Origin of the sequence: Streptomyces sp. NBC_01525 (genome assembly GCF_045040405.1) — a bacterium.
Classification (GTDB): Bacteria; Actinomycetota; Actinomycetes; order Streptomycetales; family Streptomycetaceae; genus Streptomyces; species Streptomyces benahoarensis.
The window spans coordinates 2727991-2843333 of record NZ_CP109397.1 but is presented as its reverse complement, the minus strand read 5'-3'; the positions used below and the strand labels follow the sequence as shown (position 1 = coordinate 2843333).

92 protein-coding genes, 1 tRNA gene and 3 pseudogenes (1 of these 96 running past the window's edge) are annotated in these 115343 nt (G+C 73.1%); 40 read left to right on the top strand and 56 right to left on the bottom strand.

What is annotated here, in order from left to right; genetic code table 11:
- Window positions 1–763: the 3' portion of a VOC family protein gene (locus OG422_RS12525; protein ID WP_405742764.1), read on the top strand. It extends 32 nt beyond the left edge of the window; only the last 763 of its 795 coding nucleotides appear in the window; its start codon lies off the left edge, out of view; its stop codon occupies window positions 761–763.
- A gap of 711 nt (window positions 764–1474) precedes the next feature.
- Entirely contained in the window at window positions 1475–3997 is a 2523-nt protein-coding gene (locus OG422_RS12520) for a serine/threonine-protein kinase (protein WP_405742762.1), read from the top strand.
- Window positions 3998–4074: 77 nt separating this feature from the next.
- On the opposite strand, the gene OG422_RS12515 is transcribed toward OG422_RS12520, so the two are convergent.
- The 4 genes from OG422_RS12515 to OG422_RS12500 form a co-directional block, all read right to left on the bottom strand.
- Complete coding sequence (locus OG422_RS12515; protein ID WP_405742760.1) at window positions 4075–5178, bottom strand: hypothetical protein; 1104 nt, start codon at window positions 5176–5178, stop codon at window positions 4075–4077.
- Window positions 5179–5907: 729 nt separating this feature from the next.
- The gene (locus OG422_RS12510) at window positions 5908–6711 is read right to left on the bottom strand and encodes an enoyl-CoA hydratase/isomerase family protein (protein ID WP_405742758.1); all 804 of its coding nucleotides are present in this window, start codon (window positions 6709–6711) and stop codon (window positions 5908–5910) included.
- Window positions 6708–7190 (bottom strand): Zn-ribbon domain-containing OB-fold protein, encoded by a 483-nt coding sequence (locus tag OG422_RS12505; protein WP_405747759.1) that lies wholly within the window; start codon window positions 7188–7190, stop codon window positions 6708–6710. Before OG422_RS12505 ends, OG422_RS12510 begins: the two co-directional genes overlap by 4 nt.
- 25 nt (window positions 7191–7215) lie before the next feature.
- Window positions 7216–8367 (bottom strand): lipid-transfer protein, encoded by a 1152-nt coding sequence (locus tag OG422_RS12500; protein WP_405742756.1) that lies wholly within the window; start codon window positions 8365–8367, stop codon window positions 7216–7218.
- Between the two features lie 91 nt (window positions 8368–8458).
- On the opposite strand from OG422_RS12500, the gene OG422_RS12495 reads away from it, so the two are divergent.
- Entirely contained in the window at window positions 8459–10087 is a 1629-nt protein-coding gene (locus OG422_RS12495; protein WP_405742754.1) for a FadD3 family acyl-CoA ligase, read from the top strand.
- A 245-nt stretch (window positions 10088–10332) separates the two neighbouring features.
- Here the strand turns inward: OG422_RS12495 and OG422_RS12490 are convergent, their stop codons facing one another.
- The 5 genes from OG422_RS12490 to OG422_RS12470 form a co-directional block, all read right to left on the bottom strand.
- Window positions 10333–10923, bottom strand: a complete 591-nt coding sequence (locus OG422_RS12490; RefSeq protein ID WP_405742752.1) for a TIGR03086 family metal-binding protein — start codon at window positions 10921–10923, stop codon at window positions 10333–10335.
- A 163-nt stretch (window positions 10924–11086) separates the two neighbouring features.
- Complete coding sequence (locus tag OG422_RS12485; RefSeq protein ID WP_405742750.1) at window positions 11087–12892, bottom strand: class I adenylate-forming enzyme family protein; 1806 nt, start codon at window positions 12890–12892, stop codon at window positions 11087–11089.
- 173 nt (window positions 12893–13065) lie between these two features.
- Window positions 13066–13317 carry a hypothetical protein gene (locus OG422_RS12480; RefSeq protein WP_405742749.1) on the bottom strand — a complete coding sequence of 84 codons (252 nt, stop codon included), beginning with the start codon at window positions 13315–13317 and terminating at the stop codon, window positions 13066–13068.
- A gap of 942 nt (window positions 13318–14259) precedes the next feature.
- Window positions 14260–14541 carry a laminin G gene (locus OG422_RS12475; RefSeq protein ID WP_185994024.1) on the bottom strand — a complete coding sequence of 94 codons (282 nt, stop codon included), beginning with the start codon at window positions 14539–14541 and terminating at the stop codon, window positions 14260–14262.
- Between the two features lie 215 nt (window positions 14542–14756).
- On the bottom strand, window positions 14757–17729 hold the full coding sequence (locus OG422_RS12470; protein ID WP_405742747.1) for a BTAD domain-containing putative transcriptional regulator: 2973 nt from the start codon (window positions 17727–17729) through the stop codon (window positions 14757–14759).
- Window positions 17730–18203: 474 nt separating this feature from the next.
- On the opposite strand from OG422_RS12470, the gene OG422_RS12465 reads away from it, so the two are divergent.
- A complete protein-coding gene (locus OG422_RS12465) occupies window positions 18204–19445 on the top strand; it encodes an amidohydrolase family protein (RefSeq protein WP_405742745.1) in 1242 nt (413 codons plus the stop codon).
- Window positions 19446–19506: 61 nt separating this feature from the next.
- Here the strand turns inward: OG422_RS12465 and OG422_RS12460 are convergent.
- Window positions 19507–19903: pseudogene (locus OG422_RS12460) on the bottom strand (UTRA domain-containing protein).
- 214 nt (window positions 19904–20117) lie between these two features.
- Between OG422_RS12460 and OG422_RS12455 the strand changes: the two are divergent.
- The 6 genes from OG422_RS12455 (at window position 20118) to OG422_RS12430 (ending at window position 28573) form a co-directional block, all read left to right on the top strand.
- Window positions 20118–21068, top strand: coding sequence for a TIGR03619 family F420-dependent LLM class oxidoreductase (locus tag OG422_RS12455; RefSeq protein WP_405742743.1), 951 nt, complete (start codon window positions 20118–20120; stop codon window positions 21066–21068).
- Window positions 21069–21179: 111 nt separating this feature from the next.
- Window positions 21180–21965 (top strand): SDR family NAD(P)-dependent oxidoreductase, encoded by a 786-nt coding sequence (locus OG422_RS12450; RefSeq protein ID WP_143943483.1) that lies wholly within the window; start codon window positions 21180–21182, stop codon window positions 21963–21965.
- A gap of 207 nt (window positions 21966–22172) precedes the next feature.
- Window positions 22173–23300, top strand: coding sequence for an LLM class flavin-dependent oxidoreductase (locus OG422_RS12445; RefSeq protein WP_405742741.1), 1128 nt, complete (start codon window positions 22173–22175; stop codon window positions 23298–23300).
- Between the two features lie 107 nt (window positions 23301–23407).
- Window positions 23408–25147, top strand: coding sequence for an amidohydrolase family protein (locus OG422_RS12440; RefSeq protein ID WP_405742739.1), 1740 nt, complete (start codon window positions 23408–23410; stop codon window positions 25145–25147).
- A gap of 14 nt (window positions 25148–25161) precedes the next feature.
- Window positions 25162–26688, top strand: coding sequence for an aldehyde dehydrogenase family protein (locus OG422_RS12435; RefSeq protein ID WP_405747757.1), 1527 nt, complete (start codon window positions 25162–25164; stop codon window positions 26686–26688).
- 307 nt (window positions 26689–26995) lie between these two features.
- Complete coding sequence (locus tag OG422_RS12430) at window positions 26996–28573, top strand: APC family permease (RefSeq protein ID WP_143944745.1); 1578 nt, start codon at window positions 26996–26998, stop codon at window positions 28571–28573.
- A 196-nt stretch (window positions 28574–28769) separates the two neighbouring features.
- On the opposite strand, the pseudogene OG422_RS12425 reads toward OG422_RS12430, so the two are convergent.
- Window positions 28770–30290, bottom strand: a pseudogene (locus OG422_RS12425) (CehA/McbA family metallohydrolase).
- Between the two features lie 221 nt (window positions 30291–30511).
- Here OG422_RS12425 and OG422_RS12420 point away from each other — a divergent pair.
- From OG422_RS12420 to OG422_RS12410, 3 genes are all read left to right on the top strand, one after another.
- A complete protein-coding gene (locus OG422_RS12420; RefSeq protein ID WP_405742737.1) occupies window positions 30512–31336 on the top strand; it encodes a TIGR03619 family F420-dependent LLM class oxidoreductase in 825 nt (274 codons plus the stop codon).
- A gap of 307 nt (window positions 31337–31643) precedes the next feature.
- A complete protein-coding gene (locus tag OG422_RS12415; protein WP_405742735.1) occupies window positions 31644–32045 on the top strand; it encodes a VOC family protein in 402 nt (133 codons plus the stop codon).
- A 43-nt stretch (window positions 32046–32088) separates the two neighbouring features.
- Window positions 32089–34752, top strand: a complete 2664-nt coding sequence (locus OG422_RS12410; RefSeq protein WP_405742734.1) for a bifunctional FO biosynthesis protein CofGH — start codon at window positions 32089–32091, stop codon at window positions 34750–34752.
- A 106-nt stretch (window positions 34753–34858) separates the two neighbouring features.
- Here OG422_RS12410 and OG422_RS12405 read toward each other — a convergent pair whose 3' ends face one another.
- Window positions 34859–35122 (bottom strand): hypothetical protein, encoded by a 264-nt coding sequence (locus OG422_RS12405; RefSeq protein WP_143943604.1) that lies wholly within the window; start codon window positions 35120–35122, stop codon window positions 34859–34861.
- 318 nt (window positions 35123–35440) lie between these two features.
- Between OG422_RS12405 and OG422_RS12400 the strand changes: the two genes are divergently transcribed.
- The gene (locus tag OG422_RS12400; RefSeq protein ID WP_405742732.1) at window positions 35441–36571 is read left to right on the top strand and encodes an ADP-ribosylglycohydrolase family protein; all 1131 of its coding nucleotides are present in this window, start codon (window positions 35441–35443) and stop codon (window positions 36569–36571) included.
- Window positions 36572–36693: 122 nt separating this feature from the next.
- Here OG422_RS12400 and OG422_RS12395 read toward each other — a convergent pair whose 3' ends face one another.
- The 6 genes from OG422_RS12395 to OG422_RS12370 all read right to left on the bottom strand — a co-directional run bounded on the left by OG422_RS12395 (window position 36694) and on the right by OG422_RS12370 (window position 43519).
- Window positions 36694–38262, bottom strand: a complete 1569-nt coding sequence (locus OG422_RS12395; RefSeq protein WP_405742730.1) for a sodium:solute symporter family protein — start codon at window positions 38260–38262, stop codon at window positions 36694–36696.
- 396 nt (window positions 38263–38658) lie between these two features.
- A complete protein-coding gene (locus OG422_RS12390) occupies window positions 38659–39468 on the bottom strand; it encodes a DUF2690 domain-containing protein (RefSeq protein ID WP_405742728.1) in 810 nt (269 codons plus the stop codon).
- A 222-nt stretch (window positions 39469–39690) separates the two neighbouring features.
- Window positions 39691–40914: a PLP-dependent aminotransferase family protein gene (locus tag OG422_RS12385; RefSeq protein WP_405742726.1), complete on the bottom strand. Its 1224-nt coding sequence runs from the start codon at window positions 40912–40914 to the stop codon at window positions 39691–39693.
- Between the two features lie 192 nt (window positions 40915–41106).
- On the bottom strand, window positions 41107–41310 hold the full coding sequence (locus OG422_RS12380; protein WP_143943756.1) for a DUF397 domain-containing protein: 204 nt from the start codon (window positions 41308–41310) through the stop codon (window positions 41107–41109).
- A 269-nt stretch (window positions 41311–41579) separates the two neighbouring features.
- Window positions 41580–42446, bottom strand: a complete 867-nt coding sequence (locus tag OG422_RS12375) for a helix-turn-helix domain-containing protein (RefSeq protein ID WP_405742724.1) — start codon at window positions 42444–42446, stop codon at window positions 41580–41582.
- Between the two features lie 305 nt (window positions 42447–42751).
- Window positions 42752–43519, bottom strand: a complete 768-nt coding sequence (locus OG422_RS12370; protein ID WP_405742722.1) for a GPP34 family phosphoprotein — start codon at window positions 43517–43519, stop codon at window positions 42752–42754.
- Window positions 43520–43755: 236 nt separating this feature from the next.
- Here OG422_RS12370 and OG422_RS12365 point away from each other — a divergent pair, with 236 nt between their 5' ends.
- Both OG422_RS12365 and OG422_RS12360 read left to right on the top strand, forming a co-directional pair.
- Window positions 43756–46614, top strand: a complete 2859-nt coding sequence (locus OG422_RS12365) for a D-alanyl-D-alanine carboxypeptidase (protein ID WP_405742720.1) — start codon at window positions 43756–43758, stop codon at window positions 46612–46614.
- A gap of 491 nt (window positions 46615–47105) precedes the next feature.
- Entirely contained in the window at window positions 47106–48626 is a 1521-nt protein-coding gene (locus tag OG422_RS12360; protein WP_405742718.1) for a hypothetical protein, read from the top strand.
- Window positions 48627–48656: 30 nt separating this feature from the next.
- Here the strand turns inward: OG422_RS12360 and OG422_RS12355 are convergent, their stop codons facing one another.
- A complete protein-coding gene (locus OG422_RS12355; protein WP_143944897.1) occupies window positions 48657–48968 on the bottom strand; it encodes a hypothetical protein in 312 nt (103 codons plus the stop codon).
- Window positions 48969–49353: 385 nt separating this feature from the next.
- Between OG422_RS12355 and OG422_RS12350 the strand changes: the two genes are divergently transcribed.
- Both OG422_RS12350 and OG422_RS12345 read left to right on the top strand, forming a co-directional pair.
- Window positions 49354–50124, top strand: coding sequence for a hypothetical protein (locus tag OG422_RS12350; RefSeq protein WP_405742716.1), 771 nt, complete (start codon window positions 49354–49356; stop codon window positions 50122–50124).
- A 163-nt stretch (window positions 50125–50287) separates the two neighbouring features.
- On the top strand, window positions 50288–51604 hold the full coding sequence (locus OG422_RS12345) for a sensor histidine kinase (protein ID WP_405747755.1): 1317 nt from the start codon (window positions 50288–50290) through the stop codon (window positions 51602–51604).
- Window positions 51605–51685: 81 nt separating this feature from the next.
- Here OG422_RS12345 and recQ read toward each other — a convergent pair whose 3' ends face one another.
- Both recQ and OG422_RS12335 read right to left on the bottom strand, forming a co-directional pair.
- Window positions 51686–53746, bottom strand: a complete 2061-nt coding sequence (gene recQ / locus OG422_RS12340) for a DNA helicase RecQ (RefSeq protein ID WP_405742714.1) — start codon at window positions 53744–53746, stop codon at window positions 51686–51688.
- 135 nt (window positions 53747–53881) lie between these two features.
- Window positions 53882–54616: a CPBP family intramembrane glutamic endopeptidase gene (locus OG422_RS12335; RefSeq protein WP_405742712.1), complete on the bottom strand. Its 735-nt coding sequence runs from the start codon at window positions 54614–54616 to the stop codon at window positions 53882–53884.
- A 177-nt stretch (window positions 54617–54793) separates the two neighbouring features.
- Between OG422_RS12335 and OG422_RS12330 the strand changes: the two genes are divergently transcribed.
- Window positions 54794–55369: a TetR/AcrR family transcriptional regulator gene (locus OG422_RS12330; protein WP_185993948.1), complete on the top strand. Its 576-nt coding sequence runs from the start codon at window positions 54794–54796 to the stop codon at window positions 55367–55369.
- Between the two features lie 943 nt (window positions 55370–56312).
- A complete protein-coding gene (locus tag OG422_RS12325; RefSeq protein ID WP_143942457.1) occupies window positions 56313–56990 on the top strand; it encodes a GAP family protein in 678 nt (225 codons plus the stop codon).
- A 21-nt stretch (window positions 56991–57011) separates the two neighbouring features.
- Here OG422_RS12325 and OG422_RS12320 read toward each other — a convergent pair whose 3' ends face one another.
- From OG422_RS12320 to OG422_RS12310, 3 genes are read right to left on the bottom strand one after another with little or no spacing between them, the layout of a single operon-like run.
- Window positions 57012–58226, bottom strand: coding sequence for a cytochrome P450 (locus tag OG422_RS12320; RefSeq protein WP_405742709.1), 1215 nt, complete (start codon window positions 58224–58226; stop codon window positions 57012–57014).
- A 13-nt stretch (window positions 58227–58239) separates the two neighbouring features.
- Entirely contained in the window at window positions 58240–59631 is a 1392-nt protein-coding gene (locus OG422_RS12315) for an NAD(P)/FAD-dependent oxidoreductase (protein WP_405742707.1), read from the bottom strand.
- Complete coding sequence (locus tag OG422_RS12310) at window positions 59628–59852, bottom strand: ferredoxin (protein WP_405742705.1); 225 nt, start codon at window positions 59850–59852, stop codon at window positions 59628–59630. The genes OG422_RS12315 and OG422_RS12310 overlap by 4 nt, the downstream gene beginning before the upstream one ends.
- A 445-nt stretch (window positions 59853–60297) precedes the next feature.
- On the opposite strand from OG422_RS12310, the gene OG422_RS12305 reads away from it, so the two are divergent.
- Complete coding sequence (locus tag OG422_RS12305) at window positions 60298–61137, top strand: SDR family oxidoreductase (protein ID WP_405742703.1); 840 nt, start codon at window positions 60298–60300, stop codon at window positions 61135–61137.
- Window positions 61138–61177: 40 nt separating this feature from the next.
- On the opposite strand, the gene OG422_RS12300 is transcribed toward OG422_RS12305, so the two are convergent.
- The 3 genes from OG422_RS12300 to OG422_RS12290 form a co-directional block, all read right to left on the bottom strand.
- Entirely contained in the window at window positions 61178–62995 is a 1818-nt protein-coding gene (locus OG422_RS12300; RefSeq protein ID WP_405742701.1) for a glycoside hydrolase family 15 protein, read from the bottom strand.
- Between the two features lie 430 nt (window positions 62996–63425).
- Window positions 63426–63560: a hypothetical protein gene (locus OG422_RS12295; protein ID WP_405742699.1), complete on the bottom strand. Its 135-nt coding sequence runs from the start codon at window positions 63558–63560 to the stop codon at window positions 63426–63428.
- A 100-nt stretch (window positions 63561–63660) separates the two neighbouring features.
- Window positions 63661–63733: transfer RNA gene (locus OG422_RS12290), tRNA-Arg, on the bottom strand.
- A gap of 398 nt (window positions 63734–64131) precedes the next feature.
- Between OG422_RS12290 and ppk2 the strand changes: the two genes are divergently transcribed.
- Entirely contained in the window at window positions 64132–64959 is an 828-nt protein-coding gene (ppk2, locus tag OG422_RS12285; RefSeq protein WP_405742697.1) for a polyphosphate kinase 2, read from the top strand.
- 71 nt (window positions 64960–65030) lie between these two features.
- Here the strand turns inward: ppk2 and OG422_RS12280 are convergent, their stop codons facing one another.
- The 6 genes from OG422_RS12280 to OG422_RS12255 all read right to left on the bottom strand — a co-directional run bounded on the left by OG422_RS12280 (window position 65031) and on the right by OG422_RS12255 (window position 69721).
- Window positions 65031–66269 carry a cytochrome P450 gene (locus OG422_RS12280; protein ID WP_405742695.1) on the bottom strand — a complete coding sequence of 413 codons (1239 nt, stop codon included), beginning with the start codon at window positions 66267–66269 and terminating at the stop codon, window positions 65031–65033.
- A 65-nt stretch (window positions 66270–66334) separates the two neighbouring features.
- Window positions 66335–67729, bottom strand: a complete 1395-nt coding sequence (locus tag OG422_RS12275; RefSeq protein ID WP_405742693.1) for an NAD(P)/FAD-dependent oxidoreductase — start codon at window positions 67727–67729, stop codon at window positions 66335–66337.
- On the bottom strand, window positions 67719–67955 hold the full coding sequence (locus OG422_RS12270) for a ferredoxin (RefSeq protein WP_143944800.1): 237 nt from the start codon (window positions 67953–67955) through the stop codon (window positions 67719–67721). The genes OG422_RS12275 and OG422_RS12270 overlap by 11 nt, the downstream gene beginning before the upstream one ends.
- 150 nt (window positions 67956–68105) lie before the next feature.
- Window positions 68106–69110: an MFS transporter gene (locus OG422_RS12265; protein WP_405747753.1), complete on the bottom strand. Its 1005-nt coding sequence runs from the start codon at window positions 69108–69110 to the stop codon at window positions 68106–68108.
- An 87-nt stretch (window positions 69111–69197) separates the two neighbouring features.
- Window positions 69198–69560: a hypothetical protein gene (locus tag OG422_RS12260; protein ID WP_405742691.1), complete on the bottom strand. Its 363-nt coding sequence runs from the start codon at window positions 69558–69560 to the stop codon at window positions 69198–69200.
- On the bottom strand, window positions 69557–69721 hold the full coding sequence (locus tag OG422_RS12255; protein WP_405742689.1) for a hypothetical protein: 165 nt from the start codon (window positions 69719–69721) through the stop codon (window positions 69557–69559). The genes OG422_RS12260 and OG422_RS12255 overlap by 4 nt, the downstream gene beginning before the upstream one ends.
- A gap of 102 nt (window positions 69722–69823) precedes the next feature.
- Here OG422_RS12255 and OG422_RS12250 point away from each other — a divergent pair, with 102 nt between their 5' ends.
- Window positions 69824–70510, top strand: coding sequence for a TetR family transcriptional regulator (locus OG422_RS12250; protein ID WP_405742687.1), 687 nt, complete (start codon window positions 69824–69826; stop codon window positions 70508–70510).
- Window positions 70511–70559: 49 nt separating this feature from the next.
- Here the strand turns inward: OG422_RS12250 and OG422_RS12245 are convergent, their stop codons facing one another.
- From OG422_RS12245 to OG422_RS12235, 3 genes are all read right to left on the bottom strand, one after another.
- Entirely contained in the window at window positions 70560–71867 is a 1308-nt protein-coding gene (locus OG422_RS12245) for a M6 family metalloprotease domain-containing protein (RefSeq protein ID WP_405742685.1), read from the bottom strand.
- Between the two features lie 42 nt (window positions 71868–71909).
- A complete protein-coding gene (locus OG422_RS12240; protein ID WP_405742683.1) occupies window positions 71910–72785 on the bottom strand; it encodes a rhomboid-like protein in 876 nt (291 codons plus the stop codon).
- 80 nt (window positions 72786–72865) lie between these two features.
- Entirely contained in the window at window positions 72866–73372 is a 507-nt protein-coding gene (locus tag OG422_RS12235; RefSeq protein ID WP_405742681.1) for a MarR family winged helix-turn-helix transcriptional regulator, read from the bottom strand.
- Window positions 73373–73535: 163 nt separating this feature from the next.
- Here OG422_RS12235 and OG422_RS12230 point away from each other — a divergent pair, with 163 nt between their 5' ends.
- Complete coding sequence (locus tag OG422_RS12230; RefSeq protein WP_405742679.1) at window positions 73536–74318, top strand: dioxygenase; 783 nt, start codon at window positions 73536–73538, stop codon at window positions 74316–74318.
- Window positions 74319–74537: 219 nt separating this feature from the next.
- On the opposite strand, the gene OG422_RS12225 is transcribed toward OG422_RS12230, so the two are convergent.
- On the bottom strand, window positions 74538–75587 hold the full coding sequence (locus OG422_RS12225; protein WP_405742677.1) for a questin oxidase family protein: 1050 nt from the start codon (window positions 75585–75587) through the stop codon (window positions 74538–74540).
- 196 nt (window positions 75588–75783) lie between these two features.
- On the opposite strand from OG422_RS12225, the gene OG422_RS12220 reads away from it, so the two are divergent.
- Together OG422_RS12220 and OG422_RS12215 are read left to right on the top strand one after the other, a co-directional pair.
- Window positions 75784–76260: a cupin domain-containing protein gene (locus OG422_RS12220; protein WP_405742675.1), complete on the top strand. Its 477-nt coding sequence runs from the start codon at window positions 75784–75786 to the stop codon at window positions 76258–76260.
- A gap of 251 nt (window positions 76261–76511) precedes the next feature.
- Window positions 76512–76985, top strand: a complete 474-nt coding sequence (locus tag OG422_RS12215; protein WP_405742673.1) for a pyridoxamine 5'-phosphate oxidase family protein — start codon at window positions 76512–76514, stop codon at window positions 76983–76985.
- Between the two features lie 164 nt (window positions 76986–77149).
- Here the strand turns inward: OG422_RS12215 and OG422_RS12210 are convergent, their stop codons facing one another.
- Window positions 77150–77701, bottom strand: coding sequence for a hypothetical protein (locus tag OG422_RS12210; protein WP_405742671.1), 552 nt, complete (start codon window positions 77699–77701; stop codon window positions 77150–77152).
- Between the two features lie 608 nt (window positions 77702–78309).
- Between OG422_RS12210 and OG422_RS12205 the strand changes: the two genes are divergently transcribed.
- Window positions 78310–79311, top strand: a complete 1002-nt coding sequence (locus tag OG422_RS12205) for an RNA polymerase sigma factor RpoD/SigA (protein ID WP_405742669.1) — start codon at window positions 78310–78312, stop codon at window positions 79309–79311.
- 133 nt (window positions 79312–79444) lie between these two features.
- Here the strand turns inward: OG422_RS12205 and OG422_RS12200 are convergent, their stop codons facing one another.
- The gene (locus OG422_RS12200) at window positions 79445–80773 is read right to left on the bottom strand and encodes an Ig-like domain-containing protein (protein WP_143943790.1); all 1329 of its coding nucleotides are present in this window, start codon (window positions 80771–80773) and stop codon (window positions 79445–79447) included.
- Between the two features lie 82 nt (window positions 80774–80855).
- Complete coding sequence (locus OG422_RS12195; protein WP_405742666.1) at window positions 80856–82106, bottom strand: CaiB/BaiF CoA transferase family protein; 1251 nt, start codon at window positions 82104–82106, stop codon at window positions 80856–80858.
- Between the two features lie 330 nt (window positions 82107–82436).
- Between OG422_RS12195 and OG422_RS12190 the strand changes: the two genes are divergently transcribed.
- Complete coding sequence (locus OG422_RS12190; RefSeq protein ID WP_405742664.1) at window positions 82437–82697, top strand: hypothetical protein; 261 nt, start codon at window positions 82437–82439, stop codon at window positions 82695–82697.
- Window positions 82698–82707: 10 nt separating this feature from the next.
- On the opposite strand, the gene OG422_RS12185 is transcribed toward OG422_RS12190, so the two are convergent.
- Window positions 82708–83310 carry a YIP1 family protein gene (locus tag OG422_RS12185; protein WP_405742662.1) on the bottom strand — a complete coding sequence of 201 codons (603 nt, stop codon included), beginning with the start codon at window positions 83308–83310 and terminating at the stop codon, window positions 82708–82710.
- 83 nt (window positions 83311–83393) lie between these two features.
- Between OG422_RS12185 and OG422_RS12180 the strand changes: the two genes are divergently transcribed.
- Entirely contained in the window at window positions 83394–84110 is a 717-nt protein-coding gene (locus tag OG422_RS12180) for a VIT family protein (RefSeq protein WP_405742660.1), read from the top strand.
- A 106-nt stretch (window positions 84111–84216) separates the two neighbouring features.
- On the opposite strand, the gene OG422_RS12175 is transcribed toward OG422_RS12180, so the two are convergent.
- The 4 genes and pseudogenes from OG422_RS12175 to OG422_RS12160 form a co-directional block, all read right to left on the bottom strand.
- On the bottom strand, window positions 84217–85374 hold the full coding sequence (locus OG422_RS12175) for a P1 family peptidase (RefSeq protein WP_405742658.1): 1158 nt from the start codon (window positions 85372–85374) through the stop codon (window positions 84217–84219).
- A gap of 180 nt (window positions 85375–85554) precedes the next feature.
- Window positions 85555–86361, bottom strand: coding sequence for a L,D-transpeptidase family protein (locus tag OG422_RS12170; protein ID WP_143943911.1), 807 nt, complete (start codon window positions 86359–86361; stop codon window positions 85555–85557).
- A gap of 629 nt (window positions 86362–86990) precedes the next feature.
- Window positions 86991–88135 (bottom strand): annotated as a pseudogene (locus OG422_RS12165) (low temperature requirement protein A).
- A gap of 215 nt (window positions 88136–88350) precedes the next feature.
- Complete coding sequence (locus tag OG422_RS12160; protein ID WP_405742656.1) at window positions 88351–89382, bottom strand: methyltransferase; 1032 nt, start codon at window positions 89380–89382, stop codon at window positions 88351–88353.
- A gap of 177 nt (window positions 89383–89559) precedes the next feature.
- On the opposite strand from OG422_RS12160, the gene OG422_RS12155 reads away from it, so the two are divergent.
- Both OG422_RS12155 and OG422_RS12150 read left to right on the top strand, forming a co-directional pair.
- Window positions 89560–90903 (top strand): amidohydrolase, encoded by a 1344-nt coding sequence (locus tag OG422_RS12155; protein WP_405742654.1) that lies wholly within the window; start codon window positions 89560–89562, stop codon window positions 90901–90903.
- A gap of 348 nt (window positions 90904–91251) precedes the next feature.
- A complete protein-coding gene (locus tag OG422_RS12150) occupies window positions 91252–92358 on the top strand; it encodes a MerR family transcriptional regulator (RefSeq protein ID WP_405742652.1) in 1107 nt (368 codons plus the stop codon).
- A gap of 376 nt (window positions 92359–92734) precedes the next feature.
- Here OG422_RS12150 and OG422_RS12145 read toward each other — a convergent pair whose 3' ends face one another.
- The gene (locus OG422_RS12145) at window positions 92735–94117 is read right to left on the bottom strand and encodes an MFS transporter (RefSeq protein ID WP_143944673.1); all 1383 of its coding nucleotides are present in this window, start codon (window positions 94115–94117) and stop codon (window positions 92735–92737) included.
- Between the two features lie 544 nt (window positions 94118–94661).
- Here OG422_RS12145 and OG422_RS12140 point away from each other — a divergent pair.
- On the top strand, window positions 94662–95195 hold the full coding sequence (locus tag OG422_RS12140) for an AMP-binding protein (RefSeq protein WP_405742650.1): 534 nt from the start codon (window positions 94662–94664) through the stop codon (window positions 95193–95195).
- A 376-nt stretch (window positions 95196–95571) separates the two neighbouring features.
- Here OG422_RS12140 and OG422_RS12135 read toward each other — a convergent pair whose 3' ends face one another.
- Genes OG422_RS12135 through OG422_RS12120 form a run of 4 tightly spaced genes read right to left on the bottom strand, consistent with a single transcriptional unit; the run spans window position 95572 to window position 99963 of the window.
- Entirely contained in the window at window positions 95572–96657 is a 1086-nt protein-coding gene (locus OG422_RS12135) for an enolase C-terminal domain-like protein (protein WP_405742648.1), read from the bottom strand.
- Window positions 96654–97802 (bottom strand): PLP-dependent cysteine synthase family protein, encoded by a 1149-nt coding sequence (locus OG422_RS12130; protein WP_405742646.1) that lies wholly within the window; start codon window positions 97800–97802, stop codon window positions 96654–96656. The genes OG422_RS12135 and OG422_RS12130 overlap by 4 nt, the downstream gene beginning before the upstream one ends.
- A complete protein-coding gene (locus OG422_RS12125) occupies window positions 97799–98704 on the bottom strand; it encodes a hypothetical protein (RefSeq protein WP_405742644.1) in 906 nt (301 codons plus the stop codon). The genes OG422_RS12130 and OG422_RS12125 overlap by 4 nt, the downstream gene beginning before the upstream one ends.
- Window positions 98683–99963: an ATP-grasp domain-containing protein gene (locus OG422_RS12120; RefSeq protein ID WP_405742642.1), complete on the bottom strand. Its 1281-nt coding sequence runs from the start codon at window positions 99961–99963 to the stop codon at window positions 98683–98685. The genes OG422_RS12125 and OG422_RS12120 overlap by 22 nt, the downstream gene beginning before the upstream one ends.
- Before the next feature lie 402 nt (window positions 99964–100365).
- Between OG422_RS12120 and OG422_RS12115 the strand changes: the two genes are divergently transcribed.
- Window positions 100366–101211: a class I SAM-dependent methyltransferase gene (locus OG422_RS12115; protein WP_405742640.1), complete on the top strand. Its 846-nt coding sequence runs from the start codon at window positions 100366–100368 to the stop codon at window positions 101209–101211.
- A gap of 178 nt (window positions 101212–101389) precedes the next feature.
- Window positions 101390–101776, top strand: coding sequence for a hypothetical protein (locus tag OG422_RS12110; RefSeq protein ID WP_405742638.1), 387 nt, complete (start codon window positions 101390–101392; stop codon window positions 101774–101776).
- A 40-nt stretch (window positions 101777–101816) separates the two neighbouring features.
- Here the strand turns inward: OG422_RS12110 and mscL are convergent, their stop codons facing one another.
- The 5 genes from mscL to OG422_RS12085 all read right to left on the bottom strand — a co-directional run bounded on the left by mscL (window position 101817) and on the right by OG422_RS12085 (window position 107643).
- Complete coding sequence (mscL, locus tag OG422_RS12105; RefSeq protein WP_143942551.1) at window positions 101817–102317, bottom strand: large conductance mechanosensitive channel protein MscL; 501 nt, start codon at window positions 102315–102317, stop codon at window positions 101817–101819.
- 789 nt (window positions 102318–103106) lie between these two features.
- Complete coding sequence (locus OG422_RS12100; protein WP_405742636.1) at window positions 103107–103940, bottom strand: S-methyl-5'-thioadenosine phosphorylase; 834 nt, start codon at window positions 103938–103940, stop codon at window positions 103107–103109.
- A 78-nt stretch (window positions 103941–104018) separates the two neighbouring features.
- Complete coding sequence (locus OG422_RS12095) at window positions 104019–104372, bottom strand: FmdB family zinc ribbon protein (RefSeq protein WP_405742634.1); 354 nt, start codon at window positions 104370–104372, stop codon at window positions 104019–104021.
- 68 nt (window positions 104373–104440) lie between these two features.
- A complete protein-coding gene (locus tag OG422_RS12090) occupies window positions 104441–105751 on the bottom strand; it encodes an MFS transporter (RefSeq protein ID WP_405742632.1) in 1311 nt (436 codons plus the stop codon).
- Window positions 105752–106047: 296 nt separating this feature from the next.
- On the bottom strand, window positions 106048–107643 hold the full coding sequence (locus OG422_RS12085) for a potassium/proton antiporter (RefSeq protein ID WP_405747751.1): 1596 nt from the start codon (window positions 107641–107643) through the stop codon (window positions 106048–106050).
- A gap of 201 nt (window positions 107644–107844) precedes the next feature.
- Between OG422_RS12085 and OG422_RS12080 the strand changes: the two genes are divergently transcribed.
- Window positions 107845–110565 carry a penicillin acylase family protein gene (locus tag OG422_RS12080; RefSeq protein ID WP_405742630.1) on the top strand — a complete coding sequence of 907 codons (2721 nt, stop codon included), beginning with the start codon at window positions 107845–107847 and terminating at the stop codon, window positions 110563–110565.
- Between the two features lie 205 nt (window positions 110566–110770).
- Here the strand turns inward: OG422_RS12080 and OG422_RS12075 are convergent, their stop codons facing one another.
- Window positions 110771–111355 (bottom strand): 5-formyltetrahydrofolate cyclo-ligase, encoded by a 585-nt coding sequence (locus tag OG422_RS12075; RefSeq protein ID WP_405742628.1) that lies wholly within the window; start codon window positions 111353–111355, stop codon window positions 110771–110773.
- Between the two features lie 87 nt (window positions 111356–111442).
- On the opposite strand from OG422_RS12075, the gene galU reads away from it, so the two are divergent.
- The 5 genes from galU to OG422_RS12050 are packed head-to-tail and all read left to right on the top strand — an operon-like array spanning window position 111443 to window position 115325.
- Entirely contained in the window at window positions 111443–112345 is a 903-nt protein-coding gene (gene galU / locus OG422_RS12070; RefSeq protein ID WP_143942557.1) for a UTP--glucose-1-phosphate uridylyltransferase GalU, read from the top strand.
- Between the two features lie 4 nt (window positions 112346–112349).
- Complete coding sequence (gene glp, locus OG422_RS12065; RefSeq protein ID WP_405742626.1) at window positions 112350–113666, top strand: gephyrin-like molybdotransferase Glp; 1317 nt, start codon at window positions 112350–112352, stop codon at window positions 113664–113666.
- A 59-nt stretch (window positions 113667–113725) separates the two neighbouring features.
- Complete coding sequence (gene moaC, locus OG422_RS12060) at window positions 113726–114208, top strand: cyclic pyranopterin monophosphate synthase MoaC (protein WP_143942559.1); 483 nt, start codon at window positions 113726–113728, stop codon at window positions 114206–114208.
- A complete protein-coding gene (locus OG422_RS12055) occupies window positions 114205–114705 on the top strand; it encodes a molybdenum cofactor biosynthesis protein B (RefSeq protein ID WP_143942560.1) in 501 nt (166 codons plus the stop codon). The genes moaC and OG422_RS12055 overlap by 4 nt, the downstream gene beginning before the upstream one ends.
- A complete protein-coding gene (locus OG422_RS12050) occupies window positions 114702–115325 on the top strand; it encodes a GNAT family N-acetyltransferase (protein ID WP_143942561.1) in 624 nt (207 codons plus the stop codon). Before OG422_RS12055 ends, OG422_RS12050 begins: the two co-directional genes overlap by 4 nt.
- Window positions 115326–115343 lie beyond the last annotated feature (18 nt).

Below are 115343 nucleotides of genomic sequence, written 5' to 3'. Positions count from 1 at the left end.
GCCCTGCTGGGTGGATGCGATGCTCCCCGATCTCGACGCCGGAAAGCGTTTCTACGGGGAGCTGTTCGGCTGGACCTTCGACGAAGGCGCCGCCGAATTCGGCGGCTATACCCTTGCGTTCCGCGACGGCCGGAAAGCCGCCGGACTCATGCCGCGGACGGACCCGTCGACGCCCGCCTCCTGGAACATTTTCTTCGCCACCCCCGATATCGCCCGCACCGGGCAGACCCTCACCCGCTCCGGCGGCCGGATCGTCTGCGCCCCGATGCCCGTCGGCGACCTCGGCACCATGCTGGCCGCCACCGACCCGGGCGGCGCGGTCTTCGGCGCCTGGCAGGCCGGGACGCACCGCGGCTTCGAGATCTCCGGCGAACCCGGCGGCTACGTCTGGATGGGCCTCAACACCCGCCTCCCGCACACCGCCGACGCCTTCTACGCCAAGGTCTTCGGCTTCACCAGCGCCACCGACAGTCCGATGGCGGGCCCCGGCTTCCTGCCGTGGCGGCTGCCCGGCGCGGACCGCGAGATCGGCTGCCGCGTCACCATCGGCCCCGACCTGCCGGATGACGTCCCCGCCCACTTCACCGTCTGCTTCCTCGCGGACGACATGGACGAGGCGGTGCGCACCGCCACCGCCTTCGGTGGAACCGTGGCGAGCGGACCGCACTCCTCCCCCGGGGGCCCGTTCGCGGTCCTCCGCGACAATCAAGGCGCCACGTTCGGTGTCATGGCCCCGAAAGAGCCTGCGAGGCCGCAGAATTGACGAGTACGGCATCGAGCACGGCATGAGCAGCACGGCAGAGGGAACGGCAGGGCCGCCCGGCGTGACCGGAGACGGGCCGGGGCGGGCGACGACGGGGAACGCATGACCAGCAGGGATCGGCGGCGCGAGGGCGTCGCGCGGACGGCGCCACGACCGACGGCGCGGCAACCGGCACCGGGCACGGCCCGGCGGACGGGCGGCGCCGTGCGCCCCCGCGCCCGCCGCCCCGCCCGGGGGACATCCCGGGCTCGCCGGCCCGGCGCGCGGAGACCGGCGGCCCACCCGTCGCGGAGCGTCGCCCCCGTCTGACGGGCGCCCGGCGCGCACCGTCCGGTTTCGGACACCGCGCGCCCCGGCCCCGTATCCGTCGTGCAGGGGCGGGCTGCACCAGGAGGCGCCGCCCGGCCCGTGGCGGACCGACGGCCCGCACGGGGGCCGCCGACGGTCGGCGGGTGACCCCTTTGGGTGGACGTATCGGCGCACGTCAGACAGAGATTGATCACGGTGGGTGACAGTGCCGTCGCGTGGTGCTGGGGCGGCCCGGTGCGGCCGCGCGCGGGCCCCGGGTTCGCCACCGTGGCCTTCGCCAGGAAGAATCAGCTCGCATACGGCCGTTCAGGCCATCGGTGAGACGCTGCACGGGGCAGTGGGTCTCGGCGGCGCGGTGCTTTGGAGAGTCTCTTTTACGCCCCACGGGGAGGTGGCAGGCAAGTGGTGGAGCAGCTGACGCAGCTGACGCAGCACGATCCCCGGCGGATCGGCCCGTTCGAGGTGCTCGGCCGTCTCGGGGCCGGCGGCATGGGACTGGTCTATCTGGCGCGCTCGGCGTCCGGCCGGCGCGTGGCGATCAAGACGGTGCGCACGGAGCTGGCCGAGGACCAGCTGTTCCGGGTCCGCTTCACGCGCGAGGTCGAGGCGGCCCGCGCGGTGTCCGGCTTCTACACCGCGGCGGTGGTCGACGCCGACCCGCGCGCCGCGGTGCCGTGGCTGGCGACCGCGTACGTACCGGCGCCCTCCCTGGAGGAGATCGTCAACGAGTGCGGACCGCTGCCCGCCCAGGCGGTGCGCTGGCTGGCCGCGGGTATCGCCGAGGCGCTGCAGTCCATCCACGGCGCGGGGCTGGTCCACCGTGACCTGAAGCCCTCCAACGTCCTCGTCGTCGAGGACGGCCCCCGGGTCATCGACTTCGGCATCGCCTCCGGCGTCTCCAACACCCGCCTGACCATGACCAACGTCGCCGTCGGCACGCCCGCCTACATGTCGCCCGAGCAGGCCCGCGACTCCCGCAGCGTCACCGGCGCCAGCGATGTCTTCTCCCTCGGCTCCACCCTCGTCTTCGCCGCCACCGGGCACGCGCCGTTCCACGGCGCCAACCCCGTCGAGACGGTGTTCATGCTGCTGCGCGAGGGCCCCGATCTCGCCGGGCTGCCGGACGAGCTGCGGCCCCTGATGGAGTCCTGTATGCAGATGGAGGCGGCCCACCGGCCGTCCCCCGCCGACCTTCAGTCCCAGCTCGCCCCGCATCTCTTCGGCTCCGGTACGGACGACAGCGGCACCGCCTCCGCCTGGCTGCCGCCCGGCGCGGTCGCCTTCATCGAGGGGCGCCGCGGCGGCCGCTCCGGGCGCGCCGGGGCCGCCGACCGCGCCCCGGCCCGTCCGCCGGAGCCCCCGCGACCCCCGCAGGACGCGCCCCCGGCGGCCGCCCCGGTCACCGGCTGGCCGGGCCGGATCGGCGCCGGACCGGGCGCCCACCGCGGCGCCGACCCGCGCACCGGCGCCGGACCGCTGCCCCCGTCCGCACCGGGTCCCGACCCCGCCCCGGCCCGCGTCGCCCCGCCTCTGGACGCCCCGGCCGCGCCCGAGGCGGACGGTCACGGCGGGCCCGTACGCCTGGGCGCGTCGGCCGCGCCGATAGGACCGGGCCCGCGCGCGGCCGACGCCCGGGAGACGCCGCGCGGCCACGCCATGGCGACGGACTGGGTGCGGCCTCCGGGCGGCGCGTCCGGTGTGCCCGCGCAGGCGGGCCGCCCGGCGCTCCCGGCCGCCGCCCCGGCGCGGCCCGAGCAGCCCCCGGCGCCCGCCGAGCCGCCCGGCGCGGAGCAGAACCGCTGGCGCCCCTGGCGCTTCCGCATGTCGAACGATGTCTGGGGCACCCCGGCCGTCGCCGGTGACCTGCTGTACGTCACTTCGTTCGAGGTGCACGCCCTGGATGTGGCCAGTGGGCGGCGGAAGTTCAAGACCCGCGACGTGGCCTGGGCGATGGCGGTCGCCGACGGCCGTATCCACGCCTCCGACGGCCCCACGCTGTACGCGCTGGACGCCGTCGACGGCACCGAGCACTGGCGGCTGAACACCGACGGCTGGGTGTACGCCCTGTCCGCGGAGCGCGGCACGGTCGTCACCAGCACCCGGGGCGGCGGCGTCCAGGCGTGGGAGGCGGCCACCGGCGAGCTGCGGTGGGAGATCCGCGGCGCGCAGACCGACTTCGAGACCGCCGAGGCGGCCCCGGTGCTCCACGACGGCACGGTCTTCGTCTGCGCCGACGGCCGCCTCAAGGCGCTGGACGCCCGCACCGGCGCCGAACGCTGGTCCTGCCCGGTCGGGGACGCCGCGGCCTGCGGCGGCGTCCCGGTGCGGCTGCTGCCCGCCCCGGACGGCGTGGTGTACGTCGTCGCGGGCGCGCGGGCGCTCGCCGTCGACATCGCCCGGGGCGAGGTGCGCTGGCACTTCGAGGCGCCCGCGGTGTTCGTGAGCCCCCCGGCCTTCGCCCCGGGCCCGGCCGTCACCGGGGGCGGCGTCTACCTGGTCGACTACCTCGGCACGGTCTACGCCCTGGACGCGGCCGACGGCCGGGACCGCTGGCGGATCGCGACCGAGCCCCGGCAGTCCACCGAACCGGTGCTGGTCGCCCACGGCGCCGTCCACCTGGGCAGCGGCAAGGCGCTCTACACCCTCGACGCCGTCACCGGCACCCCGCGCTGGCGGTTCCAGGCGGGCGGCGACGTGATCGGCGCACCGGTCGTCGCCGAGGGCCGCGTCCACTTCGGCTCCGCCGACCACTGCCTCTACACGCTCGACGCGATGGGCGGCCAGCTCCGCTGGAAACTGGCGACCGGCGGCGAGATCACCGGTACGCCCGTGGCGTCCGGCGGTGTGGTGTACGCCTGCAGCAAGGACCGCTGCGTGTACGCGCTGGACGCGGCCCGGGGAACGGGGCAGGCGCGGCGGGCCTGAGGGTGCGGAACCGAGCGGTGGGCGCCCCGGGGCCGGAGGGTTTCGGGGCGCTGCCGCGTTTCTACGCTGCCGCGTTTCTAAGGGGCGTTGTTGCCGTCGTCCCGGGGGCGGTGCGGGTGGTCCTCCGGTGCGGCGGGCCCGTCGGGTGCCCCGGGCGCATGGCCCTCGCCGTGCGGGCCGGGCTCACCATGTGCGTCGGCTTCGCCGGGCCCGTCGGGGCGGACGGCGCGTTGCTGCACCGTTTCGTCCAGGGGACCGGCCGCTCCGTCCGGTGTCCCCGTGGCGCGGCCGCCGGGCCGTACCTGCGGGAACGGGACGGTCGCGTCGGGTGATTCGCCCCAGGCGGGCTCGGGGCCCTCGGCGTGCGGGCCTTCGCCTCCGGCCGGACCGGCGCCGTACCCGGGTGCGCCGCCTTCCGACGCGTGGGCGCCCGTGGGGGCGTGCGGCTCCTCGGCGCCCGCCTGGGGCGTGCCGCCGGGGTGCCGGCGTAGCTCCTCGGCCCACCGCACCGGTGGCGTGGGGCGCTGGGGCAGCCCGCCGTCCTCCGGGGGCGGGCCGGGCGGTGGCGGGGGCGGCCGCCACTCCTGGGCGGGCGGGCGCCCCGGGTCCCACGGGGCGGCACCCGGCGCGGGGCGCGCGCCGTGCGCCCCCGGCTCGTTCCCGTACGCCCGCTCGTCGTAGGACGCGTCATACCGCGCGGTGGCGCGTCGTTCCCGGGCGTCGCGGTCCTCCCGCTCGTCGTACCGTCCCCTGGCGTGGCGGCCGCGTGCGGTGTGGCGGCCGCGCATCACCAGGGCGGCGAGGAGCAGCAGGAGGCCACCGCCGAACGCGACCGCCACCCCGTCGCCCAGTCCGCCCCGGGGACCGGCGGTGAGGCTGCCCGCCGCCTGGCCCTGCCGGACCATCCACAGGATCGTGAAGCCGAGCACCACCAGACCGGCCAGGGCCACCAGCGCGCGGCTGCGCAGCACGACGCCGACCAGCGTCAGCAGGGCGGCGAAGAGCATCGGCAGGAAGACGGAGCCGAGCAGTTCCGCGGAGGCGCGGCTGAGGCCGCCGAAGAGGTCCTCGATGCGGACGTCGCGGGCGGGACGGCCGTCGTACCAGGGACGGAAGGGGCTCCATACGGCGGCCGTCGCTCCGATGAGGGCGATCAGGGAGCCGCATACGTTGCGCACCACCGGCGTCGCCTCGTTTCCGCGTCGTCCTGATGTCCTCGGTCCCGACGCTACGCCTGCCCACCCGGGGCCGCGCGGCAACTGCAGCGGCCGGGCGGCCGGGCGCCTGCGGACGCCCTCGTCTGTCACCGCCCCTTGCTAGAATGCCGTGTACGCGTCAACATCCGGGTTCCCTCGGGCGGCGCGGCCCGGATTTCCGGCGGGATCAGGTGTGTCACGGGGGATGGACGGCCTTATGCAGCAGCGCACACGTACGCGCACGAGGGCCGCGGTCGCGGCCGCACTGGTGGCGGTCACCGCCGCCACGGTCGGCGGCTGCGGACGGCTCAACCCGTTCAGCTACGCCCGCCCCACGGTGTCCACCACCTTCTCCCCGACCCCGGACCCCGGGGGGACCCCGACGTACGGCGCGGAGCCCACCGACGCCTACTCGCCCACGTACTCCCCGTCCCCGACGATGGCGACGTACGACCCCGACGGCCGCTCCGACGTGCGCGGCAGCGGCTGCGACTTCTCCAATTCGCTGCACGAGTTCACCTACCGCGTCAGCGTCACCAACACCTCCCTGTCGGACACCTTCTCGTACGACATGGAGGTCGACTGGATGAAGGCGCGGCCGGCGGACGGGACGAGTTACGGGCGGCACACCCGCAGCATCACGGTGGCGCCCGGCGCCACCGAGACGTACCGCGCGCTACACCGTCAACCAGTCGTCGTTCGCCCGCTTCTGGTTCACCTGCGAGGTGCGGCGGGCGGAGAAGTCCCGGATGTGACGGGGCGCCCCGGGGCGCGCTCGCGGGCCGCGAACAGCTCCGCCTGCCGCTCCGGGGGCAGATTGCCCAGGGCGATCAGGTGCGGGGCCTGGGCCAGCGCCCGTTCCCGGGTCGCCTCGTGGGCGGCCCACAGTGCCCGTACGGTGCCCTGGACGGCGTCGGTGGGCTGCGTGGCCAGTACCGCGGCGCGGCGCAGCGCGGTCGCCGCCGCCTCGCCCGGGGCGGTCAACTCCGAGACCAGGCCGGTGCGGTGGGCGCGGGCGGCGTCCAGCCGTTCCGCGGTGCCCATCAGGCACATCCGGGCGGCCTCCCCGTAGGGCATCCGCTGTGCCATGAGGATCGCCTCGTAGGCGCTGACCATCCCGTAGGTGGTGTGCGGGTCGAAGAAGGTGGAGTTCTCCGAGGCGATGATGAACTCCGACTCGCCCAGGAGGTAGCAGGCGCCGCCGCAGGCCATCCCGTCGACCGCGGCGATCACCGGTTTCCACAGGTCGTTGGCCTTCGGCCCGATGCGCAGCAGGGGGTCGTCGAGGGAGTAGGGCGAGGGTGGCTGCGGGACGGCCACGTCGCGGTCGATACCGGTACAGAAGGCCCGGCCACCCGCCCCGGTGACGACCGCGGCGCGTACGGAGGCGTCGAAGCGGAACGCCCGCCAGAGGTCGGCCAGTTCGGCGGCGGCCGCCAGATCCAGCGCGTTGAGCTTGGCGGGCCGGTCGAGGGTGACCAGCGCGACGCCGTCGCTGATCTCGGCGCGGACGCTCACGGCCGCTCCAGCACCCAGCGGGGCACCGTCACGCCCCCGGGCGGGGTGTGGAAAACGGCCCGTACGGGGGCGCCGATGCGCAGCCGCGCCGGATCGACGGAGTCCAGACGGGCGTCGGTGTCCGTGACGACGTTGCCGACAAGCCGGATCCGGGGCGCGTCGGCCAGCTCCACGACGACGGCGTTGTACGGCGCCTGCGCCGCGTAGGCGGGCAGCAGCGGCGGATGGGGGACGACGAACGACCAGATGCGGCCGCGGCCCGACGTCGCGCGCCAGTGGCTGTCGAAGGACTGGCAGTGCGGGCAGCAGGGCCGCGGCGGGAAGCGCGGAGCGGTGCACTCCGCGCAGGTCTGGACGCGCAGTTCGCCGCGGGCCGCGTACTCCCAGAACGGCGCACCGTCCTCGTCGAGAACGGGAACTAGCAGGTCATCGGCGGTGTCGGCCGGATTGTCAGTGGGGTGTGTCACGCTCTGTGACATGACCTTACGTGGCTGCATGTGCCGATCAACTCCTCAGCAGCAGGGCCGAGGTGGGGACGCCCTCGCCCGCGGTGACCAGACAGGTGGCGGCGCCGGGGACCTGCGCGGTGCTGGTGCCGCGCAGTTGCTTGACGCCCTCGGTGATGAGGTTGAAGCCGTGGACGTACGCCTCCGAGAGGCCGCCGCCGCCGGTGTTGAACGGCAGCCGCCCGCCGGTCTCCAGGGCGCCGCCCTCGGTGAAGGCCGCGCCCTCGCCGCGCCCACAGAAGCCGTAGCCCTCCAGGGAGAGCGGGATCAGCGGGGTGAAGGCGTCATAGATCTGCGCCACGTCGACGTCCTGCGGGCCGAGGTCGGCGCCCTGCCACAGATGGCGGGCAGCGGTCCAGGCGGGCCCACCGAGTGGGTCGTCGTTCCAGTAGTTGACCATCCCGTGGTGCTGGGCGGGCAGCCCTTGGGCTGCGGCGTGGACGTACACGGGCCGTCGGCGGCAGTCGCGGGCGCGTGCGGCGGAGACGACGACGCAGGCCAGCGCGCCGTCCGTCTCCAGGCAGTTGTCGAAGAGGCAGAGGGGCTCGCTGATCCAGCGGGCGGTCATGTACGTCTCGCGGGTCAGCGGCCGGTCGTACATCATCGCGGCCGGGTTCTGGTTGGCGCGGTTGCGGCAGGCGAGGGCGACGTTGAAGAAGTGGTCGCGGGTGGCGCCGTATTCGTGCATGTAGCGGCGGGCCAGCATGCCGATCTCGTCGGCGGGCCGCAGCAGCCCGAAGGGCCGGGTCCACTGTCCCGGGGTGGGCAGCTGGGCCTGGGTGTTCTTCCAGGGGCGGGGGCCCGAGCCGCGTTTGCGGGACCGCCAGGCGACGCCGACGTGCGCCTGCCCGGTGGCGATGGCGGCGGCCAGATGGGCCACGGTCGCGCAGGAACCGCCGCCGCCGTAGCCGACCTTGGAGAAGTGGGTGACGTCCCCGGCGCCGATGGCCTTGGCGATCTCGACCTCGTCGGTCTCCTCCATCGTGTAGGAGGCGAAGGCGTCCACCTCCGCGGGGGCGATCCCGGCGTCGTCGAGTGCGGCGAGGATCGCCCGGCAGGCCAGGGTCTTCTCGGATTCCTCCAGCCTCTTGGCGAACGGAGTCTGCCCGATGCCGGCTATCGCCGTCGCGTCCTTGAGGGTCGCCCCCATGGCCACCTCCGTGGTCCGTCGTCCGTGCTGACAGCCGAGGAGGCTACCGCTAATCTGACGGGTAGTCAGCTCTTTCGCGGGAGGCGGTTCGATGCGCGATGACCTGGAAACGCGAGCGGATCTGCGGTACGGCTCCCTGCCCCGCCTGGTGCGCGAGGCCGCCGAGCGGTACGGCCCGCGCGAGGCCGTGGCCGAGGGCCGCACCCGTCTCACCTACGCCGAGCTGGGCGAACGCGTCGAGCGGGCGGCCGCCGCCTGCCTCGCCGCCGGAGTGGCCCCCGGCGACCGCGTCGCCGTCTGGGCCCCCAACACCCCCGACTGGATCGTCTTCGCGCTCGGCGCCGTCACCGCCGGCGCCGTCCTGGTGCCGGTCAACACCCGCTTCAAGGGCGCCGAGGCCGTCGGCATCCTGCGCCGCACCCGCGCCCGGCTCCTCTTCGTCACCGGCGCCTTCCTCGGCACCTCCTACGTCGCCGCGCTGCGCCGCGCCGCCCGGGAGGGGCCCGGCGACGGCCCGCTGCCCGGGCTGCCGGACCTGGAGCGGGTGGTGGTCCTCGCCGATGACGCCCCGGCCGACTTCGACAGCCGTCCGGCCTTCCTCGCCGCCGGTGCCGGGGTCCCGGCCCGCGCGGTCCGCGAGCGCGCCGCCGCCGTCCGCCCCGACGACCCCTCCGACATCCTCTTCACCTCCGGCACCACCGGGCGGCCCAAGGGCGCGGTGCTCACCCATGCCCAGACGCTGCGCGCCTACGACACCTGGAGCGACCTCGCCGGTCTGGCGGAGGGCGACCGCTATCTCATCGTCAATCCCTTCTTCCACACCTTCGGCTACAAGGCCGGGATCATCGCCTGCCTGCTGCGCGGCGCCACGATGGTGCCGCAGCCCGTCTTCGACGCCGAGGCCACGCTCGCCCGCATCGCCGCCGAACGGATCTCCGTCCTGCCGGGCCCGCCCACCCTCCATCAGCAGATCCTGGAGCACCCCGCCCGGGCCCGGCACGACCTGTCCGCGCTGCGGCTCGTGGTCACCGGCGCCGCCGTCGTCCCGCTGGAGCTGGTCGAACGCCTCCGTGGCGAGCTGGGCGTGGCCACCGTGTTGACGGCGTACGGCCTGTCGGAGGCGGGCGGCCTCGTCACGATGTGCCGCCGCGGCGATCCGCCCGAAGTGGTCGCCGCGACCAGCGGCCGGGCCGTCCCCGGCACCGAGGTCCGCATCGCCGACACCGAGGACCGCCCCGTACCGCCCGGCACCCCCGGGGAGGTGCAGGTCCGCGGGTACCACGTCATGTCCGGCTACTTCGAGGACCCGGCAGCCACCGCGCGCACCGTCACCGCCGACGGCTGGCTGCGCACCGGCGACATCGGCGTCCTCGACGCGGGCGGCAACCTCCGTATCACCGACCGCCTCAAGGACATGTTCATCGTCGGCGGCTTCAACGCCTACCCGGCCGAGATCGAGCAACTCCTCGGCCGCCATCCGGATATCGCGGAGATAGCCGTCGTCGGGATACCCGACGCCCGGCTCGGCGAGGTCGGCAAGGCGTACGCCGTCCGCCGCTCCGGCGCGAGCCTGACCGCCGACGACCTCATCGCCTGGTCACGCCGCGAGATGGCCAACTACAAGGTGCCCCGCCAGGTCGAGTTCGTACCGGAGCTGCCGCGCAATGCGAGTGGGAAGGTGCTGAAGATGCGGCTTCGGACGGGGGCGGAGGGGGCGTGACCTCGCCGGGCGCTGCGGTGAGCGGGGCCCGCGGCGTGCCCGGGCCGGGGCGCACCGGGTCCCCGAGCCCGCCGGGCGCCGTGGCCCGCCGAGGGTGCCGCACGTCGGGGCTCGGGGTGTGCCGGGCGCTGCGGTCAGCCGGGGCCCGCGGCGTGCCCGGGCCGGAGTGCACCGGGCCCCGAGCTCGCCGGGTCCCCGAGCTCGCCGGGTCCCCGAGCCGGGCGCCGCTCGGCCCCGGCCCCGCGCTACCCCCGGGGCGGTGTCCAGTCCGGTTGGCGGCCGCTCAGGGCCACGACGCGGTCCAGCAGGGTCGCATCGTCCGGTACGGGGACGGCCGGGCCGAACATGCCGCCGCGGGCCGGGTCCTCGGCGGCGGGGGCGAGCAGTGCGTACGAGACCCCGAGGCTCGCGGTGTCGGGTGCGTAGGGCAGGCCGGTGGCGCGTGCCAGGTCCCAGCCGTGGAGGACGAGTTCGTTGAGCGCGATCCGCCCGGCGAGGGCGGCGGGCAGGGTGATGCCACCGGCCTGCGTCTCGCCCTCCCAGGCGCCCGTGCGGTGCCAGGCCGCGGCCAGCGCGTCGAGGTTCGCGGCCAGTTCGTCGCGCCACCCGGGCGAGACATCGGGCAGCGCGCTGCCCGGAGAGGTCGCGGTCGAGGGGCCGAGGTCCTTGGCCGCCGCGTCCCGGAACGCCGAGGTCAGGCCCACGAGATGCCCCAGCAGATTCCGTACCGCGTACTCCGTGCACGGTGTGGGCGCGGCCAACTGCTCGTCGCGGGTGCGGGCGGCGAGGTGGGCGATCAGTGCGGTCTGCGCGCCGAAGTCGATGGTCTCCGTCATGTCCGGGCCTTCCTTCCGTCGTCACCGGTCAGGCCGTGCCACCGGCCCGGCCCTCAGTGAAACGGCCCCGGGGTCCGCGCCTCGGTCGCCACACCGGGCCGATCGCCGGGGAGACGACAGCCACCCGGCCACCGGGGCGAGGGCCCGGCCCCGACTCCGGCCCCTACCGCTCCCCGGCCGCCGCCTCCCCGGACGCACTCCGCCCAGGCGCCGCCTCGCCCGGCACCCCCTCCCCGGGCGCTGCCCTCCCGCCCGGCGCCGCCTCCCCGTACCGCTCCCGCAGCGCCGTCTTGAGGACCTTGGACAACGGCCCGCCCCGAGGCAGCGCGTCGGTGATCTCCAGCTGTTCCGGCAGCTTCTGCGTCATCAGCCCCGCTGCTCGCAGGTGTGCGGTCAGTGCGGTCAGGGTGGGCCGCGGGGCCGTGGGGGCGGTGAGGGTGACGACGGCGCACACCCGCTCGCCGCGGGCCCGGTCCGGGAGGCCGATCACCGCCGCCTCGGCGACCCCCGGATACGTCCGCACCAGCTCCTCGACCTCCTGCGCCGAGATGTTCTCGCCCTTGCGGATGATGATGTCCTTGAGGCGCCCGGTGAGGACGAGGTGCCCGTCGGGCCGCAGATGGCCGAGGTCGCCGGTGCGGAAATACCCGTCCGCGTCGAACGCCGCGGCGGTCAGCTCCGGATCGGTGTACCTCCGGAAGACCATCGGCCCCTTGACCGTCACCTCACCGCTCTCACCGGTCGCGGCTTCGGAACCGTCCGGCCGGGTGATCCGTACCGTCGCGCCCATGACGGGCCGCCCCACCGTCCGCGCCAGCTGCTCGTCCCCGTCGTACGGCGTACCCATCGTGATCATGGGGCACTCCGTCATGCCGTAGCCGTGCACCAGCGCGCAGTGCAGCTCCGCCACGGTCTCGGCGTACAGCTCCGGCGGCAGCGGCGCCCCGCCGCCGGAGAGCAGCCGCAGCGTCGGGAGGAGCGGCCCGGCTCCGGGCCGTTCCTCCCGACGGCGTCGGGACGCATCGAGAAACGCCTGGTAGAACGCGGTGCTGCCGCCCGCCATGGTCACGCCGTGCCGCCGGTAGACGGCCGCCGCCGCGTCCGGCCGGAAGGCGTCGAGCACGACGGCGGGGAAGCCGCCGGCCAGCATCGCGACGAGGTAGTCGGGCCCGGCGATATGGGCGTACGGGAACGCGATCGAGCCGACGTCGTCCCCCGACATCCCCAGCGCCGTGGCCAGCCCGAACCCCCCGGCGATCAGCGACGCGTCGGTGTGCTCGACGCCCTTGGGCGCGGCGGTCGTACCGGACGTGTAGGAGATCCAGCTGGTGACGGCCGGGATCCCCGGAAGCGGCGGCGCAGGGGGAGGAGGCAGCACCCGGGGGTCGCCGGTCGGCAGCCCGAAGTCCGGGCCGGGGTCACCGGCCGTCAGCCCGCGCTCCCGGCCCGGGCCGTGGTGCGGCACCCAGGAGCCCTCCCCGGCGCGACCGTCGTACTCGTACTCGTCCCCGCCCCCATGCCGCCCCCGGTCCCGGTCCGCGTCGCCCCGCGGCCCGACCGTCAGCACCCGCACGCCTGGCCCGGCCACCCCCCGCGCCATCGCCGTGAAGTCGACGCCCCGCCACACCCCGGGGACGAGAACGAACTCGGCCGCCGATTCGGCAAGGATGAAACCGAGTTCGCGTTCCCGCAGCAGATGGAGCACCGGTATCTGCACCGCCCCGAGCCGGGCCAGCGCGAGGGAGGCGAGCACCGTGCCGATCCGCGTCGGCAGCTGCCAGGCCACCCGGGTACCGGCCCGGACGCCCTGCCCCCACAGCCCGGCGGCCACCCGCAGGGCCGCGTTCCGCGCCTGTACGAAGGTGATCCGCCGCCCCTCGGCGTCGAAGAACATCGGCGCCCCGGGGGAGGCTCCCGCGCGGTACTCGACAAGTTCCCAGAGTGTGTGCACACGGCCGGACTCGAACACGGCGCCTCCTGGCCACGAGGGAGCGGTGCGGGGCGCCAAGAGTAGAACTGATGGTCCGTCAGGTCCAGATTCGGGCCGGGAGTCGACTGTGCCGGAAACGGCCGCGGCCGGCGCCCGCGGGACCCTTACGGGTGCGGGGCCGGCCGCCGGGTGGTTGCCGTAAGGGTGTGGTTCTACGGGACGAGGGGGATGTGGCTGTCGGCCGTGGTGACGGTGCCGGGCGCGACCGGGATGTGGCTGTCGCTCGCGGTGACGGCACCGGGCGCGAACGGAATGTGACTGTCCCCCGGGACGAACGGTATGTGGCTGTCCCGCGTGGTGGGCGGCGCCGGGATGTGGCTGTCGGCCAGGGCGGGGGAGGCCGCGACGCCGAGGGCGGTGGCGCCGAGGGCGGCCGTGATCAGGGTGCGCGTGATGCGGTTCATGTCAGCTCCAAAGTGTGCGGGATCCGTAGGGAAACGTTCCCTTGTGTGAACCGTGCCTGACGAGACGAAGGTAGCCTCTTGTCAGCCAGATGTTCGACCAAATCACGGGAAGTTGCCCAAAAAACACGCGAGTTGAAGCCTTCTTGGGGGAGCGGGACACTCCGCTGCGACCCCTTCTCGGCCGTCACCGCAACCGTTGCACCCGCATCGCCCCCACCCGGGCCCGGATCGGCGCCCCGTACCCGTACGGGCCTCGTACGGGCCCCCTACGGGTACGGCCGGTTTCGATGGCTCCCCTGATTACGTCATCGAAACCGGCCGCCACGATCCCCCGATCGTGCCCGGCGCGCGCTGGCGCCGGGTGCCCGGAACGGTCGGCCCCTCCCCAGGTACCGCCCGCCCGGACGTCTTGCCCCCCGGTCCGCACAGGCCCACGGACCTCATGGCCCACGAGCCTCGGCAGGCCCCGGACCTCATGGGCCTCGGCCCGGGGGTCCGCTCCGTACGAGTGATCCGTACGGGCCGTCCCCCACGGGCGAGCCCTACGGGACGCGAGCCAACAGGCCCGGGTCCCGCCCCCCTTGCCGCCGCACCGCCGGTCCGCAGCGGTGCGGTTCCCCCCGTCAGCGGCAGCCGGGCCATCCCCCGGCCTGGCCGCCACCGACATTCCGGGCCCTCCCCAGAGCCCGGCCCCCTCGGTCCGTTCCGTTGGCGCCCCGATCCCCCCGGGGCCCGCGGGCCGGACCTTCCCCCCAGATGCCGTACGGCGGTGCGTGCACCCGGTTTCCCCCTCCGGGAGTGCGCTGTGCCGCCGTACCTGTGGCATCCGCGGGCCGGGTTCCCCTACGGCATCCCGTAAGGGAACCGGCCCTCGGCGGGTGCGCCGTGGGTATCGCGTCCGGTGGACGGTATGACGCGACACCTACGGCGCCTCACCGTGGCTCAGTGCTTCGGCTCGGCGATCGGACGGTTGTTGTCCTTCGTCTCGATGCCGCCGTCGGCCGCAGCGGGCGCGGCGTGGTCGACCAGCGCACCGGAGCCGACGACCGGGCGGTTGTTGTCCCGGGTCTGGACCGCTCCGGCGGTGTCAGCCGGCTGGATCGGGCGGTTGTTATCCATCGGGCGGATGGGACGATTGTTGTCCATCGGGCGGATGGGGCGGTTGTTGTCCATCGGGCGCATGGCGTCGTTTCCGTCGCCGTGCTGTGAATGCTGCGTGGTCATGGTGGCTCAACTCCTGTGCATGGGCGTTGGTGAACCCACTCGTCCGGCAACTCCCCCGTGGGTTGCCGGACGAGCGGACCAAGGCCGGACACCGTGGTGGTGTGGCCATGGGTACCGAGCCGCTTGCCCCCCGAGGCGACGGTTCGGTACCCATAAGAGTGCCGGGCGGCGATGAACGATCGATAAACGTCCGTGACGCCGCTGATGACCTGCGGTTATGCGACCGCCGCGGGGGACATCAACGGCTGCCCGGCGGTGTTCCCCGCAAGCGTGGTGCTCATCGAACTGTCGGCGGACAGGCCCAGCTGCTCGTGGATGGACACCACTTCCTGCCAGCAGACCTTCGCGCGGCCGGTGTGCCCGATCTGGTTGAGCGCGTTGCCCAGCGTCTGGAGCGCGTCGGCCCGCCAGTGGGCCCCGCCGATGCCGCGCAGCGCGTTCAGCGCCTGCTCCGCGTGGTCGGCGGCGCTGGTGGGGCGGTGAGCGGCCAGATCGACCTCGGCGAGCCGCAGATATGTCATCGCCTCCCAGAACCGCTGGCGGCTGTCCCGGAAGATGGCCAGCGCGGCGACGAGCTGCTCGGTCGCCTCGTCCAGCCGCTCGGCCAGGGTGAGCGCCATGCCCAGGGCGTACATGCCGTTGGCGAGGCGGCGGGTGGCCCCGGCCTCGCGGTAGCAACTGATGCCCTGCTGCGCGAGGCGGATGGCGCTGTTGGTGCGCCCCGTGTCCAGATGGACGCGGGAGAGGTTGCACAGTGCGCTGGCCTCGGACTGCTTGCTGTTGTTCTCCCGGAAGGCGAGGAGCGCCTGGTTGAGGTACGCCTCGGCCTCCTCGTGCTGGTGGCGGATGCCGGCGATGATGCCGCGGTCGTTGGGCCCGTTGGACGAGGTGAAGGGATCGCCCGCCGCCAGTCCGAACAGCGTGGCCAGTTTGGCGTGTTCGTCGGCCTCGCTGAGCCGCCCGAACTGTGTGCAGATCGGCAGCAGCGACCAGTGGATCCGCCCGGCGGCGTGCTGGTCGTCGGCCTCCAGCGCGGCGGCCAGCAGGACGTGGTTGGCCTGTTCGTACTGCCGGTTGTTGGCGCCGGACTCGGCCATGTCGCGGGTGAGCAGCAGCAGATCGACGGCGCGCCGCAGCCCGGTGGGGCCGGTGTTCTGCAGGGCGCAGGCGATGAGGCAGCGGGTCTCACTGAACAGCCAGGCCAGTGCCTCGGCGCGGTCGGCGAAGTCGAGGCCCGGGTAGTGCGGCGTCTCCATCTGCGTGACGAGGGCGTCGCCGGGCCGCTCCAGGGTGTACATCCGGGCGGCGGTCGCCAGGTAGAAGTCGAGCAGCCGGGACAGCGCCGCGTCCCGCTCCTCCGGCGGCTGTTCGTCGCGCTCGGCGCAGGAACGCGCGTAGAGCCGGACCAGATCGTGGAAGCGGTACCGCCCGGGTGCCGCGGACTCCAGCAGGGAGGTGTCGACGAGGGATTCGAGCAGGTCCTCGGTGGGGTCGGTGTCCATGCCGAGCAGGGCGGCGGACGCGGCGAGCGACAGGTCGGGGCCGTCGGCGAGGCCCAGCAGCCGGAACGCGCGGGCCTGCTGCGGCTCCAACTGGCCGTAGCCCAGCTCGAAGGTGGCCTTGACCGCGAGATCCCCGGCGCGCAGCTCGTCCAGGCGGCGGCGCTCGTCGGCGAGCTTGCGGGCGAGGAAGGAGACCGTCCAGGTGCGGCGGGCCGCCAGCCGGGAGGCGGCGATACGGATGGCGAGCGGCAGGAAACCGCAGGCGCCGACGACGTCCATGGACGCCTCGCGTTCGGCGTTGACCCGCTCCTCGCCGACAATCCGGGTGAAGAGGGTGAACGCCTCCTCCGGGCTCATCACGTCCAGGTCGATGAGCTGCGCCCCGGCCAGGTCGATCATGCGGGTGCGGCTGGTGATCAACGCGGCGCAGCCCTCGGTGCCGGGCAGCAGCGGGCGGATCTGCGCGGCGTCGCGGGCGTTGTCGAGCAGCGCGAGGATGCGGCGCCCGGCGAGCGTGGAGCGGTAGAGCGCGGCGCGTTCGTCGAGACCGTCCGGGATGGACGTCTCCGGGGTGCCCAGGGCGCGCAGGAAGGCGCCGAGGACGGCTTCCGGCTCGACGGGGGTGCTCCCGGCGCTCTGGAGGTCGACGTAGAGCTGTCCGTCGGGGAAGCGGTGGTGGGCGGCGTGTGCGACGTGCACGGCGAGGGTGGTCTTGCCGACGCCGCCGATCCCGGCCACCGCGGAGACCGCCATGATGTGGCCCTCGGCGGTGGCGAGCTGGTCGCTCAGCTCCGCGACGAAGGCGGCCCGGCCGGTGAAGTCCGGGACGGTGGCCGGGAGTTGCTGCGGGCGCAGCAGGACCGGTTCGCCCGTGCCGTGCTCGGAGCCGGGCGCCGCGGGCGCGTCCAGGTCCGGGTCGGCGCGCAGGATGCGCTGCTGGAGTTCGGAGAGGGAGGCGCGCGGGTCGACGCCCAGTTCCTCGGAGAGGAGGCGGCGGGTGTCGGCGTAGACGGCGAGGGCCTCGGCCTGCCGACCGCTGCGGTACAGCGCGAGCATCAGCAGCTCCCGCAGGCGTTCGCGGAGCGGGTGCGCGGCGGTCAGGGAGGTCAGTTCGGAGACCACTTCGGTGTGGTGGCCCAGCTCCAGCTCCAGTTCGAGCCGGGACTCCAGCAGCGAGCGGCGCCATTCGTCGAGGCGGGTGCGCTGGTTCTCGGCGTACGGTCCGGCCAGTCCGGCGAGCGGTTCGCCGTCCCACAGGGCCAGCGCGGCGTCGAGGAGTTCCCGGGCGCGGCAGCGGTCGCCCGCGGCCTTGGCCTTCTCCGCTTCGGCGGCGTACTGCTCGGCGCGGTCGTGGTCGAGGTCGAGAGGCTGCCCGTCGGCCGTGCGGATCGCGTAGCCGCCCGACTCGCTGACGAGCAGGTCGGCGTCGTCCCCCAGGGTCTTGCGGATGCGGGAGGCGTAGGTGCGCAGGGCGGCGAGTGCGGCGTGCGGCGGTTCCCCGCCCCAGAGGGCGTCGACGAGTTCGGCTGCGGTGGCGGTGTGTCCGCCGCGCAGCAGCAGCGCGGCGAGCAGCGCCCGTTGTTGCGGCGATCCCACTCCCAGCTTGTGCTCACCGCGCCACGCCCGCACGGGACCGAGCACGGTGAAGCGCAGTCGCTCCCGCCTCTGTCCCGGACCGTCGTCCATGGTGACCCCCTGCCCCTGCCGTCTCTGTGCTGTGATGGTGTCGTTCCGCTGTGTGCGCAACGGTCAGTCTGCCTTGTCCCGGCGGTTCGCGTCAGTAGGGGGCCGGACCGTCCACAAACCCTCCTCGGCCACCGGCGTCCGCGCCGGACGGGGCGCCGCCGGAGCGGAGCGCCGCACTCCGCCGGACGCCCCTCGGGCGCGGGGCCGCCCGTCGATCCGCCGTGAGCTGCCCCTCCACCCTCTCTCCGCTTCCGCCCCGCCCCGCCCGATCCGTGCATGTCCATGCCACTTCTTCACCGGTTGTTCGCATGCCGTACGTCACGCCCGGGGTGCGGGACCGTCACCCTTACGGGATCCGTTCGCGCGACTGCACAACGTAACCCGGCGAGCGCCGTGCGCGCACCCGTTGTCGGCCGGGGTCCGCCCCCCCCACACTTACTGACGATCCGTCAGATCGGCGTTACCGTACCCCTCATGGAGACCCACGAGACCCTTCCCCAGATCATCTCGGTGGACGACCACACGGTGGAGCCGCCCGAGGTGTGGCAGGACCGACTCCCCGCGAAGTACCGCGACACCGGACCGCGGATCGTGCGCGCACCCCTGAAGGAAATGACCTTCGTCGGCGGGAAGTTCGCCCCCAAGATGGGCGCCCCCGGCGACGACGGCCCGCTGGCCGACTGGTGGGTCTACGAGGACCTGCACCGCCCGCTGACCCGCCTCGACACCGCCGTCGGCTACTCCCGCGACGAGATACGCCTCGAAGGCATCACCTACGAGCAGATGCGCCCCGGGTCGTTCAGCGTCCCCGAGCGGCTGGCCGACATGGACGTCAACCACGTCCAGTCCGCCCTCTGCTTCCCCACCTTCCCGCGCTTCTGCGGCCAGACGTTCACCGAGGCCAAGGACCGCGAACTGGGGCTGCTGGGGGTGCGCGCGTACAACGACTGGATGGTGGAGGAGTGGTGCGGCCCGCAGTCGCGCGGGCGGCTGATCCCGCTCACCCTCGTGCCCCTCTGGGACCCCGAACTCGCCGCCGCCGAGGTCCGCCGCAACGCCGCCCGCGGCGTCCGCGCCGTCTGCTTCAGCGAGATCCCCCCGCACCTGGGGCTGCCCAGCATCCACACCGACCACTGGGACCCTTTCCTGCGCGCCTGCGACGAGACCGGCACGGTCATCGCCATGCACATCGGCTCCTCCTCGAAGATGCCGTCCACCTCCGCCGACGCCCCGCCCGCCGTCGGCTCCACCATCACCTTCGCCAACTGCTGCTTCTCGATGGTCGACTGGCTGATGAGCGGCACGTTCGACCGCTTCCCGAACCTGCGGATCATGTACGCCGAGGGCCAGATCGGCTGGATCCCGTACATCCTCGAACGCGCCGACACCGTCTGGGAGGAGAACCGCGCCTGGGGCGGCGTCGCCGACAAGGTCCTCCGCCCGCCCTCCGAACTCTTCACCGACCACGTCCACGGCTGCTTCTTCGACGACGCCTCCGGGCTCCGCAACCTCGACGCGATCGGCGTCGGCAACGTCCTCTACGAGACGGACTACCCGCACTCGGACTCGACCTGGCCCCGCTCCCGCCAGGTGGCGGAGGAGCAGATGGGGCACCTCCCGGGTGAGGTGGTGGAGCGGCTGGTGCGGGGGAACGCGATCGAGCTGCTGGGGCTGACGGGGGAGGGGCTTTGGGGGGTGTCGGCGCCTGTGAGTTGACCGGTACCTCGGCCCGGACGGGAGCGCCGGTCGTGGCCCTCGCCTTCGGTTGTCGGCCCGGTCATCCGATCCTCATCTCGTAGCGGAGCCGCTGGCGCCCCGCGGGCATCACCATGCTGTCGACCTGGAACGGCCGGTCCCTGTCGTCGAAGGTCACCCGGATCGCGTGGAGTACGGGTGTGTCCGGCCCGATGTCCAAGGCGTCGCGCTCCTTGGTGGTGGGCATCCGGGCGGTGACGTCCTCACGTACGCGGGCGCCGTACGACGACGTCCGCGCCCGGCGCGAGCCCCAGTGGCACCGCGATCTCCGGTGGGGCCGCGACCTCCCCGGCGTGGACGATGCGCTGGCGGCCGCGGCGCCCCGCGGCGGCGGTCTCGGCGGTCCACGGGTCGGGCTGACCCTTCTCCCGGTGTGCGAGGTACGGCATCGAGGTACTGACCCACTCGCGGCTCCCCATCGCGTCCTCCTGGGTGTCGATGGTCTGCGGGCTTCGTGTGCACGGTAGGGGAAGGCGGGGCGGGGAGCCCGGCTGCCGGATGCGTGCTGGGGCGCCGTAGAGGCGGGCGGCCGACGTTCCGTCGATGCCCGTCGGCCTCTTGCCCGGTGGCGCCGGAGCGCCCACCATTGCCGCACCGTAGCAATGTGACGGCTCGTCAGATTTGAGGTGCGGGATGGTGCGGGTGCTGCCCAGCGGGCGGTTGGCGTATGGGATGCAGTTGCCGGTGCAGGCGCAGAGTGGGGTGTTTGCGGAGGGGTGGGAGGCGGCGGCGGGGCCGGAGGATCTGGTGGCGGTGGCGCGGGTCGCGGACCGGTACGGATTCGCGTATGTCGCCTGCTGTGAGCACGTCGCGATTCCGCGGCGGCTGGCGGGGGCGATGGGGACGGTCTGGTACGACCCGGTGGCCACGCTCGCGCATCTGGCGGCGGTCACCGAGCGGGTGCGGCTGCTGAGTCATGTCGCGGTGGTCGGGCTGCGGCATCCGCTGCTGTCGGCGAAGCAGTTCGCGACGCTCGACCGGCTGTCGGGCGGGCGCCTGATCATCGGGGTGGGCGCCGGGCACGTCCAGGAGGAGTTCGAGGCGCTCGGGGTGGACTTCGCGCGGCGCGGGGCGCTGCTGGACGAGACGGTGGACGCGCTGAAGGCGGCGCTGGGGCCCGAGGAGTTCGTCGCGTTCGTGGGCGAGCGGTTCGCGTTCTCGGAGCTGGGGCAGGCGCCGCGCCCGGTGCAGACGCCGCGGCCACCGGTGTGGGTGGGCGGCTCCTCGCCTGCGGCGGTGCGGCGGGCCGCGGAACGGGGTGACGGGTGGCTGCCGCAGGGGGATCGGCGGCCCCAACTACGGGAAAAAATAGGAGTGTTGAAGGGGCTGCGGGAGGCCGCGGGGGTGGCGGAGCCCGCGGAGATCGGGGCCATCACCGAGCCGTTGTACGTCGGTGAGCCCGGGTGGGACGTCGGGCGCCGGGCGCTGAGCGGGACACCCGAGCGGATCGCCGCGTCGCTGCGGGAGTACCGGGAGATGGGCGTCGATCAGATCCAGGTGCGGTTCCGGTGCCGGGGGCGGGAGGAGCTGACGGATCAGATGGCGGCGTTCGGGGCGGAGGTCGGGCCGTTGTTGGAGGAGTGAGGCGAGGTGGGAGCCCCACTCGGCGCGGCGGCCGGGAGCGCCGTTCAGGCGCGGAACCAAGCCCGGAACCAAGCGCAGGACCAGAGACGAAATCCACGTGAGGGGCTGGGCATGGGCAAGCTGGACGGGCGGGTCGTCGTCATCACCGGTGCGGCGCGCGGGCAGGGGGAGCAGGAGGCGCGGCTGTTCGTCGCCGAGGGGGCGCGGGTGGTGATCGGGGACGTGCTGGACGAGCAGGGGGCGGCGCTCGCGGCCGAGCTGGGGGAGGACGCCGCGCGGTACGTGCACCTGGATGTGGTGCGGGAGGACGACTGGGCGGCGGCCGTGGCGGCGGCGAAGGATGCCTTCGGGAAGATCGACGGGCTGGTGGCCAACGCCGGGATCCTGCGGTTCAACGCGCTGACCGCCACCCCACTGGAAGAGTTCCTGAAAGTGATGCAGGTGAACCAGGTCGGCTGCTTCCTCGGGATCCGTACCGTCGCGCCCGAGATCGCCGCGGCGGGCGGCGGGACCATCGTCAACACCGCCTCGTACACGGGGGTGACCGGCATGGCGTACGTCGGTGCCTACGCGGCGAGCAAGCATGCCGTGCTGGGGCTCACCCGGGTCGCGGCGCTGGAGCTGGCGGCCCAGGGGATCCGGGTGAACGCGGTGTGCCCGGGGGCGGTGGACACCCCGATGACGAACCCGGCGGCCCTCGACCCGGACGCCGACCCGGAGGCGTCGGCGCGGGCGGTGGACGCGCTGTACCGCAAGCTGGTGCCGATGGGGCGGATCGGCCGTCCGGAGGAGATCGCCCGGCTGGCACTCTTCCTGACCTGCGACGACTCGTCGTACATCACCGGGCAGCCGTTCGTTGTGGACGGGGGCTGGCTGGCGGGCGTCGCCCTCGGGTGAGCGTGTTCCGGGGCCGCGCCCGAAGCCGTATCTGACGCTTCATCAGCTATTGACGCTTCGCGGTGCCGGTGGAACAGTCTGCGCAGGCTCGTCAATCTGACGGTTCGTCAGAAAAGTTAGAGCCGGCATCACCCACCCGCACGGCCCGTCACCCAGCGGCGTCCTCGCGAAGCGGCGTCGGAAGAGACGTAAGGACGGTGAACCCCCGTGGAATTCGGGATCTTCGTACAGGGCTACGTCCCCGCCGCGCGCGCCGCGGCCGACCCCGAGGCCGAGCACCATGCGCTGATCGAGGAGACGGAGTACGTCATCCAGGCGGACCGCTCCGGCTTCAAATACGCCTGGGCCTCCGAGCACCACTTCCTGGAGGAGTACTCCCACCTCTCCGCCAATGACGTGTTCCTCGGCTACCTCGCCCACGCCACCGAACGCATCCATCTGGGTTCCGGCATATTCAACCCCCTCGCGCCGGTCAACCATCCGGTGAAGGTCGCCGAGAAGGTCGCCATGCTCGACCACCTCTCCGGCGGACGCTTCGAATTCGGCTCCGGGCGCGGCGCGGGCAGCCACGAAATCCTCGGGTTCATGCCGGGCGTCACCGACATGAACCACACCAAGGAGCTGTGGGAGGAGACCATCGCGGAGTTCCCCAAGATGTGGCTCCAGGACGAGTACGAGGGCTTCCACGGAAAGCACTGGCAACTCCCGCCCCGCAAGGTCCTCCCCAAGCCGTACGGACCCTCCCACCCCGCCATGTGGTACGCCGCCGGGTCCCCCTCCTCGTACGCGATGGCCGGGCGCAAGGGCCTCGGCGTCCTCGGGTTCAGCGTGCAGAAGGTCGCCGACATGGAATGGGTGGTCGACTCGTACAAGAGCGCCGTCAAGGACGCCGAGCCCGTAGGGGACTTCGTCAACGACAACGTCATGGTCACCTCGACCGCGATCTGCGCCGAAACGCATGAGAAGGCCGTGGAGATCGCCGTCGGCGGCGGGCTCAACTACCTCCAGTCGCTGCTCTTCCGCTACCACGACACCTTCCCCCGGCCCGACGGCATCCCCGCCTGGCCCGAACTGCTCCCCGACTACACCGAGGAGCTGATCGAGCTGCTGATCGCCGAGGAGCTGATGATCTGCGGCGACCCGGACGAGGTCCTCGCGCAGTGCCGCCGCTGGGAGGCGGCCGGAGCCGACCAGCTCTCCTTCGGCCTGCCCATCGGCATCAGCCGGGACGACACCCTCACCTCCATCCGGCTCATCGGCGAGCACGTCATCCCGAAGATCGACACGGACCCGGTGCACCGGACGACGCGCTTCCGGGAGGCGGGCGGCGCCTGACGCAACCGGCCGCGGTGCCCGGCCGGGCCCGCCCGGCCCGCGGCCCGCCGCCCCGCACCGTCGCGCCCCGCGAGACCCCGCCCCGTATGACGAGAAGGGAACCCGCCATGCTCGACCACCTCATCCAGGGCGCCACCGTCGTGGACGGCACGGGCGCGCCCCGCCACCTCGCCGACGTCGGCATCAAGGACGGCCGCATCGCCACCGTCGCCCCACCGGGCACCGTCACCGAACCGGCCCGCACCACCGAGGACGCCACCGGACTCGTCCTCACCCCCGGCTTCGTCGACCCGCACACCCACTACGACGCCCAGCTCTTCTGGGACCCCTACGCCACCCCGTCCCTCAACCACGGCGTCACCACCGTCGCCGGCGGCAACTGCGGCTTCACCCTCGCACCCCTCCACCCCGACCGGCCCGGCGACGCCGACTACACCCGCCGCATGATGAGCAAGGTCGAGGGCATGTCCCTGGTCGCCCTCGAAGAGGGCGCCCCCTGGGACTGGCACGGCTTCGGCGACTACCTCGACGCCCTCGAAGGCCGCATCGCCGTCAACGCCGGATTCATGGTCGGCCACTGCGCCCTGCGCCGCCACGTCATGGGCCCCGACGCCATCGGCGGCCGCCCCACCCCCGACCAGCTCGACGCCATGGTCGCCCTCCTCCACGACGCCTTGGACGCCGGGGCCTGGGGACTGTCCACCACCCAGTCGGCCACCCACTCCGACGGCGACGGCGCCCCCGTCGCCTCCCGCCACGCCGACCGCGACGAACTCCTCGCCCTCTCCCGCGCCGTCGGCGCACACGAAGGGACCCAGATAGAAGCCATCGTCTCCGGCTGCCTCGACCGCTTCGACGACGACGAGATCGACCTCCTCGTCGCCATGACCGGCGCCGCCGGACGCCCCCTCAACTGGAACGTCCTCACCATCGACGCCGCCGTCCCCGACCGCGTCCCCCGCCAGCTCGTCCCCAGCGCCCGCGCCCGCGCCGCCGGCGGCCGCATCGTCGCCCTCACCATGCCGATCCTCACGCCCATGAACATGTCCCTCGGCACGTTCTGCGCCCTCAACCTCATCCCCGGCTGGGGCGACATCCTCGGCCTGCCCCGCCCCGAACGCCTCGCGAAACTCCGCGACCCCGACGTCCGCGCCACCCTCCTGCGCCACGCCCACAGCGAGGAGGCCGGGGTCTTCCGCCGCCTCGCCGACTTCGACCGCTACGTCATCGGCGACACCTACTCCGCCCCCAACGAAGGGCTCAGCGGCCGCGTCGTCCGCGACATCGCCGCCGAACGCGGCCAGGAACCCTTCCACTGCCTCGTCGAGATCTGCGCCCACGACGACCTGCGCACCGTCCTGTGGCCGATGCCCACCGACAACGACCCCGCCAGTTGGGCCCTGCGCCGCGAGACCTGGCGCCACGAGGACGTCCTCCTCGGCGGCTCCGACGCCGGAGCCCACCTCGACCGGATGTGCGGCGCCCCCTACACCACCCGCTTCCTCGGCGACTGCCTGCGCGGCCGGAAACTCGTCGGCCTGGAGGAAGCCGTCCGGATGCTCACCGACGACCCGGCCCGCCTCTTCGGCCTCCGCGACCGCGGCCGCATCACCGCAGGCCACCACGGTGACCTTGTCCTCCTCGACCCCGAGACCATCGACGCCGGGCCCGCCACCCTCGTCCACGACCTGCCCGGCGACAGCCCCCGCCTCGACTCCCGGGCCCAGGGCATCGTCAGCGTCCGCGTCAACGGCGTCGAGACGATCCGCGACGACACCGTCACCGGCGCCGTCCCCGGCACCGTGCTGCGCTCCGGCCGCCACACCGCCACGGTGAGCACCCGGTGAGCGGTGAGCACCCGGTGAACGCCGGAAAGAGCCCTACGGGACGGAGCGTCGATCCGGACCGTACGGAACGGCTCCTCATCGGCGGCGAGTGGACCGCACCCGACGGCGGACACCACGACGTCCTCGACCCGGCCACCGAGGAGATCGTCGGACGGGCGCCCGAGGCGAGCACCGCGCAGGTCCGCGCCGCCACCGAGGCCGCCCGCGCAGCCTTGGGCCCGTGGTCACGCACCACCCCCGAACTCCGCGCCCGCGTCCTCGACCACACCGCCCGGTTGCTCCGCGACCGCCTCGCCCCGTACGCCGAACTCGCCCAGCGGGAGAGCGGCGCCACCACCGCCACCGCCCGCGGTATGCAGGTCGGCGTGGCAGCGGCGCGGTTCGCGCGGTACGCGCGCGGCGCGCTGGAACCCGTCGAGACGCCGCTGCCGCCGCAGGTCAACCCGGCCGGACCGATGGGGAAAGCCGCGGTCATCGGCGCGTACGCGGCCCGCCGCCCGGTCGGGGTCGTCGCCTGCATCACCTCGTACAACAACCCCTGGGCCAACCCTGCGGGCAAGATCGCCCCGGCGCTGGCCATGGGCAACACCGTCGTCGTCAAACCCGCCCCGCAGGACCCGCTCTCCGTCTACCGCATGGCCGAGGCGCTCCAGGAGGCGCTGGAGGAGGCGGGGGCGCCGCCCGGCGTGGTCAACGTCGTCTCCGGCACCTCCGCGGAGGTCGGCGCGGCGGCGGTGGCGGCGCCGGAGACCGACATGGTCAGCTTCACCGGCTCCACCGCCGTCGGCCGCGCCATCGCCGAGGAGTGCGGCCGGGGCATGAAACGCCAGCTCATGGAGTTGGGCGGGAAGGGCGCCGCGCTGGTCTTCGACGACCTCGACGAGGCCGGGCTGGACGCCGCGGTCGCCGGTATCGGCACCACCTTCTCCTTCTACAGCGGCCAGATCTGCACCGCCCCGACCCGCGTCCTCGTCCAACGCCCCCTCCACGACCGGCTGGTCGAACGCCTCACCCACTACGCGCGCCGCCTGCCCCTCGGCGACCCGCGGGCCCGCTCCACCGTGGTCGGCCCGGTCATCTCCGCCGCCCACCGCGACCGCGTCGAGTCCTACCTCGATCTGGGCCGCGCGGAGGGCGCCCGGCTGGTCACCGGCGGGCGGCGCCCGGACGGCCCGGACACGGCGCGCGGTTTCTACGTCGCGCCCGCGCTGTTCGCCGACTGCACGTCCGGGATGCGGATCGTGCGGGAGGAGATCTTCGGCCCGGTCGTGGTGGTGCTGCCGTTCGACGACGAGGAGGAGGCCGTCGCGCTCGCCAACGACAGCGACTACGGGCTGCTGGACTACGTCTGGTCCGGCGATGTGGCACGGGCGTTCCGGGTCGCGGCCCGGCTGCGCGCCGGAGGGGTCGGCGTGAACACCGTCGGCCGCAACATGGAGGCGCCCTTCGGCGGCTTCAAACAGAGCGGCGTCGGCCGGGATGTGGGCTCGTACGCGCTGCACGCCTACAGCGAGGTGCAGTCGGTGGTGTGGACGGGGTGAGGCCTGCGCCGAGCCGTACCGGGGCGGTCCGCCGGGTGGTGGCCCACGGGCGTCCGCGCGGTGGCCGGGGGACGTCCGGAAGTCGCACGGGAAATTTTTGAAAGGGGCAAAACGGGCGCGGCTGCGGTAACCGCACGGCGAGTCGGGTGGCCCGTGAGTCGTGAAGTTGAAGGTTGAGACGGTTTTGATCATTCCATTACGCGACCGAAGTGCGGGATGTGGTTTCGTAATGAAGGTGCTACCGGGCCGCCGATAAGCGGAGTTTGACCCTCCGGATGCGGAAACAGCAGCACTTAACGTCCTGTTCATGGTTCAGGTAGACCCCCGGCCCCAGACCGGAGACACGGTAACGAGCGTCGGCGCCACCGGCGGAGAAGCCCGCGGCGACACCCGCGGCAAGGGACTGAGCGGCAACTCCGTCGGCCTGCTCGGCAGCGCGGTCATCGGCGTCTCCACCGTCGCCCCCGTCTACTGCCTCACCTCCACCCTCGGCCCCACCGCCGGAGAGGTCGGCCTGCAGATGCCGGCCATCTTTCTGGCAGGGTTCCTGCCGATGCTGCTCGTCGCCTTCGCCTACCGCGAGCTGAACAAGGCGGTCCCCGACTGCGGCACTTCCTTCACCTGGACCGTCAAGGCATTCGGCCCCCGCATCGGCTGGATGTGCGGCTGGGGCCTGGTGATCGCGACGATCATCGTGCTCTCCAACCTCGCCGGCGTCGCCACCTCCTTCTTCTACCTGCTGCTCGGCGAACTCACCGGCAGCCGGACCGTCGCCGACCTCGACGGCAACAAAGCCGCCCACATCCTCACCTGCCTCGCCTTCATCGCCGTCGCCACCGCCATCAGCTACCGCGGCATGACCGCCACCAAAGGCGTGCAGTACGCCCTCGTCGGCCTCCAACTCGCCGTGCTCGCCGTCTTCGTCGTCATGGCCGTCATCAAGGCACGCTCCGGCGAATTCGCAGGATCCCTGCACTTTTCCTGGACCTGGCTCGACCCCTTCGCCGTCCGGTCCTTCTCCGCCTTCACCGCCGGACTCTCCCTCTCGATCTTCATGTTCTGGGGCTGGGACGCCTGCCTGACCGTCAACGAGGAGACCGCCGGCAGCGCCAAAACCCCCGGCCGCGCCGCCCTCCTCGCGATGCTCGTCCTCATCGGCTCCTACCTGCTGACCGCCATCGCCGCCCAGATGTACTCCGGCGTCGGCGACAAGGGCCCCGGCCTCGGCAACCCGCACACCGCCGACAACGTCTTCGCCGCCCTCGCCGACCCCGTCATGGGCACCGCCCTCGGCGTGCTGCTGTTCGTCGCCGTCCTCGCCTCGGCCGCCGCCAGCCTCCAGACCACGTTCATCCCCGTGGCCCGCACCGTCCTCGCGATGAGCGCGTACGAGGCGCTGCCGCCGTCCTTCGCCCGCATACACCCGCGCTTCCGGTCACCGGGCCGCGCCACCGTCGCCGCGGGCGTCGCCACCGGCCTCTTCTACGCCGTGATGAGCCTCCTCAGCGAGAACGTCCTCATCGACACCATCTACGCCCTCGGCCTCATGATCTGCTTCTACTACGCGATCACGGCCTTCGCCTGCGCCTGGTACTTCCGCCACGACCTGCGCACCTCCACCCGCGACCTGTTCTTCAAAGGCGTCTTCCCCACCCTCGGCGGCATCCTGCTGACGGCGGTCTTCACCAAGACCCTTGTGGACATGTGGAACCCGGCTTACGGGTCGGGCAGCTCCGTATTCGGTGTGGGCTCGGTGTTTGTCATCGGGGTGGGGCTGTTGGCGCTGGGCCTTGTGCTGATGCTGGTGATGCAGCGACGGAGCCCGGCGTTCTTCCGGGGGGAAGTGCTTACTCGGGGGACGCCGGTGTTGGTGGTGGAGGAGTAGGGGGCGGGGGCCCCTCCCCCCTCCCCCCTCCCCTCCTGCCCCACCCCGCCCACCACCCCGCCCCCGCCAGCATCGGCTGCTGCCCGCCCGCCCCCACCGCTCCACCCGCACCGTGCTCAACCACGTCGGCCCCCGGCGCCTCCCCCCACACCACGGGACCCCTCACGCCACGGGACCCGTCACCCCACCCCGCCCCTCACCCCGCCTCCAAAAACACCGGATTGGTCAGTGCCGCCATCCGGCCGGGCGTGCCGGGGTCCGTGGCGGGGTGCCGTATCTCCGCGCGTACGTAAGCGGCCCGGGCCGGGCTGGTGACCCAGGTGAGGGCGGTGGTGCCGCCGGGCGGTATCGCGGCGCTGTGGAGCCGACCCTGGTCCGTGTGGAAGGAAGCGGTGCAGCCGGGCGCACCGGACACGGTCAGGCGGACGGTGACGGGTGCGGTGGCGGGCACCGTCAGCCGTTCGCCGATTCCGGCGTGTTCGCCGTGGGGGCCGCTGACGTCGAAGGACAGGTCGAGGTCGGCGGATTCGGCGATCCATACGCGGCCTGCCCGTATGCCGTCCTGGAGGGCGTGGCGGGACAGGTCGTCGGCGAGGACGACGGTCTGGGGCAGGCCGATGACGTCGGGGTCGCGGTGCGCGTCGCTGTGCCCGACGGCGGGCAGCCACCGGGGACGGTCGCCCCGGGCGTGCGCCACCAGGGCGTTGTCCCATTGCGCGAGGGCGGTTTCGTCCTCGGCGGTGTACGGGCCGTTCTAGACCTCCACCGCGTCGGCGCCGTCGAGGCCGAACTTCCAGGAGCAGCCGATGCACGAGGCGTGCGGGTGTGCGGGGATGGCCAGCCCTCCGGCGCGGTGGACGGCTCGCGCGTAGGCGCCGGGGGAGGTGTCGCGGGCGCGGCGGCGCCAGTCGAGGAACGTGCCGGGGTCGGTGCCGAGCGCCACGAGGTGGCCGTTGCGGGTGGTGATCTCCTCGCCGGTGAGGATCAGCAGTTCATCGCCCCACAGGCCGTCCCAGGCGCGGTGCGAGGACGTGGTGTTGTGCTCGGAGGTGTTGAGGAAGTCCAGGCGGGCGGCGCGGGCCAGCGCGGCGATCTCGGCGGGGGTGCGCCGCCCGTCGGAGTGGACGGAGTGGACGTGGCCGTCCCCGCGGTACCAGGCGCGGCCGCGGCCCCGGGCGCGTTCGGGCGGGTACACGGGCCGCGGGGTGTGCCCGGGGGCGCCGAGGCGCAGCGTCACGGTGATCTCGTAGGTCAGGCCCTGCGGCGCGAGGGTGTACGGGCCGAGGGCGAGGTGCCAGGTGCCGGGGCGTACGGGGCCGGGGAGGTAGCCGGGGGTGGCGTCGTCGGCGCGGACGAAGAACGCGCTGCGGGCGCCGCCGGACCAGCCGCGGAAGCCCCGGCCGCCGGGGGCGGTGCCACGTTCGTCGAAGATGCCGATGTCGCAGGCGTTGCCGACGGTGCCCTCGGGGACGTCGGGCCGGTCGTAGCGGTAGGCCACGGCGATCTCCCGTACGCCGGGCGGGACCTCGACCGGTACGTAGACGTGGTCCGGGGTGCCCGGCGGCAGGTGGCCGCGGACCGTGCGGGTCAGCGTGGCCCCGTCGCCGCCACCGTTGCCGGGTGCCGGTGCCGCGGCGGCGAAGCGTACGGGCCCGAGGGCCAGCGCCCCGGCCGCGCCCGTGGCCGCGGAGAGTGTCAGTACGTCACGCCGTTCCATTCCCGCCCCCTGATGTCCGTGTCCGCCGTGTGCACGACGGCCATCGTGGCGGCCCGCGCGGGCCCGTCGCCGGGCCGTGGACCGCGTCGCCGCCACGTCGTGTGCCGCCGCGTGAAAACTGTTCTACGCGGTTGTGACACGGCAGGAAAGGGCTGTGGATAACCCGCGGACGGTGAGGCAACATGCGCTGACCGACACGGCTCACACGGAGGTGCGCGCGGATGCGGATCGCGACCACGATCTTCCTTACCGACGAGACGATCCGGCCCGACCGCCTGGCCGGAGAGCTGGAGCAGCGCGGCTTCCACGGCCTCTACCTTCCCGAGCACACCCACATCCCGGCGAGCCGGGAGACCCCCGCGCCCATGGGGGAGCCGCTGCCCGACGAGTACGGCCGCTGCCTCGACCCGTTCGTCGCGCTCGGCCAGGCAGCCGCCGTCACCGAGGGGCTGCGGCTGGGCACCGGCATCACGCTCGTCGCGCAGCACGACCCCATCGACCTGGCGAAGCGGATCGCCACCCTCGACTTCCTCTCCGGCGGCCGGTTCACCCTCGGCGTCGGCTTCGGCTGGAACGTCGAGGAGGCCGCCGACCACGGGGTGCGCTGGTCCACCCGCCGGGACCTGGTGCGCGACCGGATGGCGCTGATGCGGGCCCTGTGGGCGCCCGAACCCACTGCTTACGAGGGACCGTTCGACTCCGTGAGCGCCTCGTACGCCCACCCCAAACCGGCCGGTGGCGCGCCCCGCGTCCTGCTTGGCGGCGTCGCGGGGCCCCGGCTGTTCTCGGACCTCACCGCCTACGCCGACGGCTGGCTGCCCATCGGCGGTCACGGTCTCGGGGTGGCACTGCCCGCGCTGCGTACGGCGTGGACGGCCGCCGGGCGCACCGGTGAGCCCGCCGTGGTGCCGTTCGCGGTCCGCCCCGCACCCGGCAAACTGGCCCACTACCGGGACCTCGGCATCGACGAGGTGGTGCTGCAACTGCCGCCCGCCGGTGAGCCGGAGGTGCTGCGGACCCTCGACGACTACGCGCAGTACCTCTGAGGCGCCGGTACGCGACCACTGAGCCCTCGGGGTGCGGGGCGCGCGCCACAGAGGACGCGCCGCGTCCCCCACCTCCGCCCGGCGCCCGGACCTGCCGCGACGGGCCCGCGTCCCGCTCGTGGTGCCGCCCGTCCTAGGACCACCGCCCGATCCGCCCGCCCCGGGGGCCCGACCGTGGGCCGATCCGCCGCCGCGCGGCCGGGCGTACCGTCGAAGACACGGGGTGCATCCGTACGGGGCGGGCACGACGGCCGTCCCGTACGGGAGGCGGCCCCGCCCGGTAGTCCGCGGCTCCTAGGAGATGACCATGCCGCAGCTCGACCACACGATCGTCCACAGCACCGACCGCTTCGCCTCCGCCCGTTTCCTCGCGGAGATGCTCGGCGCCCCCGAGCCCCGCGCCTACGGACCGTTCGCCGCCGTCAGCCTCGACAACGGCGTCGTCCTCGACTTCGCGGAACACGTCGCACCCGACGGCGACTTCGTACCGACGCACTACGCGTTCCTGGTGACGGAGGACGAGTTCGACGAGATCTTCAGCCGGATAAAGGACAGGAACCTTCCCTATTGGGCCGATCCCCGTCATAAGAACGCACAGAGCATCAATCACCACGACGGCGGCCGCGGCGTGTACATCGACGACCCCGACGGGCACGCCCTGGAGTTCATAACGCGTAAGTACTCGGAGGCTCTGCTCGCAGGTTTGTGAGTGAGCGCGTTCGGGTGTCGGTGCGCGCTCGTATGCTCGGAGGATGACTTCCAGCGCGCAGGTACCTGACCAGGGATCACACCGAGCGGACGTGCCGTCGGCGGGCGGTGGCACAGAGCCTTCCGCGCCGCCCGCCGCGAACGCCGTGCGGCGCGCGTTGCGCCGGGCCCGGGACGGCGTCGCGCTGGACGCCGGCGAGGCGGCGGTGCTCCTCCAGCTCCGCGGCGACGATCTGAAGGACCTCTGCGCGAGCGCCGCCCGGGTGCGGGACGCCGGTCTGGAGGCCGCCGGACGCCCCGGTGTCATCACGTACTCCCGCAAGGTGTTCATCCCCCTCACCCGCCTGTGCCGCGACAAGTGCCACTACTGCACCTTCGTCACCGTTCCCGGCAAGCTGCGCCGCGAGGGCCACGGCATGTACCTCTCGCCCGACGAGGTGCTGGACATCGCGCGCCGCGGCGCCGAAATGGGCTGCAAGGAAGCGCTGTTCACGCTGGGCGACCGCCCCGAGGACCGCTGGCCCGAGGCCCGCGAATGGCTCGACGCCCACGGCTACGACGACACCCTCGCCTATGTGCGGGCCATGGCGATCCGCGTCCTGGAGGAGACGGGGCTGCTGCCGCACCTCAACCCCGGCGTGCTGTCGTGGACGGACCTCGCGCGCCTCAAGCCCGTCGCGCCGTCCATGGGCATGATGCTGGAGACCACGGCGACGCGCCTGTGGAGCGAGCCGGGCGGCCCCCACTACGGCTCGCCCGACAAGGATCCCGCCGTGCGGCTGCGCGTCCTGGAGGACGCCGGGCGGTCCAACGTCCCCTTCACCACCGGCATCCTCATCGGCATCGGCGAGACGTACGAGGAGCGCGCCGACTCGATCTTCCAGCTGCGCAAGACGGCCCGGGCCTACCACGGCATCCAGGAAGTCATCGTGCAGAACTTCCGCGCCAAGCCGGACACCGCGATGCGCGGCATGCCCGACGCGGAGCTGGAGGAGCTGGCCGCCGCCATCGCCGTCAGCCGCCTCCTGCTGGGCCCCTCGGCCCGTATCCAGGCGCCGCCGAACCTCGTCGACGCCGAGTACGCCCTGCTCATCGGCGCGGGCATCGACGACTGGGGCGGCGTCTCCCCGCTGACGCCGGACCACGTCAACCCCGAGCGCCCCTGGCCGCACATCGACGAGCTGGCCGAGAAGACCTCCGGCGCCGGGTTCACGCTCCGCGAACGCCTCACCATCTACCCCGAGTTCCTCCAGCGCGGTGAGCCCTGGCTCGACCCGCGGCTGCTGCCGCACGTCCGCGCCCTGGCCGACCCGGAGACGGGCCTCGCCGACGAGGACGCTCCCGTCGTGGGCCGCCCCTGGCAGGAGCCCGACGAGGGCTTCTCGCTGGCCCCCTCCGGCCGCACCGACCTGCACCGCACCATCGACACCGAGGGCCGCACCGGCGACCGCCGCGACGACTTCGACAACGTCTACGGCGACTGGGAGGCGCTGCGCGAGGCCGCCGCCCCCGGGATGGCACCCTCCCGGCTCGACGCCGACGTCCGCGAGGCCCTGTCGCAGGCGGCCGACGACCCGACGCAGCTCACCGACCCCCAGGCCCTGGCGCTGCTGCACGCCGACGGCCCGGCCCTCGACGCCCTGTGCACGATCGCCGACGAGCTGCGCCGCGACACCGTCGGCGACGACGTCACATACATCGTCACCAGGAACATCAACTTCACCAACGTCTGCTACACCGGCTGCCGGTTCTGCGCCTTCGCGCAGCGCCGCACCGACGCCGACGCCTACACCCTCTCCCTGGAGCAGGTCGCCGACCGCGCCCAGCAGGCGTGGGACGTCGGCGCGGTGGAGGTGTGCATGCAGGGCGGCATCCACCCCGACCTGCCTGGCACGGCCTACTTCGACATCGCGCGCGCCGTCAAGGAACGCGTCCCGGGGATGCACGTCCACGCCTTCTCCCCCATGGAGGTCGTCAACGGCGCGACGCGGACGGGCCTGTCCATCCGGGACTGGCTGGCCGAGGCGAAGGCCGCCGGGCTCGACACCATCCCCGGCACCGCCGCGGAGATCCTCGACGACGAGGTCCGCTGGGTCCTCACCAAGGGCAAGCTGCCCACCGCCACCTGGGTCGAGGTCATCAAGACCGCCCATGAGCTGGGCATCCGCTCGTCGTCGACGATGATGTACGGCCATGTCGACCAGCCGCGGCACTGGCTGGGCCATCTGCGGCTGCTGGCCGAGATCCAGCAGTCGGCTCTCGCCAAGGGCGTCGAGGGCTTCACGGAGTTCGTCACCCTGCCGTTCATCCACACCAATGCCCCGGTCTACCTCGCGGGCATCTCCCGCCCCGGCCCCACCACCCGCGACAACCGCGCGGTGACGGCCATGGCGCGGCTGCTGCTCCATCCGCACCTCACCAACATCCAGACCAGCTGGGTCAAGCTCGGCACGGAGGGCGCCGCCGAGATGCTCCGCTCCGGCGCCAACGACCTGGGCGGCACCCTCATGGAGGAGACCATCTCCCGGATGGCGGGCTCCAGTTACGGCTCCTACCGCTCCATCCAGGACCTGCTGGCCATCGCCGACGCCGCGGGCCGCCCGGCCCGGGCCCGCAACACGACGTACGGCCCGGTGCCCGAGGAACGTCAGCGGGCCGCGCACGCCTCGGACGGCCACCTGCCTGAGCTGCTGCCGGTCCTCGACTGAGACGGACGACGGTACGCGGGGCGCCCGGCGGCATACGGGCGCCCCGCGACGGGCCCTCGGTCGCCCCGCCCCGGCGGACCCCGGGCGCCCCGGTCCGGCGGCGCACCTAGGGCGGCGCACCCCCGTCGTACTCCGCCTCGTGCTGGAGGATGCACTGCTGCCACTGGGACAGTGCCTCCGCACGGTCGCCGCCGGAGTCCTGCGCGGCGGTGATCAGCGCGTCCGCCGCCATCGCCGCCAGCCGGACCGCGACATGGCAGACATCGCGGTGCGGGAGCGGCCGGAGAAGTTCCACCGCGCCATCGCTGTCGCCGGAGAGCGCGGTGGCGACGACGGCCATCGTGGTGCGGTCCCACTCGTACTCGGACATGCGGGGAGCATGCCCACCCCGGACCGCCGCCATCTTCGAACTCTCGCCTGAAAGCGGCCCGTCGCCCGGCCGCCCGGAAAACCGCCACCACCGGGCCCGGCGCCCCGCCCCACCTGCCCGTCCGCCCCGGGTGCCCGCCCGGGGCGGAGGTCTCGGGCGGACGCGCACCGATCGGGAGCGGACCGATCAAAAGCCGCCTGATGTACGTCTTGTCGCATTCCGTTCCTGTCCTGAACCGATCAATCCTGGTCGATTACAGTGCTGCGCCAGAGGGTCCGTACGGGGCCGGACGGGCGTTGTGGGGTTCGGGAGGGCACAGTGAACGCAGCGGCAGGCGGCACCGGCACCACCGCCATCTGGGGCCGCGCCGAACAGCAGGACTTCCGCAGCCGGGTCCGCGGCTGCCTGCTCGGCGGAGCGATCGGCGACGCGCTCGGCGCGGGCATCGAGTTCGACTCCCTGGACGCCATCCGCGAGGCCCACGGCCAGGAGGGCGTCACCGACTTCGTCCCCGCCTTCGGGCGGCGCGGGGCGGTCACCGACGACACCCAGATGACACTGTTCACCGTCGACGGCCTGATCCGCGCCCAGGTCCGCCGCGACACCGGCGCCTGGCACCCGCCCACCGACGTGCACCGCGCCTACCTCCGCTGGGCCGCCACCCAGCGCGACTGGGGCCCGGACGAGCGCAAGGAGGACGACGGCTGGCTGGCCCGCGAGGAGTGGCTGTACTCCCGCCGCGCACCGGGCCGCGCCTGCCTCACCGGCCTCGGCGACGACACCATGGGCACCCTGGACAAGCCGAAGAACCCCGACTCCAAGGGGTGCGGCGCCGTGATGCGCTCCGCGCCGTTCGGACTGCTCGTCGGCTGGGAACCGCAGCTCGTCTTCCAGCTCGCCGTCGAATGCGCCGCCCAGACCCACGGCCACCCCACCGGCTACCTCGCGGCCGGCGCCTTCGCCGTCATCAGCCACGCCCTGGCACGCGGCGACGACCTCGACAGCGCCGTGCAGAAAGCCCTCGCCCACCTCGCCACCTGCCCCGACCACGAGGAGACCACCGAGGCCCTGAAGCGGGCGCTCGGCGCCGTACGGCAGGGCATGCCGACGGCCGCCCGGGTCGCCTCGCTCGGCGAGGGCTGGACGGCCGAGGAGGCGCTCTCCATCGGCGTCTACTGCGCGCTCGTCGCCGAGGACGTCCGGCACGGCCTGCTGCTCGCCGTCAACCACAGCGGCGACAGCGACTCCACCGGCGCCATCTGCGGCAACCTCCTCGGCACCCTGCACGGCGAGACGGCGCTGCCCCCGGTCTGGCTGGTCGAGCTGGAGGGCCGCGACACCATCCTCCAGCTCGCCGACGACTTCGCCCTGGAGATGACCCAGGGCACGGCCCTGCACGGCCCCGCCGGCTCCGCCCCGGGCTGGCTGGTCCGCTACCCGAGGGCCTGACGGGTCCGGGGGAGCGGCCCCACCACGCCCGCGCCGCGGGCCGGAAGGTCCCGGCTCAGGCCCCGGCCCGGAGCGCGCCTGCCCCGGAGCGCGTCCGCCCCCGGAGCGCGCCCGCCCCCCCCTCACGCCCTCCCCGCGCGCCCCGCCGCCCCGTCCGCCCGCTGCCCGGGGAGCCGCCGGGTGGCCCCGAATCCGTCCTTGCCGTCCCCGTCCCCGTTGATCCGGTCCAGGACCGCGTCCCGCTCCGGGGTGTCCTCCGGCCTGACCAGGCCGATCAGCAGGAACAGCACCAGCGAGGTGGCCACCGGCGCCACGATCTGGATCTGCAGCTGCACCCCGTCGATCCCGTAGTTCGTCAGCCAGAACGCGAACAGGCCCGCCGCCCACGACACCAGCGCCGCCGTCGGCCCGGACCTGCGGCACTGCCGCACCATGCCGAGCAGGAACGGGATCGAGATCGGCCCCACCAGCCCGGCCACCCACTTGATGACCACGGTGATGATGTCCTTGAACGCCGGCGAGTTGACCTGCGTCGCGATGGCCATCGACAGCGCCAGGAACGCCACCGTCGACAGCCGCGCCGCCAGCAGCCCCGCCCGGTGCGACCAGCCACGCACCCGTTCCCCCACCTTCGGCAGCGCCGGGGCGATGTCCCGGGTGAACACCGCCGAGATGGCATTCGCGTCCGACGAGCACATCGCCATCGTGTGGGAGAAGAACCCGACCACGACAAGACCCAACAGCCCGTGCGGCAACAGCCGTTCGGTCAGCAGCGCATACGCATCCGACGCATCCGGCTTCTGTGCCCGTACCAGCAGCGGCGCCATCCACATCGGGAAGAACAGCACCGCGGGCCACACCAGCCACAACGCCGCCGACAGCCGCGCCGACCGCACCGCCTCCCGCGCGCTGCGCGTCGCCATGTAGCGCTGCGCCTGGTTCCACATCCCGCCGCTGTACTCGAAGGTCTTGATGAAGAGATACGCCAGCAGGAACGTCAGCGTGTACGGCCCGGCGGTCGGCGCGGTGTGCCCCGCCGGCAGCCGGTCCCACGCCGTCCACAGCGCCCCGACACCCCCGAGCTGCGCCAGGACCGTCACCAGCATCGCCACCCCGGCCAGTAACTGGATGACGAACTGCCCCAGCTCGGTCAGCGCGTCCGCCCACAGCCCGCCGACGGTGCAGTAGACCCCCGTGACCACACCGGTGAGCAGGATCCCCTGATGCAGCGAGATGCCCGTGAACACCGACAACAGCGTCGCGATCGCCGCCCACTTGGCGCCCACGTCCACGATCTTCAGCAGCACCCCCGACCAGGCCAGCGCCTGCTGCGTCGGCAGGTTGTAGCGGCCCTTGAGGTACTCCAACGGCGAGGCCACGTGCAGCCGCGACCGCAGCCGGTTCAGCCGCGGCGCGAACAGTCGCGCCCCGATGGCGATCCCCACCGCGATCGGGAACGACCAGGTGACGTACGAGGTGATGCCGTACTGGTACGAGATGCCCGCATAGCCGGTGAACATCACCGCGCTGTAGCCCGACATGTGGTGCGAGATGCCGGACAGCCACCACGGCATCCGGCCGCCCGCGGTGAAGAAGTCGCCGACATCGTCGACCCGCCGGTGCGACCACACGCCGATCGCGACCATCACACCGAAATATCCGATGAGCACAGCCCAGTCGAGACTGTTCATGCCCCCTCCAGGGGTCCGCCTGGTGAACGTGGACCACTTCGCCGTGACGGTCCGTGGGGCGGTTCCCCGTGCGGGAGCGGGGACTTGGGGATTGAACCTTCCGCCGCGCGGGCCGGTCAAGGCCCCGCAGATCATGGATATGAACGACGGTCACCAAGTCGAACGATTTTGCCCGCTCTTGACCGGCCGGGGCGTTGTCCCCCGTCCGCCGCCGCCCCCACGATGTGCGGACACTTCGCCGGGCTCCGCAGGCCCGACCAGCACGGCCACCCGCCGTCCCGCCCCAGCGGCACGGCGACCGGCCGCGCGGGAGCGGGATCCCGCGCGGCGCCCCACCGACCCGCCGGGAGGAACGCCCCACGGACGAAGCCGCACGGACGGACGGCCCCGCAAGGATCACTGCCAGTCCGACCGCTCCGTGCCCTCGAAGCAGTAGGTGACCCACTTCCCGGCCCGGTGCGTACTGGTCGACGGCACCGCGCACAGCCGCACCCGGAACGTCCGCCCGACCGTCGCCATGGCGGTGTACTTGTCATGGTTGTAGTTGATGACCGCGCTACGGGAGGAGCCGCCCCGCACCCGGATCGTCACCATGTCCCCGGGCTCACCGTTGACGATCCGGCCCCACACCGCGCCGCAGGACGCGCTGTACCGCAGATGGATCCGTGCGGGATTGCCCGCCTGCGGCTCCCAGGTGACCGCGTCCGCGGAACACTCCCCGGCCGGGCTCTTCCCGTCGCAGCCCGCCCCGGGGCAGCCGGGCGGCGGGTCCTCGAACGCCTTCTGGATCGCCTCCACACCGGGCGGCACGAGCGCCCCGGCGACCGCCGCGGCCACCGCCACCACCAGCGTGTGCCGTGCGTGCGCCCGCAACCGTCGCCCGCCCGCGCGTATCCAGGCCGCGAACCGGCCGACCGGGTCCGGACGCGACCCGCCGGACGGCGCCGCGCCGGTGCGGGATCCGCCATCCCCGGGACCGGCCGCGCCACCGCCGCCGGCCCGGTCCCCGCCGTCGCAGCCGGGCCCGGGCAGATCGACGACGGGACCGGGCGGATCGGCGACGGGGGGTCCGGCGGCGGACGGACCGGCGACGGGCGGATCGGTGGGAGGTGGGTCGGTGGCGGGTGGGGCGGGAGCGGCGGACGGGACGTCGTCCGGCTCCCCGCCCCCGGGCCGCTCCGCGGGATCGTGTGCGCGTCTGCTCATCCGGCCTCCTGAGAGGTCCCTGACCTGCCCCGATTCTCCCCCGGCCCGGTGCCCCGCCGGAAGCGCATTGTCGGCCGTGGCCCGGGGCGCACGGAAGAGCGGGCGGGCTCAACGGGCGCGCACGGCAGGGGAGAGGGCCGCCCCCGCGCCCCCGCGCGCACCGCGCGCCCCCTTCCCCTCCGCCGCCCGCCCCCGGCCGCGCCCCGGAACGCCCCGCGCCGTTCAGCCCGTGGGACGGGCGCCCCGCAACGCCGCCCCCAGCCGGACCAGCCCCTCGCCGATCTCCTCCGGCGGATGCGTCACGAACGAGAGCCGCATCGCCGCCGCGTCCGGTGTCCCCGCGAAGAACGGCGCCCCCGGGACGTACGCCACGTCATGCCGCACCACTCCGGGCAGCAGCGCCGCCGCGTCGTACCCCTCGGGCAGCGTCGCCCAGACGAACATGCCGCCCGCCGGACGGTTCCACCGCGACCCCTCGGGCAGCGCGGCGCCCAGCCCGCCGAGCAGCGCGTCCCGCCGCGCCCGGTACGCCTCCCGCACCCGCACCAGATGCGCGTCCAGGTCCGCCACCGCCAGATACCGCGCGGCGGCCGCCTGATCGACGGTCGAGGAGTGCAGGTCCGCGGCCTGCTTCGCGATCACACAGGCCCGCCGCAGCCCGGCCGGGGCCCGCAGCCACCCCAGCCGCAGCCCCGGCGCCATCACCTTCGAGAACGACCCCAGCAGCGCCGTACGGTCCTCCGCCCCCGGGAACGACGCGATCCACGGCACCGGCTCCCCCTCGAACCGCAACTCCCCGTACGGATCGTCCTCCGCGATCCACAGCCCCCGCCGGGCCGCGACCGCCGCCACCGCCGCCCGCCGCTCGGCCGACAGCGTCCGGCCCGTCGGGTTCTGGAACGTCGGCACCAGATAGAGCAGCTTGGGCCCGACCCGCGCGGCGATCTCGTCCAACGCCTCCGGGTCCAGCCCCTCGTCGTCCGTGGGCACCGGCACCACCCGCGCCCCCGCCAGCGAGAAGATCTGCAACGCCGCGAGATAGCACGGGTCCTCGACGAGCACCACGTCACCGGGCTCCAGCAGCGCCGTCGTCAGCAGCGTCAGCCCCTGCTGCGACCCGGTGGTCACGATCAGATCGTCCGCGGCGGTCGCCAGCCCCCGGGCGGAGACCCGGCCCGCGACCGCGGCGCGCAGCTCCGGATCGCCGTCGGTCGGCGAGTACTGCAGCGCCCGTCGCGGCTGCTCGGCCAGCACGTGCCGGAACGCGTCGGCTATCCCCGCGGCGTCGAACAGCTCCGGCGCGGGCAGCCCACCGGCGAACGAGATGACCTCGGGCCGCGCGGTCAGCGCCAGAATGTCGCGCACCGGAGAACTCCCCGTCCGCACCGCCCGGGCGGCGAGCCCCGGGGCGGGAACCGTGGACGGGCTCTGGGCCGGATCCGTCATGGCGACTCCAATCGCTCGCACGCGGGCCACCCCCGCGTCAGCTCGGTCGCCGGAGCTTAAGCCGCCCGCCCGTCCCGGCACAGGGGGCCGCACCCGGGGCCGGACAGGGGAGAGCCCCCTCGGCCTGGACAGGGGATCCGGTCGAGAGGGCTCGGTGCCGCGCGGCGGAGGCGCGGCGGAACGACGGGCCGGTCAGGCCAGGTCGAAGGCGCCGCCGGCGACATCCGAGACGAAGGTGCTCCAGGCGGAGTTGTCGAAGGTGAGGCGCGGGCCTTCGGGGTCCTTCGAGTCGCGCACCGCAATCGCCTCGGCGGTCGGCACGGCGATTTCGACGCAGGCGCCGTTACCGCCGGAGTACGAGGACTTCGTCCAGGAGAACGCGGAATTGGGCTGCATGACCTTGTTCACTGTTCGCTCCGACTACTGTGAGTTGCCGCGGATTCGGTAGTGCTGACGCTACGCGCCAACTTCCCTTGCAGCAGGAGCAGTTCACCCTTCCGAATGGCGAATTCCTTGATCCCTTTTCAAGCCGCCGGGCGCCGGTGTACCTTGCGGATCCCTCTGCCGGAGGGGCTGGTTCCGGACCCCTTCCGACCGGCGCCTCCTGCCCCTCCCCGCCCGCGCGGCGCCTCCCGGCCCCACCCGTCAATTCCACGGAACGGGCTTCAGCTCACCGCATCCGCATGCCGCTTCGCGACCGCCGCGATGAAGTCCCGGCTCTGTTCGGCATTCAACGCCTGTGCCCGCAGATGTTCGTACATGACCGTGTACTTGTTGACGTCGTTCGTCTTCTCCAGATACAGATCGCTCGTGACACCCTCGATATAGACCACGCTCGAATCGGAGGTGGCGTTGAATTCGAGAATGGAGAACGTGCCGGCCATTCCGGCATGCGCTCCCGTGTCGTACGGCAACACCTGCACTGTCACATGCGGCAGGGTGCTCATCTCTACGAGATGCTCCAGCTGCTCCCGCATGACGGCATGACTGCCCACCACCCGCCGCAGCGCGCTCTCGTCCAGCACCACCCATAGCCGCAGTGGACTGTCGGGATCATCGACCCGCTCCTGACGCCGCAGCCGCACCTGGATCCGCTTCTCCAGCTGATCGGCGGCGAGCTCCGGCAGCACACCCGGAATCACCGCCCGGGCGTACCGCGGCGTCTGCAGCAGTCCCGGCACCAGCAGCGACTCATAGACCCGCAGTGAGGCGGCCTCGGTCTCCAGCCCGATGTAGACGCTGTACGGGATGTCGCCGAACGCGTGCCACCAGCCCTGCTGCCGGGAGTCCTTGGCCATCTGCATCAGCGAATCCACTATCCGGCGGTCGTCCACCTCGTAGACACCGCACAGATCGCGAACGTCGCGCTGACTGATGCTGCGGCGGCCGTTTTCCAGCCTGCTGATCTTCGACTGCGAGACCAGCAGCCGCTCGGCCACCTCCTCCGCCGTCATGCCCTTGAGCTCACGGAGCCTGCGCAGCTCCTGGCCCAACCGGCGTCGTCTGACGGTGGGGTTGACATGGGACGCCACGGGACGTGCACCTCCGGGTCCGTACTGCTTGTTCCGTGCCAGCAGAGTGCCACCCCAGGTGGACGCCGCGCAGTCAAACGCACACAGAAGGCGAGCACGCCACGGCGCGGGACGGCGGACCGGCCGTCGTCCGGAGCGGCCGGCCCGCCGCCCCGCGCCAACTGCGGCTCCCGAACGGGCTCGTGGGGACGGTTCTGCAGCCGGCCGGCGCCCCGGCGGCGTACGGGACGCCGGAACGGGGCGCCGACCGGAGCATCACGGGAGCGCGCGGACGGCGCACGCACCGCCTCGCGCGCCCCCTGTGATCAACGTGCGCCGGCCCGGGCCATGCTGCCGTGCCCGTGCCGTGAGGGGACCGGCACTCCGGACGCGTTCGACGCGCCCCGGCCGGCCGGCTGCCGCGCCGGGCCGTGGCCCGGGCCCGCCGCCGGTGTCCGCCGCGGCTGCGCCGCGGCGCCGTTCTGGACGTCCATGACCGCGTGCGCGACCAGTCCGCCCATGGGGTCGTGCCGGATCAGATCCCGGAGGCGGGAGCGTGATGAACGCCCTTCGTTCCCCGGGTAGAGGTGCTTGCCGAGTCCGACCGCATGGGCCAGCGCGGCGAGCGCCGCGGTCCGCGGGTCCGGCGGTACACCGGTGCGGATCGCGGTGTCGAGCCGGGCCTTGATTTCCCGGCTGATGGCCGTCTCCGTCGCCTGGTAGCGCGTCGTCGGCAGCACCCCGCACATCTGCCCCTCCACGGCATGGACCATGCCGCAGCGTTCGAGATGCGAGAGATACGTCTGGCGCAGCCCCAGCCGGGGCCCGCCGATCCAGTGGACCGCGCGCACCGGACTGCCGCGTCGGCGCAGCAGTTCGAGCGCGGAGTCCAGAGTCGGATCTCCGGTCGGCCGTGGCATCACCACGGCGATACGATCCCCGTCCGGGGCTATCCGTCCTGCCAGAGCCAGCTCTACTAGCTGGGCCCCGGCCAGGCCGAGGTCGAGCGACTGCGGCTGTGCTGTGGTGCCCGTTGCCGGGTCCAAAGCCAGCAGCAGAAGCTCCTCCGGAATTGTTCTGCGGCTCCTGCCCATCCATGCCTCCCCGCGTGGATGCATGACAGGGTGACCCCTCTCACATTCATCTGTCGAGAGTGCGTGGGGGGTTCGGCAGGGAACCTGCAGGTATGTCGTTCTCGTCTAGTACGTCGACGGCGACCTCCATGGGGTGCGGCGGGACGAGGTGGCGTGGGGCGGCGGATGCGCGCCACGCGGACACAGGACACTTGGGAACACTGGGTCAGACAGTGCGACATACGAAGGAGACATCGGTGGCGGGCGAGTCCCCCGACAAGTCGGGCAAGAAGCAGGCGTCGGGGAAGGCGCGGGGCGCGAACGACCCGCGCCTCGCCGTCCTCCGGGGGGAGCCGGCGGAGACGGATAAGGCCACGGAGGCCGAGAACGCCGAACGCGGGGCCCCTGAGGCTGCCGAGGAGTCCGGGGGCGCTGCAGCGCCGAAGAAGCCGGAGGCGGCGACGGACGGGGCTTCTGAGGCTTCCGAGGCCGATGGGGCCTCTGGGGCGGCCAAGTCCACCGATTCCGCCGAGACGGATGAGGCTGCCGATGGCGGCGACGGGCCGGGCAAAGACCGGCTGCGGGCCGCTGTTGCCGCCTGGGTCGCGGGTGAGGGCGACGGTGCGGAGAGCGCCGATGCCTCCGATGGCGCTGATCCCGCCGATGGCGATGACGACTCCGACGGTGCGGACGCGGACACCGGCGGCGCGGACGACGCTGCCGACGGTGGGGGCGCAAAGACCGCTGCAAAGGCCATAGGCGCCGCGGCGGGTGGAGCGAAGGGCTCCGTCGCCGAGGAGGCCGCGATGTCCGGTGCGGACGCCGGGGCCGAGTCCGGTACGCGGTCCGAGGCCGGTGACGCCGGGGCGGAGCGCGACGAGGCTGCCGACGCCGACGCCGACGCCGACGCCGGTGGCGAGGGTGCGGACGGCGCCGATTCCGCCGATGAAGCGAAGGCCGAGGGTGGCGCCGCCAAGAGCAAGGACGGCGGAGCGCGCCCGAAGGTCGAGGAAGCCAAGGCTGTGGGGCGTAAGGCGTCCGACGCTGAGGACGCGAGTGGCAAGGGTGACGCCGCGGCCTCCAAGGGTGACGACGTGTCCGTAGCGGACGGCGGCGAGACGTCGGACGAGGATGACGACGTGGACCGGCCGACGGCCGTTTTCACGACCAAGGGCAAGAAGTCCGGTGCGGACGAGGAGCCCGTCGACGACGCCACCCGCGCCTTCACCATCGCAAAGCCCAAGGGCAAGAAGAAGCCGGAGGAGAAGGCGAAGCCCGAGGGCAAGGAGGAGTCCGAGGCGGAGCCGAAGGCGGCGACCGGAGCCGACGGTAAGAGCAAGGAGTCCGAGAAGGGCGAGGCCAGGGGCGAGGGCGAGTCTGCGGACAAGGCCCAGCCCAAGGCTGCGAACAAGGCCGACGCCAAGGGCTCGGCCGACAAGGACGCAAAGGCCCCCAAGGGCGAGGTCAAGGGCGCGGGCAAGGGCGCAGCCAAGGCCAAGGGGCCCGAGCGGGAAGCCGAGCGCACCAGCCAGTTCGTCGCACTGAAATCGGACGACACCGGTGCCGCCGGGCGGTCCATCGGCAAGACGGCCGCCAAGCCGGGCGAGAAGGACGACAGCGCGACGGCGGGTGCCGGTGCGGCCGCCGCGGCGAGCCGCTCGGCGTCCGGCGAGTCCGGAACGGAGAAGCCCGCAGCGGAGAAGTCCGGCGCGGAGATGCCCGCAGCCGACAAGTCCGCCAAGCCCGGTAAGCCGTCCGCCGGTGCCACCGCCGGGCCGCAGCCGGCGGCGCTGCCCGCGAGTGAGCGGACCCGGCAGGAGCCGCTGCCGCCCCTCGACCTGCTCGCGCAGCTCACCAACACCCCGCCGCCGCCCGAGACCACGCTCCGTACCGTCGCCCGGCGGTTCAAGATCTGGACGCCGCTGGTCATCCTGCTGGCGATCGTCTTCGTGGTCGTCCAGTCGCTGCGCACGCTGCCGGAGCCGACGCCGGTCGTCGGCGAGTCGACCGCGTTCACCTTCAAGGGCGGCAAGCTCTCCATGCCGTGGCCCGGCCAGGGGCAGTCCGCGGCGGAGGTCGTCGGCGTCGGCAGCCTCGGCACGTCGGGGCCGCAGAAGCCGGTGCCGACGGCGAGCGTCGCCAAGGTCATGACGGCCTACGTCATCCTGCGCGACCACCCGCTGAAGAAGGGCGAGAAGGGCGCGACCCTCACCATCGACGCCAAGGCGGCGGCCGACTCGAAGAACAAGGACGAGTCGCGGGTGCCGCTGCAGGAGGGGCAGAAGTTCAACCAGACGCAGATGCTCCAGATGCTGATGATCCCCTCCGGCAACAACGCCGCCCGTCAGCTGGCCCGTTGGGACGCCGGGAGCGAGGAGGCGTTCGTGAAGAAGATGAACGCCGCCGCCGACAAGCTCGGCATGACGAACACGACGTACACCGACCCCAGCGGCCTGGCGAAGACGACGGTCAGTACCGCCGTCGACCAGCTCAAGCTCGCCCGTGAGGTGATGAAGAACGGTGCGTTCCGCGCCGTCGTCGCCACCGAGAACGTCCAGATCGACGGGCTGCCCGAGCGGCTGTTCAACAACAACAGCCTGCTCACGACGATGCCGTACGTCGTACGCGGCATCAAGACGGGCTCCAGCACGCCCGCGGGCGGCGCCTTCATGTGGGCCGCATACCGGACCGTCGGCGGCAAGGACCAGCTGCTGCTCGGCGTCACGATGGACCAGCGCACCAGCAGCTCCGACCCCAACGCCCACCTCATGCTGGCGCTCGACAACAGCGCGAAGGTGATCACGGCGGCCCGGGAGGCGCTGGTCGCCGACACCGTCGTCAAGAAGGGGCAGGTCGTCGGCTACGTCGACGACGGTCTCGGCGGTGAGACGCCCGTCGTCGCCACCAAGGACCTCACCGCGGTGGGTTGGCCCGGTCTGAAGGCCGCCTTCTCGATCGGCAGCGGCGGCAAGACCGTCCCGCACACCGCCAAGGCCGGGACGGAGGTCGGCGTGCTGACCGTCGGCAGCGGCGACAGCACCCAGCAGGTGCCCGTCGCCCTCGCCGAGGACCTGACCGAGCCCACCTTCGGTGCCAAGCTGACCCGCCTCGGCTGAGCCCGGCCCCGTACGGGGTGAGCACGCCCGCCCTCGTCCCGTACGGGGAGCCGGCCCTCATCCCGTACGGGGCCGTCTGCGTCCCGGAACAGGTCCCGAACAGGTCCCTTACGGGGCACAACCTCGGTCCCGTAAGGGACGCGCCCCGGGCTCGCCCCGGAGGCCGTACGCCCGGACCCGTACGGGAAGCACGGCCGACCCCGTAGGAGCAGCCCGCCGGGCGAGCGAAGCCGACCGCCGTCCGGGGGAGCGGCGGCCCGGCCCGTAAGGGGTGAGGTTCCGGGCTCTCCCCAGGGGCGAGCATGAAACCGCCCCTCCCCGGGTGAGCACCCCTCCGATGCGCACGAGCCACCGCGCCCCCGCCGGACCGCCCGCCCAGAACGCGACCGGAGCCCGCCATCGACGCCACCCGAACCGAACCGGCCCCCGAAACCCCGGCGGAGGCCCCCGCGCCCCTCGCGCCGCCCGCCCGGCGGCTGCGGGACACGGTGGTGCCGGTACCCGCCGTGCTGATGTGCGCGCTCGGCGCCTGGGGGCTGCGCCGCGACGGCGCCATGTGGCGCGACGAGATCGTCACGTACGACATGGCGCACCGCGCACCCGCCGCGCTCTGGGCCACCCTCCGCCACGTCGACGTGGTGCACGGCCTCTACTACGCGCTGATGCACCTCTGGTTCACCGCCTACGAAGCGGTCCTCGGGCCCGGCGGGCTCCTCGGCCCGGCGTTCGGCGGTGCCGTCGGCCGGACCCTCGGCGAGGACGTCGTCGCCCTGCGCCTGCCGTCCCTCACCGCCATGACCGTGGCCGCCGCCGGTGTCGCGCTCCTCGGGAACCTCCTCGTCGGACGCCGCACCGGCCGCTGGGCCGGTATCGCGTTCGTGCTGCTCCCGCCCGTGCAGCAGTACGCCCAGGAAGGCCGCTCATACGCGCTGGTCTGCGCCCTGGTCGTCTGGGCCTGCTATCTGCTCGTACGGATCGCGGTCCACACCCGGCAGGCGCCCGGCCGCTCGCGCCGCGCCCTGTGGGCCGGTTACGCGGCCCTGATGCTGACGGCGTGTCTGCTGCACGAGTTCGCCGCCCTGGTGCTGCCGGTGCACGGCGCCGCGCTCGTCCTCGGCCGACTGCCGCGCCGCACCCTGCGCACCTGGGCCCTCACCGTCACCGGCGTCCTCACCGGACTCGCCCCGCTCGCCCTCTACAGCACCCGCCAGTCCGACCAGCTCAGCTGGCTGATGTGGCCCGACCCGCTGCAACTGCTCACCTTCGCGATCCTCGCCGCCACCGGTATCGCCTGCTCCCGCGCCCGCATCCGCTCCCGCGGTCCCCTCGGCCTGCGCGCCCTCGGCCTCCCCCTGCTCCTGCTCCCCACTCTCCTCCTCTTCCTGCTCTCCCATGCCGAACCGGCCTACGTCGACCGCTACGTCCTCTCCTACATGGCGGGCTTCGCGCTGCTGGCCGGTGCCGCGCTGGCCCGGCTGCTGCGCCCGGCGGGGGAGGACGGCCAGACCGGCACCCGGCTACGGCGGCGCGCCCTCGCGCTGGCCCTGGCCGTCGCGGCGCTGCTGCCCGTGGACATCCGGCTGCGGATGCCCGTCAGCCGGGTCGACGACGGTACGGCCGTCGCCCACGCCGTACGCGCACTCGCCGGGCCCGGCGACGGCCTGCTCTTCACCCCGGCCCGCCGCCGCGTCTGGGTCGCTGCCCACCCCGACGCCTACCGTGACCTGCACGATCTGGCCCTGCGCCGCGACCCGGTCGCCTCCCACACCCTCTACGGCACCGAACGCTCCGGCGACACCGTCCGCGACCGCATGCTCACCACCCCCACCGGCCGCCTCGTGGTCGTGGGCGACGGCCCCGACCGGCCGGACGACCCCAACGACCAGGAAATCGCCAAACGCACCACGCTCCGCGAGGCGTTCGTCCTGTGCCGGAGCCGGGCGGTCCATGGTGGGCGGGTGGCGCTTTATGCGCGGGCCGAGGTGGGATGCGGCGGGAGGAGGGGGCGGTAGGCGCTTGGGGGCGGGCGGTCCGTCAGCCCGTCACGCCTCGCGGTGGTTCGCCGTGGCGCCGCCCAGCGCGGAGCCCTGGCGGCGCCGGCGCATCGCCAGGCCCACCATGCCGAACGCCGCCAGCGCGCCCACCCCGGCGACGAGGAGCGCCGTCGGCAGATGGCCCACCTTCTCCGCCAGCCCGGCCAGACCGTTGTCCGGCAGCATGATCGCCGTACGGTCGCCGGCCACCGGCCCGGTCGTATCGGCGGCGACGGCTGCACCGGCGGGCAGCAGTAGCGCGACGAGCGCACCGGACGCGACGGCAACGGTGCGGATCACAGAGCGACGCTGGTCGGACATCGGGCACTCCTCGTCAGGACGGATCGGACGGACGCGGTCGGGGCGGGCGGTTCAACCGGCCCGCGCGCTCTCACCATCGCCCCCGAGACCGACCCCGGACGCGGATCTCGACCGCGCACGCGACCGCCTCCGGAGCCGACCCCCGGACCGATTCCGCGCCCCTACGCTACGGAGCTTGTTTCACGGGAAACCGTACGTCGTGTAACAGTCACCGCGATCTCTGCGTACGGTCCCGTCACGGAATGGCCCACCTGAACCTTCCGCCGCTCGCCACCTTGGGTAACTTGGCGATGTATGTATGGATTCGCGCGCACGGTCATGCCGGAGCCGAGGGGCCCGCGCTCCCGCCCGGCGGTGCCCGTCGGCCAGGGAGGGCGGTGACCGGATGCGTCCATGGGCCCTGGCGCCGCTCGTCGCGCTGCTCCCGCTCGCCCTCGTGGCGGGGTGCGCGGGGTTCGAGGGGTTCGAGGGGTTGCAGAGCGACGGGCGGGCCCGGGAGGTGAAGGCGCCGTTCGCGCTGTGGACCGACCACTCGCCCGCCCCGCCGAGCAGGAGCGACAACCCTGTCGCGCTCAAACCCGTACCGCACACCCCGCACCTCCCGAGCGGCAGCATGGCCGACGCCGACCCGCGCGCCGTGCTCGACGCGGACCTGGCCGCCGACGGGCAGAAACCACCGGCGCCGGGCTCCGTGCGCCGCCCGGTGCTCCACGACCTCACCGACGACGGCAAACCCGAACTGATCATGGCCGTGGACCTCGACGACCGCACCAGCGACCTGCGCGTCTACAGCGTCCGGCACCAGATCGTCACCCGCGTACTGGCCCTGCGCGGCGTACTGGCCGGCGTCGAACTGGCTGCGGGTCACCTCGTTGTACGCGAACCCACCAAGGACCCGCGCTACGTCAGCGTCACCGATTACCTGTGGGACAAGGACCGGATGACCCTCTGGGATCTCACCCTCGACGACGCCCACAAACCCCAACCCGCCCGCAGCGGCACGCCCGGCCCGGTTCCGCCTGCGCCGCCTGCTGGAGCTTCACCTACCGGAGCTTCACTTGCTGGGGCTTCAGTTGTCGGCGCTTCGCCTGATGCTGGGCTGTCCGTCGCCGCTCCGACTGCCGCCGCGCACGCCCCGAACGGCGAGCGGCGATGAGCCCGCGTGGGGGGCGGCGATGAGGCGGCCCGGGTGGCGGCGTGCACCTTCTGGGGGGCCTCCCCCCTCCCCCTCCCCCTCCACCCCTCCCCACCCCTCACCCCTCCGCCGTGCCACCGCACGGGGCGTGCCCGGCCGACTCACCGCACTGGCCCGTCGTGCCGTGCGCCGCGCGGCGGTCTCCCTGCGTTGGAAGATCGCGTTGACGGTGACCGCCGTGTGCTGCGCCGTCGCCGCGGTCCTCGGCGTACTGGTGCACAACGCGGTGGCCCATCAGACCGTCGGCCAGGTGCGCAAGGAGACACGCGCGGATCTCGATATCGCCCTGGACCTCTTCGAGTACGGCACCTCCCGCGAGGGCATCAACTCCGTCCTGGATCCACCACAACTACCCGCCCCACTACGTGAGTTGGTGCGTAGTGGCCAGCAGGGCAGCATGGTTGGTACCTATCGAGGGCGTCCCGTCATGTGGGCGGCGGCGCCCGCGGGTGATCAGGTCATGGCCGTGTGGTCGCCGTACGGGAACACCAGCCGGTCCCTGGAGAAGTTCGATACGGCCATCCTCGGGTCGGCGGTGCTGGCCGCGACGGCGGTGGCGCTCGCCGGGCTGTTCCTCGCGCACCGGATCAGCCGCCGGCTGACCAGGACGGCGGCGGTCGCCCGCCGGATCACCGCGGGTGATCTGGACGCCCGGGTCGGCGCGGCACCGGGCGGCGGGCCCGGCGGGGGAGACGCGTTCGCCGGGGGAGGTGCGTCCGGTGGCGACGAGGTGGCGGCGGTCGCCGCGGCGCTGGATTCCGTGGCCGGTTCGCTGCAGAGCCGACTCCAGGCCGAGCAGCGCTTCACCGCCGATGTCGCACACGAGCTGCGTACCCCGCTGACGGGCATCCTGGCCTCGGCCGCTCTGCTCCCGGAGGGCCGCCCCAAGGAGATGATCAACGACCGGCTGCAGGCTCTGCACCGGCTCACCGAGGATCTGCTGGAGATCTCCCGCCTCGACTCCGGCGCCGAACACGCCGACCTCGACTCCTACGATCTGGGCACGCTCGTCGAACGCTGTGTGCACGCCACCGGTCTCGACACGGAGGTCCGGATCGTGTCCTCCGGCGTCGTCGAGACGGACCGGCGGCGCCTGGACCGCATCCTCACCAACCTTGTCCTCAACGCGCACCGCCACGGCCGCCCGCCCGTCGTGGTCACCGTCGACGCGGCCCCGGGAGGCGTGCCGGGTGCCGCGCCGACGATCGAGGTACGCGATCACGGCCCGGGCTACCCCGACGATCTGCTGCGCCACGGTCCGCGGCGCTTCCGCACCGATGCGCCGGGCCGGGGCCGCGGTCACGGCCTGGGCCTGACCATCGCCGTCGGCCAGGCCGCGGTCCTCGGCATCGACATCCGCTTCTCCGACGCGCCCGACGGTGGCGCCCGCGCGATCCTGCACCTTTCCCCGCCTTCCCTCGTACACGATCACATCTCCTGACCTGCGGTTTCCTCTGTTGTGTAAAGGTCGCCCGCGTGTCGGGCCGTCCCGAGCCTCAGGCGTCACCCAGCCGCCTGGCCGTCACCAGTCGATGTCCTCCGGCGGCTCCGGCGCGTCCCAGTCCTCCGGCGGCGGCTCGGGCAGGTCCGCGGCGCTCGCCGGTCCGCCGGAGTGGCTCGGACCGCCCGCGCGCCGGGCCTCGGGTGCGGCCTGTGACGGCGCGGCGTCGACGGGCTGACCGGCTGCAGCAGCTGCTGCGCTGCCCGCCCCGTCACCGCCCGCGAGCACCTCCAGGATCTGCGCGCCGTACTTCGCCAGCTTGTTCTCGCCCACGCCGTTGATCGTGCCCAGTTCGGCCGTACCGGCCGGGCGGGCGACGGCGATCTCCCGCAGCGTCGCGTCGTGGAAGATCACATACGCCGGGACGCCTTGTTCCTTCGCGGTGCTGCCGCGCCAGGCACGCAGCGCCTCGAAGGCCGGAAGTGCCGCCTCCGGAAGATCGACCGGAGCCCGCTTCCCCTTCGACGACTTCGCCTTCGCCGCCCGCGCCGCCTTCTCCGGCTCCCGCCGCATCGGCACCTCGCGGTTGCCGCGCAGCACCTCGCCGCTCGTCCCGGTCAGCACCAGCGTGCCGTAATCCCCCTCGACAGCCAGCAGCCCCTGCGCCAGCAACTGCCGTACCACGCCCCGCCATTCGACGTCGCGCAGATCGGCGCCGATGCCGAAGACGCTCAGCGCGTCGTGGTCGAACTGGACGACCTTCGCGGTCTTACGGCCCAGCAGGATGTCGATGATCTGGCCCGCGCCGAACTTCTGCCCCCGCTCCCGCTTCAGCCGCACGATCGTCGACAGCAGCTTCTGCGCCGGTACGGTGCCGTCCCAGGTCTGCGGCGGCGTGAGGCAGGTGTCGCAGTTGCCGCACGCCGCGCTCTCCTGGCCGAAGTAGGCCAGCAGCCGTACCCGGCGGCACTGCACCGTCTCGCACAGGGCGAGCATCGCGTCCAGATGTGCCGACAACCGCCGCCGGTGCGCGTCGTCACCCTCCGAACCGTCGATCATCTTCCGCTGCTGCACCACGTCCTGCAGCCCGTACGCCAGCCACGCCGTCGACGCCTGGCCGTCGCGACCGGCACGGCCCGTCTCCTGGTAGTAGCCCTCCACGGACTTCGGCAGGTCCAGATGGGCCACGAACCGTACGTCCGGCTTGTCGATGCCCATGCCGAACGCGATGGTGGCGACGACGACCAGGCCGTCCTCCCGCAGGAACCGTGACTGGTGCGCGGCGCGAATCCGGGAGTCCAGCCCCGCGTGGTACGGCACCGCGGCGATGCCGTTCTCCACCAGGAACTGCGCGGTCTTCTCCACCGAGGCACGGGAGAGGCAGTAGACGATTCCGGCGTCCCCGGCGTGCTCGGTCCGCAGCAGCTCCAGCAGCTGGCGCTTCGGCTCGTTCTTCGGCGCGATGCGGTACTGGATGTTGGGCCGGTCGAAGCTCGCCACGAAATGCCGGGCGCCGCCCATCGACAACCGGGAGGTGATCTCGGTGTGCGTCGCCCCGGTGGCCGTCGCGGTCAGTGCGATCCGCGGGACCTCCGGCCACCGCTCGTGCAGCATCGACAGTGCCAGGTAGTCGGGCCGGAAATCGTGGCCCCACTGGGCGACGCAGTGTGCTTCGTCGATCGCGAAGAGGGAGATCTTGCCGCGGTCCAGCAGGCTCAGCGTCTGCTCGACGCGCAGCCGCTCGGGCGCGAGATACAGCAGATCCAGCTCCCCGGCCAGGAACTCCGCCTCCACCAGCCGCCGCTCCTCGACGTCCTGCGTGGAATTGAGGAACCCGGCCCGTACGCCCAGCGCGCGCAACGCGTCGACCTGGTCCTGCATCAACGCGATCAGCGGTGAGATCACGATGCCGACACCCGGCCGCACCAGCGACGGAATCTGGTAGCACAGCGATTTGCCGCCACCCGTCGGCATCAGCACGACGGCGTCCCCGCCGCCGATCACATGCTCGATGACCTCCTGCTGACTCCCGCGGAACGCGTCGTAACCGAACACCCGGCGCAGCACCTGCACCGCTTCGCTCGTCTCCGACCCGCCCGCCATATCGCTGCCTGCGCTTCCTGCCACGTCCACCTCACCCATGCCTGAAGCGTACGAGCAATCCGCCCGACCCCGTCGAGCCTGTGGACAACTCCACTCCGAGCACTGCGGCGGACCCGCCGCTCCGCGAGACAGGACAGGCGGGCCGGGCGCGGAAGCGTCCCCCTCTCCCTGGTGTCAGCGGGCGGCGAGCGCCGCGAGCGCGGGCAGGATCACGCTCAGCCCGTTGTTGGCGGCGTGGACGCACACGCCGGGCCAGACCGACCCGGTTTTGCGCAGCAGGAGTGAGCTGGCGGTGCCCACCACGAAGGCGATGGGCAGGATGACGTTCAGGCCGTGCGCGAGGGCGAACACCGCGGAACTGCCGAGCACGCTCACCCAGGAGCCGTAGCGCCCCAGGGCGCCGGCCAGGACGCCGCGGAAGGCCAGTTCCTCCCCGAGCGGGGTGGCGACCGCGCCGCAGAGGAGCGTGAGGACGAACGCGAACGCGCCCCCGCCGGCGGCCGCGCGGTAGTCCCCCTGGGGGTTGCCGGTGTCGCCGGAGAGGCGGGCGTAGACGGCCGACACCGCGATGTTCAGCACGAACGCGCCGAGCCCGAGTCCGGCCCCGACCAGGAGCCACTTCCCGGACACCCGCCGCAGTCCGAACGCCCCCGGGTCCCGGAGGCGGACGACGAACGCCATCCCGAACGCACCGAGTCCGGCCAGCGCGGACACCACGTAGCTCACGATCCCGCGGGCGACCGCGTGCTCGTCCGGGATCGACACGATCAGGGCGATCCCCGCGACGACCAGCACGACGTACGCGACCGCCGCGACAGCGATCTCGGGCCAGCCGGGCCGCTTCCCGGTGTGCTCCGGGGGCGCGACGGGAGGTGCGGCGGGGACAGGGCTTACGTGATCGTTCCACATGATTCTTCCCGTTCGTGGTCGGGCGGTGGCCGGGCGATGGCCCGTGGGAGGTGCGGGTGCGCGAGGGTGGTGCCCGCCGCTCACCAGCGGCGACGCACGGCCGAACCCCCGTTAGTACGCTGTACCGGCACACCGTACCAGTACGCTGTGCCTGGTACGGCGTACTACGATGCCTCCATGGCGAGACGGGACGAGATCATCGAGGCGGCGCTACGGCTGGCGAAGGCCGAGGGCATCGGCGCGCTGAGCGTGCGGGCGGTCGCGAACGCGGCGGGCATCGGGCCGACGACGCTCCGCCACTACTTCCCGTCCCAGGCCGAGCTGCGTCAAGCCGTCGCGGTCGCGTGCGTCAGCGGCTCTCTCGACGATCTGGCCATCGCGGACGACACCCGCGACCCGGTCCGGCGACTGCACGAGTGCCTGCTGCAGTTCCTGCCCTCGTCCGAGCAGCAGGAGGCGGCGCTGGACGGCTGGTTCGAGCTGTACCGGCTCGCCCTGGGACCGGAACCCCTCCCCGCGGTAAGGGAGTTGCTGGAAAGCGGACACCGCTCGTCCGCGCAGGTGCTCCAACGGTGGCTCGGCACCCTCGCCGACCAGGGTCATGTGGTCCCCGACGAGGTCGACACCCACGCCACCCGCGCGCTCGCCCTGATCGACGGGATCCACCTGAACCTCCTGATCGGCCCCGAGCCCTTCGACCTCCAGGCGGCCCGGGAAGCCCTCCGGTGGTTCGCCGAGCGCGTGATCGCGTAGCTCCGCCCGGCGGGCAACTGAGGCCGAGTGGCATCAGCGCGAAGGCCCCGGACCAGGATCGGTCCGGGGCCGCCTTCCGGCTGGGGGTCCAGCCGCGCAGCGCGTTGCGCGCGGGCCAGGAGACTTTGGGCTGCCACCCGGCGCCCGTCCGTTCGTACAGAACGGCCTTGGACTTCGAGGAGTTCCGGCCCGAACCCGTGACGACGAGCGCCTGCCGGGTTCGGTCCGGGACGTCGGCAAGGGTCCGGGGCCCCAGGCCGGGAAGCTGGTCCGACCGCTCCCCGGGAGCGCGGTCGCTCGCGGCCTCACCCGCGGCCTGGGGAACGGACACGGTGGTCCGGGATGCGGCGGGGGTGCCGCATCCGGCGGTCGCCACAAGAGCGGCCAACACCACTGCGGTCAGCACGGTATGACGGTGACGCATGCGCACGCCGGCGTTCTTTGCGGGGGTACGTGCGGGACGCGCTGCCCGTCCCGGAGGGTCAGCGGGCGGTGCCCGGGCCGACCGTGCGGGAGTCGTCTCCGAGGTGCGCGGAGCCGATGATGTCCTCGGCCGCGGGGCGGATTTTTCGGGGAGGGCGCTCCATCCGCGCAGGCAAACGGCCCCGGAAGAGGCCGAGGCCGAGCAGAACGCCTCACTGGGAAGAACCCCCAGGTCAACGGCTTAACGTGGGCGGGCGCCCCACGGTTGCGTTCTGGGCCGCCACCCGTGTGCATCCGGATCGCTGCTGTGCGGGCCGGCGGGGATCTACGGATCGCTCCGCAGGGCCTCTGAGGCCGGTGGCCGGATCACCCGTGCGCCACCGCCCGATGGCTGACGGGCCCGGAGATCCCCACGATGGCGAAGAGGGCTGCGTCCCCACCAGGGCCGGGCACGCCGCTGCGAGCCGGCCGACGTGGGCAGTCAGCTCCGGAGCATCCGTCTCTCTCCCCGGAGGCCGCGGTGGGACACGCTGTCGGTGATGTGCTGGGCCTGGCTGCCGGTGTCGCGGTCAGCCCACTCCCGATCGTGGCGATCATCCTGATCCTGGCCACCCCGCGAGGGCGCCTCAACGGACCGCTGTTCGTCCTCGGCTGGGTTCTCGGGCTGGCAGCGCTCGGCGCGATCATGCTGGCCGTCGGGGGCACAGGCGGAGCCTCCACCCACAAGCACCCGGCCACCTGGGTCGGAGCCCTCAAACTCGCCCTGGGCGCACTCCTTGCCCTCTTCGGCGCCCGTCGATGGCGGCGCCGCCCCCAAGACACCTCCCAGGCGCAGCTCCCGAAGTGGATGGCGGCGATCGACCGATTCACCCCCGTCAAGATCCTCGGCCTGGGCCTGCTGCTCTCGGCGGCCAACCTCAAGAACGCGCCCCTGACCATCGCCGCGGGCGCCTCGATCAGCTCTGCCGGGCTCCCGGTACCCCAGCAGATCGGGACGCTCGCGATCTTCGTGGTCATCGCCTCCCTCGGAGTGCTCGCACCACTCGTCGTCTACCTGAGCATGGGCGAACGCGCCAAAGGCATCCTCGGCGACTGGCGAGAGCGGGCCGCGCGGCACAGCGCCGCCGTCATGGCCGTCCTGCTCTTCGTGCTCGGCCTCAAGCTCCTCGGCGACGGCATCAGCATCCTCGCCGCCTGAGAAAGTGCGCCGGCCGTCGCGTCACCCCTGCTCGACGTACAGGTGGATCGGACCGCGAAGAACGGGACTGCGTCGATACGGCGGCGGGTCGGCGACCAGACCGGGCCGGTCGAGGCGGCGTACCAGCTCGGTCAGCGCGATCTCGGTTTCCCGCCGGGCCAGCGGGCCGCCGAAGCACAGGTGGATGCCGCTGCCGAACCCGAGGTGCTGGTTGTCACGCCGATCGGGGTCGAAGCGGTCGGGGTCGTGGAAGCGGTTCGGATCGCGGCTGCCCGAGGCCAGCATCAGCATGATCTGCGAGCCCTTGGGGATCACGGTGTCGGCGACGGTGATGTCGCTGTACGCCGCCCGCCAGGGAATGATGTGCACGGGCGGCTCGTACCGCAGCAGTTCCTCGACCAGCGGTACGACGAGGTCCGGTTCGTCGCGCAGGCGCCGCAGCACCTGCGGGTGGCGCAGCAGCGTCAGCATGCCGTTGGTGATGAGGTTGACGGTGGTCTCGTGGCCGGCGATCAGCAGCAGGTTGGCGGTGGAGATGATCTCTTCGTCGGTCATCCGTCCGTCGGGCCCGTCGTCGTTCGCCAGCCGGGACAACAGGTCGCCACCCTGCCCACCATGGCGTTGCTCCAGCAGCCCGCCGAGATACTGCCGCAGGTCCTTGCGGGCCTGCACGCCCTTGTCCAGCTTCTCCTTCGGATCGGTCTTGGGGTCGTAGTCGATCGAGTTGATGAGGTCGTTCACCCAGATGCGGAACCGTGGTTCGTCCTCGCGTGGCACGCCGAGCAGATGGCAGATCACGGCGACGGGGAACGGGTAGGCGAAGTCGTCGACGATGTCGATCCGCTCCTTGCCCGCGCAGTCGTCGAGCAGGCCGCTGACGGTGTCGGTCAGGGCGGGTTCCATGCCGGTCACCAGACCCGGGGTGTGCGGGGGGCCGAAATGGCGCATCGCCATACGCCGCAGGCGGTCGTGCTCGGGCGGGTCGAGGTTGATGAACGCCGGTGTGGTCTGCTCCTCGGCGCCCGCCGTCGGATGCGAGAGATTGCGGGTGTCCGAGCTCAGGTGCGGGTTGTGCAGGACGTCCGTGATCTCGCGATAGGTGCTGATGACGTAGGTGCCGTCCTCCTGCCGGGCCACCGGCGTCTTGCGCAGCTCGGCGTACAGCGGGTACGGGTCGGCCCGGGAGGAGTAGTCAAGGATCCGGCGCAGCATGCTGGGCGTTTCGGTCGTGGTCATCTCACTTTCCCTCCTACCGGTGCTGGCGCGCGGCCGTGACGCGTCGCTCGCTCGGGTCGTGGCCGGTGACGACCACAGTGGCGCCCTGGGCGAGCAGGACGGGGCCGGGGAAGTCGACGGGCGTCGGTTTCATGTCGGCGGGCTGGTCGGGCGTGGGGCAGGGAGGCGGGAAGGGCGCGGCCGTCTCGATGAGTGTCCGGTAATGGTCCAGCCACTTCGCGTTGTTGAAACTCACTGCCGCGGTGACGCGGCCCCGATAGCCGTATGTGGCGACGAAGCGGTGGTCGGGCACCGAACCCTGGGTGACGACCACCTCGTCGGCGAAGGTCGGCACGCCGACGGACTTGATGTTGACCCCGAACTGGATCGACCAGAACACCGGGATGGACAGGTGGGGCCAGCGGTCGGCCTGGCCGCTGACCATGTTGTGTGCCGCGACCTCGGCCTGCTCCACGGCGTTGGCCCAGTGCTCCAGCGAGATGAGCCGGTACTCGTAGATCGGGTTCGGACAGCGGGCCACGTCTCCGGCGACGAAGATGTCGTCGGTGACCAGGCCGTTGAGGTCGAGGGCGCGACAGCCCGTGTCGCAGGCGATTCCCCAGACCCCCGCCGCCAGTCCTGAGCCCTGCAGCCACTCGGTGTTGCGAATGCCTCCGAGTGCCACCACCGCCACGTCGGCGTCGATCGTGGTGCCGTCGTCGAAGTGAGCGCGGCGCAACCGCCCCTGCGCGTCGCCCTCCAGCTGGGTCACCTTGACGCCGCAGCGCAGGTCCACACCGCGTGCGCGCTGCATGTCCGCCGCAACCTCACCGATCATGGCGCCGAGCGCCCCGACCAGCGGGGCCGGCGCGAGTTCGGCCACGGTCACCGGGATGTCCCGTTCGCGGCAGATGGAGGCGATCTCGGAGCCGGTGAATCCCGCACCGATGACCAGTACGCGTGAGGGCCCGGCGGCGAGGGCCCGCTGCAGGCCCTCGGCGTGTTCGCGCGTACGCACGACGAAAACCCCGTCCAGGGCCGCCTCGCTCTCGACGAACCAAGGCCGGGCCCGAACCCCGGTGGAGATCAACACCCGGTCGAAGGGGACCGTGCGTCCGTCGGCGAGACGCACCTGGTTGGTCGCCAGGTCCAGCCCGCTGGCGGGCACACCCAGCAGCCACTTCGCATCGATCTCACGGCGTCGCGGCAGCTTGGTGTTTTCGGCCGGCACCCACCCGGTCAGTACCTGCTTGGACAGGGGAGGCCGGTCGTAAGGTTCGCCCAGCTCGTCGCCGATCATGGTCAACGAACCGGTGAAACCCTCGTCGCGCAGCGTCTCCGCGGCGCGCAGTCCCGCCAGCGACGCCCCGACGACCACGATGCGGCCATCCCGTTTGAATGCTTGCAGATTCTCGGCGCTGGTCATGACGACGGCCCTTCCGCCGGTGCGTCCCGTTCCAGCTGGTCGACCAGAATCGCCTGGACCGGGCAGGCCGCTGCGGCGCGCAGCACCTGATCGCGCCGGGCGTTGCTGGCACCAGGGTCGTACATCAGCGCTTCCTCGCCGTGCATCCGGAACGCGTCCGGAGCCAGGAAGGCGCACTGCGCATATCCTTCGCATCGGGAAAGATCAACGACAACTCTCATCCCGGCCTCCACAGGGATTGCAGGCTGCGGGCCCGGCAACCGGAGCCACTCCGGCGCGCACGGCGTGAGGCGGCGAAAGAGAAGGGATGGGGCCGTTGCCCACCTCCGCGGACTGGGAGGGGGCGCACCGCGCTCGTCGGGCCGCCGCAGAAAGAATGGATTATCGCGGGTAAGGCGACCGGCGGGTGATACCGCTCAGAGATCCTGTCCTTCTCCTGAAAAGCCTATCCCGCGCACCCCTTTCCCCGCATGCGGGGAAAGGGCCGCCCCGCCCTGCCGATCGGTGCCGGAGTCACATGTCCTCGTGGCCTGGTCGGGTTCGGCCGATCGGCCCATTCTGCCCGCGCCCGGAGTGTGGACCGGGCTCCCGGATGATTCGGTGTCGGCAGAGGCCGAACAGACCCGTATGAGGTCGCCGGGCCGCCAGTTGAGGAGGAGAACCGGCGTGAGCGTGACTCAGAATGCCACTCAGGGCGTCATTCCCGCGCATCTGCTGAAAGGCCAGAAGGCACTCGTCACCGGCGCGAACTCGGGCATCGGCAAGTCGACGGCCATCGGCCTGGGGCGCGCCGGAGCCGACGTGGTCGTGAACTATGTCGCCGGCCGCGAGGCGGCCGAGCAGGTGGTCGAGGAGATCTCCGGGTTCGGGGTGCGCGCGATGGCGTACGAGGCAGACGTGTCCCAGGAGGACCAGGTCGTCGCGATGATCGAACGGATGGTGCAGGAGTTCGGGACCATCGACATCCTCGTGGCCAACGCCGGGCTGCAGCGCGACGCTCCGTTCACCGAGATGACGACGGCCCAGTGGCAGAAGGTGCTGGACGTCAACCTCACCGGCCAGTTCCTGTGCGCGCGGGAGGCGACGAAGGAGTTCTTGAGAAGGGGGGTCGTCCCCGAGGTGTCGCGCGCGGCCGGGAAGATCATTTGCATGAGCTCGGTGCACCAGCTCATCCCGTGGGCCGGTCACGTCAACTACGCGGCCTCCAAGGGCGGCGTGCAGATGATGATGGCGACGCTCGCCCAGGAGCTCGCGTCCCACAGGATCAGGGTCAACGCAGTTGCTCCGGGAGCCATCCGGACGCCCATCAACCGCAGCGCCTGGGACACTCCCGATGCCGCGAAGGACCTGTTGAAGCTGATTCCTTACGGGCGCGTCGGTGATCCCGAGGACATCGCCCACGCGGTGGTCGGGCTCGCCTCGGACCTCATGGACTACGTGGTGGGCACCACTCTCTACGTGGACGGCGGCATGACCCTCTTCCCCGGTTTCGCCACCGGAGGCTGAGCCGCTGCCCGGCCTCGGGCGGCAGGCGTGACCCTGGTGCTCAGTCGCGCTGCTGGTCGAGGGCGTCGTCCAGGGTGGTGGCGGCCATGATCAGCGACAGATGCGTGAAAGCCTGCGGGAAGTTGCCCAACTGCTCGCCACTGGGGCCGATCTCCTCGGCGAACAGGCCGACGTGGTTGGCGTAGGTCTGCATCTTCTCGAAGGCATAGCGTGCCGGACGAATCCGTCCGGCACGGGCAAGAGCGTCGACATAGAGGAAGGTGCAGAGGCTGAAGGTGCCTTCGGAGCCCAGCAGACCGTCCGGGGAGGCCGCGGGGTCGTAGCGGTAGACGAGGCTGTCCGACACCAGCGTGCGTTCCATCGCGTCCAGGGTCGACAGCCAGCTCACCGTCATGGGAGCCAGAAACCCGACGCGCGGGATGAGCAGCAGCGAGGCGTCGAGGACATCGCTTCCGTAGTGCTGGACGAGGGCCTGCTCCTTCTCGTTCCAGCCCCGCTCCATCACCTGTTCGAGGATCGCGTCGCGAGCCGAGGTCCACCGAGGAGCGTCGGCGGGACGGCTGTACTCTCTCGCCAGGCGCAGCCCCCGGTCGAAGGCCACCCACGCCATCACCCGGCTGAACGTGAAGTCCTGGCGCCCGCCACGGGTCTCCCAGATGCCCTCGTCGGGGCGATCCCAGGAATCGGCGAGCCAGTCCAGCGTGCGCGCGACGTTCTTCCAACCGTGATAGCTGCCTCCCAGGGTGACCTGACGCCCCTCCGACAAGGCGTAGAGCGCCTCCCCGTAGATGTCCAGCTGCAGCTGATCGGACGCGGCGTTTCCCAGCCGCACCGGATACGAACCCCGATAGCCCTCGAAGTGTGAGAGAACCTCCTCCGGCACGTCGGGGTCCCCGTCGACGCGGTACATGATTTGCAGCGGCTCGCCGTCGATGCCCTCCCGGGCCTGGAGGCGGTCACCCATCCAGCGTGTGAACTGCGCCGCTTCTTCGGCGAACCCCAGGTCGAGCAGGGCACGCACGGACAGGGAGCCGTCGCGGACCCAGGTGTAGCGGTAGTCCCAGTTGCGTTCACCCCCGATCTGCTCGGGCAGGCCCATGGTGGCAGCTGCGACGGGCGCACCTGTGGGCGCATAGGTGAGCAGCTTGAGCGTGATGGCCGAGCGGTGCACCACACCAGGCCACCGGCCGCGGTACCGCGAGGAGTGCACCCAGTGCTGCCAGAATTCCACCACGTCCCAGAACTGCTCCATCGCCCGGTCCGGGGTGACCGGCGGCGGTGGGTCACCGTCGGGTCCGCCGACGGTGAACACCGCCGCGGCCACCTCGCCCGCCTTCAAGGTCACCCCACCCCGCAGGTCCGTGCCGTCCTGCTGCAGCGGGAAGGTGCTTTGCAGCCAGGCGGTGACGTTCGCTGTCCGGAACGTGGCGGTGCCGTCCTGCAGGTCGAGATGGTGGGTGGCCCGGCCGTAGTCGAAGCGCGGACGGCACTCCAAGGTGAAGTGCACCGTTCCGCGCACCGCCCGCACACCGCGTATCAGCACATGCCTGTCAGTGGGGGTGCCGGTGCGATCCGGTGGCATGCAGTCGAAGACCTCGCCGACCCCGTCCGGTGACATGAACCGCGTCACCAGGACCGCGGTGTCGGGGTAGTAGAGCTGCTTGCAGGTGGTGTTCCGGCTTTCCGGCGCGAACAGGAAGTAGCCGCCGCGGTCGTGGTCGAGCAGGGCGGCGAAGACACTGGGCGAGTCGAACCGGGGAGCCGTGAACCAGTCGACGACCCCCTGGGACGACACCAGGGCGGCGGTCTGCAGGTCGCCGACGAGGCCGTGGTCGGCAATGGGAGGATAACGGTCCATGATCATCTCGCTTCCCTGGTGCCCCTGATTCCACTGTCCGCATCCCCTGATTCCACTGTCCGCCCTGCGCGGTGAGGCTGCCACGGGATGCGGCACGGGGCGAAGAGGGTGCGGACGAAGAGCCGGCCGCCGACACGATGCGTGGTGGGCTTCCAGCCGAGACGTCGACAGCCAGGATCGCCGGACATCGGCCGACGAGGGGAACCGCGCGGCGATGCGACAGATCGGCACCCCGCACGACGCACGCCACGTGATATTCGGCAACGACACACGGTAGAAGGCGCGCGAGGCCGCAGGCGTGGTGGCCGACCTGGAGGGCGTTGCAGCGTGATGGCTGTCCAGCCCGTGATGGCTGTCCAGTCCGTGCCGAGGTCCGCCAGGAGCTGCCCGACAGACCGGTGGGGCAGCATCTGGCGCCAGGGGGCCGCTCTCAGCCGTTACTCGGCGTCTGGTTCATGTGCGGCCGCATGAGGGCATCCACTGCCTCGGCGGCGTTGCGCATCGCCACTCGACTGATCTCTTCGGGGACCTCGCGGTCGTCGTAGACGAAAAGACGTCCGTCCACGAGCTGGGTCTTCGACTGCCAGTCGAGGCGGCGGCCCACCGGAAGCCGGAGGCCCTGCCGCCCCAACGGGCGGCAGGGCCTCTGACCTACTGCTTCTCTGTGCCCCCGGCAGGATTCGAACCTGCGACACCCGCTTTAGGAGAGCGGTGCTCTATCCCCTGAGCTACGGAGGCGGGGCCTTGCGGCGGACTTGGATGAGGGCTCGGGGTGAGGTCTCGGCCGGTCCTGGCAAGGGCTGGGCCGCCACGGTGGGAAGCCCAGGACAGGGTAGCGGATGGGAGCGGGGGTGCGGGGCCGGTTGAGGTCTCGGCGTGCGGGCCCGGCTCACGGGTGGTGCCCGGTGCCGTCCACACGGGGCCGGACGGCTGTGCCGGGCGTCCGGCCCCTGCGTCCCCGGACGCCGAACGCCACCTCGACACGACGCCTTCCACTGCCCGGCCCTCTCCCGCGAGCACCGGCCGGGCGCTGGACTTCCGCCGCGCCATGGTTCGGGTGCGGCCGCCGGGCGGTGCCTGCCCCGTTCGGCCCGTACGCCTGACCTCGCCACTGCTTTTCCTCGTACCGTCGATGCATGGCGGAAGCGAAGGGGAAGGGCGGCAGTGGCCGCCGCAAGCTGTCGCGGTCGCGGTACGAGCAGGAGCTGTTCCGGTTGCAGACGGAACTGGTGAAGCTCCAGGAATGGGGGCGTGGGGAGGGGGCCCGGCTCGTCGTCGTCTTCGAGGGGCGTGACGCCGCCGGAAAAGGGAGCACCATCAAACGCGTCACCGAACACCTCAACCCCCGGGTGGCGCGGATCGCGGCGCTGCCCCGGCCCACCGAACGCGAGCGGACCCAGTGGTACTTCCAGCGCTATACGGAACATCTTCCCGCGGCGGGTGAGATCGTCCTCTTCGACCGCAGCTGGTACAACCGGGCCGGCGTCGAGCGGGTCATGGGGTTCTGCACACCGGCCGAGCACCAGCGTTTCCTCCGCCAGTGCCCGATATTCGAGCGGATGCTGGTCGAGGACGGGATCCTGCTGCGCAAATACTGGTTCTCGGTGAGCGACGAGGTCCAGGAACAGCGCTTCCGGCGTCGGCTCGAAGACCCCGTGCGGCGCTGGAAACTCTCCGCCGTGGACCTCCAGTCGCTGACCCGTTGGGAGGCGTACTCACAGGCCAAGGACGAGATGTTCGTACACACCGACATCGCGGAGGCGCCGTGGTACGTCGTCGAGAGTGACGACAAGCGCCGGGCCCGGCTGAACATGATCGCCCATCTGCTGTCGACGGTGCCGTACACCGACATCACCCCGCCGGTGCTCGAACTGCCGCCGCGCCCACCGGCCACGGGCTACCGGCGCCCGCCACGGGACCTCCAGAACTACGTTCCCGACCACGCCGCCGGTCTGGAGAAGTGACGGCACGGCGGCGGGCCGAGCCCAACCCCGGCCCGGCCCCAGCCCCGAGGCCCGGGCCAGGGTGCGGGCCCCTATTCCCTCACCCCCTCAAAAGTGAGAGGCAGATGCCGCGGCCCCCGCAGGACCGCGTTGCGGCGGTACGGGGGTGGGTCTTCGGCCAGGCGGGGGTTGTCCAGGCGGCGGGCCAGTTCGGTGAGGGCCAGTTGGGCCTCCAGGCGGGCCAGGGGGGCGCCGAAGCAGGTGTGGATGCCGCTGCCGAAACTCAGGTGCTGGTTGTCGGGGCGGTCGGGGAGGAAACGGTCGGGGTCGGGGAAGCGGTGGGGGTCGCGGTTGCCGGAGGCGAGGAGGAGCCAGAGAGAGGCGCCCTTGGGGATGGTGGTTCCGGCGATGTCGATGTCCGTCAACGCGGTGCGCTGCGGGAGGAATTGGACGGGGGGATCGAAGCGCAGGAGTTCCTCGATGAAGGGGGCCGCGAGGGAGGGCTGGTCGCGTAGGCGCGGGAGGAGGTCGGGGTTGCGGAGGAGGGTGAGCATGCCGTTGGTGATGAGGTTGACCGTGGTCTCGTGGCCGGCGATCAGCAGGAGGGCCGCGGTGCTGACCATCTCCAGGGGGGACAGCCGGCCGTCCGGGCCGTGGTCGGCGGCCATGGCGGAGAGCATGTCGTCCCGGGGGGCGCGGCGGCGTTCCTCGATCAGGCCGGCGAGGTAGGCGGCGAGGTCGGCGCGGGCCCGCCGGACGTTCCGCAACTGCGCCTCGCGCTCCTCCGGCGTGCCCTGGACGGGGTCGAGCCCGGCGGCGAGGGTGTCGGCCCAGACATGGAAGCGGGGCTCGTCCTCGCGCGGGACGCCGAGCAGGCGGCAGATCACCGTGACGGGGAAGGGGTAGGCGAAGCTGTCGACCAGGTCGATGTGGTCGCGGTCCCGGAAGTCGTCGATGAGGTGGGTCACGATCCCGGCCAGTTCGCCGCGCATCTCGGACACCCGCCGTGGGGTGTGCGGTGGGCCGAACGGCCGCATCGCCAGGTCGCGCAGCCGGTCGTGCTCGGGAGGGTCGAGGCGCAGGAACGTCGGCGGCAGGTTCGGGTCCTCCTCCTGGCCCAGGAGCGCGGCGGCCTCCGGGTTCAGGTTGCGGACGTCGGAGCTGACCCGCGGGTCGTGCAGCAGTTCCTGGACCTCCCAGTACGTGCTGACCAGGTAGGGGCCCGTCTCGTCCGGTACCACCGGGGTCTTCCGTAGCTCCGCGTAGAGGGGGTAGGGGTTGGCGCGGTGGGCGGGGTCGAGGATCTGACGCAGGGGTGAGGCCGACGTCATGGCGGTTCCTTCCGGGGCTTCGGTCGGGCGGTCTGAGGGGACATGCCCTGGGGGCGTGCGCCGGGTCACGCGCGCCGTGGGGTGAACGAGAGGCGCCGGTCGGCGGGGGAGTGGCCGCTGAGGGTGACGGTGGGGCCGTGGGTGGGGAGCGAGGGGTCGGGGAAACCGGCCGCCACCGGGTGGAGCCCCTCGGGCCGCCGGTCCACGGTGGGGAACTCCGGCGGGAACGGCGCCGCCCGCTCGATCTGCCGCTCGTAGAACTCCAGCCATTTCCCCTGGTCGAAGGTGGTGGCGGCGATGACGCGGCCCTGGTGGCCGTAGACCGCGGTGAAACGGTGCTCGGTGAGCGACCCCTGGGTGACGAGGAGCTGGTCGGCCATGGGCGGGACGCCGACGGACTTGATGTTGACGCCGAACTGCGCGGACCAGAACGACGGCATCCACAGGTGCGGGCGCCGGTCCGCACTGGCGCTCACCATGTTGTGGGCGGCGGTCTCGGCCTGCGCGACCGCGTTGCCCCAGTGCTCCAGGGAGAGGAACTGGTAGCCGAAGAGCGGGTGCGGGGAGCGGGCGACGTCCCCGGCGACGAACACGTCGTCGGTGACGATGCCCCGTACGTCGAACGCGCGGCATCCGGCGTCGCAGGCGATGCCGCGGGGACCGGCGCCGAGGCCGGAGCCCGCGAGCCATTCGGTGTTGCGGGTCGCGCCCAGGCAGACGACCACCACGTCCGCCTCGACGGCCGTACCGTCCGAGAAATGGGCGCGCCGCACCCGCCCCGCCGAGTCCCCTTCCAGGCCGGTGACCTGCACTCCGCACCGCAGATCGACGCCGTGCGCGCGTTGCAGCTCCGCGGCGACCTCGCCGATCACGCCGCCGAGCGCGCCGACCAGCGGGGCCGGGCCGCGTTCTGCGACGGTGACGGGCAGTCCCCGCTCGCGGCAGGCGGAGGCGATCTCGGAACCGGTGAATCCGGCGCCGATCACCAGCACCCGGCGCGGACCGGCCGACAACCGGTGGTGCAGCCGGGCCGCGTGGTCCCGGGTGCGCAGCACGAACACCCCGTCCAGATCGGACTCCAGCTCGTGCGGCCAGGGGCGGGAGCGGACGCCGGTGGCGATCAGCAGCCGGTCGTAGGGGACGGTGTCGCCGTCGGCGAGCGTCACCCGCTTGGCGGCCGGGTCCAGACCGGTGGCCGCGGTGCCGAGCCGCCACTGTGCGTCGACGGCGCGGCGCCGCGGCAGCGCCGTGTGGTCCGGGGGGACGCGGCCGAGCAGGACCTGTTTGGACAACGGTGGCCGGTCGTACGGTGCGTGGGGCTCGTCGCCGATCATGGTGAGCGTGCCGTGGAAGCCTTCCGCGCGGAGCGTCTCGGCGGCCCGCAGCCCCGCGAGCGAGGCACCGACGATGACGATGCGGCCCTCGCGGCGGAACGCCTCCAGACAGCCGCTAACCGACACGGGGCCCACCCGCCCGTCCGGTGGCCGGTGTCAGGCTCTCGTCCTCGACGGTGATGGCCCGGACGGGGCAGGCGTGCGCGGCGCGGAGCACCTGCGGGCGCTCTGCGTCGTCGGGTTGCGGGTCGTACATCAGCGCCTCCGCGCCGTGCAGCGCGAACACGTCGGGCGCGAGGAAGGCACACTGCGCGTACCCCTGGCACCGGTTGAGATCGACGACAAGCCTCATCGGGTCTCCGCTCGTTCACGACGTGGCCGTACGCACCGCCGCCCCGCCCCGTCGGCACGCACGCCGGAAACAGCCCGCCCCGCTCCAGCATCGGCGGGGGCCCGGGGCGGTGCACTTCCGCCGGGGCGACGGGGTGACCCGTGTGCCCCGTCAGCCGGTGGCGACGCGCCGGACCGGCACGTCCCGCAGGGACCGCAGCGGGGAGAACACCACGAACAGCGCCGCCGACCACATGCCCAGCGCACAGATCCACAGGGTGGGGCGCAGCCCGGCGCGGGTGGCGAGCGCCCCGGCCAGCAGCCCGCCGACGGAACCGATGGTGAAGACCAGACCGACGGCAGAGGTGGGCGCGTGCAGCTCCCGCACCAGGAACGGCACGGCGATCGCGTTGGCCGCCGTGACGAAGAAGTTGGACACGCTCGTGCACATCAGCAGCTTCAGCGGGACCGGCTCGCGGCGGACGAAGGCGAAGCCCTCCCGCATGGCGGCGCGGAGCGGGACCCGGGCCGGCGCGGCGGAGTCCTCGGCGGGCACCTCGGGTACGCGCATCAGGCCCAGGGTGAGGGCGCTCAGCGCGTAGGTGAGGACGTTGACGAAGAGGGCGCGGGAGGTGCCGATCGCGCCGGCCAGCACACCGCCGAGCCCGGGGCCGGTGAGCTCCGTCAGCGATTCGCACATCCCGAGCTTGCCGTTGCCGTCGACCAGTTGCGCGCTGTGCATCAGCTTCGGGAGCTGGCTTCGGTACGCGACGGTGAAGGCGACGGTCAGGATGCCGGACACCCCGACGACCGTGTAGAGGTGCCACAGCGTCAGGCGCCCGCTCAGCGCCGTCAGCGGCACGGAGAGGATCAGCAGCAGCCGCCCCAGATCGCAGGCGATCATGAGTTTCCGCTGGTCGATGCGGTCGGCGAGGATCCCTGCCGGGAGCGAGAAGAGCAGGTACGGCAGCCAGCCCAGCGAGGTGAGCAGCGAGATCTGGAACGTGCCGGCGTGCAGGGTGTCGAGGGCGAGCAGCGGCAGCACGATCGGCGCGACGCGTGGCCCCAGGGTGTCGGCGCCCTGCCCGCACCACAGCAGGAGGAAGTTGCGGTTGCGCCAGAGCGATCCGGCGGGTGCTTCCGTCGGGGAACCTTGCGGTGATGTGGCCTGTGACATGTCCACGTACCCATGGTGGCAGGGGGTGGACGTGGCGTGTCGGGGATCGGGGGTACGCGCCCGGGGTGGGGTGGTCGGGTGCTCCGCTCAGCCGCCGAGGTGCCAGCTGACCGTGGCGTCGGCCGTGGTCAGGGCGGCCAGGATCAGCAGGTCGGCGGCGCCGAGGGCGAGGCCGAGCACGGCGCGGCCGCGGCGACGGGTGCGACGGGCCAGGGCGAGGGTGCCGAGGACGAGGGCGCACGGCCCCAGAGCGACGTTGAACACCAGGGTGCCGAGCAGTCCGAGGACGAACGACGCGACGGCCATGCCGTCGGCGGACGCCGTTCCCTCGCGGGCCACCGGATCGGCAACCGAACCGCCGTCGGCGGTGTTTGGAGAGTGTGACGTGGCGCCGGGCGCGGCGTCCTTCGGACATCCGGCGAGCGGCTTGGTGAGGGAGGTGAGGGTCATCGGGTGGTCCCCTCGGCCGGGTGACGGCGTTCGCGTACGGAGAAGACGAGCAGCCAGCCGGCGATGACGGCGGCGGCGAGGAGAGTGGCGGAGAACGGGAGGTGTGCCGCGGCGCCCAGCAGGATCCCCATCATGAGGAGGGCTGCGACGAGAAAGAGCATCGATCTGCCTTTCCGATTCGGAGGACAGTTGTTCACTCACCTCCTTCAGTGTAGGGCGCCGCCGGGTGGAGAAGTTCAGAGAACGCTTGTTTACTGGATGATGTGAGTCACACCGTAGGGGTCCGCCAGGCCCAGAAGCAGAGAACCCGTCAGGCACTGCTCGACGCCGCCCTGGGGCTGCTGGAGGAGCAGAGTCTGAGCAGTCTGGGGCTGCGGGAGGTGACGCGGACGGTCGGCATCGCCCCGACCGCCTTCTACCGGCACTTCCGCGACCTCGGCGAACTGGGCGTCGCGCTCGTCGAGGAGGCGCTCGGCAGCCTGCACGCCATGGTGCGGACGGTCCTGATCGAGCAGGCGGGGGTCGAGGCGCAGATCGACAGCGCGGTGGCGGTCGTCGACCGGCATGTCCGCGAATACCCCGCCCACGTACGGTTCGTGGCCCGCGAACGCCACGGCGGGGTACGGGCCGTACGGCAGGCCATCGCGGGCCAGTTGGACAGGTTCGGCGCCGAGGTGGCCGAGGCGCTCGCCACCCAGCCGACGGCGCAGGGCTGGGGCGCGGACGACCTGCGGAAGCTGGCGGACCTCTTCGTCGACCGGCTGGTGACGACCGCCGCGGCCATTCTCGACACGGAGGACGCCGAGGACGCCGAGGCGGAACGGGCACGGGTCGTCGAGGCGGCCCGCTGGCAGATACGGCTGATCACCATCGGCCAGCAGCACTGGAGGGGCGAGGTGGGGCGGGGGAAGGGGGAGGGCCCCCGAGGGGAGAGGGGAGCCGAGCGGTAGCCGTTGCCTCAACGGGGTGCCTGCCCCTGGCCCCTGGCGCACCGTCGACTCATGCGTCCGGCGGCGACGGCAGTGAAGGCGGCCGTACGCGGATGCGGAACGTGCCGTCAGGGGCGGTGCCGAGCACGGTGAGGGCGGTGCCGCTGCCGCGGTCGGTGAACGTGCTGCCGGGGCGGTAGGTGGCGTCGGAGAGTTCGGCGTCGACGTAGCGGTCGCCGGTGTGGCAGCCGCCGCTGCCCGGCGTCGCGTCCATGACCTGGAGCGGGGCGCTGCCGGAGCGGACATCGGCCGACACGCGGTAGACGAGGACGCCCGGACGGCACAGGGCGGGATCGAGCGGCCCCCGGGTGCGCGCCTCCGCGACGAGGGCGGTGTGGGCGGACGTCGGGATGACGGCGATCTTCGTACCGCCGGGGGTGGCCAGCGGTGTCAGCGTGTGGTCGGCCACCGGGCTGCCCGGCGTCACACAGTCGACCTGATCGGCGGCGAGCCAGCCGAGCTTCCATTTGTGCCAGCCGAGGAAGTCGTTGCTCGGGCCCCAGTCCTCGTCCATGGGGTCCCAGTGCCCGACCGCGGGCGGCGCCTCGCGCCCGTCGGTGAAGTAGAGATCGGGCAGCCCGAAGGAGTGGGCGTTCTCGTGGTTGACCACCCGGAAGGCGCTCGGCCCGGGCTGTCTGCTCCAGAGGAACGACGCGTTGCGGAACGGCACACCGTCGTCGGTCCGCAGCCCCATGTCGCCGCCGCTGAACGTCACCGAAAGGACCGTACGGGTCGCGGGCGGGCCCGCGTTGGGGGCGGCGATGACGTTGACGAGGTCGTAGTCGCGGAAGTCGACGGAGGCGTCGACGGCGTGGACGATCTCGCGTGCGAGGGCGTGGTAACCGCTGTCCGAGCCCGCGTCGAAGGTGGCGCCGCGCTGGATGCCGTACGCGGCGAGCGGCTTCGTCATGTGCAGCCAGCGCAGCAGCGGTGCGGCGCGGTAGCGGAGGCGGCCGTACGAGCTGCGGCGGAAGTAGTCGGACGCGGCGGGGAAGAACTCCGCGTACCGGGCGCGCGGGCTGATGGTGGCGCGGGCGTCCGGGAAGTCGATGAAGAGCGTGAGGGCCTTCACGGTGCCGCGGGCGGGCGCGTAGCCCTTGGGGGTGGCGGTGGTCTCGCCGACGTCGTCGCTGACGCCGCGCAGGGCGCAGGGGCCGTGTCGTCCGCCGGGCGGTGCGGGGCCGGTGGGTATGTCGGGGGGCCGGGGGCCGGCCGCCCCCGGGGGTATGGAGAGCGGGGCGGGGGGTCCGCACAGTGCTATCGCCGCGGCCGCAGCCGACGCGCCTGCGGCGAGAGCCGCGGATATGCACCGCTTCATACGGCTCACCCTCCGGCGCCCGACGGGCCTGCGCGCGCGGAGTTACGTCATCCGGCGGGCGCGCCGGATTCCCGGCTTCCGGTGCGGCAGAGGAGTGACGGGCCCCGGCTCTGCGGTGCGGAGGGCGCCGTTCCCGTCGGCGCTTCCGGGTGCGCCGGTGGCCGTCGCGATCTCGGCTTTCGCCGCTGGTGCCGTGGCCCCGGGGTGCCCGGCCGTCCCGGAGGTGCCCCGGGTGAGCGGTCGGCAGGCGAACCCGATCAGTGCGGCGGTGAAGTGCCCGACGTCGGTGAAACTGCGGCTGACCAGCAGCGGCGCACCGTAGAAGGCGAGAACGCCGAGCGCGTAGGCGTACCGCCAGGGTCCGGTGAGGCGGTACGCGAGGACGGCCACGACCCCGGCCAGCGCATAACTGACGCCCACATCAAGGGTGTTGACCGCCGCGTGCGGGGCGGCGCCCGTATGGATGGCGACGGCCAGGACCCCTTCGCTCAGATACGTCGCGCCGATGTGCGCGGTGCCGAGGACGGTGAGCCAGCGCCGGGTGCCGAGCCAGCGTTCGGCGGGGACGTGGACGAGGTGGTAGAGCACGAAGTAGAGCGGCCAGCCGCCGTCGTCGAGCCACAGTGCGCTGGTGAGGAGTACCCGGCCGGGCGAGTGCAGCAGGTTGTGGATGTTGGTCGAGCGCTGCTGGAGGAAGTCCGCCAGGACGTCCGGGCTGAACCGGTGCATGACCACCGAGGTCACCAGCAGGATCCCCAGCCAGAGGAAGGTGCCCGGCGCCCGGCACAGATGGGCCCACAGGCGCCCGGCGAAGCCGCCCGGCGGTGCGGTGGGGCCGGTGGGCGGCCGTCGTATGCGGTGCCGTGTGCGCGTCGGGCGGGATATCCGACCGGTGGCGAACTTGGACCTGGCGCGCATAGCAGACAAATTACCAAGGGGTGGGAGCCGGGGCTCGGGGAGAGGGGGGCTGGGCGCCCCGGGGGGCGCTCCGTCATGCCTCAGCGGAGCCAGGGCAGGTCGGCGCCCTTCGGTTGGAGGCCGTCCGCCATGACCCGGCAGATCTCGGCCAGTTGGCCGACCTGTTCGGGGGAGAGGCGGTCGAAGAGCGCACCGCGCACCGCGGCGACGTGCCCGGGCGCCGCCTTCTCCAGCACGTGCATCCCCTCGTCGGTGAGGTGGGCGAGCTGGCCGCGCTTGTCCGACGGGCAGTTCTCGCGCCGTACCCAGCCGTTCTTCTCCAGGCGGGCGACGGCGTGCGAGAGCCGCGAGCGGGTGATCTTGGCGTTCTGGGCCAGTTCGGTCATCCGCATCCGGCGCCGGGGGGCGCGCGAGAGCTGGACGAGCAGGCCGTAGTAGACGTGCGGCATGCCGGCGTCACGTTGCAGCTGGCGATCGAGATGATCCTCCAGCAGCGTGGTGGCGTGGAGATATGACTGCCAGGCGTATTGCTCCTCGTCGCTGAGCCAGCGCGGCTCGGCTGCGGGTTCGGTGCTCATGCCATCCATTCTCGCACCGCCCCGACCATTCTTGAAGATTTAACAATTGCAGGGAGGTGGGGTACATTCGAAGCATCATTTGAAAGTTCAAGTAAACGCGTGGATCCCTCGGGAGGGTGCCCGCAAGGGCCCGCCAGGATCCCGTAGCCATGACGTTCGCTGGGGAGTTGCGATGTCCGTGATGCCGATGCCGGCCCTCTACCTCAGCCACGGCGCGCCGCCGCTCGCCGACGACGCGCTCTGGCCCGGCCAGCTGGCGGCGTGGTCCGCCGCCCTGCCGCGCCCCACCGCCGTACTGATCGTCTCGGCCCACTGGGAGGAAGCCCCGCTCGCCCTCGGCGCGACGGTCACCACGCCGCTGGTCTACGACTTCTGGGGCTTCCCGGAGCACTACTACCGCGTGCGGTACGCGGCGCCCGGCGCGCCGGAGCTGGCCGACCGGATCCGCCGCACGCTGCGGACGGCCGGTACGCCGGTGCAGGACATCCCGGACCGCGGGCTCGACCACGGCGCGTACGTCCCGCTCGTCGAGATGTTCCCGCAGGCCGATGTGCCGGTTCTGCAGATATCGATGCCGACGCTCGACCCCCGCGCGCTCTTCGCCCTCGGCCGCAAGCTGGCACCGCTGCGCGACGAAGGGGTGCTGATCGTCGGCAGCGGCTTCTTCACCCACAACCTCGCCGCGCTGCGGCATCAGGGGCCGGGGGTGCCGTCCTGGTCGGCGGAGTTCGACGACTGGGGGCGGCGGGCCCTGGAGGACGGCGACCTCGACGCGCTCTTCGACTTCGGCCACAAGGCCCCCGCGGGGCAGCTGGCCCATCCGCGTACCGAGCACTTCGCGCCGCTGTTCGTCACGCTCGGCGCCGCGGACGCGCACGGCCAGCTCGGGGACGGGCGGAGCGTGATCGACGGGTTCTGGATGGGGCTGGCGAAGCGGTCGGTGCAGTTCGGCTGAGGCCGGACCGGGTGGCGCTGGCGCGGTTCGGGTGCGACCCGGTCCCGGCCCCGGTCCCGGCCCCGGTACGGCCGTCCGGCGCGGTGCGGCTGAGGTCCGCCGCTACGGCCGTCCCGCACGGGCCCGCCGCCCCGCAGCGACCGGGCCCGCCGGGCGCGACGGGCGCGACGGGCGCGACGGCGCGGCGGGACCCGACGCCTCCGGGCGCATCGCGGCAGGTCAGGCGCCCGGGTCGATCAGCTCCAGGGAGCGCAGTGCGGCGGTCAGCGCACGGTCGTCGCCGTCCGGTGTCCAGGACGCCACGTCCAGCGCGGTGTCGGTCATCTTGATGGCGTGGGCGTCGCCGTGCTCGGCGGCCCGCCGGAAGACCTCCTCGGGGGTGAGCGGCCCGGTGCGCAGCGGAGGCAACCCGTCCGCCGCCCCGTAGACGGAGGTCAGCGCGGCGCTCGCGGCCCACGCCACGGCGAACGACGGCGCCCACAGGGTGCGCGGCAGCGCGGGCAGGGTGCGCAGGATCGCGTTGGGCGCGGTCGCCGCGTGGACCAGCATGACCCCCTCGCCGTGCCCGTGATCGGCGTAGCGATGGGTGGCCGCCTGCACGAGCGCGGTGAGCTGCGCCCGGGCCTCGTCCGGATCGCGCGGGGCCCGGACGGCCTCGGCCGCCGTCTGCCAGCCCGGCGTGTCCGGCAGTTGTGCGAGGCCGCCGAGTGCGCTCGTCCGCTGGTCGGCGATGCGGGGGAGGGCGTCGAGCGCGTTATCCGGCGCGGAGGTGCCGCCGGGCGTCGGTGCCACCGGCAATGTGGTGTGCCGGGCCGCCCAGTAGCCGAGGGCGTGGGCCAGTTCGGCGATGCGTGGCTCCGTCTCGTCCTCGGTCAGGAGGGTGCGGACGATATGGCCGACCCGGATGGCGGGGTGGGTGGCCGCGCCCGCGATGCCGGGCAGCAGCCGGGGCCACCAATCGGCGAGCACCTCCCGCCAGGGGCGTTCGGCGGCGGTGCGGGCGAAGTGGTCGGTCCAGTCGGTGACCCGCTGCGGATCACCCAGTGCCTGCCGCCAGTTGGCGTCGGAGATGGCGTCGCGGGCGGGCGGTACGTCCTCCAGTTTCCCGGAGTACGTGTCGAGCCAGCGGTGGACGCCGGGGCCCTGCCCGTGGCGGGCCAGGGCCTCGACCGCCATGGGGCCGTGGTTGCTCAGATAGCCGTGGAATTCCGGTCCGGTGGAGTGCAGCCGCTCCAGGGCCTCGTCGAGGGTGCCGTGGTGTGCCGTCATGACCGTGAGGCTAGGAGCGCGGGCGCCGCCGGGTAACCGGCTGCGGACCTAGACCTCGTGCCGTGCGACGGAGGCGCCGTCGGCCGCGGGGACGGGGACGTGGGACGGAGGCGTGGGTGACGGGCGGGGGCAGGACCGGCGCGGCCGGGTGGGGCGGGACCGAGGCGTTGTCAGTGGTGGCTGGCACCATGAAGTCATGGTGAAACACAGCGTAGTTGACGAGGCGGGACGGTCGGCCGACGCGGCGGAGGGGGCCGGGGAGCCGAACGGCGGAGGCGCGGTGCGAGGGCACGGGGCGACGGACCTGGCGGCCGCCTTCGCGTCGTTCGAGGAGACGTGGTCGCCGCGGATCGGCGCCGTGGTCAACGACTACGACGTCAAGATCGCGAAGGTGGAGGGCGCCTATGTCTGGCACGCGCACCCCGACACCGACGAGTTCTTCCTGGTGCTTGCGGGCGAGCTGACTCTGGAGCTGGCGGACCGCAATTCGGTGGTGCTGGGCCCGCAGCAGATGTTCACGGTCGAGCGCGGGCTGCGGCACCGCCCCGTGGCCGCACCCGGCACCCGCATCCTCATGTTCGAGCGCCAGGGCACGGTCAACTCCGGCGACGCCGAACTGACCGGCGACGCGGCGTGGGTCTGCGCCACCCAGGGGGTGCCGTTGGGGGAGTAGCGGGGGCCCGGGGGAGCGGGCCCGGTACGCCGGGTGGGCAGAAGCGTGGGGGAATCCGGACAGCGGATGTCAGGTAAGGGGGCGACCGTGGAGGCATGACACGAAGCGCATACGGAGAGAGCGGCACAGGCGCGGGTACGCCCGGCCCGGAGATGTTGCCTTCGGCCCCCGGGGCCCCCGGGGCGCCGATGCCGCAGTCGTCGCCGTCAGGGCGGCCGGGCGCGGAAGCATGGAGTGGGCCGGGCGGGCCCGTGCCGCGCGGTGTCGGCTGGGCGGTGGCCGAGGCGCGGGAGCCGGAGTTCGTCCGCGAGGTGCGGGAGCGGTTCGGGCGGTACCCGCACCATGTGCTGGGCACGCTCCGCGCCGACGGCTCCCCGCGGCTGACCGGCCTGGAGGCAGACTTCCGCTTCGGCGAGCTCTGGCTCGGCATGCTGACGGGTTCCCGCAAGGGCGCGGACCTGCACGCCGATCCCCGGTTCGCCCTGCACGCCAACCCGGGGCCCGGTACGGATCTGTCGGACGGTGATGTACGGGTGTCCGGCCGGGCGGTCGAGGTGGCCGACGAGGAGGTGATCAGACGCTACGCGGACGAGGTGCGGCCACCGGAACCGTTCCTCCTCTTCCGGGCCGAGGTGACGGAGATCGTACGGGTGTCGGTACGGGACGCCACGATGATCGTCCAGAGCTGGCGGCCGGACGGGGGGTTGCGGAGGGTGCGGCGGTAGGGGGCGGGGGCTGACGGGGCCCGGCCGCCGGTCACCCAAGCCCGCCCGCACGCAGGCCCGCCCGCACACAGGCCCGCACCCGGGCACCGCAACTCGGGTGCCCAGGTGCAGGCGGGGGCGCGGCCCGCAGTCGATGGCGAATGACTCATGCCAATGACCAACGGTCAATGGGCACCATGCGGTGTGCCATGCCCGTGCCTGCCCTGCCTCCGGGGCCGGTGCAGGCCGTGGGGTTCGCGGACGCGATGGTTGCGGAAGATGTAGAGGGAGACGACGAACATCACCGCGCCCATCACCAGGCCCCAGGCCGACGACTTCAGGACGGACGGGCCGCTGAGGTTGTAGAGCCAGCCCATGCTGGCGCCGAAGAGCGTGCCGTAGGCGAGCGCCCGGGTGTCGGTGATCATGGTGGACTGGAAGTGCACGAGCGCCAGCCCCAGCGCACCGGTGATTACCGCGGTGATCAGCCCGAGCAGGGCGGCCTGGCCACCGCTCGCGCCGCTGGTGTGATCGATCCAGATCGTGTAGCAGCCGAAACCGAGCGCGGCGACGACGGGCCACACCACCTTGGCCGGCAGCCGACGGCCGCCCTTGGGATGCGTCGCTTCGGACTCCGTACCTGCGGCCGGGGCGTCGGCGGTCGCGCCGTGTTCCCGTTCGACCGCGCCGTGCGTACCGGCGGCCCGCGCACCATGGCGCGGAGCAGGGTTCTCCATGACGGGCTCCTCTCGCTTGCCCCTCCTGTCCAGGCGACACCCGCGCACTGCCCCCGTCAACTGGATCAGCGAGCCCGGAGAACAGGCACGGACCCCTCCCGCACCGGAGTAGGAGCGGCCGTCCCCGCAGGGGCGGGTTCGGAGAAATCCCGGGGGCATGGGAGGTTTCGAGGCGATCCGGGAGCCATGGGCGGATTCGAGGCAACCTGGGGAAGGCGCAGGTCGTCTTCGGAGTCGGGATCGCAGGAGCCGTCGGGCGTCGGGGCGGCCACCGGGCACCAGGCGCGTCAGTGACCCCAGGGACGCAGAAGACGCCACCGAGGTGACGGGCGTCTCGCCCGAAGGAATTGCTCACCGGGCGTGCGGGGCGCAGCTGCGACCCGCACGCCCCACCTGACCTGCGGTTCTCCCCGTCCGGCAGCGGCTGACTGCCCTAGGTGACCGCGCAGGGTACTGCATGATCAGAAAAATAGACGGGCAGCTTGGGAATTCTGTCCGGTTTCCAGCCGTTGTTTCCTTCGGATGGGGCAGTTCGGTCACCCCGGGCCTCCCGCGTCCATCGTCCCGCGAACGACTCATCACCGACTCATCGCAAAGGGAGCTCACGCATGGCAACCCGTGCCGTCGCCCGCCGTCAGACCACCAGGAGCGGTGCTGACGGGGCCAGCAGAGTTCGCGCCGTAGGCGGGGAGATCGCCGACCGCGACCTGGTCGGCATGTACCTCGACGAAATCGCGCGCACGCCCCTGCTCGACGCCGCCAAGGAGGTCGAGCTGTCCCAGACCATCGAGGCGGGTGTGTACGCGCAGAATATCCTCGATGAGGTCGTGACCGACGGCAACGCCGCGGGCGCGCGCCGCGAGGAGCTGGAGGCGCTGGTCGCGGCGGGGGAGCAGGCCAAGGACGTCTTCATCCGCTCCAACCTCCGGCTGGTCGTCGCCGTCGCGCGCCGCTACCCGCGAGCCGGGCTGCCGCTGCTGGATCTGATCCAGGAGGGCAACGCCGGTCTGGTGCGCGCGGTGGAGAAGTTCGACTACGCCAAGGGCTTCAAGTTCTCCACGTATGCGACGTGGTGGATCCGCCAGGCCATCACCCGTTCCATTGCCGACCAGTCGCGCACGATCCGGCTGCCCGTGCACCTCGTCGAGGAGCTGGGCCGCATCCGCCGCGTCCAGCGGGAGTTCAACCGCGAGAACGGCCGCGATCCGGAGCCCGCCGAGGTGGCAGCGGAGCTGGGTTCGACGCCCGCGCGCGTCACCGACGTGCTGGACTGGGCCCGCGACCCGGTCAGCCTCAACATGTCGGTGGACGACGACGGCGACACGCAGTTCGGTGACCTGCTGGAGGACACCTCCGCCGCCTCGCCCGAGCAGTCCGTGCTCTCCCTGCTGCGCAGCGAGGAGCTGGAGGACCTGATCGACCGCCTCGACCACCGCACCGCCTCGATCATCAAGGCGCGCTACGGCATAGAGGACGGCCGCGAGCGCACGCTGACCGAGGTCGGCAAGCAGCACGGTCTGACCCGCGAGCGCATCCGCCAGATCGAGAAGCACGCCTTGGTCGAGCTGAAGCGGATGGCCCACGACACCGGTTTCGACGCGGCGGCCTGACCGGCCCCCGGCACGCCCCGGGTCCGTACTTTCGCTCACACGAATCGACGGCCGACCCCCGTGAGGAGGGTCGGCCGTCGATTCGTGTGTTTCCGGGCTGTCAGGCGTAGCGCCCCCGCCCGCACGGCATGCGTCAGGCGGCGCCGCCGGCCTTCCAATCGGACCAGGAGAGGTTCCAGCCGTTGAGGCCGTTGTCGGGCTGGACGGTCTTGTCGGGGGAGTTCTTGACGATCACCACGTCGCCGATGAGCGACTGGTCGAAGAACCACTTGCCGGGGGTGTCCCCGCCGCCGCCCTTCGCGTCGCGCAGGCCGACGCAGCCGTGGCTGGTGCCGGACTTGCCGAAGATCGAGGGCGAGCCCCAGTAGTTGCCGTGGATGAAGGTGCCGGACGATGAGAGCCGCATGGCGTGCGGGACGTCCTTGATGTCGTACTCGCCGCCGAAGCCGACCGTCGAACCGTCCATCCGGGTCTGCGTGAACTTCTCCGAGATCACCATCTGGCCGTTGTAGGTGGGGTGATCGGGGCTGCCGCCGGAGATCGGAAGGGACTTGAGGACCGATCCGTCCCGCTTGACCGTCATGGTCTGGGTGTTCATGTCGACCGTCGAGACCTGCGAGCGGCCGATGGTGAAGGTGACCGTCTTGGACTGCACGCCGGTGATGCCCTCACCGCCCTGCACACCGTCCAGGTCGATCTTCATCGTGACCTTGGAGTTGGCCTTCCAGTACTCCTCGGGCCGGAAGTCGAGACGCTGCGCGCCGAACCAGTGGCCGGCGACCTCCTGGCCGCTGTCGGACGTCACCGTGATGTGGGACTGGACGTCCTTCTTGTTGGTGATGGCCTTGTCGAAGTTGAACGACACCGGCATGCCGACGCCGACGGTCTTGCCGTCGTCGGGTGTGTAGTTGCCGATGAAGCTGTGGTCCGACGAGACGGTGCTGAAGGTGGCGTTCTCGGTGGCGGAGCGGCCCTTGGCGTCCTTGGCGTTCGCCACGAGCTTGTACTTGGTGCCCCGCTCCAGCTGGACGCCGGGCTTCCAGGAGGCGCCGTCGTCCGATATGGCGCCCTCGACGGGGGCGCCGCTGTCGGCCACCGTCAGCTTCACCTCGGTCAACTTGCCGCTGGTGACCTTCACCCCGGTGTCGTTGATGCTGGCGTCCGTCGCGCCGTCCTTCGACGAGACCGTGATCTTGGCGTCCGAGGCGTCCTTCGCGGCGGCGGCGTCGGCGCCCGCCTGACCGTTCTTGCCGTCACCCGAACCGGCCTCGGCGCTGCCGCCGCACGCCGACAGCGTCAGCGCACCAGCCGCGAGCAGCGCTGTCAGTGCGAGGGCACGGCGGGTCCGGCGGCCCCGGCACGGCGCCGCGATGGCGTCCTGCTCGGGGGGCTGGAGCAGCTGGTGCGAGGTGCGGGACCGAGCGGGGGCGGAGTTGTCCGGCGATGTCACGAGCTGCTCCATACAAGGGTGTTGTGTGATACGTGCTGGTAAACAGCGCGTACGGCTGGAATTGGTTGCGGATGGCCAGAACTTGTGGGCAAGGTCACACGCATGGCGGAAGGGGGTGGTCGGGAGGGCCCGACAGCCAGGTTCGCAGCGGTGTGCCGTGTTCGTCCAGACGTGGTGGGGGCGTCGGGGCTGTGACGGGCGTCTCGGAGAGCCGCAGTGCGCTGCTGATCTGGGGAATTCTCCCCTCCCCCACGGGAGTCACGGGCGCCAGGCCCAGCTGCCCGGCGAACTCCAGTGCCTCGGAGAGGGTGTTGACGGGCCCGCAGGGCACGGACGCCGCGGTAAGCCGTTCCGTCCAGGACTGCGGCGTATCCGAGGAAAGCAAATCCTCCAGAGTTTCGACCAGCTCTGTACGGTTTTGTACGCGGTCCTGGTTGCGGCGGAAACGGTCGTCGTCCGCCAGCTCAGGGGCGCCCAGGGCCTGCGCCAGCGCCCGGAACTGCCGGTCGTTGCCCACCGCGACGGCCAGTGGACCGTCCCGGCAGGCCAGCGTCTCGTACGGGGCGATGCTCGGGTGACGGTTACCCATCGGGCCCGGGTCGCGGCCCGTCGCCAGATGCCCCGACGCCTGGTTGACGAGCGAGCCCAGCAGCGACGACAGCAGATTGACCTCCACCAGCTGGCCCCGCCCGGTGCGCTCGCGATGGTGCAGCGCGGCGAGGATCGCGGTGGTGGCGTCCTTCGCGGTGAGAACGTCGACGAGGGCCACCCCGGCCTTCAACGGTGTGCCACCGGGCTCCCCGGTGATGCTCATCAGCCCGCCGACCGCCTGCACCACGAAGTCGTACCCGGCCAGATGGGCGCCGCCGCCCGAGCCGAAACCGGTGATCGAGCAGTGCACCAGGCGCGGGTTGGCGGCCCGGGTGGACGCCGCGTCGAGGCCGTACTTCGCGAGGGCACCGGGCCGGAAATTCTCGATCAGGACGTCGGCGCGGCGGGCCAGTTCGCGGGCGGCGGCTGCGTCGTCGGGGTCGCCGAGGTCCAGCGCGAGGCCGCGCTTGGAGCGGTTGGCGGCGTCGAAGTAGGCGGCGGTGCCGTCGGCGCCGAACGGCGGGCCCCAGGCCCGGGTGTCGTCACCGGCGCCGGGCCGCTCCACCTTGACGACATCGGCGCCCAGATCGGCGAGGGTCGCCGCGGCCAGCGGGCCCGCCAGCACCCGGCTGAAGTCGGCGACGAGGAGGCCGTCGAGGGCGCGGGCGGGCGGCGCGTCCCCGTCGGCCTTGTCCCTCGGGGGGTGTGGCTCGGGCTGCTGCGGAGGCGGTGACTGCGGGGACGGCTGCGGCACGTGCGTACTCCTCACCTCGCGGACGGGTGCCGCCATCGTCGGCGAGGCCCAGGGGTGCGGGAAGCCGCCGCGGTGTCCAAGGCGGACGGCCACATTCTGCCGCCCCGGAGGGGAGGCGGCGGGGAGCGGGTGGCCGGAGTGGACAGGCAGTTCCCGCATAATGGTGTGAAGTACTGTAATGCCGGTAATTCTCCTGAGGGGTACAGGACTTCACCCGGTGCCCGTAGAGTTCCGCGGGACCCGGCCGACGCTCTCCCCCACTCACGGGCAACCGCTCCGTCCACCGTAGCCGCGCCATCCACCGCACACCGCCTTGCCCTGGAGGACCGCATGCTCCTCTCCGTCGAGATCCTTCAGCTGATCGGATTCGCCGTGCTCGGTGTCGCGAGCGTCGTCTGGGTCGTCGGGCTGCTCCGGCTGTTGCGCCGGGAGGAGCGCCGCGCGGCGGCCGGGCGCGGCGGCCGGGCGCTGCTGGACCGGGTGCCGCGGCAGACGGGCCCGGCCGGTCCGCCCGCCGAGTGCGTGGAGCTGACCGCCGCCGAGCGCGAGGCGTTCGCCCTGCTCGTACGGCAGCTGACGCGCCGCCGCTGAGCCCCGCGGTTCACTGCACGGGGCCGAGCTTGAGCAGCGCCAGCGCCGCCAGCATCTGCACCGATATCGCGGCCGCCGCCTTGTGCGTCGGCAGATGGTGCTGACCCCGTATCAGCAGCACCGCCAGGACGTAGCCGAAGCCCCAGGTCGTCCACGTCAGCGCCTGGACGAAGGTGGCCTGCGGGGGGAGCCACGTCGCGAGGAGCAGCCGCGGCAGATCGGTCACCCAGAACAGCACGATGAACAGGCTCACGGTCGGCGCGAAGCGGCCGTTGCCGCCCAGCGTCCGCGCGATGGCATGGGTGGCCGCGCCCAGCGCGAAGCTGGCCGCCAGCACGCATCCGGCGGCCAGTCCCATCAGCTTGAGCGCCGCGTTCGGGTCGGCCGCCCACTGCCCGTGGAACGCGTCCACCGACAACACCCCGATAGCGCCGCTGACCAGGCACAACGCCACCGCCGCGCCCCACGCGGAACGGTCCCGCGCCTCGTCGAGCACCTCCACCGGGCGGTACCACAGGCCGAGGAACAGCCGGTGCCACCACAGCCGCCGCCGCTCGGGTACGGGGCGGGGCGGCTGGACGAGCGTGGGTGCGGGGGGCGGCGGAGCGGACATACAGCCGTTCTACCATCGGCCGTTTTGTCGCGATGCGGTGGCGTCGGCGCCGGGAGCGGGGCCCTGGATGAGAGTCTGCGGACATGAGCGAGCAGACTCCCGATCACGACGAGGCGCACGGCGAGGGGTTGGGCGGGCGGCTCAACTGGCTGCGCGCCGCGGTGCTCGGCGCCAACGACGGTGTGGTCTCCACCGCGGGCCTGGTCGTCGGCGTCGCCGGAGCCACCGGATCCCGTTCCACCCTGCTGACCGCCGGACTCGCCGGGCTGCTCGCCGGGTCCATGTCGATGGCCGCGGGCGAGTTCGTCTCCGTCTCCACGCAGCGGGACGCCGAGAAGGCCGCGCTGGTCCAGGAGCGGCGGGAACTGGCCACCGAGCCGAAGGCCGAACTCATCGAACTGACCGGCCTGCTGAGGGCGAAGGGGCTGAGCGCGAAGCTGGCCCGGGAGGTGGCCGAGCAGCTCACCGCGCACGACGCGCTGCGCGCCCACGCCGAGGTGGAGCTGGGCATCGACCCGGACGCGCTGACCAACCCCTGGCACGCGGCGGGCGCCAGCTTCCTCGCCTTCACCGTCGGGGCGCTGCTCCCGCTCCTGGCGATCGTGCTGCCACCGGACGGCCTGCGGCTCCCGATCACCGTCGGCGCGGTGCTCGCCGCCCTCGCCCTGTGCGGCTGGATGAGCGCCCGCCTCGGCGCCGCCCCCGTCGCCCCCGCGATCCTCCGCAATGCCGGGGGCGGCGTACTGGCGATGGCCGTCACGTACGTGGCGGGGGTGGCGCTGGGGGCCAGTGGGGTGTGAGGGGCGCACCCCGGGGGCGGCATGGGGCGTCGGCTTCCGGGGCGGCACGGTGCGGGGCGTACGAGCGGTGCTGCCGCGCGCGACCGGGCCGGCGCCAGGACACGCCCTACGGCAGCCCCGGGCTCGTGGCGCCGGACGGGCCTGCCCCGGGCGCACCCGTCCCGCCGTACAGCTCCGTATACGAAGGGAAGACGCCGCCGGGCCCGTCGACGGACGTGGCGGACAGCAGCGCGTCGGTGACGGCGCGGGTCAGGACATCGGCCCCGGCGGCGAGGACGTCGTTGAGGGCCCCGGCCTCGGTGTGCACCGTGAACACCGGGTCGGCGCCCGCCGCCTCCGGGGCGAGCGGGCGGCCGCAGGTGGCCAGTGCGAAGACGGTGTCACCGTCGGACAGCAGATGGACGGGGCGCACCGCGCGGGCCAGCCCGTCGTGCGCCGTACCGGCCAGCTTCTGGGCCTGGGCGCGGGTGAGCGCGGCGTCCGTCGCGACGACCGCGAGGGTGGTGTTGAGCGGCGGCCGGGCCGAGGCCGCCGACCGCTCCCGGGACATCTCCCGCGCCGCGGCCAGCGCCCGGACCGCTGCCGCGTGCCGCTCCGGCTCGGGCGATGCGGCGGGCGCCCCGTCCGGCCCGAGGAGGTGCCCGTAGAGCACACCGGTGCGCGGATCGACGGGGGACCCGGCGGCGTTGACGGCGGCGAGCGCGGCGACGGTGACCCCGGACGGCAGCAGCACGCTCGCCGTCCCGACCCCGCCCTTGAACCCGCCGGCCACCGCGCCCGTACCGGCGCCGACGTTGCCGCGCTCGACGGGGCCGCCCGGCGGGGCGTGGTGCGCCGTATGGGCCGCGGCCCGGCCCAGCGCGGCGTCCGGCCGGGCCTGCCAGTCGCCGCCGCGCCCGAGGTCGAAGAGGGCGGCGGCCGGGACGACCGGCACCACCTGCGAGGGGTCGGGGCCGACGCGGAAGCCGCGACCGCGCTCCTCCAGCCAGGCGGCGACCCCTGACGCGGCGTCGAGCCCGAAGGCGCTGCCGCCGGTCAGCACGACGGCGTCGACGCGCTGGACGAGGTTGCGGGGATCGAGGGCGTCGGTCTCGCGGGTGCCGGGCCCGCCGCCGCGCACATCGACCGCGGCGACCGCGCCGCCCTCGGGCGCCAGGACGACGGTGGTGCCGGACAGATGCCCGGAGCCGATGCGCTGGGCGTGCCCCACCCGCAGGCCGGGCACATCGGTCAGGGCGTCGTGGCGGTGCGGTGCGTCAGCCATGCGTCATGCGTACCACGGGGGGTGCGGCACGGGGCAGGGGCGAGACGGGGCGACGGGGCGCCGACGCGGGGCGCGCCAGGGCTCTGACGTACGGACGGTGCGGGGCCCGGATGCGGCCCGGCCGGGTGCGGACCCCGGATGCGGCCCACCGGCCGGGCGCGGGGCCCGGCCGGTGGGCCGTCAGCTGTCGCCCGGGCCCATCACGATGACCGGGTGTTGCGCGGGGTCCAGGGTCCGCAGCAGCTCCTGCATCACCTCGGGCTTGAGGCTCACGCATCCCTGGGTGGGGCCGTCGTGGTCGACGTGCAGCCACACGCCGCCGCCCTTCTCGTCACCGTCGGGCCGCTCCGGGTCCAGCGGCGAGGTGCCGGCCACGCGGTTGTAGTTGATGGCGATGACGTAGTCGAACGCGCCCGCCAGGGGCTCGCCCTCCACACCGGTGCCGTTGGCGACGAAGCTGTCGTTGTGGTCGTAGGGGAGCTTGGTGCCCTTGGGGGCGGGCAGCAGGCCACCGGCGTCGGTCAGGGCGAAGACCCCTTCCGGGGACCGCAGGTCGCCGTAGTGGTGGTCCTCGGTCCAGCCGTGCGCGGCGTTGTGGGCGGCCCACTGCGCACCGGGACGCCAGTCGTCCGACCCCTTGGCGCGGGTGTAGAGGACCACCTTGGAGCCGAAGGAGTCCTTGTCCGCGCCCCGCACGACGAGGACCTGACGGGAGTTGGCCGGTATCCGCTTCCGCTCCTCGTCGCTCAGGCCCGGGATGGGGCGGGTGGCGTTCGCGACGGTCTTGGCGCCGGACGTTTTCTCCGGACCGGATACCGACGCGGGGGTGCCGTTCTTGGCCTCCTGCTGCGCGTCGTGGTCATCGCCGGATGCGGGCCAGGCCCACAGGGCGGTGCCCATCAACGTGGTCAGCGCGAGACCGCTCACGGCCTTCCCGCGGCGGGACATGCTTCTGCGCGCGCGGGGCTGAGCGTGGCGGGCGGCCATGGCTGGCGTCTCCTCAGATACGGATCAGATGCGGACGGTCGGGTACGCACGGACGGTACGGGTCCTCAGATGCCTGCGGGCGAGGGGCTCGTAGGCATAAAAAGGGCAATCTGCACTCTACCGTCAGGAGGTCGTGTCGCTGCCTCCGCCTTCGTTCCCGCCTCCGGATCGCGAGACCCGAACGCCCGGAATGTACACTCGAAAGAGGTCGGAGTGTCGCGGTTTACGTTCCCTTGCGGAGCGGTGGTGACGGCCCGTCGGCAGGGGTGGAACATGGCTGAAAATTCACCGCAAAATCCCCTACGTGTCCATGAGTTGACCTCCAATGCCGAGGAGCCGCAGGTCACGGGCGTACGCCGGAGGAGGGAGGCGGGCGCGTGGCGCCCCGTTGACCGGCGGGTGGGCGGCCCGGCGGCGCCGTGCGGCGGGATCGACCGCCGGTCACGCGTCCGGGGGAACCGCCCCGGCCACCAAAATCGGACGCCGTAATTCCCCCGGTCGGGCTCGGGGAGGGTGCTCCGTTCACCGGGGTGGCGGAGGCACGGGGCTGGGCGGGCGCCGACGGCATCCGCGGCTTGGCGGGGCTGCCGGGGCTGCCGGGGCGGCGCACCCCGGCCGCCCCGTCGGGGTCACACGCTCAGCGCCGTGCTCTGGCGGGAGGTCAGGGCGACGCCGGTGGCGACCGCCGCCGCGCACACCAGGCCGGACGCGAACACCGCGTACGTCCCGGCGAACGTGCAGCCCAGCACGGCGACCGCGGCGAGGGGCAGCACCAGCTGCTGCGCCCGGCCCCGCTTCTGGTGGCGCGAGTGCAGCAGCCAGACACTGAACAGGAACAGCGCGGCCGGAACTGTCACACAGGCGGACGCCGCCAGGACCGTCAGATGCGAGGCGCCGACCGACTGCTCCACCGCGACCTCGATGCCCGCGCCGATCGCCGCCGCCGAGCCGAACACGACGTAATGGCCGTAGCCCCAGACGAACGCCTGGCGGCTGGAGCGCAGGTGCAGATGGATGGGGACCGCGAAGTAGATCCAGTACGCGGCGAAGACCAGCAGCAGACCACCGGCGGCGATCGGCAGCAGCGCCCCCAGCTCGTCGTGCTCATCCAGCGCGGACTGCACGGCGACGGTGGCCGCCGAGATCGTCTCGCCCAGCACGATGATGGTGAACAGCCCGTACCGCTCCGCGATGTGATGCGGATGCCACGCCGTCGCCCGGTGCCGCTCCGCGAACACCGGTACGCACAGCTCCGCCACCGCCATCACCAGGAACACCCACGGGCGGCCCCCTCCGGCGCGAACAGCAGTCCCAGCCAGCCGGCCTGGCACAGGATCACGCCGCCCGCGTAGCGCAGCGCGGTGCGGCGCTCCTCGCCGCGGCAGCCGTGCGCGGCCCGCAGCCACTGGGTGGCCATCGCCAGCCGCATCACCAGATAGCCGAACCAGACGACCGTGAACTGACTCTCCTCGAAGGCCCGCGGTACGCCCGCGGCCAGGATCAGCACGCCCGCGATCTGCACCAGTGTCGTGATCCGGTAGAGCGTGTCGTCGGTGTCGTAGGCGGAGGCGAACCAGCTGAAGTTCATCCACGCCAACCAGATGGCGGAATAGAGCATTAGCTAGCCGCTGATGCCGTGGCCGGGGTGACCCTCGGCGAGGGCGTGCACGAGCTGACGGCCGGCCTGGGCGATGCCCACGACGAAACACAGGTCGAAGAAGAGCTCCAGCGGTGTGGAGGCGCGGTGTGCCTCGTCGGTGCGGCGGGCTCGCATACGGACCGGCACGGTGCGGTTCCTCCAGGGCAGCCGGTGATCCACCCCTGCGCGATCACGTCGCCCACGACGGTGCGCGCACGGCCCGCCGGACCGGCGCAACCGCCGACGAACCGTGGGCACCGTCGCGGCGCGGCCCGTGAAGTGCGGCGCCCGCCGCGACCGAGGACGCCGCTCGCGGACCCGCCGTGCGTACGGGCCGACGCCGGATCAGGTCATTCGGCCACCGCCTCCACCACGGACGGCGTCGCGCCGGTCGGCAGGACGCGGGTGAGCCGGAAACCGCCGGACGACAGCAGCGCCGCGAACTCCTCCGAGCCCCGCTCCCGCCCGTCGACGACCGCCATCATCGCCACGTCCATCGTCTTGCCGAAGTGCGGGGCGTTGCCCGGTGGCAGCACCGATTCGACGATCAATATCCGGCTGCCGGGTGCCATCGCGGCGCGGCAGGTCCGCAGGATCGCCCGGCACCGCTCGTCGGGCCAGTCGTGCAGCACATGCTTGAGGACGTAGACGTCGCCGCCCGCCGGGACCGCCGTGAAGAAGTCGGCCTCCTCGGTGCGCCAGCGGCCCTTCAGCTCGTCGCTGTCCAGGAGGTGACGGGCGAGCGGTGGCGCCTGGTCGACGAGGACGCCGGTCAGCGCCGGGCGGCGGCGCAGTACCGCGCGGAGCAGCCCGCCACGGCCACCGCCGACATCGACGACCGTGCCGGTCTCCGGGAAGGGGTAGGCCGCCGCGACCGCCTCGTCCGCGGTGGCCGACAGGGAGGTCATCCCGTCGTCGAGAAGGGTGCGGGCCCGCTCGTCGCCCTGGAGGTACTGGAAGAGGGGCTGCCCGAAGAGACGCTCGAAGGGCGCCGCGCCGTCCCGGACGGTCTCCTCCAGCTTCTCCGACGTCCGCCGGAACAGCGTGTCGGTCAGCATCAGCACCGCGGTGTGCAGCGAATCGGGTACGTCCGTCCGCAACATGCGGGCGGCGGGCGTCAGCTGGTAGGTGCCGGAGGAGTCCTCATGGAAGATGCCGCGGCTGGCGAGGAGGCGCAGCACCCGGCGCAGATGCGGGGCGTGTGTGCCGGTGGCCTCCGCCAGCTGCTCGGGGGTGCGGGGGCCGCGGGCCAGATGGTCGGCGATGCGGTGATGGGCCGCGGTGCGCAGCGCGGCCGAAAAGAGGTGCCCCAGAGCCTGGTCCGTCAGGTGCGTGACGAGATCGGTGGGCTCGCCGGTCGGTCGAGGGGATGAAGTGGCCAACGTCCGCCTCCGGTCATCGACGTGAAGGTGCTGGTCCACGGTCGCAGCGTCCGGCCCGCGTGTCACCAGAGCGCCGGGCCGCACCCGCGAAGTCCGGCCAGCCGGGCGCCGGGATCGCGCCGTACGGAGGTGGCCGGTAGGGATGCCCGGACACCCGGACCGTGATCGAATGCGTGTATGGGTCACCGTGATGAGGACCGTGAGACCAGGACCGATACCGCCGACGGGTACGGCGGCGGGCGCGCGGGCGGGAGGGGGCCCGGCGACGGGGGCGCGGACGCCGCCGCGGACCGGGACGCCGTGCTCGCACCGCTCGACGACCGCCTCGACGATCTGGTGGCGCTCTACGAGGACCTGCACCGCCACCCCGAACTCTCCTTCCAGGAGACGCGCACGGCGGCCGAGGTCGCCCGGCGCCTGTCCTCCTGGGGTTACGACGTCACCACCGAGATAGCCGGGACCGGTGTCACCGGGGTGCTGCGCAACGGGTCGGGGCCGGTGGTGCTGCTGCGCGCCGACATGGACGCGCTGCCGGTCACCGAGGGCACCGGTCTGCCGTACGCGTCGACCGTGCCCGGTGTGATGCACGCCTGCGGGCACGATGCGCACGTCAGCTGCCTGCTGGGCGCCGCCGATCTGCTGGCGGCGGGGCGGGCCCGCTGGTCGGGGACGCTGGTGGTGCTCTTCCAGCCCGCCGAGGAGAGCGGCGGCGGGGCCCGCGCGATGCTGGCGGCGGGTCTCTACACCGAGGGGATCGTGCCGACGCCGGATGTGGTGCTGGCCCAGCATGTGGCGCCCTTCGGCGCGGGGCTGATCGCGTACTGCCCCGGGGCGTGCATGGCGGCGGCCGACAGCCTGGAGATCACCTTCCACGGCAGCGGCGGCCACGGCTCCCGGCCGGAGACCACCGTCGACCCGATCGTCATGGCGGCGTCGTTCGTCCAGCGGGTGCAGTCCGTGGTGGCGCGCGAGGTGGCGCCCGGCGAGCGGGCGGTGGTCACCGTCGGGTCGTTCCAGGCCGGTGACACCGCCAACGTCATCCCCGACCGCGCTGTGGTCAAGCTCAGCGTCCGCACCTTCGACGAGACCGTACGGTCCCGGGTGCTGGACGCCGTCGATCGGATAGCGCGGGCCGAGGCGGAGGCGTCGGGCGCGCAGCGGCCCCCGGAGACCGTGGTCCTGGACGCCTTCCCGGTGACCTTCAACGACGCGCGGACGCTGCGGCAGGTCAACTCGGCCTTCACCGGACTCTTCGGCGAGCAGCGGCTGTTCGCGTACGACCCGGCGTCCGGCAGCGAGGACGCGGGGCTGCTGGCGACGGCCGCCGGGGCGCCGCTCTACTACTGGTGGCTGGGCGGCTGGGACCCGGAGGCGTTCCACACGGCGTTCGCCGCCGGGCGGCTGGCGCAGGACATCCCCTCCAACCACTCCCCGCGCTTCGCCCCCGTCGCCCGCCCGACCCTCACCATGGGCGTCCAGGCCCTCACCACGGCGGCCCTGAGCAGGCTCGAAGCGCGGTAGCGGGGGGCCGGTGCATCGGGCGGGGGCCGGGGCACGCGGCCGTGCGAGGGGCGGGGTGTGCCGGGCCGGGGCGCGTGCCGGAGCCGGTGCGGCGCGGCGGGCCCGGGGTGTGGCGGCGTGGCCCGGCGCCGATTCCGTACCGTCCGGCGGTCGGTCCGGCGTCGCCTGGTCCAGCCCCGACGGTCCGCCGTCCGCCCCTGGCGACGGGTGTGGTTGACCTTGCCCTTGGGGGAAGCCACAGCATCGGTGGAGCCGGGCGACAGGCCCGGCGCGAGGAGGACGGCCGGGCGCCCGGGCCGGGCGGCTGTCCGCCCCACGGCGGACGGGCGGCCCGGGAAGGGGCGGACGGTGGCGGGGCACGGGGACCGCGGAGGCGCGGGGACGGGGCTGCTGACGATCGGGGCGTTCGCCCGCGCCTGTCGGCTCTCGCCCAAGGCGCTGCGGCTCTACGACGACCTCGGCCTGCTGCCCCCGGCGCACGTCGACCCCGTGAACGGCTACCGGCGTTACGCGCCCGCGCAGTTGGAACGGGCGCGGCTCGTCGCCTGGCTGCGGCGGCTGGGGATGCCGCTGGCCCGCATCCGGGAGGTGTGCGCCCTGCCACCGGACGCCGCGGCCACCGCGGTCGCCGCGTACTGGGAACAGGTCGAGGCCGATACCGCGGCCCGCCGGGACCTGGCCGTCTTCCTCGTCGACCAGCTGTCCCGGAAGGACTCCACCATGGTGACCACTCCCACTCCCGTGACGCTGCGCGCCGCGGCCCTGACCGACGGCGGGCTCGTCCGTACCGCCAACCAGGACGCGGTGCACGCGGGGCGGCGGCTGCTCGCCGTCGCCGACGGATACGGCGCGGACGGCGGCCGGGCGGCCGCCGCCGCGCTCGCCGAACTGACGGCCCTGGAGGCGCGCGATCCCGCGCCCGCGGATCTCCTCGATGTGCTGGAGGAGGCCGCGCACCGCGCCAACCGCGCGGTCCAACGGCTCGGCGCCAAGGGCACGGCGGAAGCGGGCTGCACCCTGACGGCGCTGCTGCGTGCCGGGTCGCGGTTGGCGTTGTTGCACATCGGGGACTCGCGCGGCTACGTCCTGCGGGACGCCGGGCTGGTGCGGCTGACCCATGACCACAGCCTCGTGCAGTCCCTCGTCGACGAGGGACGGCTCACGCCCGAGGAGGCGCCCGGCCATCCGCAGCGCGGGCTGCTGACCCGCGCGCTCGACGGGGGCGAGGGCTTCGCCCCCGACCTGCGGCTGCTGGACGCCCGCCCGGGCGAGCGGTACCTGCTGTGCACCGATGGGCTCCACACCGTCCTGCCACTCGGCACCCTCCAGGAAGTGCTGGCTGCCGCACTCGACCCCGAACAGGCCGTACGCGAACTGGTCACGCTGGCGCGGGAGGCGGGCGCGCCGGACAACATCGGGTGCGTGGTCGCCGACACGGTCGCGGCGGGGGCCTGATCGTAGGTGATGCGGTGGGCGTGGCGGGCGCCGCAGTCGTCGCCATGCCTGGCGCGAGCCTTCACGCCAGGCGCGCCACCGGCTTCGCCCGTGCCGGGCGGCGCCGCATGCGTCCGTACTGTGGCGGGCGGCGCCGCGCCCGCCCGACCCGCGCCGACCGGCGTCGTGTCCGCCCGACCCGCGCCGGTTTGCCCGCCGACCAGTCGTCAACTTCCCCATTTCGTCCCCCCGTTGTCTCGCGTCACGTCACGTTCCGTGCGCGTTCGTCGACTCAGCGTACGGCCGCGAGTGCGGAGCGTGCCGGGCCTGTGGACAACTCCGCGCGGACTGGGCGGCGGGGTGTTCCCGACCGGAAGGGCAGGCCGCCGGGAGGCGGTCATCCGTGCATCCCCCTCCCTCCCCTCCGCCGCAGTCGCCGGAACGCCCGGAGGGTGGCTGGGGCGGTCAGGCCGAGCGCCGCCGTCAGGCAGGCCGCACCGAGGAGGGCCGGGCGGGGGCCCTCGTCCGGGAGCGGCAGGGCGAGGCCCAGCCCGGCGGTGACGGTCAGGGCCGCCTTGGTCACCCCGGCGGCCGCACCCGCCCCGTCGGCCGCCACCAGGGCCTGCGTCCCGGTGAGGGCCAGCGCGCCCGCCGTCCCCAGGGCGGCCGCCGCGACCGTCGCCGCCACCAGGAGCGGCAGCGGATCCGTACCGCCCAGGGGTAGCGCCCCCAACGCGACGGCCGCCACGGTCAGACAGCCCGCCATCACCGCCGTTCCGGCTGCCGGTCGCACCCGTCCGGCGGCCGGGCCCCCGGCGGCCAGCGCACCTGCCGGGACCAGGAACGCCAGGCCGGCGGCGGCCGGTGACAGTCCGGCTGCCCGCTGCAGGGCCTGCGGCACGGTGAACAGCAGGGCCACCGTCGCGGCGTTGGCTACCGCCCCCGAGGCCGTCAGCCGCAGATAGCGCCCGTCGCGGAGCAGCGCCGGGTCCAGGAGCGGCGCCGCCCGGCGCGCCCGCCGTACGCACCCGGTGGCCAGTGCCACCGCGGCGGTCAGCCAGGCCCACCACCAGGGGCCGCCGCCCAGGCCGGGTGCCAGACAGGCGCAGGCACCCGTGGCGGCCACCGCGCCCACGACGTCCGGATGCGCCGTGGCCCGCCCGGCCGTCCCCGGGGTGCGCGGTGCGGCGGTGCTGCGGGCGGCTGTCGCGGCCACCAGCGCAGGGAGCGCCGTCAGCCAGAACACGGCCCGCCAGGAGCCGTACTCGGTGACCGCGCCGCCCACGAACGGGCCGCAGGCGGTGGCGAGTCCGGCCAGCCCCAGGGCGCGGCCGGTCATCCGCCGCCCCCGGGGGCCGGGGAAGACCCGGGTCAGCAGCGCCAGCCCGTTCGGCATGATCAGCGCGGCGCCCGCCCCCTGGACCACCCGGGCCGCCACCAGGAGCGGCAGCGACGGCGCGAGGGCGCAGGCGGCGGCTGCCGCGGCGAACAGCAGCAGCCCGGTACGGAGCATCCGGCGTCTGCCGTACGCGTCGCCGAGACGCCCGGAGAGCGGCATCAGCGCCCCGGCCGCCAGGAGGTAACCGCCGCTCACCGCGCGGCCGACGGCCGCCGGGCCCGGTAGCTCACCCCGGATGACGGGCAGCGCGAGATGCAGGGCGAACGAGTCCAACTGGACGCAGAACGCGCCCAGCGCCACCGCGGCGAGCGCCCACCGGCCGTCCGGCCCGGCCCCGTGCGGAGGCGTGGACGGCGGCGGGGTGCATGGGGGCGTGGGCATACGGGGCGACCTTTCGTACGGGCGCGCGCACGCGGCGCGCGGCGCGGGCGGGCACGCCGGGGCGCGGGGGCGCGCAGCGGGGCGTGGGAGGTGTGGGGCGACATCCGTCGCGGGGGGGGGGATTGGGTGCCCGGAGCGAGGGGCAGAAAGGGGGGCGGGCCGGAGCCGTGCAGGGCGTCGGCGGTCGCGGGACCTGAGAGGTTCCACCGGGCGATCGACGCGGCACGCCCGAAGGCCCGAGGTCAGGCGTGGTGCCGGGCCGTACGGAGCGGAGCGGGACGCCGGAATCCGGTCCCGGAAAGGCCGGTTCGAACCCGGTTCGGTACGGCGCGGGCGAGATGACCGACGCGGTCGGTCACGGTGTTCGCCGGGCGCGATGCCCTTCGGTAGCGTATCGGCCCGCGCCGCACCGGGTGCGCCTACGGGCGAACGGGAGCCGGGCAAAGGCCGTGTCTGCCCGCGCCGCGCCGGTGGCGGGGGCGTACAACGGACGTTCAGCGATCGTTGATCGGTGATCTTCACACTGGTCCGCATGTTGCGCCGTGTGACCTCAGAGCATGCAGATGGCCCCAGCGAGCCGCGGGCCTCCCGTCGGCCGGGCGGTTCACGGGCCGCGCTGACCTGGTCCGGCGAGCCGGGACGGCTGGAGGAGCTGACCCACGGCATGCTCCTCGACCGGGCGGAGCGCGCCGCGGCCGTGCTGCGCCGCCTCGGCGTCGGCGCGGGCGACCGGGTCGCCGTCCATCTGCCGCTGATCCCGGAGTCGGTGATCGTCACGCTCGCCTGCGGACAACTGGACGCCGTCCGGGCCACGCTCCCGGTGCAGCTCACCGCCCCGCAACTCGCCGCCCGCGTACGGGAGTCGGGCGCACGGGTCCTGGTCACCGCGGACGCGGCGTTCTGGGACGGGGCCGTCCGCCCCGTGAAGCCGGTCCTGGACCGGGCCCTGCACCACGCCACGCGCCGTGACGCGACGGAGCCCATAGCGCCCGTCCTCGTCGTCAGCCGCTGCGCCCGCCCCGTGGGCTGGACCCCGGGCCGCGACCGCTGGTGGCACGAGGAGCTGGAGCGGGCCTGAGCCGGGGCGCGCGGGGCGGGGCGTACGCCCCCCGGCATGCCACTGGGCAAGCCCGTCGGTGCCTGGTTCCGGCGTACCCGCGATGACTGGCCCTGGCGTCGCGGGGAACCGGCCCTGACGTGGCCGGGATGGGCGCGGGGCGCGGCCGGAACGCCGGTCCGGGCCCCGCGCTACAGGAGCGGAAGGCGCCAGGCCACGCCCTCGCCGCACGGCCGGAACGCACGCCGGGCCGGGCACTTTGCCACACGGCCAGGAGGCGCCGAACCGGCCCGCGCCGCACGATCAGGATGCCCGGAACGGGCCCGTCACCACGCAGTCAGGACGGCCCGGACCGGCCCCGCCCCGCTTGGCCGGGACCCTCGCGGACCGGACGCCCCTACGCCCCCGGTGTCGCAGGCGCCGCCACCCCCAACCGCCCCTCCCGCGCACGTGGCCGCACCCCCAACCCGGGCCGGTCACCCGCCCGTACCGTCCCCTCGGCACCACCGATACCGCGCCATGGATCGCGGGCGAGCAGCAGATGGCCGTCGAGGTCGACCCAGCGGGCGCGATGGACCAGATGGACGGCGGGGGCGATGCCGAGGGTGCTGGCCGTCAGGCAGCCGAGCATCAGGTCCGTGCCGCTGCCCGCCAGCAGGCCGGCGATGCGCAGCGCCGCGAACACCCCGCCGCACTTGGCGAGTTTGACGTTGACACCCTGCACCCGGCCCGCCAGCCGCTTCGCGTCCTCGTACGACACCGCGTCCTCGTCGGCGATCACCGGCAGCGGCGACCGGGCCGCCAGCGCGGCCAGCGCCTCCGGGTCGCCGGGCACGAGCGGCTGCTCCACCGCCACCACCCCCAGCTCCGCGCAGCGCGGCAGCAACTCCCGGGCCTGCGCGGCGCTCCACGCGCCGTTCGGGTCGAGCAGTAGCCGGGCGTGCGGGGCCGCCGCCCGCACCGCCCGGATGCGTGCGAGATCGTCCTCCGGGTCGGCCGTGCCCGCCTTGACCTTCAGCAGGGTGAAGCCGCGGTCGGCGAGGCGCGCGGCGAGCGCCCCGGCCCGCTCCGGCGTGGTGATGCCAAGGGTACGGGCGGTCGGCGCGGACGGTGGCCCGGCCGCGCCCAGCAGCCGGTACGCGCCGTGGCCGGACCGCTTGCCGACGAGGTCCAGCAGCGCCGATTCGACGGCCGCGGCGACGGCGGGCGGGGCCCCCGGCGCCGGGAGCTCACCGGCGCACAGCGCCGCCAGCGCGGACTCCGGGTCGGCATGGCGCGCGACCGCGGCCGACGCGTCGCGCAGCAGCCGTACCAGCGTGGCCGCGTCCAGCCCGTAGTAGGCGCTGGCCACCGCCTCGCCGTGGCCGCGCAGCCCGCCGTGCTCCACCGTGAGCCACACCGCATCCCGGGCGGCCATCGTGGCGCGGGATATCCGCAGCGGTTCGGCGAGTTCGAGACGGGTGGTGCGCAGGGATGTCTTCACGCGGGGGCCTCCTGAGGGGAACGGGGTGGCGCGGGCGCCGCGTGGGGGGCGAGGACCGTGGTGCAGCGCGCCCAGCCGGTTGCCTCGGCCGCGTGCGGATGGGGGATCTCAACCGGGTGGGAGCGGGCGGCTGCGCAGTCCACGCCGTGCGCGGTGGTGAAATCGTCGTCGTAGACGGACGACAGATAGCGGTGCGGTCCGTCGGGGAAGACCGTCGCGACGACCGCACCCGGATGCGTCCGCGCCGCCCACGCCGCCACCAGCGCCGCGGCGCCCGTGCTCCAGCCCCCGCTGACGAAGCTGGTTCGCGCCAACCGGCGGCAGGCGTCGGCGGATTCGGCCGGGCCCACCCAGTGCACCTCGTCGAACGCGGCGTGGTCGACGTTGCGCGGGTGGATGCTGCTGCCCAGCCCGCGCATCAGCCGGGGCCGGGCCCGCTGCCCGAAGATCGTCGAGCCGGTGGCGTCCACCCCGATCAGCCGGAGTCCGGGCCGGGCACGCCGCAGCGGGCCGATGAGCCCTGCGCTGTGGCCGCCGGTGCCGACGCTGCACACCAGGATGTCCAGCCGTGGCAGCGCACCGGCGATCTCGGTGGCGAGCGAGGCGTAACCGGCGCGGTTGTCGGGGTTGTTGTACTGATCGGGCCAGTACGCGCCGGGCAGCTCCGCCAGTACCGCGCGCAGCCGCGCCAGCCGGGCCGCCTGCCAGCCGCCGTGCGCCGCCGGGCGGTCGGCCAGCTCCAGCCGCGCCCCGTACGCCCGCAGCAGCCGCCGCATCGACGGCTCCAGCTCCGCGTCGCCGACCAGGACGACAGGATGCCCCAGCGCCTGACCGGCGAAGGCCAGCCCGATGCCGAGGGTGCCGGACGTCGACTCCACCACCGGCGCGCCGGGCCGCAGTTCACCGCGCTCGCGCGCCCCCAGCAGCATCGATACGGCGGCCCGCGCCTTCATCCCGCCGACGCCCTGCCCCTCCAGCTTCGCCCAGAAACCGGGCTGCGGGCCCGGCAGATCGGCGGTGATCCGCGCCAGCGGCGTCCGGCCGACCAGCGACAGCAGATGCGGATCGGCGGCGTCCGGCCGCGCCCGCCGCTGCGGTGCGCGGGACGGTGCCGGGGGCGCGGCGGCGGTCGGTGGCGCGCTCATCGGCCGCTCCCTTCGTACCGGCCGTCACCGGGCAGCCCGCCGTAGCGGTAGAGCGTGCCGGGCCCGCCGTCGAGCCAGAAGAACGGGTACGGCTCCGCGCACACCGCGTGCACGCCCGCGCCGACGAAGCGGGGCAGCACCGCGCTTCCGGTCTGCGCGAACAACACCAGCGGCAGCCCGCGCGCGGCGGCCAGCGCGCGCAGCGGCCCGAACGTGCCGTTGCCGAGCGTCATCCCCGAGGCGAGCACCGCGTCGCAGCCCCCGACGGCGCCCGCCGCGTCCCGCGCCACCGCCTCGCCCCACTCCGTCACCCCGCCCTTCAGGTCGCACGGCACATACGCCAGCCCCCGCGAACACAGCGCTTCCAAAAGGGAGTTGACGACGCCGACGACCAGTACCCGGCCCCCGGCGGGCACCATCGGGGCCAGCAGGTCCACGACGGCGCGCGCCCGCGCCCGGGACTTCTCCAGCGAGGCGCCCGCGGCCAGCGCCAGCGGCCGCGCCCCGTGCGCCGGGGTGTGCGGCAGCCGGTGCATCAGATACGCGTCGAGCGCGGCGGTCCGCACCACCGGCAGCGGATGCGCCAGCAGCGCCGCCACGTCCGCGCCCACAGCGTCCGTCACCGCCTCGGGCGGCAGCGCGCCGGGCTCCGCCGCGCACGAGCCGACGGCCGCGCCCAGCCGCAGGCTCAGCACCTCGTTGCGGTAGCCGCCGGACCGCCCGTCGTGGCGCACCGCCTGACTGGTCGCGAACGCCGTGGAGATCCGTACGCTCCGCGGATCCGCCCCGAACGCGCCGTCCAGCACGGCCTGTTGCAGCGTCTCCAGGTCCGGCCACCCGGTGAGCGGGGCGGCGGCCGGACGGGCGGCGGGCGCGGCGCTCACCGGTCCGCCGCCACGCACGGACGAACGGTGCCGAGCAGCTCGGCGACGCGCGTACGGGCGTCACCGGACGGCGCGCCGCTCCCCCTCGCCATGATGTGTCCCAGGTAGCCGTTGTTGTCGGCGGCGGTCCGCACCCGGGTGCCCGGGTCGGCCAGCACCACCTCCAGGACACCGGGCGCCGCCGCCAGCTCCTGCCGCACCTCGCGCCCGGCCGGGCCGTATCCGGTCAGTACGCCGTCGGTCTCCGGCAGCAGGAAGCCGATCGCCGCGTCCGTCACGCCGGTCGTCCGGATCTCCAGGTCCGGCGCCTCGCCGAGCGCCAGCGCCACGCAGGCGGCCGCGAGGTCGACGCCGGTGACATGGCGGACGAGCTCGGTGATGCGGTTGCCTGCGGGGCGCGGGTTGACCTCGATCACCCGGGGCCCGTCCGCCGTCAGCTTGATCTCGGTGTGTGCGACGAGCTGGTCGAGGCCGAGCGCGTCCAGCGCGGCGCACGCGGTCTCCGCCGCCGACGCGGCTTCGCCGGGGCCGAGCGCGGCGGGGAAAAGATGCCCCGTCTCGATGAACGCCGGGGCGCCGCCCACGCTCTTGCCGGTGACGCCGATGACATGTGTGGCGCCGCCGGCGGTCACGGTCTCGACGCTGACCTCGGGCCCCTCCAACAGCTCCTCCAACAGGAGTGCGGGGGAGCGGCGCTGACCGCGCGCGTTGACCGGGAAGGCGTCCAGGGCACGGTGCGCGGCGGCCAGCTCCCGCTCGTCGCCCACCCGCCGGACGAACATGCCCGCGCACAGGTCCACCGGCTTGACCACCAGCGGATAGCCGATCTCCGCGGCGGCGAGGGCGGCGGCGGGGAACCCGTCACAGACGGCGAACCGCGGCCCCGGCACCCCCGCCGCGGCGAGCGTGCGCCGGGTGCGGTCCTTGCGGCACGCGGCGGTGACGGCGTCCGCGTCCGGACCGGGCAGCCCCAGCTCCCCGGCGAGGGCGGCGACGGTGGGCAGGTAGTAGTCGCAGGAGCTGAGCACCCCGTCGAACCCCAGCGCGCCGTGCAGCCGACGCACGTACGGCAGCAGCGCGGCCGCGTCGTTGGTGTCAGCGGTGAGGACGTTCCGGGCACCGAGCAGCGGGTGGGCGGTCCCCTCGGGTGCGGACCGCAGGTAGTGGTTCAGGTCCCGGGTGAGGAACGTGAACGTGTGCCCGGCCTCGGTGAGCGCCCCTGGCAGCAACCGGCTCATCGAGCCGACCCAGCTCTCGACCATCAACAGATGTCCCATGACTTCCCATCGCCGCGAGATGCGCGGGCTCCCGGCGTCCGGGAACCCCGGACCGCGGTCCCGCAGTGACCCGGAGATCACGATATCGGGAATGATTTTCAGTGTCATGTCGGGTTGCCGCGGAGGGCGGTTGGCGCCGGTGTCCGACACCTCGCGCCCGTACGCCGGCCGACGCCCGTTCCCGGCGCCTCTCCACCGGATCGTGAACCTCCGTCGCCGCACAGGCGGTTGGCGATCCCGTCGGCGCGGGCGTGGGGAACGCGGCGGCGGGCCATCTGCCGGTGCCTGTGCCGGTCCGCTCGGCCGTGCCCATACTGGGGGAACGCATCCCCCTTTCCGGCGCCGCCGTGAGCGGCCCGGGCCGGCCGGGCGGAGCGGCCCGCATCCCGCAGGAGGAACGGCATGGGACCGATCGTCAACACCGAGCAGCAGCGCGTCTGGAACGGCGACGAGGGTGCCCACTGGGCTGCCCACCGCGACCGCTGGGAGGCGGTCAACGCCGGTTTCACCGAGCCGCTGCTCACCGCCGCGGCCATCCGCGCGGACGACCGGGTCCTGGACATCGGCTGCGGCTCCGGCTGCACGACCCGGCTCGCCGCCCGTCAGGCGTCCCGGGGCGACGCCACCGGCCTGGACCTGTCCGGACCGATGCTGGAGAAGGCCCGGGAGAGCGCCCGGAGCGGCGGCCCCGCCAACGTCACCTTCGTCCAGGGCGATGCGCAGTCCCACCCCTTCCCGCCCGGCGGGCTCGACGTCGCGATCAGCCGCTTCGGTGTGATGTTCTTCGCCGATCCGGTGGGCGCGTTCGCCCACCTCCGCCGCGCGCTGCGCCCCGGCGGCCGGCTCGCCTTCGTCTGCGGCGCGGCCGACGCGGACAACGAATGGCTCCAGGCGGTTCTGGTCCTCCGCGACCATCTGCCGCTCGGCGAATTCGGCCGCCCGGGCACCCCCGGCGCCTTCTCGCTCGGCGGCCCCGACGAGATCCGCGCGGTGCTCACCGCCGCCGGATTCACCGGCGTCGCGGCGGAGCGCGTGGAGGCGTACGGCACCTGGGGCCGGGACGCCGACGACGCCGCGGACTTTCTGCTGGGCTCCGGCCCCGGCCGCCACTGGACGAGCCAGGCTGACCCCGCCGCCAACGCCCGTGCCCGCGCCGCACTCACCGACCGGCTGCGGGCCTACGAGGAACACGGCGCCGTCCGCCTGCGCAACGCCGCCTGGCTCGTCACGGCCGACGCGCCGTCCTGATCCGCCCACCGGCGACGCGTACTCGGGTGCGCGCCTCGGCCCGGGCACGCGTGGCCCGTCCCCTCTCCCGGGTACGGGCACGGGCCCGGGCAGGGCCTCGGCCCCAGGAAAGCCCGCGGCTCCCGCCCCCGCCTCGGCCGCCCGAAGGCCGGGCCCGGGCCGGTCGTACCCTGAGAAGGTGAGCACCACCCCCGCATCCAACGACCCGGCCCACCCCCACGACTCGCAGCCCGCACCCGCGTCGCCGGACTCCGCGTCGGCGGCCGGTACGCCCGACGCCGCGCCCCGGCCCTCGACGGACCACCCCGAGGACCGACCGGCACAGGACGAGCGGGCCGAGGGCCAGGCGCCCCAGGGCTCCGACGAGGAGCAGTCGGCCGGTGACGCCGAAGAGGAGCGGGCCGCCGCCCGCCGCCGCGCCGCGTTGCTCTTCGACGATCCGCTGTCCCGCCGCTCCGACGACGACTCGGACCGCGGCTGGGGCGAGCGCCCCACCGGCGATGCGGCCGACAGCGCCGCCGACCTCCGGCGCTTCCTGGACGAAAAACCGCCCCACCACCTCTGAGCGAGGCGGTGGAGCGGTCCGGGGCGTCCGCGGGATTCCGCTACGACTGTGACTTCTGCGTGATGACCGTTCCGACGACGTCCGAGGCCGACGAGGAGCCGTTGCGCTGCGCGATCAGGGCGTCGCGGATCTCCGCCAGCAGCTCGACCTCGGTCGGCTCCGCCGGGGCGTCGTCCACCGGCTTGCGGGCGTCCACCCGCTCCTTCCACTTGTTCATCGGAAGGATCATGAGGAAGTAGACGACCCCGGCGGTGATCAGGAACGTCAGCACCGCGCTGAGGACCGAGCCCCACAGGATGTAGATGCCATCGGTGAACTCGCCCGTCTTCTTGTCGACGACGCACGTGGTGAGGCAGGTCTTGTAGTTGTCGAGGTTCTGCGAGCCGAAGGCGCCGACGATCGGGTTGATCACGCCCTTCACCACCGCGTTCACGATGTTGGTGAAGGCCGCACCGACGACCACCGCCACCGCGAGTTCGATGACATTGCCCCGCATCAGGAAGTCCTTGAATCCCTGCAGGACGCTCTTGCTCTCGCTCACCGGTAGGCCTCTCTCCACGTGCTTTACGGATGGTGCACCAACAAACAGCACCGCAACTTACGTCAGGGCGGGGCAACGGTGTCCAGCCGCCCCACACGAACCAGCGAGCGGCCGGAGCGTCAGTACGGATCGCATCCGGGGCGCCGGGGAAATAACGGGCGCGCTCCGGGCGGCATGGGGCAGCAACCCCGCCGCCCGGAAAAGTTTCGTGTGGCCGGGAAGCGGACGCCACTCGATCTTGCGTCATGGACTACCGCCCCTCCGGCGCCGCCGACGCGGCACATCCGGCACCCGACGGAGCTCGGACCGTGTCCGATAATTCCCCGAATGCCCACGTCGCGGCCGTGATCGCGAGCCCGGTCGCGGTCAGCCGCCACCCCAGGGCCCGGCGCCACGGACGCCGTACGCCACCGAGCCGCAGCGGCGGGAAGTGGGGCACTTCACACGGGGCGGGCGCGGGCAGCGGCGCCGGTTGCACGGCCGCGCGGGCGGCGTGCGGAGCGGACGGGAGGAGCGGGGAGTGAGGCATGGTGAGCACCACCTGCGGTGAGGGAACGGGACCGACGGCACCCACCGTGCCCGCTCTTCCTGCCGCGCGTGCGGGCCTGTGGACGGCCCCGGCGGATGTGGACAACCCCGCCACCCGCAGGGGGGACCCACCTCGAAGGGAGCCCCGGACCCGGCCCGCAGCCCGGCCCCGGACCCGGCCCGCAGCCCGGCCCCGGACCCGGCCCGCAGCCCGGCCCCGGACCCGGCCCGCAAGCCCCGCCGCGGGCCTCGTCCGCCCTCCTACGGCAACTCGATCCCCAACTCCCACCCGTCATGCACCTGTGCGCAGCCACAGGTCCGCTCACCCGTGGCGGGGAGGGCGCCGACCGCGTCGAAGAGGACCTCGCGCAGGCGGCCGACGTTCTTCCCGAAGACCTCCAGGACGTCGTGGTGGGAGACGCCGTCGCCCGTCTCGGCGCCCGCGTCCAGGTCCGTGACCAGCGTCAACGAGGCGTAGCACAGGCCCAGTTCGCGGGCGAGCGCCGCCTCGGGGTGGCCCGTCATGCCGACCACCGACCAGCCCTGCGCCGCGTGCCACCGGGACTCGGCGCGGCTGGAGAAGCGCGGCCCCTCGATCACCACGAGCGTGCCGCCGTCCACCGCGTCCCAGTTCCGGCCGCGTGCCGCCGCCAGCGCGGCGGTCCGGGCGGCGGGGCAGTACGGGTCGGCGAACGGCAGGTGGAAGACGCGCGGGATGCTGCCGTCGGGGAGCGGGACGCCGTCGAAGTACGTCTGGGCGCGGGTCTTGGTGCGGTCCACGACCTGGTCCGGAACGAGCAGCGTGCCGGGCCCGTACTCGGGCCGCAGGCCGCCCACCGCGCACGGGCCGAGGACCTGCCGGACGCCGACGGAGCGCAGCGCCCACAGGTTGGCGCGGTAGTTGATGCGGTGCGGCGGAAGGTGGTGACCGCGGCCGTGCCGGGGGAGGAAGGCGACCTGGCGCCCGGCCACCTCGCCGAGGAACAGGGAGTCGCTGGGACTCCCGTAGGGGGTGTCCACCGTGATCTCGGTCACGTCGTCGAGGAAGGAGTAGAAACCCGATCCGCCGATGACGCCAATCTCCGCGTCAGCCATGCCGGCCAGCCTACGGGGTGCCCGCATGCGCCGGACCCCCGCCGTCGATGCGACGGCGGGGGTCCGGGAAAGCGGTGATCAGGCGGCGGAGCTGCTGCTCGCCGAGCCCGAGGTGCTGCTCGCCGACGAGGACGAGGACGAGCTGGACGACGAGGTGCTGGACGACGACTTCGTGTCCGAGCCGGAGCCGGACGACGAGGTGTCGGACGTGCTCGTCGAGGAGGAGGACTTCGCCGGGCTGCTGCTGGACGACGCGCCGCGGCTGTCGTTGCGGTAGAAGCCGGAGCCCTTGAAGACGATGCCGACCGCGGAGAACACCTTCTTGAGGCGTCCCTGGCAGCTGGGGCACTCGGTGAGCGCGTCGTCGGTGAACTTCTGCACCGCCTCGTGGCCCTGGCCGCACTCGGTGCACTGGTACTGGTAGGTCGGCACTTGTCTTCCTCCTGGCACTCTCACTCGATGAGTGCTAACGACGATCCATAGTGCAGTATTCCGGCCCGTCAGTCCACTGTGGCCGCCGTACGGTGACCGACTCCACGCTCCGCCGCGTCCCCGTCAGCGCCGCCCGAGGACGCCCCGGACGGCGTCACCACCTGGCTCGTCCCCCGGGGCAGCAGTCGCGAGCGCAGCGCCAGCAGCACCGCCAGCGCCAGCGCGGTACCGGCCAGCGGCACCAGGAAGCCGCTGCTCGGCGCGTAGGCGTCGGCCAGTCGGCCCGCCGATGTCGCCGCCGCGGCCTGGCCCAGCGCCACCGCGCCGGTCAGCCAGGTGAACGCCTCCGTACGGGCGCCCGCCGGGACCAGCGACTCCACCAGCGTGTAGCCGGTGATCAGCGCCGGGGCGATGCACAACCCGACGACCAGCCCGTTCGCCGCCAGCAGCGGCACCGCCGTCACCGCCCACAGCGGGACGGTCGCCAGCGCCAGCAGGCCGTACGCGACGAGCAGGCGGCGGCGCGGGCCGGTCTTCCAGGCGAGGGCGCCGCACGCGACCCCGGCCAGCATGTTGCCCGCCGCGAAGATGCCGTAGAGGACGCCGTTGATGCCGGGGCGGCCGATGTCCTGGGTGAACGCGGTCAGCGTGACCTGCATGCCGCCGAAGACGACGCCGATGCCGAGGAATGCCACGATCAGCACCCGCACCCCGGACACCGACAGCGCCGAGACGCGCGGCGCGCCCGCCTGGTGGCCCCCGGTGACCGGCGGCTGGCTGCTCCGCTGCGCCGCGAAGAGCAGCCCGCCTGCCAGCGTCAGCACCGCCTCGGCGATCAGCCCGGCCGCCGGGTGGACGCCGGTGCACAGCGCCGTGGCCAGCACCGGACCGACGACGAAGGTGAACTCGTCGGTGACCGATTCGAACGCCGCCGCCGTCGGCAGCAGCGGACTGCCGCCCAGCCGGGCCGCCCAGCGGGCCCGCACCATCGGGCCGACCTGCGGTGTCGAGGCGCCCGTGGGCACCGCGACGGCGAGCAGCGCCCACAGGGGCGCGTGCGACAGGGCCAGCGTGATCAGGGCGGCGATGCCCGCGACGTGCACCAGCACGCCGGGCACCAGCACCGCGCGCTGCCCGAACCGGTCGGCGAGCTTGCCGCCCTGCGGGGCGAACAGCGCCATCGCGACGCCGGTCGTCGCCGAGACCGTACCGGCGGTGCCGTACGACCCGGTGGTGTGTTCGACCAGCAGCACGATCGAGATCGTGAGCATGGCGAAGGGCTGCCGGGCCAGGAAGCCGGGCAGCAGGAAGGTCCACGCACCGGGGGTGCGCAGCAGTTGTCCGTATCCGGGACGGGAGTCCTTGACCGCGGATGCCACGGCCGGGCCTTTCCGCTGCCTGGTAGCGCACGGCCGCGAGTGGTCACGGGTGGTGCGCCGAGAGCTGTCCTCTCGCGCAGGACCGAGTGATACCGCGTGGCCCGCATCGGGCCGCGGCCGCCGAGCGGTCGCGCCAGCTCTGCGTCAGGCAGAGTGGGTCGTCGATGTGCTGAGGGGATTGTACAGGCCGGTATGCGTGAAGCCCTGGGGTCGGCCAGGGCTTCACGGGTTCCCCTTCGGCTCGGTGGTGCGCCGCAGCACACCGGGGCCACACACCGGGGCGGCCCACCGATCCATCAGTCGCGGTTGCGGTCGCGGTGCGGGCGCCTGTCGCCCGTACCGTGCCCGGCGGTGGCGGGCGCCTTCCGTCGTCCGTGGCGGCGTACCGCCTCCACCGGCGCCTCCGCCACGGTGCCCAGCCAGCCGGCCAGCTTGCCGCCCAGGGAGACGGCCTGGAGCCGCTTCTCCGCCGCGTCGCGGACCTGGTCCGTGGCGACGACCAGCAGTTCGTCGCCGCGCCGCAGCACCGTCGTCGGCGCCGGTACGAAGCTCTCGCCGTCGCGGACGACGAGCGTGACCGCGGCGCCGGACGGCATCCGCAGCTCCCCGACCTCGACGCCGTGCATCCGGGAGGTGGCGCCGATCGAGGTGGACAGCAGATGGCCGCGCAGCCGCTCCAGCGGGGCCGACTCGATGCCGAGGTCGGCCGCCTCCTCGCCCTCGCCCAGCCGCAGTCGCCGCGCCAGCCACGGCAGCGTCGGGCCCTGGACGAGGGTGTAGACCACGACGAGGACGAAGACGATGTTGAAGACGTGTTCGCTGCCCGGCACCTGGCCCACCATCGGGATGGTGGCGAGGACGATGGGCACCGCGCCGCGCAGCCCGGCCCAGGACAGCAGCGCCTCCTCCCGCCACGGCACCCGGAACGGCAACAGCCCGAGGAAGACCGACAGCGGCCGGGCCACGACCGTCAGGATCAGGCCGATCAGCAGCGCGGGCACGATGTCGTCGAGGAGGTTGTGCGGCGTCACCAGCAGACCGAGCAGGACGAACATGCCGATCTGGCCTATCCAGCCCAGCCCTTCGGCGAAGCCGCGGGTCGCCGCGGAGTGCGGCAGCTTGGCGTTGCCGAGGATCACCGCGGCCAGGTAGACCGCGAGGAAGCCCGAGCCGTGCGCCAGCGCGCCCGCCGCGTACGCCGAGACCGCGATGGCCATGACGGCGATCGGGTAGAGACCCGAGGCGGGCAGCGCCACATGCCGCATGCCGTACGCGCCGATCCAGCCGACGGCCAGGCCGACGGCCGCGCCGATCGCCAGTTCCAGGGCGATCTCGCCGATCAGGACGTACCAGTGCTCGACCGGCCCGGCGGTCGAGAAGGCGACGACGAGGATGACCACGGGGGCGTCGTTGAAGCCGGACTCGGCCTCCAGTACGCCCGTCAGACGGGACGGCAGCGGCACCGAGCGCAGCACGGAGAAGACCGCGGCGGCGTCCGTCGACGACACCACCGCGCCGACCAGCAGTGCCTGACGCCATTCCAGCCCGGCGAGATAGTGCGCCCCCGCCGCGGTGACCCCCACGCTCACCGCGACGCCGAGCGTGGAGAGCAGCGCCGCCCGGGGCAGGGCGGGCCGGATCTCTTTCCACTTCGTCCCGAGGCCGCCCTCGGCCAGGATCACGACGAGGGCGGCGTAGCCGAGCAGTTGGGTCAGTTCGGCGTTGCTGAAGCCCACGCCGCCCAGGCCGTCCTGTCCCAGGGCGATGCCTATCCCGAGGTAGATGAGCAGGCTGGGCAGCCCGCTGCGCGAGGAGAGCCGTACCGCGGCCACCGCGACGAGCAGTACGAGCGAGCAGAGCAGCAGGAGTTGGTTGAGATGGTCGACAGTCAGGAGCTGGTCCTTCCGCGCGCGGTCCGGAGCCGGGTCCGGGGCCTTTCCGTGGCGTAATCCTTACCGTATCTAGTTACTGAGACTAACAATTTACCATTACTTGAACCTCGGATGCGCTGGCCATGACTCCGCGTAGGGGCCGCCCGACCCGTGCGCCTATGGTTGCTCCAGCACTCCCACCCTGCCCCTCGAAGGACAGAGATGCCCGCCAACAAGACCGGCCCAGCCCCCAAAAAGAAGAAGGGGCGGCGCGGCCGCCTCGTCGCCGTCGCGGTCGTGCTGCTGCTCGTGGCGGGCATCGCCTTCGGCGCCTTCTGGGGGGTGAACACCGTGCGGGCGTCGCTCCCGCAGACCACCGGGTCGCTCAAGCTCGCAGGCCTGACCGATCCCGTCGACGTCCGCCGTGACGCGCACGGCATACCCCAGATCTACGCCGACACCGATGAGGACCTCTTCCGCGCCCAGGGCTACGTCCAGGCGCAGGACCGCTTCTGGGAGATGGACGTCCGCCGCCACATGACGGCCGGCCGCCTCTCCGAGATGTTCGGCAAGGACCAGGTCGACACCGACGCGTTCCTGCGCACCCTCGGGTGGCACCGCGTCGCACAGCAGGAGTACGACACCAAGCTGTCGCCGGCCACCAAGAAGTACCTCCAGGCGTACTCCGCGGGCGTCAACGCCTACCTCAAGGACCACGAGGGCGCGGCGCTCTCCCTGGAGTACGCGGCGCTGGACTTCCAGAACGACTACAAGCCCGAGAAGTGGACGCCCGTCGACTCGGTCGCCTGGCTCAAGGCCATGGCCTGGGACCTGCGCGGCAACATGCAGGACGAGATCGACCGCTCCCTGATGACGAGCCGCTTCACCGCGCAGCAGATCGCCGAGCTGTACCCGGCCTACCCGTACCAGCGCAGCAAGCCGATCGTCCCGGGCGGCGCGGTCGACCCCGTCACCAAGGAGTTCGACCCCAAGGGCAGCGGCACCGGCAACGCCCCGAACGGCACCCCTGCCGGCGCCGCCCACGGCCTCCAGTCCGGGCTCTCCGCGCTCTCCACGTCGCTGGACAAGATCCCGGCGCTGCTCGGCCCGAACGGCAACGGCATCGGCTCCAACTCCTGGGTCGTCTCCGGCGCCCACACCACCACCGGCAAGCCGCTGCTCGCCAACGACCCGCACCTCGCCCCGCAGATGCCGTCGCTCTGGTACCAGATGGGCCTGCACTGCCGCACCACCGGGCCGAAGTGCACCTACGACGTCGCGGGCTACACCTTCTCCGGTATGCCCGGCGTGATCATCGGCCACAACCAGGACGTCTCCTGGGGCATGACCAACCTCGGCGCCGACGTCACCGACCTCTACCTGGAGAAGGTCACCACCGACGGCTACCTCTACGACGGCCGTCGCCGCCCGTTCACCACCCGCAAGGAGACCATCAAGGTCGCCGGCGGACCGAGCCGCGAGATCACCGTCCGCGCCACCAACAACGGGCCCATAGTCTCCGACCGCGACGGTGAGCTGGCCACCGTCGGCAAACGGGCCCCCGTCGGCAACGCCGCCCCCGACCGCGGCGACGGCTACGCCCTCTCGCTGCGCTGGACCGCACTCGACCCCGGCACCTCCATGGACGCCGTCTTCGAGCTGAACCGCGCCAAGGACTGGACGAGCTTCCGCAAGGCCGCCGCCGACTTCGAGGTCCCCTCGCAGAACCTCATCTACGCCGACACCAAGGGCAACATCGGCTACCAGGCCCCCGGCCGCATCCCCGTCCGCGGCAAGGGCGACGGCACTCTCCCGGCCCCCGGCTGGGACCCGGACTACCGCTGGACCGGCGTCATCCCGCAGTCCGCGCTCCCCTGGGAGTACAACCCCGCCCGCGGCTACATCGTCACCGCCAACCAGGCCGTCGTCGACGAGAAGAAGTACCCCTACCTCCTCACCAAGGACTGGGGCTACGGCGCCCGCAGCCAGCGGATCAACGACCTCATCGAGTCGAAGATCAAGGACGGCGGCAAGGTCTCCACGGACGACATGCAGAGCTTCCAGCAGGACAACAGCAGCCAGATCGCCCGGATCCTGACGCCGTACCTCACCAAGGTCAACATCTCCGACCCGTACGTCCGCGAGGCGCAGCAGCTCCTCGACGGCTGGGACTTCACCCAGGAGCCGGACTCCGCGGCCGCCGCCTACTTCAACGGCGTCTGGCGCAACCTCCTCAAGCTGGCCTTCGGCAACAAGATGCCCAAGGAGCTGCGGGTCAAGGGCCAGTGCCTGACCGTCCGCCCGGCCGGGGGCAGCGGCCCCGTCGACGACCTCGCCAAGTTCGTCCGCGAATGCGGTGAGCGCGCCCCCGACAGGGCCCAGCCCGACGGCGGCGACCGCTGGTACGAGGTGGTCCGCGCGATCCTCGACGACCCCACCAACGCCTGGTGGAAGACCGAGGACCTGCCCGGCCACCCCGGTGACAAGAACCGCGACCAGCTCCTCGCGCACGCCATGAAGGACGCCCGCTACGAGCTGACCTCCAAGCTGGGCAAGAACATCGACAACTGGACCTGGGGCCGTCTGCACCAGATGTTCCTGAAGAACCAGACGCTGGGCACCGAGGGCCCCGGCTTCCTCCAGGGGCTCTTCAACCGCGGCCCGTGGAACGTCGGCGGCGGTGAAGCAGCGGTCAACGCCACCGGCTGGAACGCCTCCGGCGGCTACGGCGTCACCTGGGTCCCGTCCATGCGGATGGTCGTCAACCTCGCCGACCTCGACAAGTCCCGCTGGATCAACCTCACCGGCGCCTCCGGCCACGCCTACGACGCCCACTACTACGACCAGACCGACAAGTGGGCCAAGGGTGAACTGCTCCCCTGGTCCTTCGGCGAGGCCGCGGTGAAGAAGGGCACGAAGGACACGTTGACGCTCACGCCGTGACGGGTTCCGAGCCCGGCGCCCCGGCCCCTGTCCGCATCGTGCGGGCGGGGGCCGGGGCCGTTTCATGGGTGGCCGGGCCGCGCGGCTGCGGCGGCTCCGGGTCCGGGGGTGTGCCCGCGGCGGCTCCCGTTGGGCCCGACCCGCGCGCCGGTGGTCGTTTTCGGTCAACGCGCGACGGCTGGAAACCGCTGCCCACCGCTCACTCCTACGACGCGAACCGCCACACCTCCGACGGCGTCACCGCCGCGTCCACCGGCCGGTCGTGCGCCTCCGCCGGGACCTCGTCCAGCACCTCGCCGTCGTGGAGCAGCACCACCGTCGCCGGGTGCGCACCGGCCCGCTCCAGGCGGGCCAGCACCCGGTCGTACGAGCCGCCGCCGCGGCCCAGCCGCATCCCGCGCCGGTCCACCGCGAGGCCGGGCAGCAGCACCGTGTCCGCCTCCGTCACCGCCTCGGGGCCCAGCCGCGGACCGGCCGGCTCCAGCAGGCCGCGACCCGCCTTCACCAGGTCGGCGCCCTCGTACACCGCCCAGTCCAGATCGTTGTCGGGCAGCAGCACCGGGAGCAGCACCCGCGTCCCCGCCCCGCGCAGCCGCTCCAGCAGCGCGCGGGTGGACGGCTCACGCCCCACCGACACGTACGCCGCTACCGTCCCGGCGCCCGCCAGCTCCGCCAGCTCCAGGGCCCGGCGGGCCAGTTCGGCCCCGGAAGCCGCCGCGACATCGGACGGCAACGCGCTCCTCGCCTCCAGGAGACGCCGCCGCAACCTCTGTTTCCTACTGTGATTCATGCTCACCGTGTGGCCTTGCTCCCGCTCTCAGGCAGTATTCACCGGACACTCATCATCCTTCCGTTTGGGCCGGTTATCGTTCTGCACATGACTCCATCGCACCCCCGGATCAGCAAGGCTGTCATCCCGGCGGCCGGTCTCGGCACCCGCTTTCTCCCCGCCACGAAGGCCACGCCCAAGGAGATGCTGCCGGTCGTCGACAAGCCCGCCATCCAGTACGTGGTGGAGGAGGCGGCCGCCGCCGGGCTCTCCGACGTCCTCATGGTGACCGGCCGCAACAAGCGGCCCCTGGAGGACCACTTCGACCGCAACTACGAGCTGGAAGAGGCTCTGCACCGCAAGGGCGACGAGTCCCGCCTCGGCAAGGTCCAGGAGTCCAGCGACCTGGCGACCATGCACTACGTCCGCCAGGGCGACCCCAAGGGCCTCGGCCACGCCATCCTCTGCGCCGCCCCGCACGTCGGCGACCAGCCCTTCGCCGTCCTCCTCGGCGACGACCTCATCGACCCGCGCGACCCGCTGCTCCAGCGCATGATCGACATACAGGAGCGGCACGGCGGCTCCGTCATCGCCCTCATGGAGGTCGACCCCGCCCAGATCCACCTCTACGGCTGCGCCGCCGCCACCCCCACGGGCGACGACGACGTGGTGGCCGTCTCCGACCTGGTCGAGAAGCCGGACCCGGAGCAGGCCCCCTCCCGCCTCGCCATCATCGGCCGCTACGTCCTCGACCCGGCCGTCTTCGACGTCCTGCGCGAGACCGCCCCCGGCCGCGGCGGCGAGATCCAGCTCACCGACGCCCTCCAGACGCTCGCCGCCGACCCGTCCCTGGGCGGCCCGGTGCACGGCGTCGTCTTCAAGGGCCGCCGCTATGACACCGGCGACCGCGGCGATTACCTCCGTGCCATTGTCAGACTGGCATGCGAACGTGAGGACCTGGGCCCGGAGTTCCGGACCTGGCTGCGCAGTTTCGTCACCGAGGAGTTGTAGGGCCTTGAGCGGTACCACCGACCCGACCCGCCGTCCGCACCGTGTCTGGTCGGTGGCCGATCATCTCGACGACGTCCTCGCCAAGATCCGCCCCCTGGACCCGATCGAGCTGCACCTGCTCGACGCCCAGGGGTGTGTCCTGGTCGAGGACGTCACCGTCCCGGCCGCGCTCCCGCCGTTCGACAACAGCTCCATGGACGGCTACGCGGTCCGCGTCGCCGACATCGAGGGCGCCACCGAGGAATTCCCCGCCACCCTCACCGTCATCGGGGACGTCGCGGCGGGCAGCGGCGAGCTGCCCGCCGTCGGCCCCGGCGAGGCCGCCCGCATCATGACCGGCGCGCCCGTCCCGCCCGGCGCCGAGGCCGTCGTCCCCGTCGAGTGGACCGATGGCGGCAGCGGCGGCGGCCCCGCCGACTCCATGGCGGCCCGCGGCGCGTCCCCCGCGGGCGCCTCCGGCGAGGTCCGGGTGCACCGCCCGGCCGCCGCCCGCGCCCACATCCGCGCCGCGGGCAGCGACGTCACCGCCGGGGAGCGCGCGCTGCGTGCCGGTACGGTCCTCGGCCCGCCGCAGATCGCCCTGCTCGCCGCCATCGGCCGCGGCACCGTCCGGGTCCGGCCCCGCCCCCGCGTCGTCGTCCTGTCGACCGGCAGCGAACTGGTCCAGCCCGGCGAGACGTTGGGCCCCGGCCAGATCCACGACTCCAACAGCTTCCAGCTCACCGCCGCCGCCCGGGACGCCGGAGCGATCGCCTACCGCGTCGGCGCCGTCGCCGACGACCCCGACACCCTCCGCGCCACCCTGGAGGACCAGTTCATCCGCGCCGACCTGCTGGTCACCAGCGGCGGCGTCAGCGTCGGCGCGTACGACGTGGTCAAGGAGACACTCACGGACCTCTCCGCCGAGGAGGGCACCGTCGAGTTCCGCAGGCTCGCCATGCAGCCCGGCAAGCCCCAGGGCTTCGGCCTTCTCGGCCCCGACCGCATCCCGCTGCTCGCCCTCCCCGGCAACCCGGTCAGCGCGTACGTCTCCTTCGAACTGTTCGTCCGCCCCACCATCCGTACGCTGATGGGCCTGTCCGACGTGCACCGCGCCACCGTTCCCGCCGAGTGCACCGAGGCGGTCACCGGCTCCCCGGCGGGCCGCCGCCAGTTCCTGCGCGGCTCCTACGACCGGGACGCCGGTACGGTCACCCCCGTCGGCGGCGCCGGGTCCCACCTCATCGGCGCGCTCGCCCAGGCCAACGCCCTGATCGTCGTCCCCGAGGACACCACCGAGGTGGCGGCGGGCGACAGCGTCGAGGTCCTCCTGCTCGGGTAGCCGCCGAGCCCCGGGGGTACGGTGTCGTCGCACAAGCGGCAGTGTGGACCGGGAGAACCATGAGCAGCGGCCAGCAACACCTCACCCATCTCGACGCGGCGGGCGCCGCCCGGATGGTCGACGTCACGGCCAAGGACGTCACCGCCCGCACCGCCCGCGCCACCGGCCGCGTCCTGGTGTCGCCGCAGGTCGTCGCGTTGCTCCGGGGTGAGGGCCTGCCCAAGGGCGATGCGCTGGCCACCGCCCGCATCGCCGGGATCATGGGCGCCAAGCGCACCCCGGAGCTGATCCCGCTCTGCCACCCCCTCGCCGTCTCGGGCGTCACCGTCGACCTCACCGTCGCCGACGACGCCGTCGAGATCGCCGCCACGGTCCGCACCACCGACCGCACCGGCGTCGAGATGGAGGCCCTCACCGCGGTGTCCGTCGCCGCGCTCACCGTCGTCGACATGGTCAAGGCCGTCGACAAGGCGGCCGTGATCTCCGACGTCCGGGTCGAGACGAAGACCGGCGGCAAGTCCGGCGACTGGAGCCGCGGATGACCGCCCCGCGCGCCCTCGTCGTCACCGCCTCCCAGCGCGCGGCCGCCGGTGTCTACCCCGACAAGGGCGGCCCGCTGCTCGTCGAGGGGCTGACGGCCATGGGCTTCACGGTCGACGGCCCGCGCGTCGTCCCGGACGGCGACCCCGTCGAACAGGCCCTCCGCGAGGCCGTCGCCGCCGGGTACGACGCCGTCGTCACCACCGGCGGCACCGGCATCTCGCCCACCGACCGCACCCCCGAGGCCACCCGCCGCGTCCTCGACCGCGACATCCCCGGCATCCCGGAGGCGCTGCGCGCCGCGGGCCGCGAGTCCGTCCCCACCGCGGCGCTCTCCCGCGGTCTGGCGGGGGTCGCCGACGCCACCCTCATCGTCAACCTCCCCGGCTCGACCGGCGGCGTACGCGACGGCCTCGCCGTCCTCGCCGACCTCCTGCCGCACGCCGTCGACCAGATCCGCGGCGGCGATCACCCCAGACCCCCGCGGAGCACCCACTGAACGCGCCCTGGCCGGCCGTCCTCACGGACAACGACGTCACCCTCCGGCCGATAAAACTGCGCGACCAGCGCGCCTGGCGTGAGGTCAACCGCCGCAACCGCGACTGGCTGCGCCCCTGGGAGGCGACGGTCCCGCCGCCCCCGCCCGGCATCCCCGTACCGCACCGCCCGACCTACCGTCAGATGGTCCGCCATCTGCGGGCCGAGGCGTACGCGGGCCGGATGCTGCCGTTCGTCGTCGAGTACCAGGGCCGTCTGGTCGGCCAGCTCACCATTGCCGGGATCACCTGGGGCTCGATGTGCTCGGGCCATATCGGCTACTGGGTCGACCGCGAGGTCGCCGGCCGCGGCGTCATTCCGACCGCCGTCGCGCTCGCCGTCGACCACTGCTTCCGCAGTGTGGGGCTGCACCGCATCGAGGTGTGCATTCGCCCCGAGAACGCGCCCAGCCGCCGGGTGGTGGAGAAACTCGGATTCCGCGAGGAGGGGCTGCGCCCGCGTTATCTGCACATCGACGGCGCCTGGCGTGACCACGCGGTATTCGCCCTGACCGCGGAAGAGGTACCCGAAGGCATGCTGAACCGTTGGCGACGGCAGAAGCCCAGCGCATCCCACAAATGAAATACCTGTTCGAATTGA

Excerpts from the sequence above, each read along its gene's own strand:
- OG422_RS12145 (WP_143944673.1), bottom strand. The coding sequence starts at position 94,117 with ATGCCCACGCCCCCATGCACCCCGCCGCCGTCCACGCCTCCGCACGGG.
- OG422_RS12415 (WP_405742735.1), top strand. The coding sequence starts at position 31,644 with ATGCCGCAGCTCGACCACACGATCGTCCACAGCACCGACCGCTTCGCC.
- OG422_RS12335 (WP_405742712.1), bottom strand. The coding sequence starts at position 54,616 with ATGTGGAACGATCACGTAAGCCCTGTCCCCGCCGCACCTCCCGTCGCG.
- OG422_RS12170 (WP_143943911.1), bottom strand. The coding sequence starts at position 86,361 with ATGGCCGCCCGCCACGCTCAGCCCCGCGCGCGCAGAAGCATGTCCCGC.
- OG422_RS12405 (WP_143943604.1), bottom strand. The coding sequence starts at position 35,122 with ATGTCCGAGTACGAGTGGGACCGCACCACGATGGCCGTCGTCGCCACC.
- OG422_RS12300 (WP_405742701.1), bottom strand. The coding sequence starts at position 62,995 with ATGGACCGTTATCCTCCCATTGCCGACCACGGCCTCGTCGGCGACCTG.
- OG422_RS12235 (WP_405742681.1), bottom strand. The coding sequence starts at position 73,372 with ATGGATGGCATGAGCACCGAACCCGCAGCCGAGCCGCGCTGGCTCAGC.
- OG422_RS12240 (WP_405742683.1), bottom strand. The coding sequence starts at position 72,785 with ATGCGCGCCAGGTCCAAGTTCGCCACCGGTCGGATATCCCGCCCGACG.
- OG422_RS12470 (WP_405742747.1), bottom strand. The coding sequence starts at position 17,729 with ATGGACGACGGTCCGGGACAGAGGCGGGAGCGACTGCGCTTCACCGTG.
- OG422_RS12185 (WP_405742662.1), bottom strand. The coding sequence starts at position 83,310 with ATGTCCGCTCCGCCGCCCCCCGCACCCACGCTCGTCCAGCCGCCCCGC.
- OG422_RS12265 (WP_405747753.1), bottom strand. The coding sequence starts at position 69,110 with ATGTCACAGGCCACATCACCGCAAGGTTCCCCGACGGAAGCACCCGCC.
- OG422_RS12320 (WP_405742709.1), bottom strand. The coding sequence starts at position 58,226 with ATGACCACGACCGAAACGCCCAGCATGCTGCGCCGGATCCTTGACTAC.
- OG422_RS12465 (WP_405742745.1), top strand. The coding sequence starts at position 18,204 with ATGGAGACCCACGAGACCCTTCCCCAGATCATCTCGGTGGACGACCAC.
- OG422_RS12155 (WP_405742654.1), top strand. The coding sequence starts at position 89,560 with ATGGGTCACCGTGATGAGGACCGTGAGACCAGGACCGATACCGCCGAC.
- OG422_RS12280 (WP_405742695.1), bottom strand. The coding sequence starts at position 66,269 with ATGACGTCGGCCTCACCCCTGCGTCAGATCCTCGACCCCGCCCACCGC.
- OG422_RS12380 (WP_143943756.1), bottom strand. The coding sequence starts at position 41,310 with ATGCAGCCCAATTCCGCGTTCTCCTGGACGAAGTCCTCGTACTCCGGC.
- OG422_RS12055 (WP_143942560.1), top strand. The coding sequence starts at position 114,205 with ATGACCGCCCCGCGCGCCCTCGTCGTCACCGCCTCCCAGCGCGCGGCC.
- OG422_RS12440 (WP_405742739.1), top strand. The coding sequence starts at position 23,408 with ATGCTCGACCACCTCATCCAGGGCGCCACCGTCGTGGACGGCACGGGC.
- OG422_RS12355 (WP_143944897.1), bottom strand. The coding sequence starts at position 48,968 with ATGTCCGACCAGCGTCGCTCTGTGATCCGCACCGTTGCCGTCGCGTCC.
- OG422_RS12450 (WP_143943483.1), top strand. The coding sequence starts at position 21,180 with ATGGGCAAGCTGGACGGGCGGGTCGTCGTCATCACCGGTGCGGCGCGC.
- OG422_RS12370 (WP_405742722.1), bottom strand. The coding sequence starts at position 43,519 with ATGGGCAGGAGCCGCAGAACAATTCCGGAGGAGCTTCTGCTGCTGGCT.
- OG422_RS12260 (WP_405742691.1), bottom strand. The coding sequence starts at position 69,560 with ATGACCCTCACCTCCCTCACCAAGCCGCTCGCCGGATGTCCGAAGGAC.
- OG422_RS12480 (WP_405742749.1), bottom strand. The coding sequence starts at position 13,317 with ATGAACCGCATCACGCGCACCCTGATCACGGCCGCCCTCGGCGCCACC.
- OG422_RS12080 (WP_405742630.1), top strand. The coding sequence starts at position 107,845 with ATGCCCGCCAACAAGACCGGCCCAGCCCCCAAAAAGAAGAAGGGGCGG.
- OG422_RS12120 (WP_405742642.1), bottom strand. The coding sequence starts at position 99,963 with ATGGGACATCTGTTGATGGTCGAGAGCTGGGTCGGCTCGATGAGCCGG.
- OG422_RS12205 (WP_405742669.1), top strand. The coding sequence starts at position 78,310 with ATGGCAACCCGTGCCGTCGCCCGCCGTCAGACCACCAGGAGCGGTGCT.
- OG422_RS12180 (WP_405742660.1), top strand. The coding sequence starts at position 83,394 with ATGAGCGAGCAGACTCCCGATCACGACGAGGCGCACGGCGAGGGGTTG.
- OG422_RS12385 (WP_405742726.1), bottom strand. The coding sequence starts at position 40,914 with ATGACGGATCCGGCCCAGAGCCCGTCCACGGTTCCCGCCCCGGGGCTC.
- OG422_RS12210 (WP_405742671.1), bottom strand. The coding sequence starts at position 77,701 with ATGGAGAACCCTGCTCCGCGCCATGGTGCGCGGGCCGCCGGTACGCAC.
- OG422_RS12115 (WP_405742640.1), top strand. The coding sequence starts at position 100,366 with ATGGGACCGATCGTCAACACCGAGCAGCAGCGCGTCTGGAACGGCGAC.
- OG422_RS12245 (WP_405742685.1), bottom strand. The coding sequence starts at position 71,867 with ATGAAGCGGTGCATATCCGCGGCTCTCGCCGCAGGCGCGTCGGCTGCG.
- OG422_RS12350 (WP_405742716.1), top strand. The coding sequence starts at position 49,354 with ATGCGTCCATGGGCCCTGGCGCCGCTCGTCGCGCTGCTCCCGCTCGCC.
- OG422_RS12230 (WP_405742679.1), top strand. The coding sequence starts at position 73,536 with ATGTCCGTGATGCCGATGCCGGCCCTCTACCTCAGCCACGGCGCGCCG.
- OG422_RS12190 (WP_405742664.1), top strand. The coding sequence starts at position 82,437 with ATGCTCCTCTCCGTCGAGATCCTTCAGCTGATCGGATTCGCCGTGCTC.
- OG422_RS12130 (WP_405742646.1), bottom strand. The coding sequence starts at position 97,802 with ATGAGCGCGCCACCGACCGCCGCCGCGCCCCCGGCACCGTCCCGCGCA.
- moaC (WP_143942559.1), top strand. The coding sequence starts at position 113,726 with ATGAGCAGCGGCCAGCAACACCTCACCCATCTCGACGCGGCGGGCGCC.
- OG422_RS12395 (WP_405742730.1), bottom strand. The coding sequence starts at position 38,262 with ATGAACAGTCTCGACTGGGCTGTGCTCATCGGATATTTCGGTGTGATG.
- OG422_RS12495 (WP_405742754.1), top strand. The coding sequence starts at position 8,459 with ATGCGCGATGACCTGGAAACGCGAGCGGATCTGCGGTACGGCTCCCTG.
- OG422_RS12225 (WP_405742677.1), bottom strand. The coding sequence starts at position 75,587 with ATGACGGCACACCACGGCACCCTCGACGAGGCCCTGGAGCGGCTGCAC.
- OG422_RS12200 (WP_143943790.1), bottom strand. The coding sequence starts at position 80,773 with ATGGAGCAGCTCGTGACATCGCCGGACAACTCCGCCCCCGCTCGGTCC.
- OG422_RS12310 (WP_405742705.1), bottom strand. The coding sequence starts at position 59,852 with ATGAGAGTTGTCGTTGATCTTTCCCGATGCGAAGGATATGCGCAGTGC.
- galU (WP_143942557.1), top strand. The coding sequence starts at position 111,443 with ATGACTCCATCGCACCCCCGGATCAGCAAGGCTGTCATCCCGGCGGCC.
- OG422_RS12475 (WP_185994024.1), bottom strand. The coding sequence starts at position 14,541 with ATGACCACGCAGCATTCACAGCACGGCGACGGAAACGACGCCATGCGC.
- OG422_RS12505 (WP_405747759.1), bottom strand. The coding sequence starts at position 7,190 with ATGTCACAGAGCGTGACACACCCCACTGACAATCCGGCCGACACCGCC.
- OG422_RS12315 (WP_405742707.1), bottom strand. The coding sequence starts at position 59,631 with ATGACCAGCGCCGAGAATCTGCAAGCATTCAAACGGGATGGCCGCATC.
- OG422_RS12430 (WP_143944745.1), top strand. The coding sequence starts at position 26,996 with ATGGTTCAGGTAGACCCCCGGCCCCAGACCGGAGACACGGTAACGAGC.
- OG422_RS12500 (WP_405742756.1), bottom strand. The coding sequence starts at position 8,367 with ATGGGGGCGACCCTCAAGGACGCGACGGCGATAGCCGGCATCGGGCAG.
- OG422_RS12490 (WP_405742752.1), bottom strand. The coding sequence starts at position 10,923 with ATGACGGAGACCATCGACTTCGGCGCGCAGACCGCACTGATCGCCCAC.
- OG422_RS12100 (WP_405742636.1), bottom strand. The coding sequence starts at position 103,940 with ATGGCTGACGCGGAGATTGGCGTCATCGGCGGATCGGGTTTCTACTCC.
- OG422_RS12410 (WP_405742734.1), top strand. The coding sequence starts at position 32,089 with ATGACTTCCAGCGCGCAGGTACCTGACCAGGGATCACACCGAGCGGAC.
- ppk2 (WP_405742697.1), top strand. The coding sequence starts at position 64,132 with ATGGCGGAAGCGAAGGGGAAGGGCGGCAGTGGCCGCCGCAAGCTGTCG.
- recQ (WP_405742714.1), bottom strand. The coding sequence starts at position 53,746 with ATGGGTGAGGTGGACGTGGCAGGAAGCGCAGGCAGCGATATGGCGGGC.
- OG422_RS12175 (WP_405742658.1), bottom strand. The coding sequence starts at position 85,374 with ATGGCTGACGCACCGCACCGCCACGACGCCCTGACCGATGTGCCCGGC.
- OG422_RS12270 (WP_143944800.1), bottom strand. The coding sequence starts at position 67,955 with ATGAGGCTTGTCGTCGATCTCAACCGGTGCCAGGGGTACGCGCAGTGT.
- OG422_RS12220 (WP_405742675.1), top strand. The coding sequence starts at position 75,784 with ATGGTGAAACACAGCGTAGTTGACGAGGCGGGACGGTCGGCCGACGCG.
- OG422_RS12390 (WP_405742728.1), bottom strand. The coding sequence starts at position 39,468 with ATGAGCAGACGCGCACACGATCCCGCGGAGCGGCCCGGGGGCGGGGAG.
- OG422_RS12255 (WP_405742689.1), bottom strand. The coding sequence starts at position 69,721 with ATGCTCTTTCTCGTCGCAGCCCTCCTCATGATGGGGATCCTGCTGGGC.
- OG422_RS12330 (WP_185993948.1), top strand. The coding sequence starts at position 54,794 with ATGGCGAGACGGGACGAGATCATCGAGGCGGCGCTACGGCTGGCGAAG.
- OG422_RS12455 (WP_405742743.1), top strand. The coding sequence starts at position 20,118 with ATGGTGCGGGTGCTGCCCAGCGGGCGGTTGGCGTATGGGATGCAGTTG.
- OG422_RS12420 (WP_405742737.1), top strand. The coding sequence starts at position 30,512 with ATGCGGATCGCGACCACGATCTTCCTTACCGACGAGACGATCCGGCCC.
- OG422_RS12075 (WP_405742628.1), bottom strand. The coding sequence starts at position 111,355 with ATGAATCACAGTAGGAAACAGAGGTTGCGGCGGCGTCTCCTGGAGGCG.